Here is a 115,343-nt window from a genome sequence, read left to right as displayed (position 1 = left end):
ACGAAGTGCAGGCAATGTTAGTCAAATAAAGTTCCATGTTCCTGAAAGTTGTCAAGTCTTAATAGGTACGCTTTTAGCAATTGCCGAGGCGCATTATCAACTGGAAAATAACAATCAGGAAAATCCTTTAATCCGCAAAATATTCGAATATGAGCGTATCACAAAATACATGGGAGAAGAGTTTGGAGAATTTTTCTTGGAGCGAGACTTCAGTAGCAGATCGGCAAATAAATCTTATCTCCAGGCGATAGCTATGCTTGCTGACGATGTTTTAGAAGAAAAATCAAAGTTAAATATCAAAGGATATTTCTTAGCAGCCCTTGCAAGAAGTCATAAGGGATCTTTCGATGCATTCGCTCAAACAACTACACTATATCTTAAAGATGCTCAATTAGGACAGTTAAAACCTGAAATGGTAGCAAAAGAACTATTCGAAAGAGGAGTATTGTCAATGGTACCTTCCATGCTTCTAACAATAGTAACTAGAGGAAAGTACAAAGAGCTTAGCCCAAGTCAGCAAACTCAAATGATTAAAGAGCTGAATTTAACACCCTCAGAAATAGAAAAAACGCTTGAGTTAAGCGTGAGAGCTAATACTAGAGCGACGAATGCATTAAAAATGGTCGTCAATCAAGGACTTGGTACGGATCAATTACTAACTATTTGTCATAGAATCGGGAACGGAGAAGCATTCTCTAAACAGGCAGAGAGTATGTGTTTATTATCTGCGCTTGGCCAATTGTGCCCCTTTGACGATAGGCACCACTGTGTAGGTTGCCAATATGAATTGCAAACAAAATCAACTCTTTTGTTACTCATTGGCGAGTTTAACCGTCTTAATCGGAGATACACAGAAGTAACTAGTGATCTTGAAAAAGGGAAAATAAGGTCGATTCTAGAAATGCAAATCAAACCATGCCTTGAAGACATGTTACAGGCACTCTCAGAACAATATGGTGAAGATGTTTTAAATGACTATGAAGAAATAATAAAGGAGCTAGTAAGTTGATGGAACAAGCAAAACTATTTAAAGCCGTTGAAACAATTGTTGAAGAATTCGATCGCGAGTTTATAGATAAGGCTGTCGAGTATTTCGTAGATTATGTTGCTAAAGGAATTATTTTAACTGACGATTTTGATTGTGATGTATGGAAAACTACTGATGAATACTCAAATGTTAATTTAAATTTTAAAATAAATCACTTTCAATATAACAGGTATTTCGAATCACTATTTGGCATCACCTACCTTGATTTTATTAACTACTTAAAGAGCTACGTTATCTTAAAGATGGATGCAAACGTCTTAAAATCTTTGCAAACCTTTTTGAGAGATATTAAACGTATCATCAATAAGACAAAACAAAATCTTATTGATGACATGATAGAATATAAAATATCAAATATTGTCCTTTGTATTGATTTCTTATCCAGTTTGCCTAGTGCGGATGAACAAACCGTGAACCAATTTATTGAACAGCTAGACAACCAAATTTTTTCACAATACAGAACCCATTCAAAACAACAACGAAAACTAGCTCAGTTTCAATCTTATTTTCTCTTTAATGATATCTTGACAGAGTATTGGACAGATCAGCAAGAAAATAATGAGAGAATGTTTTACTATCCTATCTATCTATGGTGGCAAATTACAGCAGTAGTTCCATTACGTCCAAGAGAGTTCCTACTTACTCAGAGAAATTGTCTTACAATGAAAGATGGTAAATATTACTTAACATTAAGAAGAAATAATCTAAAAGGTAACGATAAAGGTGTTTCCCATAAAATATCAGAAGACTACTATTTGACTACGTATGAAATCCCTCAGAGGTTGGCTGAGTCAATTAAAGAATATTTAAATCTTACGAAGGATTTAAATGTTACTCAATTAGACACACTATTTTTGACAGACGCTCATTATCAAAAGTTTAATAGAACTACAGGAAAAAGAAATCGTTTTTTCACCTATTCCAACTTGAATACTGTTTTAAAAAAATTCTACAAAGAGGTCATAGGAGAGCGCTACAATTATCATATCTATCAGACCAACCCACGTGAAAAACTGGAAGAGAGTGAAATAAATTTTATTCACCTTGGAGATACCAGGCATATCGCTATGATTAACCTGATTGCCGAAAATGCAAGCCCAGTAACAGCAATGCTACTTGCAGGTCATGACAGCGTGTCAACTTCAGCACATTACTTTGCAAATCTTAGTCAATTTATCGAATGCCGTAGTTATCAAGTATATCGCAAGCTTACTAACTCACAAACAACCTATGAGATTAGTAAAGCTCAACCTAGATATACAGTAGGAAAAGCATTTGTTCAACTAGATAACAAAGGACGATGCTACTCACTAAAGTATGCTTCAGGAGATTATTCAGATTGCTTAAAGGTAATCAGTAAGAATGCAGAACTCGGTGCCTGTACAAGTTGTCCATTCTATCGAAAGGCAGGAAAAGATTTCTTTAGTATGGACAAGACTTACAAAAAAAGTATTGATCAAGAAGCCATGATTGTAAAACAAGCCATTAACCTTGTTAGAAAAGGGAAGGGGAATTATGAGGATATAGGGGAGGCCTTATTAAAACTTAAAACGGTAAGTTACTCTTATCAGGAATACCTAACCTCTAAGCATATTACGGAAGGAAAGTAAGGAGGATCTGTGTAAAATGGCTAGAAAGAAACAAATTGAGGACGAAAATCTCATACGAACTTTTGAAGAATATCTTATAGATGAGTGCCATGCAGATATTCAACTTTTTAAACTACCCAAGTTTGGTCAGTATTTAAGAAATAATGGCTATCCAAACCTAGCAGATGCGTCTTTACGTAGAAATACAGTTTTTAGGGGACACCTCGAAAAAGTAAAAGAAAAATACGAAGATGAAGGCATGTTAGCTGTTTTAACCTATAAAACTTTAGATGTCGTTAGTTTTCTTAGGATGCATCCATCACCTGAATCGTTAAAAAAGGGGTTGGTAAAGTTAAATGATCATCACAAACGTATTGCAGAAGCAGCTATTCTGTTTAAAAAAGAAGTGGATTTGCTTCAGATGGAAAAGAAAAAACTTTTGGAACAGATTAATTTGTTAGAAAGTGAAATTTCTTCACATAATGAACGGATTTCAAATAATAATATGCTCCAGGAAGAAAATATAAGTCTAAGAAATCTGATTAAAACTAGTGTCTATCCTGAGATAGCAAATGAACTTTTAAAAGCAGATGGGTTGCTTAAAACAGACTCATCAATCATCCACCCTGACTATGTTGCAAAACATGTATTAACCCCTGATTCAGAAATCAAATTTAATAAAAATGTTGATGACCGGGCTAAGAATAAATCACAAAAAGTTGTGAAAATCAAGAGTCTGCTTGACAGCAAAACAAATTATAAGGATGTATAATAAATGGAAGTGGTAAAAGATATACCTGAATTATTAAAATATTGGAACTTTGAAAAAAATTTGCAGCATGATATTAATCCCAAAAACCTCCTAACAAGCAACAAAAGAAAGTATTATTGGGCATGCCCTACCTGTAAATTTGAATGGCATGGCACCGTGAAAATTGCAACTGAACGATTCAAGGAATATGATACGGCTTGTAAAAATTGCATTAGAGATAATAATAGTGTCCTTTCAATACGATCTGAAATACTAAATTACATTGATTTCAATGTGGAAGATATTAACACAATCGAGACCCTCTTACGAGAAACTCTAATGACTGCTAAGCGAGTGTTCCAATATAAGTGTCCTACGTGTCGTTTATGCTGGAGAGACTATGCGGATAGTCTGAAATTTGAATCCAAAGAGGATGGAACATTATTCCATAAAGGCTGTAATGAAAGTCTTCAAAAACTTCGTTATAGAGATGTATATCCTTCTCTAGAATCAATCTATCATGTAAAAAATAATATTAGCTTTGACGACTTAACCCTTTCAGAAAATATAACCATTCATCGTAGGTGGAAATGTAACAAATGTGAAGATGAATTTAGCCTATCTATTGATAAATTATTAAACAGAATTTCAAGAACAGGGAGCTATTGTATTCAGTGTAATGCGATATTTGATTCATTGTTGCCCAAAACTAAAGATACTCCTCCATTAAGATTTTTACAAAAAGAACACCTGGATGAATGGTCTATATCAAATATCATACAGAGTAATCAAGTCGATGCCTTAACTAATATTGAAGTGATTTGGAATTGTAATAATTGTAAGGGTGAGTACAAATGCTCCCCGATTGACAAATTAACAATTCGATGTCCCTATTGTGATAATAAACAAATGCTAAAAGGTTTTAATACTTTGCAAGAAAAATTTCCCCAATTTGAAGTATTTTGGGACGATAAAAATCCAAACACATTTGGAGATTATTGGCAACATTCGAAAGAAACACTTTCTTGGATTTGCCCTTGCTGTAATATTTCATTTTTATCTAGTCCTGCTGCATTAGTTGCTAGAATAAATCCAAATGGTTTTAACAACTTAACATGCCCAAATTTTTGTGATTGGAGCTCGTTTATTTTCAAAAGTACGGTTTTTTCCGAAAAGCCAATCATGTTGCAAGAGTGGAGTTCTAAAAATGAAATTGCTGCTGAAAAAGCACTCCATCACATAGCAACAAAAAAGTATATTTGGGATTGTTCAAAATGTCATGGAGAATATCAGTGTTCTATTCCAATCCGAAAAGAAGTTGAAGTTGCATGTCCGTATTGTCGTATGGAGACACTAAAACCAGATTTCAACAGTATCGGACAAATGTATCCCGAAATAACAAATCTCTGGGGCTCAACAAATGAAAAGTCACCATATGACTATTTACCTAATAAATCAAATAGAGTTCACTGTTATCTATATTGTCCTGAATGTAACCTAGAGTATCAATTATCTTTGAGAGAATTACTTGATGCATATGATTATTACGGCTTAAAAGGATTAAGTAAAATATGCCTATTTTGTACACGAAAACTCCCAATTCCAGGTGTAAACTCACTTGACATTCTAAAACCATATTTAATTGAAGAATGGAGTTCAAACAATAAATTAGAGATGGACAAATACTTTGCTACAAGTAGTCAGATAGTAGAATGGAGCTGCCGAAACTGCAAAAATTTATACAAAGCGTGTATCAATGAACGATATGAAAATGATAATGCGTGTCCATATTGCAACTGGATAGAAATTCTACATGGTTTCAATGACCTTCAAACATTGTATCCGCAACTCGAAAAAGAATGGTCAACAAAAAATAGCTCACAATACAATGATTACATGCCAACAAGCAAATATAAAGCGGTTTGGAATTGTAGTGTATGCCAAAATGAATATGAAGCAAATATTTGTAACAGAATTAAACCTAACTTTGAGTGTCCATTTTGTTCAGGAAAAATTATTCTTCCATTAGTAGATACGGAACATAATCTTTTAAAAGAATGGGATTATTTAAATAACATCTTACTTGCAGATCCAAAAACATTGACTAAACGATCGAAGATAAAAGTGTGGTGGATATGTAAAAATAATGAGGAACATAGATATATGTTTCCAATCAATAAAAGAATATTGTATGAACGTAGAAATAGAGAAACATGCTCAATTTGTAGAGGATTTAGAAGAAAAAGAGAGCATTTTATTCAATATAAAAAATAAAGCAGGTCAAATTTGACTTGCTTTTTATATAGAAAAAATAGTTTAAAAAGTTCCAAAAAAGTTGATTTTAAAAATTTTCAAATGTAGATTTTTCAAAAAAATCTGGAATTCAAAATTTTTAGTTTTCCGTGAAATTATGTAGATTTATAAAGAAATACTGAAATTTGAAATTTTTAGTTTACCGTGAAATAATGTAGATTTTTGGAAAAAATAGCTAAAAAATTTTTTCCAGTTATAGCAGTACTCTTTGGTTATATTAAAAATATCCCTATGTACATCTTTCTGAAAAACTATAATTTTCTTGAAACTTATATAAAATTATGCTATACTACTCATATAGCTAAAATCAGGAGAAAATGATGAGACGCGAGTTATTATTGGAAAAAATTGATCAGCTGAAGGAAATTATGCCTTGGTATGTTCTGGAATATTATCAGTCCAAGTTGGCTGTGCCTTACAGTTTTACAACCCTATATGAATACTTGAAAGAATACCGTCGTTTTTTTGAGTGGTTACAGGATTCGGATTTGGTATCTGTGGAACGGATTGCTGACATTCCCTTGGATATTCTGGAACATTTGACAAAAAAAGATATGGAAGCCTTTATTCTTTATCTGCGGGAGCGCCCCTTACTGAACGCCAATACCACGCAGAATGGTGTATCGCAGACCACCATTAACCGTACCCTGTCGGCACTTTCTAGTCTCTTCAAGTATTTAACCGAAGAAGTGGAAAATGAGCAGGGCGAGCCCTACTTCTACCGCAATGTCATGAAAAAGGTGTCTACCAAGAAGAAGAAGGAAACCTTGGCGGCTCGGGCAGAGAATATCAAGCAGAAGCTCTTTTTAGGCGATGAAACTATGGAGTTTTTGGACTATGTGGACAAGGAATACCAGGTCAATCTCTCCAAACGGGCCCTCTCCTCTTTCCAGAAAAATAAGGAGCGAGATTTGGCGATTTTGGCACTTCTCTTGGCATCTGGCGTTCGTCTGTCTGAGGCGGTCAATCTGGACCTCCGTGATATCAACCTCAAGATGATGATGATTGAGGTAACACGTAAAGGTGGCAAGCGGGACTCGGTCAATGTGGCTGGGTTTGCTAAGCCCTATCTGGAAGCCTATATGAGCATCCGCCAGCAACGCTACAAGGCTGAAAAATCGGATACAGCCTTCTTCCTGTCTGAGTACCGTGGTCTGCCTAACCGCATCGACGCTTCTTCCATTGAGAAAATGGTGGCTAAGTATTCTGCGGACTTCAAGATACGCGTAACCCCCCACAAACTCCGTCATACCTTGGCAACTCGCCTCTACGACGCCACCAAGTCGCAAGTTCTGGTCAGTCACCAACTGGGTCATGCCAATACCCAGGTCACTGACCTCTATACCCATATTGTCAACGATGAGCAAAAAAATGCTCTGGATAAATTATAATTTTACGTAATATAAATTATGTAAAACAACACGAGTAAGCTCAAACTTACTCGTGTTTTCAATTATAGCAATTCTTTCAATTTTTCCTGATTGACAGCTGGGTACTGGTCCAAAAAGGCTGAAAGAGTTCGTAAAACGGCAGGTATATGTCCTGTCTGGTCATTCTCCACCTGCAAGACCAAGAGTGGCTCGTGGAGGCTCATACGGAGCAAGAGCCAGCCGTCACCATAAGGAGCAGTCAGGTCAAACCGCACTCCTTCTTCGTTTTCTGGGTTAAAAGCAAAGCCTTCGAGGCTGGTGTTTCTGAGATTAGCAATGACCTGTTCACCAAGTGCTCGATAGTCTGTTGTTTCCAGCTTGAACCGCACTTCTTGGGTTTCAAGAGGTTGCTTAAGCTGGGCAATCAAGTCGTCCAAGGACTTGCCTTCCGCTTGCAGTTTTGGTAAGAGCATGAGAATCTTAGCCGCTACATAGGTCCCGTCATCGAGGAAGTAATTTTCCTTAAAGGCAGCATGTCCAGAGGTTTCAATAGCCAACTGGCAATCAATTCCTTCTTGATTGGCTAAAATAGCACGGTTAATGACATTACGGTAGCCTGAAATATAGCGAATTTGTTTGCCTCCCAGGCTTTCAATAAAGACTTTTAGGTGTTCAGTCGTTGGGGAATTGGTCACAATGCTGGTTCCTGGATGTTCAGCTAGGACAATCTGGCTGAGAACGGCAATCAGGTTGTTACGGTTGAGGATTTGACCGGACTTGGTCACTAGTGCTGCACGGTCAACATCGGTATCAAAGATAATACCAAGATCTGCACCTTGCTTCAAGACAGCCTGACGAATGCTTTCCATAGCTTCCTTGTTATCAGGGTTTGGAACGTGATTTGGAAAAGTTCCGTCTGGGTCTAGGAATTGTGAGCCTGTGATATCTGCTCCTAGCTCTGCCAACACTTTCTCAGCAAAGAATCCTCCTGCACCATTTCCAGCATCGACGATGATATTGAGACCTGTCAGTGGTTTTTCTTGTTCGCCACAAGCGGTACGAATTTTGCCAACTAAGTCTTGGGCATAAGGCGTAATCAAGTCTGCTTGGATCACACTTCCAAGTCTGGAAACTGGCAAGTCTTCACTGTGTGCGAGGATGAAGTCAATATCTTCATGCTCTGCTCCGCCATTTTCCGAAAAAATCTTAATGCCGTTGAAGTAATAAGGCAGGTGGCTGGCGGTAATCATGACACCAGCGTGGCACTTGAACTGCGGGTACTGGGTGCTCATGAAGAGGGCTGGGGTTGTGGCCATGCCGAAGTCAATCAACTGAATGCCCAAACGCACCGCTTCTTCCGTGAAGGCTGTGACCAGGTCTGGACCGCTGAGGCGGCTGTCTCGACCGATACCAATCTTGAGCTGTCCTTCTTGATAGGCTTGAGCCAGTTCTGGCTTCTGAGTTAGCCAATGAATCAGGCCACGAACGATTTCCTTGGTGGCTTGTGGTGTGAGATTGACAGCAAATTCGTCTGTAGCGATAGCAATTCCACGAATATCTGATCCATTTTGCAAGGCGTGATGATGGGACATAGTAACCTCCTAATTCAAACTTATTTTAGTATAGCATATTTTAGAAGCGGTTTCAAAATGAAAAAAGCACAGCTTCTACTGTACTTTTGTGATGCTTACAGTTGTCCCAATTTCCAGTTGACTTTCCACGGAAATAGCTAGTTCCAACTGATTCAAGACCCGCTTGGTCAGATACAATCCAAATCCTGTCGCTTTTTGGTGTTCTCGGCCATTAAAACCTGTAAAACCTTCGTCAAACAGGCGTGGAAGGTCTTCTGCCAGAATCCCAATTCCCGTATCGGAAATGGAAATTCCACCATTCAATTCAATGGCCACCTTGCCCCCAGTCTTATTATACTTTAGGGCGTTGTCGATAATCTGTGATAGGGCAAAACTAAGCCACTTTCTGTCGGTTTTCAGTAGCCAATTTCCATCGATGGTCACTGAAATGTCTTTTTGTAAGAACTGATTGCGGTATTTTTTGACCAAATCCACCACCACTTCTCTTACTTCCACCTGCTCAAATCGAAAATCGCTGGCATGGTTGGTTAGTTTAAGGTAGTTGAGCAGATTGGCCATGTAATTATCCAAGCGTAAAAGCTGGTGGTCGACATCTTTCTGGTTAAGATTATCGGTCTGGCTCATCAAAGACAGGGCAGCCAAAGGTACCTTCATCTGATGGGACCACATTTTGACCATAGCTTGCAGGTCTTCTTCTCGTGACTTATAGAACAAAAGCTGCTCACGTGTCGCCTCCTTTTCCACTTCAATCAAGTTGAGATAGGCAAGGTCCACAGGCTTATTAAGTAGGGGCAGAGCTTCTTCATGGACATAGTCTTCCAAGGCTCTCATGCGGTTGCGAAACTTCCAGAAAAGCCCCACTGTCAGTAGGATGATAAGGGTTAGGGACAATAGCAGAGCTTTTTGCAGAAATTCGCTGGGCAATTGGTAGAGATAGAAAAGCAAGATAAAACTTCCAGACAAAACAATGTATGTGAAATAAAAGCTACGGAATTCACGGATAAATTTTGCTATCATTTGACTAAGTACCCCAATCCACGCACCGTATGAATTCGTTCAAAACCGACCTCACTCACCTTCTTACGCAGACGAGTCATGTTGACATTGAGGGTATTCTGATCGATAAATTCTTCATTCTCCCAGAGTTTTTCCAAGAGTTCTTCCTTGCTGACAATCTGTCCTTGTCTTTCTAGTAAGGCGGACAAAATCTTGGTTTCTGTAGGAGACAATTGAACCTGTTCCGATTCGCTTGTAAAACGCCCATCCAAACTAAGCTGGAACTGGTCGATCGACAAGTCAGTTGTTTTGCTGAATTGATTGACTCGACGCAGGAAGGCACCGATTTTGGCATCCAAAATCCCCAGTGAAAAAGGCTTGGACACAAAATCATCGCCACCCATGTTCATAGCCATGACAGCATTCATCTCATCATCGCTAGAAGAGATAAAGATAATGGGCATAATCATGGTTTTACGGATTTCCGTTGTCCAGTAAAAACCGTTGTAATAGGGCAAGCTAATGTCCATGAGGACCAGATCTGGCTTGAGTTCCGCAACTTCCTGACTGACAGCTCGGAAATTCTGCACACTTTCTACCTGATAAGATTTTCCCAAATGCTGCTTCAAGAGTTGGACAATCATCTCATCATCTTCAACAATATAAATCTTCTCTTTTTTCATACTAATATTGTACCAAATACATCATTACTTGTCCTAACTGCCCTTAATGATGCAGTTATAAAAAGCAAGAAATCTCGCATAAGCGAGACTTCTGCTATCGTTCAATAATGCGATAATAGGTCCGACTGGTCCACTTGTAGATGACAAAGTAGATCAAGGCAACTGCAAGTAATGTAACACCGCTAACCGTGTAAATCATGCTAGAAGAAACCACACCGAACATCATCAGCATCTGCTTGAGCATAACAAGGGCGACGACAAAGTGCAGGGTCGCCATAGCCAGTGGCATGAAGAAGACCAAAAGCGTTTGAGAGTTGATAGTTTTCTTGACAGCCTGCTGGCTCATACCCACTTCCTGTAAAATCTTGTAGGATTTCTTGTCCTCATGACCTTCTGAATACTGCTTATAGTAGATAATCAAGGCAGCACCCAGCAAGAAACTAATGCCCAACAAGAAGCCTGTAAAGAGGAACCCACCTGTGAAGCCCATGAGCAAATTGTTGAAATCTGTGCGTTGCATAACATTTCCAAGATATTCTCCATTTTCATCCAGAATATGATACATATCGCCTGCCTGTTCTCCAAGAGAGAGCACTTCTTCCTTGGTCATATCAGTAAAGACACGGTAGTCCAGACTAACCTGATAGCCTTGAGGATTATTTGATTCATAATAGCTACGAATAGTTTGTAGAACACTATCATCGCTAACCACCATGACGGCAGCATTGAGCGTATTAGTAATATCAGGGAAAATAGCTGTATCAAGATTTACTACATTCTCGAAAGTACTATCTCCCAAAGTGACTTTCTCTAGCGATGGCATTTCACTTGGACGGATAAAGGCTACTTGATTGACAGCCAGCTCTGGCAAGTCATTGCCCAACTTCCTGAAGTCATCTTGAGTGATGAAGTAAGTATAAGCCATTTTGCTAAAGTCTGGATTGGCAATGGTTTCCGGACTAATGACAATCTCACTACCACCATCATAGACTAGACCAGCTTGATAGGTCAGATAAGATAAGCTGTCATTGGCTTTTTCTGGAAAATGGCTGAGCACCGATTGCTGGAAGGCCATTTCACCCTGACTTCTATTCGCAACAGGATAGGTAATAGATGTTTCCTTTGGATAAAGTCCACTGGCCATATTGGCCATACCTGTATAGAGGGATGTCGATGTCGCAATGGTGACAAAGGCCATGACCGCAAGCAATGTGATATTGGCCAAACCTGTTGCGTGTTGCTTCATCCGAAAAATCATCTGCGATGTAGTAATAAAATGCTCCGGCGTGTAGAAATAGCCTTTGTTTTTCCGCCGAGCCTTCAAATACCAAGTCATAAAGCTGATGTAGAACAAGTAGGTCCCCGCAATGACAAAGAGCACCGCAATAAAGAAGCGATAGATGACAGCTAGACCTTCCGATTGAGACGAAAGTGACAGGTAGTAGCCAACACCTAGGCTAAGGACAGCAAGTGCTGCCAAGAGGAGATTCCCACGTGGCTCCTTCTCACCCTTCTCACTAGCTCGGAACAAAATCAGCGGACTGGTCTTGCCAATAGTCCGAATAGCCAGCAATTCCAAGATAAAGAAGATACCCGCAAAGAGAAAGGCGGTCATGACAAATGCCAGAGGTGAAATACTGAAGTGTAAGTCACTATAATTGGTCAAATTCACAAAAATCAAGTAGAGAACATTGGCAAATACACCAGCTAATGCAGATCCCAGCAAAATGACCAAAAGGAAGATGAAAAACAACTCAATGCTGGCAACCAAGGCCACCTTCTTCTTGTTCATCCCCAGCATATTGTAGAGACCGAACTCTCTAGTCCGTTGTTGCATGAGGAAATTAAAGCTATATATTTCCATAATCAGTGAGAAAATGGTTAGAACGATAACCCCCAGCCCGATAGACACGGCACCTGTTCCCATGGTTTTCATGACTGGACTGAGCATGAGCAAGAACATAGAACAAATCAAGGTAAAGAGGACCAGACTGGCTAAAACAAAAGGAGCAAACACACCCATGGATTTTCGGATATTTTGTCCAGCAAGTTTGAGGTAAAACATCTACTCACCCCCTAAAAGTGCAGACATATTGAGCGAAATCTCCTTGGCAAAGTCCTGATTGCTCTTACCTGCCTTGTACAATTGGTGGAAAATCCGACCATCCTTGATAAAGAGAACACGTTTTGCATGGCTGGCTGCGTTGGCTGAGTGGGTCACCATGAGAATGGTTTGTCCGTCTAGGTTAATGTCTTCAAACAAATTCAGCAAGTCTTCCGAATTGCGGTAATCTAGGGCAGCTGTCGGTTCGTCCGCTAGGACAATCTGTGGCTGGGTAATCAAACTACGGGCAATGGCCACGCGCTGCTTTTGTCCTCCAGATAGTTCAAAAGGACGTTTTTTCAGCAAATCTTGAATCCGCAGTTTTGGTGCCAAAACTTTCAAACGTTTTTCCATTTCCTCATGGCTGGTACGGGCCAATACCAGAGGCAAAAAGATATTGTCTTGGATGGACAAGGTATCCAAGAGATTAAAATCTTGGAAGACAAAGCCTAGGTTACGCAAACGAAAATCCGCCAGCCTGCTTTCCTTGATTTTCGTAATATCCTGATTGTTTAAGATAACAGAGCCACGCGTTGGCTTGTCCAGAGTTGCCAGAATGTTGAGCAAAGTCGTCTTACCAGAACCACTTTCCCCCATGATAGCGATAAACTCGCCCTCTTCTACCTTAAAATCCACATCTTGCAAGGCACGAGTTTCCTCTTTTGAAAAGCGCGTGCGGTAAACTTTTTCTAAATGATTGATTTCTAATAACATATAAACTCCTAATTGTTTTCTTTGGATAAATCAACTGCATCAAGTAATACTTGATAGTCGATTCGGTCTGATTCAGCAATGTTATCTTCTAAATCTACCTTATAATAACCATCCTGGACACCGATGGCCCAGTCATTGCTAGTGGTTACATAGAGATTATTCAGGGATACTGTCTTTTTCACTGTCCCTTCTTCTTTGACAACAGGCCAATCCATAAACTTGACTTCTACTTCTTGAATATTATCTTCGGCAACTTCCTGTTTGCTAACAGCATAGTCTTTTCCCTTGTAATGGAAAGTTTGATAGCCCTCATCAAAGCTAAGGCTTGCTGAAGAGGAAGAACAAGCGGTTAGCATTATACTGCCCAAAGCCAACATGCCAAATACTTTCTTTTTCATAGTTTCCTCCCTCTAGTATGCCATAAATCTTATACTTTGCAAATCATGGGCGAGTTCTTCTAAGAATAAGGCTTGTTCCATGAGTTCAGCTTTTTCTTTTTCTGAGAATGCCTTTTCTTCGATTCTCTTTGCTTGAAAAAATTTGAATGACATATAATTTCCTTCTTTCTATTTCTTATGAATCTATTATAGAAAATATTCCTCCTGCACTCTCTTACAGTTCTGACTAAGAAACTTACAGCTTTGTAAGGAAAGAAAAAAGACACCATTTCTGGCATCTTTCAATCTAGTCTATTTTGTCTCCCCGATAAAGGCAATCATATCGTCTAATTCTTCCTTGCTTTCCGTCACAAGTAGATAAGCATCATTTCCTTGCAGCTCTGCAAAGGCATCTGGCATGCGTTTGACTGTCTTGATCTTACCGGCAAAGCGTTGATGAATGTCATCTGCTGAATGAACATATTCGGTCGTATCTCGGCGAGTTGCTACTAAGCAGTATTGAGGTTCGAATTTACGCTCTTCAACTGTTCCTCCTGTCACTACATTGGCATAATCACGGAAAAGGTCAATCGAATGCGCATAGTTGTATGCTTCTACGGTAAATCCACCAGCCATACGGTTATTGTACTCAATGGCGATGTAGTCTTTGCCGTTCTTGAAAAACTCGATATGAAAAAAACGCTCTTTCATACCAAAAGCTTTGATAATCGCACGACCATATTTTACTAATTGAGGATCCAACTCCTTCTCAATGAAGTAAGCATTGTCTTTTCTAGACAACATCAGTTCCAGAGGAGTATGAATATAGGTCAAACCTGTTTCGAAAACAACATTTCCCTTGCTGTCCACCAATCCATCATAGGTTGTGATAATGCTTGAGTTGACAAATTTCTCAAAGAAATAGGCTGTTTGTCCATCCCAGGCTTCTTTAAAGTTTTCCAAGTCAGCTTTCTTTGTGAGTTTAAAGGTACCTGATGCTCCAACACCATTGTCAGGCTTAGCAATCATTGGAAAGCCAATTGTCTTAACAGCCTTATCAATGTCTTTCTCCGATTTGACAACCATGCCTGGCACAACAGGAACACCTGCTTTTTTGAAATATTTTTTCATCTCAGACTTGAACTTTGTCTTCTTCAGGTGTTTTGGCTTAGCTCCAAAGATATTAAATTGTTCACGGAGTGTGGCGTCATTTTCCAACCAGTGCTCATTGTGTGATTCCACTCGGTCGAGTGGACCATGCTTGTAAATAAGAAAGGCTGCTGCACGCTTGACTTCATCCAAGTTTTCAAGATTCTCAACACGGAAGTATTCTGTTAAGGCATTACGAAGTTCTTCAGGCAATTGATCGTACGGTTCTTGCCCGATACCTAGAACCGTAACGCCTTCTTTTTTAGCCAATTCAATGGTGAATGGTTGAAAATTTTCTGGATAAAAAGGTGAAATTACAAGATAATTCATAGGCAAAACTCCTTATAGTCCGATAGAATGAAGGAAGAATGGCATTTGTTTTCTCCACCAAACCCAATCATGGGCCACATCTGTTCCCCAAGTATCAAACCAAGCTGGGATATTCTTCTCTTCAAAAGCACGCTTTAGGTTGTAGAATGAGTCCAGACCGTCTTGTTCCCAATCGCCCAAACCTGTGCAGACGATAATATCAGCCTGGCGGTATTTGTCGATAAACCAGCCGTCATTCTGATTCCAGATGTAATCAGAAGGTGAATTCTGATAAACGACATCATCATTGCCATAGTCTTGATTGTTGTTGAAGAAACGAGCATCATAGACACCTGAAAGGGCGATGACTTTTGTGAAAACATCTGGATGTTGTAGGAAGAAGTTTAAGGCATGGTAGGCCCCCATTGAGCAACCAGTTGTCATCATACCATCGAACCAGCCAGTTTTATGCTTGATAAATGGTACAGCTTCTTCAATCACATAGCGTTCATAGGCGCGGTGAGCCTCTGCCTTGTCGTGAATGGATTTCCAGTCTGCCAACCAGCTTTCTGTATCAAAACTTGTCAAGGTGAAAAACTGAACATGACCTGCTTCAATCGAGCCACGACAAGCTTCAATCATCCCAAAATCAGCATATTCATTGTAAGATCCGCCTGATGAAGCAAATACGACAACTGGAATTCCTGCGTGACCATAGCGATTTAGATTCATTTCTCTGCCAAGATTACCCGACCAATGACTTAAAAATTCAACGTGCATAGCATTTCTCCTAACTAATTTCTACTTTTTACCATTTCTCGCTCAAAAAACGCAAGCAATCTGGTAGGTATTGGGCCCAGGCTTCTTCATTGTGAATGGCACCTGAGATGATTTCCAGGGCTAAATTGTCCAAATCAACTCCTCCTGCAACCAACTGGCGATAGTAGGTCAGGGAAGAGTCAATGTAGGCCTGTTTGATATTGCCAGCCATGAGGGTCTTGTCAGTATCATCTGCTTCTTCTGTCCCAACGTAGATATAAACCCGCTGGTCCTTGTCCAAGTTTTGACGCTCAATGTAACGATCAAAAGCTTCTTGGTGAAGCCAGTTAGCTGATGAAAAGACTCCCAGACAGCCAATCTGGTCCTGATAGGCTAGGCCCATAAACTGGGTGATATTACCGCCCAAGGACGAGCCAATCATAGCCGTGTGAGCCTTGTCAGGCTTGGTACGGTAATTTTGATCAATGAAGGGCTTGACCACATCCATGACAAACTCCGCATACTCCGTTCCCTTGCCGCCAAACTGGACACCAGGAATACTAGTTTCACTGTATTTCCAAGCGGAATACTCATGCATACGGTTGTAGCCGTCGTTATCAATGGCCACCACAATCATGCGGCTAATGTCTGGGTTTCTCTTGATGGCTGGAATCACCTTCCAAGAATGGCCTGAAAAGGCCTCCTTGCTATACAAAACATTTTGTCCATCATGAAAATAAACGACAGGATAGCGTTTGTCTGTATCTTCTTCGTAGTTCTTTGGCAAAAGGACACGAACACGGCGATTTTGCTTGAGATAAGGAACCTGCAATTCATGGGTTTTCATATCTAAATAAAAGTAAGATTTGTTCATTTCTAGCTCTTTCTCACTGTATTTCCAGTATTATATCATAGTTTTTATGAAATATTCAGAAAATTTAGTTATTTATTTGCAATTTTCGGATTTTCCGAACAATTTATGCTCCGTTTATAAGCGTTCCTCGTTGACTTGACGGTAACATTCCAGTTCTTTCTGTTCACGACTGGTCAGATTTTCAAAGATTGCCAGTTCAATCCTGTCCTTATCTCGTCGCCAGGTCGCAACCAAGCGTCCCTTGTAGAAAACAACGGGTTTGACAATGCCTGTCAGTGTATAAATCTGGCGGATATACTTGGGGTCAAAGAAGGGATTGGCTTTCTTTTCATAGCCTAGTAAGAGTTGGTCAAATCCTGCTATGAAGAGGCAGTCAGGCAGTTGAGCTTCTGTCAACTCTCCCAGATAAAAACGTTCTTCCCCAGCCACTTCAAGGGTTTTCAGGTCTAATTGCTTCATCCAATTTAGGACCGTCGATTTATTTTCTTTGAAATAGTAACGGGCATCGGCTAGGCTGACAGGTCCAAAACCTGCAAAATACCGTCGAGCGATTTCCAGCTCTGCTTTTTCCCGAGAAAGTGGCTGAAAGTCTGTCAGACGATGAAAACGCTTGGCTCCGTACTCTTGGTAGACTTCCCCACGCTCGACCATGTAGCGAAAGAGGCCGCCCCAGGCATTAAAGACCTGCTTCTCCTCTTCCTGCGTCATCTTTTTCGCACGGCAAAGGGCCTTGAGCTCCTCGCGGGTCATGGGACCTTGTTCAAGGGTTTCTAAAATCAGCTGGTGATATTTCTGCTTGGTCTGAGGACTAAACCCGTCCCGTCCTTCTGTCTTTAAGTATTCGGTGCTGGCCAGCCGCCCCTCGTGGATATAGAGGGGAATTTCCGACTTGAGATAGGCATGAACCGTTCGCCGAATGGACCACTGGCGTGTCAACTCCTCCTGCCAGCTACCTTCATGAAAATCCTCCGCTGTCATACGGTTACGAAATCCGACATGAACATAGGGCTGAAACTGAGCCTGCAAACCATTGAGATTTTGGCAGATTTGCTGAACAGACTGGGGTTTCAACAGACCTTGTTTCTGCAGAATAATTCCCTTCCAAGTATCGTGGTGCATCGTATTTCTCCTCCGCTCTTCTAATCCCAGTATAACACAAAAGACACCCGAAGGTGTCTGCTATGAAATTATCTCATTTCAACTTCTTATAAATATCGGAGCGATGTCCGACATGGAGATTGAGCAAGACCAATTCTCCTTCATCAACCACAGCAATGATACGATAGTTCCCAACACGGAAGCGGACATAGCCCGCTAAATGACCCGTCAGATACTTTCCAGGAGAACGCGGAAAGTCCACATCCACTAAATGTTTATCAATCCACCTAGCAATCTGCCGACTGGTTCCCTTGTCGAGCTTATCCATATCTTCAAAGAAACTTGGGGCATAGTCCACGCGATACTTAGCCATAGCGCTTCATCATTTCTTCGTGACTATAGGTTTTCTTACTGCTGTCAGCCCACTCTTTGTAGGTTTTTTCTGCCTTGGCAAGATCGTACATATCTTCTAATTTCTCTAAAACAGCTTCTCGAATGAAGTCCGTCTTGGTCATGTGCTGACCAGCAGACACTTCTTCAATCAACTGGACCAAATCTTCATCAAATCGCACTGCAATAGGTTTTGAAAGAGTATGCATATTGACACCTCCGAATGTTTACTCTGTAAACAGTATAACCTGAACTCCCCAAAATGTCAATATTAGCAAAAAGACACCCGAAGGTGTCTGATGGTAGTCTAAATATCTTAGTAAGCCAAAAACTCTTCCAAGTCCTTAAGGGAACGCTCTGCTATTGCCTCATAACGCTCCTTCTTATCGCGGATACGTGGCCCATCCAGCTCCTTGATGATGCCAAAGTTGACATTCATAGGCTGGAAGTGCTTGCTTTCGGTGTGGGTGATGTAGAATGGCAGAGCTCCGATGGCTGTTGTTTGCGGGAAGATGACCGGCTCTTCGCCACGGAAGCGGCGAACAGCGTTGATACCAGCCACTAAGCCAGAGGCGGCAGACTCGACATAGCCTTCTACTCCTGTCATTTGACCTGCAAAGAAAAGATTGGGATTTTTCTTGGTGGCAAAAGTCTGTTCCAATAAGTTTGGCGAATCCATGTAGGAATTGCGGTGCATAACGCCGTAGCGGACAAACTCAGCATTTTCAAGCCCTGGAATCATCTGGAAGACCCGCTTCTGCTCGCCCCACTTAAGGTGAGTCTGGAAGCCAACAATATTGTAAAGGCTACCTGCTGCGTTATCCTGACGGAGCTGGACAACTGCGTAAGGTGTCTTGTATTCGCCATCACGTGGTCCCTTGTAATCTTCTGGATATTCCAGACCAACTGGCTTCATTGGGCCATAGAGCATGGTTTTGATACCACGTTTGGCCATGACTTCAATGGGCATACAGCCTTCAAAGTATTTTTCTTTTTCAAAGGAGTTAAGCGGTGCTTCCTCGGCTGAAATCAAAGCCTCATAGAAAGCGGTAAACTGTTCCTTGTTCATCGGAGCATTGAGATAGGCAGCCTCTCCCTTGTCGTAACGGGACTTAAGATAAACCAAGTCCATGTTAATGGTCGAGCTGTCGACAATCGGTGCTGCCGCATCGTAGAAGTAAAAACCGTCGCCACCGTTGAGGGCGTGAATTTTTTCTGCCAAGGCGTCAGATGTCAAAGGGCCCGTCGCGATAACTGTAATCGCATCTTCAGGAATCTCAGTAATCTCACCACGAATGACTTCAATCAGCGGGTGATTGTGAATCTCATCTGTGACTGCTTGAGAGAAATTCTCACGGTCCATGGCCATGGCACCACCAGCAGGCACACGGTGGGCCTCTCCTGCACGCATGATGATGGAATCCAAGCGACGCATCTCTTCCTTGAGCAGACCGACCGCGTTGGTCAAACTGTCACCACGGAATGAATTGGAACAAACCAACTCAGCAAACTTGTCGGTCTTGTGCTGAGGGGTCGGCTTGACACCCCGCATCTCGTAAAGTTTGACAGGAATGCCACGCTTGGCAATCTGATAAGCAGCTTCTGAGCCAGCCAAGCCAGCTCCGATAACATTAATGTGGGTTTGAGACATGAAACTAATACCTCTAGCCAGAATATCTGACTACTGATTGGGAATGACCCAAAACAGAACCTTTCTAAATTTTTTAACCTATCTAGTATATCAGAAAATAGAGAAAAATGTTATCATTAAAATCCATCCCGTCCCTGTTTTACCAGTTTGTCAAAGTATCAGTAATATGATATGATTTAAATGTAGCTTACGTCTAGAATATCGACTTAATAATAAATGACCATCGCTGCTTTAATTTTTAAAAATAACATTCGATAGGAAAAACAACATGTCAGAAAATTCAATTCGTTTTGTGGGAAATTTTCATTCAATAACTATTCATCCTAGCGCCAAATTGGAGATTGGAAGATGGGTAGAAATGCGAAGTTTTTCGAGTTTAGATGTCTTTCCTGGTGCACAATTAAAATTAGGAGATAGTGTCTTTATCAATGAACATTGTACCATTCGTTGTGCTCATTCCATTAGTATTGGTAGCGGAACAATGATCGGAGATGGTGCTCGAATCTATGATCAAGATCACCTTTATTCTAGTTACCATATTGATCACTGGGGGATCACAAAAGCCAATGTAAGTATTGGAAAAGATTGTTGGATAGGAGCCAATGCAGTCATTACGAAGGGAGTGACAATTGGGGACAATGTAATTATTGGTGCAGGGACAGTAGTCACTAAAGATATTCCTTCCAATAGTACAATACACGGAACTGGCAATATCATAAAGACTCGTTATCAGTCTCCTTATCAAGTTGCGATTCTCACTTTTTCAGATAAAATTGAACATTTATCATACTTATTAGAAGAATTACCAGAAGTTGATTTTCATATCGCTGCTCCAACAAATATATCTGAAACGCTTATGGCTTATAATCGGTTTACTAACTGTCATCTCTATACACGTTTTAGTGGTCCAGAGCGTACAGTTTCTCTTTTACAACAAGTCGGTTGTTATTTAGATATCAACGAGGGAGCCGAGGTTGATAATATTGTTCAGCAAGCTCTATCTCTATCTAAACCGGTTTTTGCATTTAATACGGTAGCGCATCAATCCGATTCTCGTATCAAATATTTTTCAAGTGATTCTCCTGAAAAGATGGTAGATGCCATAAAAGAAACTTTTGGTCTTAAATTCAATGAATAACTTACTAGCATTTATCTCTGATATTTTTTTAGCTTTACACATTGTTCTAATTAATACATGCTAAACCCAAAACATTTCATATCTTAAACTCAGATTAACCATAAAATGAGGAAATGTTGTGTAAAGACAAGTTGATTATCTCAAGTATCCCAATTAAAGACAATTTTTTATCAAAGTTCAAGACCAAAACCATCATTTTTGGTTATAAATAATATTGAATAGTGACGAAATTGAACCGCCCCCCAAAAGTTAGTTTTTTCCGTCTAACTTTTGGGGGGCGGTTCAAAATATCCATCTTTTCAGAATGTTTTTGATATCAAACGCTCTTCTATCGTACTAAGGTTAGTATAGCCAATATTGTCAAAAATACATCCCATTTTATTATAAAATTTAAATGACCAGTCTCCTGTAGTCTTCTTACTAAGATTCAGTTCATCGGAAAGCAGTTTTATCTATCTTGCAGTAGTTAAAAGCTGTAACTGTTACTCTTGCCCATGAGAAGAGACAAGTTCAGAAATATCCTCGATGACTTCAAATTTCCAGCCTAAATCTCGAAAAGCTTGAATCTCCTCTTGCGAGTAAGGAAAGGTATTCAAGAGAATTGCATCCATCCCAAGCTCCTGTGCAATAGCAATGTCCGTCGTCAAATCATTACCAACAAGGACCGCCTCATCCAACTTGACTTGCTGCTCTTCCAAAAGCAATTCCAAAAAAGCAGGCTCTGGTTTTTTTATACGAAAGTCTGATGACATGTAGATTTTTTCCATCAAGCTAGCACAACCTGTCAACTCCATTTCAGCCTGACTGAAGACACGTTGGGCATTGGATAAAATATAGAGCTTGGCTCCAACTGTTTGACCAAAAGTTGTTAAGTCTTGGGGTCTAAGATTAGAGAAACCATCGGTGTCCGATACCGTTAGCAAATTTTGAAATACCTCTTCTAGATCGATTTCGACATGCTGATAAGGACCTGTCTGCAAGAGTCTTGCTTCTTGCTCAGCCGCCAATCGTTGAAAAGCAGAGCGCAACTGTCGCGGACGATAGGAAGCGCCAAAGGCTTGGTAAAGAGCAGCAATCTTTTCCCAGAGTTCCAGTTTTCCCTCATCCGTTTCAATATCGACTAAGGTTCCATAGAAATCAAATATATAATGTTTATAAGCTTTCATATCTTATCACCTCTTCTTTACACTTGTTATTATACTATCTTTCAAGAAAATTTCAACAAAAACTGCCCCTTTTTAGGAGCAGTTGAATAGTTTATTTTACTTTTTCTTCTTCGTAATCTCCATTTGGACAGACAACCTGTTTGCCTCCGCCACGGACCTTCTTCTCTACGAGATAATGGTCACATTTTGGACAGGAACGACCAACTGGCTTGTCCCAAGAAGTGAATTCACATTCAGGATAACGGTCGCAACCGTAGAAGAGACGATTACGTTTGCTCTTGCGCTCGATAACCTGACCTTTTTGACAGTCTGGACAGGTTACGCCGATTTCTTTGGTGATTTGTTTGGTATTACGGCAGTCAGGGAAATTACTACAAGCATAAAATTTACCGTATTTACCTAGCTTGATGACCATTTCATGTCCACAAACCTCACAATCAAAACCAGCTGGCTCATCCTTGATCTGGATTTTTTCCATCTCAGCTTCTGCCTTCTCAAGCTCCACCTTGAAGGATTGGTAAAAGCCATCAATAATTTTTTGCCATTCTTCCTTGCCGATTTCAACATCATCCAATTTCTGTTCCATTTCAGCTGTAAAGGTCACATTGACGATGTCAGGGAAAAACTCAACAATTAATTTATTGACAATTTCTCCCAATTCGGTTGGTTCAAATCGCTTGGCTGCCAGTTTGACATAGTAGCGTTTCTGAATGGTTTCAATGGTTGGTGCATAGGTTGATGGACGACCAACTCCATTTTCTTCCAAGGTCTTGATCAAGGTTGCCTCTGAATAACGAGCTGGTGGTTGTGTAAAGTGCTGCTCTGGATTTGTTGTAGTCCGTACGACAGTATCACCAGCTTCCATATCTGGCAACATCTTGTTTTTATCTGCATCGTTATAAACTGCCATGTAGCCGTCAAACTTAATCTGGCTACCATTCGCTGCGAAGAGCACACCATTTTGACCTAAACGAACACTCATGGTATCAAAAACGGCCGCTGCCATTTGGCTAGCTACAAAGCGGTTCCAAATCAAGGTGTAGAGACGAATTTGGTCCTTATCTAAGTATTTGGCAACAGATTCTGGTGTTAGGTAAACATTAGATGGGCGAATGGCTTCGTGCGCATCCTGGGCACCAGAAGCATTTTTCACCTTACTGCCATGTTTGGAATAGGTAACACCAAATCGTTCTGTAATAAACTCAGCTGCCTGGCTCTGGGCAATTGGGCTGATACGTGTCGAATCGGTACGCATATAGGTTATCAGACCCTGCGAACCACCTGTTCCAAGGCTAACTCCTTCATAAAGTTGCTGGGCAATCATCATGGTTTTACGGGTTCGGAAATTAATCTTATTCGCCGCATCCATCTGTAAGGTTGATGTGGTATAAGGCAGAGGAGCATTTCGCTTGCGTTCCTTACGCTCAACCTGCTCTACCAAGAAATCATTCCCTTGTATGCGAGCCAAGATTTCCTTCACTTGCTCATTGTTTTCAACCTTAACTTTTTTACCATCTAACCCATAGAAGGATGCTTGGAATTTCTTGCTGCCCTTCTTAAAGGCTCCATCAATTGTCCAGTATTCTTCAGGCTTAAACTGGTTGATTTCATTTTCACGATCGATAATCAACTTCAGAGCCACGGATTGCACACGGCCAGCTGACAAACCTTTCTTAACTTTTTTCCATAAAATAGGTGAAATAGAATAGCCTACGATACGGTCTAAGACACGGCGCGCTTGTTGAGCATCAACCAAATCATGGTTAATAGCGCGTGGTTCCTTGAAGGCATTTTTTACAGCATCTTTGGTAATTTCATTGAAGACTACACGGTTTTTGTCTGCTTCGTCCAAGCCCAAGATATGAGCCAAATGCCAAGAAATTGCTTCTCCTTCACGGTCCGGGTCACTCGCCAGAAAGACTTGTTTGGCATTCTTAGCTTCTTTTTTCAGAGAATTAATTAGAGGGCCCTTTCCTCGAATATTGATATACTCTGGGGCATAATTATTTTCAAAATCAATCGACATGCTGGATTTTTTCAAGTCACGAATATGTCCAACAGATGCCACTACTTTGTAGTTCCGTCCCAAATACTTCTCAATCGTTTTTGCCTTGGCAGGCGACTCTACGATGACCAAATTCTTTTTAGGGCTTGCTTTTTTCTTAGTTGCTGTTTTCGTTGCCATTTTAATTCCTTTTGACTAATTTCTAGAATACCTTCTTATAAAACTCTAGGACCTCAAAAAGAATAAACTATTTTTTCTAGCCTGTCAAGATTTTTATTTTCCTATAGGAGAACTTGTTTTATTTTTTTAGTTCATTGATCACGTCAATGCCTGATGTAATGCAGTTTGCCCCTTCTTTTATCAATTGCAAACATCCAAGCCAATTTTGCTCTAAAATACTACCAGGAATAGCAAATACTTCTCGACCTTCTTCCAAGGCTCGTTCGCAAGTAATCAAACTTCCAGACCGTAAGCGAGCTTCTGCAACTACCACCCCCATAGATAGCCCTGCGATGATTCGGTTGCGCTCAGGAAAATGAAATTTCAAGGGCTGGGTTCCTGCGGGATATTCTGATAAAACCAAATGGTGCTTGGATAGATAGTCCTGTAAGGCCTTGTTTTCCTTTGGATAATACTGGTCCAAACCAGAACCAATCACTGCGATGGTCTTTCCACCATTCTTCAAACAAGCCATATGGGCCGCCGTATCAATCCCTCGAGCCAATCCACTGACTATTACAAATTGATTTTGGAGTTCTTTTATGATTTTTTCAGTTGACTTGACCCCTTCTGGGCTAGCTTTTCGAGAGCCGACAATACCAATCTTAGTACGGTTCAACAAACTCAAATCTCCTTGATAAAACAACAAGACAGGGGGATTGTAGATCTGTTTCAATTCTAAGGGATAAGTATCGTCAAGAATTGAAAAGGAAGGAAAACGTTGAAACAGCTTGCGGCATTCCTTGCTATCCAAAGAATGGTAGTTTTCCATGAAAAGACTGGGTTTCTTCAAGTCTAAAATGTGACAGATTGCTTTTAAACTGATCTTTTTAGTAGAATCTTGGTAAGCAGCCAAGAGGCGGTTGAGTTGCAAATTGCTGAGACCAGCCATCTTTAGTTTAAATAGTTCGAAATTGTTCATATGACCTCCTATCTTTTAATTCGCAATAAAAAAAGAAACAGTTAAACTGTCTCTTGAAAATGATAGAATGCTCCCAGTAAATTTGCTTCATTTTGGTAACGGCAGGCTTGAATCTTAAAATTCGGTTGCAGCTGCAAATTCAATTGCTCTGTTGCTACAATCTCATCAAAAGCCTGGTTAATCCCTTCAATCAAACGTTCTTGCTGACTGATTCCTCCACCAATGGCCAGAGTTTCCAGCTGCAACAAAAGACAGAGATTGACAATTAAGTATGCAATTTCCTTGCAGTAGTTTGTAAAACTTTCTTGCAACAACGAATCCTGTCCCGACTCTAACTGATGGAAAACTTCTTTACCGTCTTCCTGCTCCAATGCCAATTGGTGACTGGCTTGGCGAATAAACTGAACTGCAGATCCTGAATTGGCTACCAAGCTTTTGATCCCACGCCAATGAAGGCCCAGAATCTGCCCTAAATCTTGCAACGGCTTGCTCGTTTCCTTCACTTCAACAGTTGCCAAGGGACCATGAAAAAAGTCCTTTCCTGGTAACTGAGCAAGATTGACTAATTGTCCATCTGAAACAAGGGCAAGACCAACTCCTGTTCCTAGAACAAGCACAGCACCACAGTGACAGTTTTTCAAAGTCCCAGTCTTAGCCTCTGCCAGACCAGCGGCATCCGCATCATTCAGAACTTCAACAGGTAACGCAAAAGTTTCCATCAGGCGTTGACCCAAGGGAATATTTCTCAGATAAGGGATTAAGCCCCCTGTTTTGACACTATCGTTTTGAGTGTCGATATTACCTGGGCAAGCAATCGCAAGCCCGCTGACGGAATCCTGATAAGAACTTATGATGCTTTCAAGCGTCTGCCAAAATTCCTCGATAGTTGGAGGAGTCTTCTCCTTTCCTTGTTCCATAATCAGTCCAGTTTGGTCGATAAGTCCGTATTTGATGAAGGTTCCGCCAATATCAATGGCTAGACAATGGTTCATTCTTGCTCCTAATCTCCTTCAAAATCTTTGCTGGATTACCTGCTAAAACAACATTATCTCCGAATGATTTGGTAACGACACTACCTGCACCAACGACAACGTTGTTTCCCAAGGTCACCCCAGGTAAAATTGTCACACCGCCACCAGCCCAGAAGTTATCTCCAATGGTAATTGGGGCGCCGTATTCAACTCCTGAATTACGTTCAATAGGGTCCAAGGGATGCAAGGGTGTCAGCAGCTGCACATTGGGACCTAACATAGCATTTTTCCCGATGGTAATGGGACAAACATCTAGCATAGTGCAGTTAAAATTTGCGTAAAAATCCTCACCCACATGGATATTGCTGCCGTAGTCACAATAGAAATTCGGCTCCATATAGATGCGCTTACCCGTAGTCCCCAACCAGCTTTTCAATTGCTCTGAACGGACTTGACCATCAAGTTCAGCGTTAAATTGCTTCATCTGTAGGCGGGCAAAGGAGCGCATTTCTCTCAACTCGGCATCAGCAGCAATATAAAATTCTCCTGCAATCATCTTTTCTTTTTCTGTTACCATATCTCCATCCTTTAAAGCTATTGATTTACATCTATCCTACACACTCCCCCAATGCCTGTCAAGTCTCAACTTGACAAGTAATATCTCAATTTGGTATTCTTTTTCTAATTTCAAGATGTAAAGGACAAGCATTCCATGACAGTATTCTCACCAGAACTGCACTCCCTTCCCCTAGAGAGCTTAACAGACGTGCTTGAAAATCCACAAGCTGTTCTGCTAGATGTTCGAGATCCAGATGAATTTGTAAGAGGTCACCATCCTCAAGCCATCAATTGCCCACTTACAAGTTTGGACAAATTTCAGGCTGACAAGTCTAGGACCTATTACCTAATCTGCAAGACTGGGAAGAGAAGCCAGCAAGCCAACATCATCCTGTTGGAGCAAGGTTACTCTGCCTACTCCTTCTCTCAAGGTATGGAAGCATGGCAAGGCCCTATCTCTAAATAAAATGATAGCCTCTAGACATATAGCTAGAGGCTGTTTTCTTAAAGCATTAAACTGATAATCATTCCAATCAGATAAAGGATTGACATGATGCTCAAAAATACCAAATGCGTCTTTCGACTCATGACCACATAGCCTACAAATTCCCGAATGAAGGCATTGAGGCTAAAGTAAAATTTTGTCTTTGCTCCGTAGCCGATACACTTGATTTTCAGTTTTCGTGCCAATAGCAGAGCTCTGAAAACGTGATAGTAATTGGTTACAAGGGCAAATCGACTGCCAGGTTTCATCAGGGCATAAGAAAATTTTAAATTTTCCTCAGTGTTAGTTGATTGGTTTTCTATCACAATATCTTCCGCAGGAATGCCCTTTTCCAAGGCATAATGAGCCATGGCCTGTCCCTCTGCCAAGAGTTCATCAGGACCCTGTCCGCCTGACATGATGAGCTTGCTACCAGGATGTTTCTGGTAGATCGCTATGCCTTTATCAATCCGCGAAGCCAAAAGCGATGTTACCTGGTCACCAATCAAGCCAGAACCTAAGACCACTACATAATCGAGCTTTCCTGGGAAGAGATTGACCAAGTTGACAAAGCTAGACGTGGTATAGAGCATGCTGATGATAATCGCATAGGACACCAAAAAACTAACGTAGAGGAACAGCATGATGAAAAAGCTGATGCCTGAAAGGGATTGAACCACAAAGGGAGCGATGAAGAGATAGTAAGTCAGGGCAACCGCCAGTCCCATGGATAGGAAATTATGGAAGCGAACCCCTTCTCTCTTCAAAATCTGAAAGCCATTCAGATAAAGTGTGAAAAGCAAGACAAATGGACCACTTAACAAGGCTAAAAAGAGCACCATAGCCATGTTTATAGCCAGCAAACGTAAGATTTCATTGTTTTCGAGAATGCCTGTTGAGATAATCCATGCCAAAGCCCAGACGAGGATGTTCAAGGCAAACAGTGAGATAAAAATCGACCGCCGTTCCCAGAAATATATGAGAGCAAACAAACCGATAGCCGCTAAAAATAAGCAGAAAAAGACTGTCAAGACTAGTTCCCCCCTGCTAGCATAGACTTAATGGGCTCAAAGGTTTTGCGGTGAATGGGCGTGATGCCTAGCTTGTTCAAGCCTTCCAAATGCTCTGCCGTTCCATAGCCTGCATTTTTGGCGAAGCCGTAGCCTGAGAACTCCTTGTCATAATCCGCCATCATCTTATCTCGCGTCACCTTGGCCACGATAGAGGCCGCTGCGATAGAAAGGCTGTTGGCGTCCCCCTTAATGATAGAGATTTGCGGTATGGAGGTATCCAACTTCATTGCATCTATCAAGAGATGTTCAGGCTCTTGGTTCAGCTTTCCCAAAGCCTCTAACATAGCTAACTTGGTCGCCTCGTAGATGTTGACCTGGTCGATGACAGCTGCATTTTTGACACCTACACTGACTGCCAGCGCCCGCTCCATGACTTCTTGGTAGATTGACTCGTGCTTGGACTTGGGGATTTTCTTGGAGTCGTTGAGGTAGCGGATTTTGCACCCTTTGGGCAAGATAACCGCAGCTGCCACCACAGGACCTGCTAAAGGCCCCCGGCCGACTTCGTCGATACCAGCGATTAACTCTACCCCATTTTCATAAAGGGCTTTTTCGTAGCATAGCATAGCTTCTAAGCGAGTGTCTTCAGCTGCTTCTTTTTCCAGCTCCTTACGGCGTTTCTTGATAGCAGACTGGACCCCTGCTCGCTCATCCTGAGCTAGTTCCAACCAGACAGGGCTGTCTAGACTGTCCACCTGAGCCAGCAGAGCGGTCACTTCCCTAATCGTTGCCATCTAAGTCACTAACCTTATCCAATGTATAAGTGCCCAAACGCCCGTCCCGAACATCCTTGACAAAGAGGTTGTAAAAACGGTCATAATCATCACGGAAGCCCAATTTCTTGGTCCAGTCCATAATGAGTTCAGGCGTTTCCTTCTCCAAATCCATACCCTTGAACCGCTCTTGTAGACGTTCTGGGTAGTTGGCCTTGAAATAGTCCAAACCAAAAATAGTGACCTCGTCCATAGGCAAGAGCTGATCCTTAATGGCTCCTGTCAGAGCCAACTTAAGTCCAACTTCCTGGTCCTCAAATTTAGGCCAGAGAATACCTGGTGTATCAAGGATTTCAAGGTCCTTGTTTGACTTGAGCCACTGTTGACCTTTGGTCACACCTGGTTTGTTGCCGACAACGGCGGTTTTCTTTCCAGCCAGACGATTCATGAGGGTAGATTTTCCAGCGTTTGGAATACCGATAATCATGGTTCGCAAGGTCTCCTTTTGAATCCCTCTTTCGCGGAGGCGTTCAATCTTGTCTTTCATCAGGCTCTTGGCTGCGTCGGTCACTTTTTTCACCGTCGCTTGCTCTTTTGAGTTGATAGCAAGGGTACGAATGCCCTGACCTTCAAAGTAGGTCTGCCATTCTTTGGTACGAATAGGGTCAGCCAAATCGACCTTGTTGAGAATCATGAGCTTGGGCTTGTCGCCAACAATCTTGGTCAGCATAGGATTTTGGCTGGATAGGGGCAGGCGGGCATCGACCAAAATAGTCACGAAATCAACGTGCTTGATGTTCTCCTGCACCTGTCTGCGAGCTTTTGACATGTGGCCTGGAAACCATTGAATAATTGCCATGTAACGTTTTCCTCCTCTTTCACTTGTATTTACATACTTTTTCTTATCTTACTATTATACCATGTTCAAAAGTGAAAAGAAAATATGTTTATCCAATACGAAAAAGCCGCAAATTGCGGCTTAGTATGTAACAATTCCTATGACTCTGTTTCATTTAACAATATATTGATGACGATGTTATCTTTTACAACCACTCGAAAAGCACCGCTTGAAACTGGATAGGTTCCGTTTCCAAGTGCTTTTACCTGTTCTAATAACTTTTCATCTTCTGTTATTTGCCGAATAGGAGCTTCTAAATCGATCTTTTCAATCTTCTCAAGGTAAGCAAGTAGAGCTTCTTCTGAGACAATTAAACCACTTCTCTTTCTAAGTGAATCGGCTCTCTGGCTAAGTGAGTTCAAATCTGCTGCAAGCTTAGCAATTTCCTTGCCCAAGTAGCCTCGTTGATTTCTCAAGGCAGATAATCGTGCTTCCAGCTCCATTCTTCGGTTATCAATGTACTTCAATTCTTTACTATCTTCTTTTTTCATAACTTATCTCCATGTATTCATATATTAACATACCACAAATAAGTTGTAAAGAATTTATGCTTTTCAGAATTGTTACATTATTTTTTCAAAAATAAAATTAGGGTTTGATTTGTTGGTGAATAGCATGAAGGGCTGAAACAGTTGGGTTTAGTAAGCCTAGTCGCCCGTCTGCATTGGACATAATTGATACAATATAGTTCCCCTTTGGAGTATAAACAATACCGCCATCGCTTGCTGAGCGATAACCTGGCAAACCAATCCTATTTCATCTTCTTTTTCATATTTACATCACCTTTCTAAAAATAGTATAACAAGAGTCACTGCCTTATTCAAGTAAAAAGAGAAGGAAATTCCTTCTCTTTCTGTCTATTTCTTTTGTCTGCGTCGACTTGCTAGACCTAGACCTGCTAATAGTCCAACAGTTCCTAAGACAGTCATCGCCATCTGTTCCTGACTTCCTGTGTTTGGAAGTGTTTTGGCATCAGACTTGCTGCCTTCTTTTTGACTGGTTGGCAAGCTAGCTGCGGGCAAGGCTACCTGTTTAGGCGCTTGGTTTGGTACCAAACCACCTTCAAAGGCTGCTGGCCCTTCATTAACTAGACCTGGTCCTTTGGCAGTTTCGACGTAAACAACTCCGTAGATACTGAAGTGTTTTGCAACAAATACTACGGCTGGGAAGCTGGTACCGTCTTCATTTTGAACAAGGGTTTCTGTGAAGGCCAGTGATTCTACGCTGCCATCTTCCTTGTGGTATTGAACGGCTTCAACTTCTTTGTCTGCTTTGATTGGGAGTACAACCAAGGTATCCTTGCTTGGTGCTACTTCCTTGCCTGCTTGATCAAGCAAGACAATATCATAGAAATCAGTATCACGTTCCACAGATTCTGGTAATTCTGTGACAGCTACTTTCACAATCTGGTCGCTTTCACCTGCTTCTAGACGAACACGAATACCAGTAGCTGGATCTACCAAGACCACTTCCTCAGTCAATAGACCTGAGTTAGGGGCTTCTGTTTCTTCAGATGGTGTTGGAGTTTCGCCTGTATTCCCAGTATCTGGTGTTTCTGTTGTACCACCTGTACCTGGTGTCTCGGTTGTGCCACCTGTGCCTGGTGCTTCGGTTGTGCCACCTGTACCTGGTGTCTCGGTTGTGCCACCTGTGTCCGGAGTTTCAGTTGTACCACCTGTATCTGGAGTTGCACTAGTACCTGAGGTGTTCAAAGATGCTAACCAATCTTCAATCAAGCTTGCTACTTCATCAACTGCTGCTTGGTCTGTTCCACCTAGGGCAGCATCCGCAGCCTCAATTAGCCCCTCCAATTCCTGAGTTTGTTTTTCAGTCAGATTTTCCAAGGCTTCTGTTTGAGCCAAGAGATCAGCTAAGGCGCTAGTGTTCAAGGCAACAGGCTTCTCACCTGGATTTGGTACTTCAGTTGTACCACCTGTACCTGGCGCTTCGGTTGTGCCACCTGTACCTGGTGTCTCGGTTGTGCCACCTGTGCCTGGTGCTTCGGTTGTAGCACCTGTATCTTGGCTAGCTGCTTCAAGTTCAGATAGGATGCCTCGAATTTCAGCAGTCGCTTGGTCGATCTCTTCTTGGGAATCTAAAGCCAACAATTCTGATGTTTGTCCAAGGATTTCTGACAAAGGAGCAAAGGATGCAGGTGTATAATTTTCAGCTGAAAGCGCGGCACCACTGGCAAGGACATTTTTCAGGTAGGTAAAGTCTAATGGAACTTCTGCAGTAGGAACCGTCATGATAGATGGTACCAATTCAGCTACAGCTACAACTGTATTGACACTTCCCGTATTCCAATGGGCAGTCTCGCTAGCATAGAAGCGCAAGGCTTTCATTGAAGTTGAGGCAAAGGTAATTTCTTGACCAGTCAAAATAGCTGCATCCAAGTTCTTGGTATTATCTTCATTCCCATTGGTCAAAGCAAGGCGCTGCCAACTTGTGCCATCGGTTGTATATTCTAAGTAGGCTTTCTTAGCATTACCAACAGCATTTGCTACTTGACGACCGTAGTATGTCACCTTATCAACGGTTTGCGCTTGATCGAAGGTCAATTCCAGATATTGCGGCGTGCGTGTATTTGGATTGCTTGGATTCGATGCCCAGTAGGTTGACAAGCTACCATCCGTTGCTGAACCAGCAACAGCATTTTCACCAGCATCATGTGAAGTAGCAGTTTTATTGGTCAAAGCAGAGCGCAAATCACGATCAAATGGAACTGGTGTCAATTCCGTCGCAATTGCTACTGCCGTTTCAAAATCACGTGCCTTATTTTCTAAAATCATGCGATGGATAGTACCGTCAAAACCTTCAGTACCAATTCGAACAGTTGCATAATCCAGCTCTTCATTGATTTTCGCCTTGTCATAAGCTGTCGCATGAAGTACACCATTCACATAGATGCGAAGGCTACCGTTGGTTTGTCGGACAGCTGTAATCGTCACATCCTTGCCAGTTTCTACCAATTGATCTGGTCTGCCCTTGTCGTCTGCTTTCAGGGTTACAAATGGAGCAGATTTGACTTCCAAACCTTTGACATTGAAGACTGCTCGACCTGTTTCATCAACTGAAAGGGTCCAGTTATCTTCTTGGCTAGCCAATACTTGATTCAGGCGGTTCAAATTTGCTTTGACCGTAACTGAAAACTCACCCCGACCCTTGATACCATCATTTTCAATTGGTGTTCCAAGAGATGGGCTACTGCTATTCAAAATTCGACCACCATCATAAGCACGAAGTTGGATCTGTCCAGTTGAAATATTGGCAGTTGCAGCAGCATCTTTGACGCCGGTATAGGATACTGTTACAGACTCACGATCTGATAGATTGCTTGGCAAGGTTAGAAGAACTGTTCTATAGTCGGCCTGAAGTTGAGCTTCAACTACTTGTCCATTCACTTGGAAGCTAGCATTGTCGATAAACACACGCTCATCAAACTGTACTCGAACAGTATTTTGAGCATCTACATTTGCCTTGTAAACTTTAGCGGATTCTGTGTCTGCTGTCTTAGAAAACTCGAAGATAACCGTTTCATAACCATTGAGCGTAATTTCAAATTCTTGACCATAGTTCATCAATTCCGTTGAATTGTGGCGGCTATCACCGAGAACAATCTTACGGTGCATATTGCTCGTACCTTCTAGTACACCAACCAGACGGTCCAAGGTCACACGATAGGTTTGAGTGGTTGGGATTGGGTTACGGATTGATAAAATCCCTTTTTCTTCATCCCAAGCAGAGTAACCATATACTTGACCATGTCCTGGTTTACCACCGTGGAAACGTGCATTTTTCAAGGTTTCAAAGTTTGACTCAATCCAGTTGACAGCTTCACCGTTCACCTGCCACTTCTCTTCATCCATCATGTTGTATGAATAATAGAATTCCCAGAAACCAGTTCCACGAGTGCCTAACATGTAAAGGTATGTTCTCAAATCATCTGTAGAGAAGCGAATTGGCTGACGGAATGCGCCATTTGGACTTTCACGTTTAGCTGTATGGGCTGTGTTCCCATAAACTGGGTCGTGATTATAGATATTGGCAAATGGCAACTGCCACTTCCGCAGATTTACAACCTCTTCATAGCGGTCATCACGATAGGTAATGGCTTCATTTGCATCATTACCGAAATCAAGGTTGGCATATTCCCCTCGTTTAGTATGATCCTGATAGTCAACGTCCGCAGCGTTTTGCATCCAGATGGAGTTCACCCATTGCAAGAACCATGGTGATGGTGGAATATAAGAGGTCAAGTTAATCCACATCTGATCTGGATCTGTGGCGTGTTCGCGAATCGACTCATACAGACTGATCCAACGCTCATGGGCTTCGGTCATAGAGTACATATTTCTAAAGCCGCCACCGATGTAGTTTTCAGGATCCGTATCCGAACGTGGACTCAAGAGCAAACCATCTAGTTTCCAGTAGTTGATATCAAATTTTTCCTCGTAACCAGTGAAGACACCACGCATCCCTTCAACATAACGGTTGTCACCAATATAGACAACGCCACCATGTTTGGAAGCCAAATTTTGTCTTACCAAGTTGTCTGCAAGGGTACCTGGTTGAGAATAACCACCCTGCGGACCAACCCAGAGACCAAAGTTTGATCCAAAACGTTGTGCTTGCTTGCTAGAATCATACAGCTTATTCGGGAATTTTTGGTTAAAGTCCCAAAGAGTCGCCATATCCTGCCAACCATCATCCACTACGAAGGAATGAAGCGGAGCAACGCCACCATTTGTAAAGCCGCGTTCAATTTCATTGAAGGACTCTTGAATATTCTTGGCATTGATGTTGAGCATATGGTCAAACCAAGAATTGTACTGGGTACGGTAATACGTTTTTTGACCAACTTTTTCAATATACTTGTAGAAATCCTGTTGCAATACTTGATAATCATCGGAACGAGCCACACCGATGACCGTATTCCAAGTCCGATAGTAGCCATCCTCTGATTTAGCTTGCTGATCTAGTGATTTTCCAGAATAATACCGTGAAAAGACAACATTATCATCACTAATTGAGTTCCATGCTAGAGGGAAGTTTGCACCTGTATAGAAGGATTTGAGGTAAACAGGCTGTCCTAATCCAGCATAGAAACTATTGTAACCCGCCATCTCAGCAATATTGGCTTGAGGAGGAAGTTTCCAAACTTTTTCATCTCCCTGAAGTTTATAAGACTGGAGGTCAATACTTGCAATCGGGTGATGCGCTTCTTGCCCATCAACTGGTTTCAATTCTAAATATTTTTGAAGGAAGTGAGCATCATTGTGCAATTCAATGACATAACGAACTTGATACTCAGTTCCTTGGTAAGTAAAGTTATTAAACTCTACGATGGTTTTTTGAACACCATCAGCTGTTGACCGTGTGATACCATTGACTTTGACGGTTAAGTTAGCAGTCGATACTTGAGCCTGAGCTTCGTGTCTTGTCAACAACTCTTGGTGCTTAGCACGAATACCAGCCCAATGCGATGTAATCTCAGCTGCAGTCTTATCTGATATATCAAACTCAGCTGCAGAAGCAAAGCGTTGACCATTTTGCGAGCTGATAGCTTCAAATCGAATGGCTTTTGCCTGAATAGCAGTCTCTAACTCGATAATCTGTGGTGTCTTGCTTGTAAAGGTCGCAAAGCTACCTTCTTTAGCCAGTTGGAAAGAACCATTCTCTTCAGTCTTATAATAGAGTTTATAGCCACTGACATCTCCGTTTGTACCATTCTGGCGTGGCACATAGACGAAGGATTTAACTGTTTTCGCCTCAGCAAATCCAAGATCAACTTGGTATGGGAAAGCATTGGTTGGACCAGTTCCGCCTGATCCGTTGTAGTTAGAATGCCAGATTGTATCCAGTTTACCATCTAAGGCAAGTTTGGCAGGACCTTCATCAGTAGCTGTTGCTGTTTTTGCATGTGAATTCGTTGTTACGGTCCAACTATCACGATCATCTGACAAGGCGATGTATTCTGGCAAAGCTGGCGCTGCAAAGGTGATAGTAAATTCTTTGGACTCCGCCGCAAAGGTCAAGCGTTCATTATCGTTGATTTTATTTTCTAAGAACTCTGTTCGAAGACGGCCATTTTCAACCTTCAAGCTTTGTTTGATGAAGTTGTTTTCGATGACAATATCTTGATTTTCAGCAACGGCTACATCAGCTGAACTTTCTGGCTGAGCTTGTGCTGGCGCTTCTGTATTGTCAGATGCCGCTTCACTCGACTCAGAAATCAATTCACCACTATTGATTAACTCTAACAATTCTCTCAATTGTTGCTCTGCAACTGTCAAAGCTGCTTCATCACCACCATCCTGAGCTGCTTGCGCTGCTGTAATGTACTGGAGAGCCAATTCTACAATTTCATCGTTTCCAGCTGTCTCTACCGCAAGTTCAACTTCTGCAATCAAGGCTTCTAAGCCAGTTGCTTCACTTGTAGGTTCAGCTGTAGGTTGATTGCCTGTTTCTTCAGTATTTTCAGCTGTTGGTTGATTGCTTACAGGTGTCTCGTCATTGCTTGGTTGGGATACAACTGGCGTTTCGACTGGTTGCTCAACTGTAGCTTCAGAAACCGTTACTTTAAAGGCCACTGGACGGAACTCACCAGCTGTTACCATCTTATTGCGATTAGCCGTGTTCCAATGCTCCGATTCAATAGCTTGAAGGCGGACATACTGCCCTTCAATTGGTTGAATATGAATGACCTTTGTCTGAGTACCATGAACTAGACTGACGCTATGATCGGCTTCAACAGTACCATAGCCATTGTCAACAGACACAGGTACAATTGGCGTCCAGGTTTGATTGTCAGAACTCACTTCTAATCGCAGACGACGGACATTTCCTGTCACCTGGTCATTTGGATGTTGACGTGGAGTATATTCAATCCATGAAATCAAACCAGATTCGGCAAGTTTCGCAACCAAATATTGAGGATTGCTTGCGGTATTGTGATCACTTGCATTAGCTTCATTGGACTGCCAATAGGTATTTGGATTACTGTCAAAGGCTTTTCCAATAACATCCTGACCATTTTGCGAGGTTGCACTACTATTTTCCTTGTCAATGGCAATCCGTTCAACACTTACTTGTGCAGTTTCTGAGCTTTTCTCAATTTTCAGTGCAACTGGACGAAACTCAGCTGCTGTCACCATCTTATTGCGATTAGCTTCCTGCCAATGTTCTGTTGACAAGGCCTGCAAGCGTACATATTGACCAAGAACAGGAGTGATATTGATCAAGCTAGTTTGTGTACCATGTGTGATGGTTACAGAATGATCCTCGCCAACTGTACCAGCATCATTTGCAACTGAAACAGGAATGATGGGCTCCCAGTTCTGGTTGTCCGAGCTGACAAAAAGTTTCAACTTTTTAATATTGCCCGTTACATCGTTGGCAACAAACTGACGCGGTGTATATTCCACCCAAGAAATCAAACCAGGCTCTGTTAATTTTGCCACCAAATACTGCGGATTAGCTTCTGTATTGACTTGATTTGGATTGTTTTCCGCTGATTGCCAATAGGTCGCTGGATTTCCGTCAAAGGCTTTGTTGACAGTATCTTGACCATTCTGAGAAGTTGCCGTACTGTTGGCTTGATCAATCTGAACAAGCGACACAGAAACAGCAGTCTGCTCTTGGTCTTGGTCACTGGCAACTACTTCTGCTACCGGTGTTTCGGACAATTCTTCGCCATTCACAGAATTGGTTTCTGTAGGTTGGCTTTCTGTTGCTTGATCCGATTCCGCCTGCCCTGCCCCTTCTTCAGCAGATCGACTAGTTGTTTCTAGCTCTGCAGTATTGGCATGAACTTGCTGTACATTGGTCCCAAATAGTAAGCAACCGATAACAACTGAAGCCGCACCGACACTAAAACGACGAATCGAATAACGATAGCGTTTATCGAACAAATCTTTCGAATGTTTACTCATCAAAGATGTTCCTTTCCGTATAAATCATGATTAATAAATTGCTTGCGCCTTAGCTTTACCATACCCTCCTCAATATGTTTTGTTTTATGTAAGCGCTGTACTTTTATTATAAACCAGAGAAAACAAAATAACAATATACTAATATGGTATATTTGGAAAAATTTTCAAGACTGTCCGAAAATTTCAAAAGAAAAAACCTACCACATTAAGTGATAGGTTTTCATTTTGCTTGGAAACTCGATTATTTAAGAGTAACTGAAGCGCCTGCTTCTTCCAATTTAGCTTTGATTTCTTCAGCTTCTGCAGTTGCAACGCCTTCTTTAACCATAGCTGGTGCGCCGTCAACAAGTTCTTTAGCTTCTTTAAGACCAAGACCAGTGATTTCGCGAACAACTTTGATAACGCCAACTTTTTTGTCGCCAGCAGATGTCAATTCAACGTCGAATGAATCTTTAGCTTCTTCAGCAGCACCACCAGCTGCAGCAACAGCTACAGGAGCAGCCGCAGTTACACCAAATTCTTCTTCGATAGCTTTTACAAGGTCGTTAAGCTCAAGGATTGTAGCTTCTTTAATTTCAGCAATAATGTTTTCAATGTTCAATGCCATTGTGATTTCCTCCAAATTTTTTATAAATAAATAATGTTTGTTTGTAGCCTCAGGCTACGGATTGACGCATTAAGCTGCGTCTTCTTTTTCTGCAACTGCTTTGACAGCGTATGCAACGTTGCGTACAGGTGCTTGAAGTACAGAAAGGAGCATAGAAAGCATTCCTTCGCGGTTTGGCAATGTAGCAAGGGCTTCGATTTCTGCTTTAGTAGAAACTTTACCTTCTACTGCACCACCTTTGATTTCAAGAGCATCTGCAGTTTTAGCAAAATCGTAGATAACTTTTGCTGGTGCTACTGCATCTTCGTTTGAGAATGCAACAGCTGATGGTCCTACGAACAATTCAACAAGTCCTTCAAGACCAGCTTTTTCAGCAGCACGGCGCAAGATTGAGTTCTTGATAACTTTGTACTCAATGTTTTCGCCACGCAAGTTACGACGAAGAACAGTATCTTGTTCAACAGTCAAACCACGCGCATCAACTACAACGATAGATGTAGCTGCTTTCATTTGCTCAGCAACAGCGTCCACTAATTCCGCTTTCTTAGCAATAATAGCTTCACTCATTTAGTTTACCTCCGTTTTTATTTTGGGCTAGGCACAAAAAAATCGCACCTAAACCTAGACACGAAAGTACAAATACGTTTATCTCAATAATCGTTTTGTGCCTCGGTAGGATCTTTATGAGTCCAGCTCCCCTACTGTCTTAGGTCAGTTTTTTCAAACCTTATTCATCTTATCATATCTTCTTCGCTATTGCAAGGATTTTCTTCAAAAAAACAAAAGAATTTCTAAATTGATTAGAAATTCTTATAAATAATCTAAAATAGCCTCCCAAGCCGCATCATAGCCATGTCGGGTTTCAGATGAAAAGACAATAAAGCGGTCCGACTTTTCAAAGTCCAGTTTCCGCTTAATGGCAGCTTCATGCTTGTTCCATTTTCCTCGTGGGATTTTATCTGCTTTTGTTGCGACAATAATCACGGGAATCTCATAATATTTGAGAAATTCATACATTTGTACATCGTCTGCTGACGGATCATGGCGCATATCAACCAAGCTCACAACTGCACGCAAGTTCTCTCGACTGGTCAGATATTCCTCAATCATTTTGCCCCATTTTGCACGCTCTGTTTTTGAAACTTTGGCATAGCCATAGCCTGGGACATCGACAAAGCGGAGTTTATCATCAATATTATAAAAGTTTAGTTGCTGGGTCTTACCAGGCTTACTTGATGTCCGGGCTAGATTTTTTCGCCCCAGTAAGGTATTGATGAATGAAGATTTTCCGACATTGGATCGACCTGCCAAAGCAATTTCTGGCATATCATCTTGTGGGTATTGAGCTTTTGAGACTGCGCTGAGCAAGATCTCAGCCTTATGGGTATTGATTTCCATAGGATTCCTTTCTGAAAGAAAGTCAGTTGGAAACCAACTGACTGAATTATGCAGTTTCTAAGAGTGGCTTGTCTGTCCCGTCAACTGCTTCTTTGGTAATACGTACACGCTTGACTTCTGCTTGACTTGGTACTTCAAACATGACATCCAGCATAGTTTCTTCAATAATTGAGCGAAGACCACGCGCACCAGTTTTTCGTTCGATGGCTTTTTCAGCAATCGCTTGAAGTGCGTCTTGGTCAAATTCCAATTCCACATCATCGTAAGAAAGAAGGGTCTGATATTGTTTCACAAGGGCATTTTTAGGTTCTGTCAAAATGCGCACCAAATCTTCAGTGGTCAACTGATCGAGAGCAGCAAAGACAGGTAAGCGACCGATCAATTCTGGAATAATGCCGAATTTTTGAATATCATCTGAGATAATGTGCTGCATGTAAGATTCTTTCTCATCGATTGCACGATTGTTTTGACCGAATCCGATAATTTTTTCACCTAAACGCTGCTTCACAATCTCTTCAATCCCATCGAAGGCACCGCCGACAATGAACAGAATATTCTTAGTGTCAACATGAATCATTTCTTGATTTGGATGCTTACGGCCACCTTGTGGAGGTACACTAGCAACTGTTCCCTCGATGATTTTCAATAATGCCTGCTGAACGCCTTCACCTGAGACATCACGAGTAATGGAAACATTCTCACCTTTTTTAGCAATCTTATCGATTTCATCGACATAGATAATGCCTCGTTCAGCTCTGTCAATGTTGAAATCCGCGGCTTGAAGCAATTTTAAGAGGATGTTTTCCACGTCTTCACCAACATAACCTGCTTCTGTTAAGGCTGTTGCATCCGCAATGGCAAAGGGAACATTTAAACTTTTGGCCAAGGTTTGAGCCAAGAAGGTTTTCCCTGATCCAGTTGGACCAATCATCAAAATATTGGATTTTTGTAAGTCCACATCATCTTCATCTCGGCTATCTTGGAAATTGATGCGTTTGTAATGGTTGTAGACCGCTACTGCCAAGGCACGCTTGGCACGATCTTGACCAATTACATAGTGATTCAAGATATTCAATAACTCTTGGGGTTTTGGTGTATCTGCCAAGTCAGTTAGCACTTCTTCTGCTAGTTCTTCTCGGATGATCTCTTGTGCTAATTCCACACACTCGTTACAGATAAATACATTGTTACCTGCGATAATTTTCTTTACTTCTTCTTGATTCTTCCCACAGAAAGAACAATGGATAAATTCTGTTTGTACAGCCATGATTACCTCAACATTTCATATTTCTCTTAAAACAAAAAGCCATAAAAGGCATGAATGCTGTTGACTAGATTTGTAAAAGCATTCAGCATAAATAAGGCTGCAAGTCCATACCGTCTTTTCTGCATGGCTTGCAAGGAACAGAGTACACATATTCCACACAAAAAGGCTGTAAAAAGCCCAAATAAACTCTTCTGCATTAACTCACTCTTCTCTCAAATACTCGAATTGTAAAGTCCACTGTATTGGCAGCGTCTTTTTCACGAAAAAGCGACTCTTTCTCCTCAAAAACTGACCAATCAAAGTCCTTTGGGAAATAAACATCGCCTTCAAATTGCCCATGAATATCGGTCATTATGACCTGGTCTAAAAATGGTTCAAATGCAGAAAAAATTTGACTACCTCCAATCACATAGAGGTTTTGATCCTGCTGTTTGTACCAATCTAAAATTTCATCTACTGAGTGGAAAATCGCCACCCTATCATGTTCAAATTGATAGTCTTCATCTCTCGTCAAGACTAGGGACTGACGATTCGGAAGCGCCCGCTGGCCCATACCATCAAACGTTAATCGTCCCATAACCATAGCATGTCCAGATGTTACTGCCTTAAAATGTTCCAAGTCTGCTGGCAAAGACCAAGGCAAACGCCCCTCTTTCCCAATCAAGCCCTTCTCATCCTGAGCCCAAATAGCTGAAATTTTCTTTGTCATAGCCTCTCACTTTCTCGTTCTACCATTCTATCAAATTTCCAACAAAAATGCACTTGCCAAGTAGGGACAAGCGCAAAGTTTTAGTAAAATCTAAACAAGTATATCCAAAAATAATTTCTAGCAGTCACCATCACTCACGAAACAAATGTAGTGGAAATTGGAAAGAAGGGATACTGAAAGCACCCTCATTTTAAATCACCAAGTCAAATTTAAATTGCTCAAACTGTCTGGGAAAGTGAAACAGTCTGGGAATAGACTGTTTTAGCCCGAGCTTATAATAAAAGAAGTGAGGTAGAGGTTGGAGATATAGGCTGTTGGAAAACAGCCTACAACTTAAATAGCAAGATCAAACTTCAATTGAGGTTTAACTGGATTGTAGTCCACCAACTCAAAATCTTCTGCCTTAATATCAAAAAAGTTTGTTCCGTCTGGGACATTGAGTACCAAACGAGGCTCTACTTCAGATGGTGTACGACGGAGCAATTCTTCAGCTTGTTCAAACTGATTGTCATAGATGTGAAGATTGTTGATGAAATAGAAAAACTTCCCAACCTTCCAGCCAAAATGTTTAGCAATCATCATCTGAAGGGCTACATACTGCATCGCATTGATATGATGGGCAACCAACATATCATTTGACCGCTGAGTTAGAGTTGCATCTAGATAAATCTCCCCATCCACTCGTCGAACGTCAAACATGGTCTGAAAGGCACATGGCAAGAGACCTGCAGATTGGTCAAATGCTTCATAATCCCACAAAGAAATCACATTGCGGCGATTCCATGGATTTTCTTCCAATTGCTTGAGGATTTTTGAAATGATGTCATGCTTTTTCACGATAGCCCCATAGCGTTCGCCAATGGTTCCAGTTCCCTCAACTTCCCAGTCATTCCAATACTGGACACCGTATTTTTCCTGTAAAACCGACAAATCATTGGTCTGGTCTTGGTAAATCCAGAGAATTTCTTTGATGGCCGACTTAATTGGAATAGGTCTAAGTGTTGTAATAGGAAACTCGCCCTTAGACAAATCATACTCAGCAAAGGCACCTGTAACGTACTTGGAATTAGCGACATTTCCATCCTTGTAACGCGGGCGAGCATTTTCTGAAAAAACGCCCTCTGCCAAAATCTTACGAATGTTTTCTTTAAAAATACTATCTGCTTTTGTCATGGTTTCAGTATAGCAAATTCTACGTAAAAACTCCAGTTTTCAACTGACGTTCTCATTTATAGAGCAAGGGGTAGAGATTGAGCTGGAATAAACCAGAAAGGGCAGTTACTAGGCTGAACAGTATAAAATACAAGGCAACTAAGACGATACTCAACAATATCTGACGAACATTTTTAGTGTAAATAGCCGTTGGTAAACTAGCAAGACCGAAAAAGGGAATGATGAAAAATGCTAGTTTGAAATTCACATTTACAATATCAAACCATTGACCTACTGGTAAAAATAGTAAGACGATGAGAAAAGCTGCAAGGCTATACAAGACTAAGTTTAGCCGTTTTAATAGTGTCACATTCATGAGAAACTCCTTCTAGGGACCGAAGAGAAAATAGCCCAATCCAAAGAACAAAGGGAAAGAAATAATCAATAGAATACTGGTAATGCCCGTCCAAAGTTTTTTATAGTAAAGCGACAAGATGAGAATCAATGCCCCAAGCAAGGGCAAGATCATCATGGTGGATACGGAGCCCCAACTCGATGGGAAAAACCAGTCACGAATCCAGTTATCAAGGAAAAAGGCAGATAACAAAATCAACAAACCAAGTATTGTCAGATAATCCGTTACTTTTGACATATTTACTTTTTTCATGAGTCAACACTCCTTTCTCTATCTAGTTTAAAGCATCAAACTCTATTTTTCAATATATTTATATAGAAACACTGTGACAACGGAATTAAAAAAGCAGGGTTCCCCCTGCTTCTAACAATTATTTTAATACAAGTGAAGCGGCACCTAGCACACCTGCATCGTTACCACGTGTTGCCAAGACAATTTGCGTGCTTTCCTTGATTTGTGGGAAGCTATTTTCAGCAAAGACCTTGCGAACACCATCCAATAAGAACTCTCCTGCTGCTGACACACCGCCACCCAGAACGATGTAGGCAGGATTGAGAACTGCAGCAATATTTGCACAAGCAACACCTAGGTATTCTGAGAAGTGACGATAGACAATCAAAGCCAAATCATCGCCTTCTTTTGCCAAATCAAAGACATCTTTAGCCGTTACATCTTGCCCATCATCAATCATTTGTTTCAGTTTTGCATCGCCAGCGTATTGATCAGCATAGCGACGGCTGAGGTTGACAATACCTGTCGCAGAAGCCACGGTTTCCAAGCAACCTTTCTTACCACAAGTACATGCAAATGGCTCATCAAAGTCAACTGTGATATGACCTAATTCACCACCCGCACCTTTGACACCGCGAATCAAGTTTCCTGCAGCGATAACGCCACCACCGACACCTGTACCAAGGGTCATAAAGACAACGTTTGGATTATTGTTTCCTGCACCAACCCATTGCTCACCAAGGGCTGCAACATTGGCATCATTGTCGATGAAAAATGGCAAACCAAGGGCAGATTCAAACTGGTCTTTAACCAACTGTAAGGTTTTCCAATTGAGGTTATAGGCACCGATAACAGTACCAGCTTCGCTATCAACGACACCAGGCGAACCCATACCAACACCCAAGAAATCATCCTTTGTCAAGCCATGAGTTTCAAAGCGGTGTAGAATGCTTTCAATAATATCTGGAACAATATGACTTCCATCATCTAAAATATTTGTCTTGATAGACCATTTTTCTTGAATCTCACCATCAGTCGTAAGAATCGCCAACTTAACAGATGTACCACCCAAGTCAATACCGATAATTTTTTTAGACATAATCATCACCTCAAATGTATTTTCTTTATTATAGCACAATGCAAAGGTTTGCGTAAAGCCTTTTCATAATTTGTACGGACAAACAAGTTTTTACCCTATCTGAATAGATAGAGCAAAACTAAAAATTGAATATGCAAGATAAAGCGGCCGACGGAAAAGAGCATGACAGCGGTAAAATTGCTGCCCTCCTTGGTTCCATTGTAGAGAAAGAGGGTGGAGATAAAGGTAAAGCCCATAGCAAATCCCACCATCTGAAGATCATGATAAGACTGACTGTAAAAATAAAGCGTGACAGCCAACAATAGCATGGATAAAACCGTAAAAATCAAGCGTAAAGTATTCATCTTTTTGGTCTTTAGATAGCTAAACAAAGCCGCTCCCAAGGTCACCAAGAGATAGATGACCATATATGACATGACAAGAACTTTCATCTAGCCCTCCAACTCGCTCAGATACTCATACCGCTCATATTTTTCCAAGAGCAGGTCGTTTTTCTCATCCAATTCCTTCTGCAAATCGGACAATTTTGTAAAATCACTGCCACAGGTTAGCATTTCTGCCTCGATTTCCGCAATCCGCTCCTCCAAGCCAGAAATATCCTTCTCGATGGTCGCCCACTCCTGCTTCTCAAAATAGGACATTCGCTTCTTGTTCTCCCTGACCTTCTCGATTTTCTCCTTTGGTTTTTCCGGAGAAATAGCAGAGCTGGAAGTCAGAAAGGCCTTCTCATCCAGGTAGTCTGTGTAGTTGCCAAAGAAAGTCTCGATACCGCCCTCCTCAAAAGCCAGGATTTTGGTCGCAACCTTGTCTAGGAAATAACGGTCGTGACTAACGGTAATGACTGGACCAGTAAAGCCCTGCAAGAAATGTTCCAAGACTGTCAGAGTCGCTATGTCCAAGTCGTTAGTCGGCTCATCTAGTAAGAGAACATTGGGTCGTTGCAAGAGAATCTTCAGCAAGTAAAGCCGCTTCTTCTCCCCACCAGACAATTTTTCAATCAGGGTACCATGGGTGTTGCGTGGAAAGAGAAATTGCTCCAAGAGTTCTGCGATAGAAACCATACCAGATGTCGTCTTAGCTTCTTCTGCCACTTCCTGCAAGAAATTGATGACACGCTTGCTTTCGTCCAAGCCCTTGATAGTCTGAGAAAAATAACCGATGCGGATGGTTTCACCAATATCTACCTTACCACTGTCTGCTTGCAAATCACCTGCAATTAGATTGAGTAAGGTAGATTTTCCTTTACCATTATCTCCGACAATACCAATCCTGTCCTTGTTTTGAATCAGCAGATTAAAGTCAGTCAAAATCGGCTTGTCTGTATAGGAAAAGCTGACATTTTCAAAATTGATAACCTTTTTACCAATCCGCGAAGTTTCAAAGTTGATTTCCAGTTCGCTATCGTCTATCTTATTGGCTAAATCGCCTTTGAGGTCATGGAAACGATTGATACGGGCCTGTTGCTTGGTAGCACGAGCTTGAGGTTGTCTGCGCATCCAAGCCAGCTCTTGTTTGTAGAGCTGCTCTTTCTTATGGCGAAGGGCGGCATCTCGCTCGTCCTGTTCTGCCTTCAAGCGAACATAGTCCTGGTAATTTCCCTGATATTCGGTTAAGCTGGCGCGGTCCAATTCAAAAATCCGTGTCGCCACATTGTCCAAGAAATAGCGGTCGTGGGTAATAAAGAGAACTGACTTTTTAGTGTTTTTCAAGAAAGTCGTCAACCACTCAATAGTATCAATATCCAAATGGTTAGTCGGTTCATCCAGCAAGAGCAAGTCAGCATTGCCAAGGAGAACTTGGGCCAATTGCACTCGTCTACGTAGACCACCTGATAACTCAGCAACAGTTTTGTCGAGGTCTGTTAGACCGAGTTTCGACAAGACAGTCTTGACCTGGCTTTCAATCTCCCAAGCATTGAGAGAATCCATCTCTGCCATGACTTTCTCCAGTCTTGCTTGACTGGCTTCATCGTAATGAGATAAGAGCAGCTCGTATTCACGAATCAGCTGGGTTTCACGGAGGTCAGATGAAAGAACGGTGTCTAAAACCGTCTTACTTTCATCAAAATCAGGTTCCTGGGTCAGATAGGCGATTTTATAGGCATTTTTAGTGCGAAAAGGCGACACGTCTCCATCAAAACCGATGCGACCTGACAGAACATCCAACAACGTCGTCTTTCCTGTACCATTGACCCCAATAATCCCAATTCGGTCGCCTTGATGGATGATGAAAGACAGATCAGCAAAGACCGTTTTATCTCCGACAGATTTAGTCAGGTGTTCAACGATAAAATCACTCATTCTCTAAAATTCCTTTCACAAATGTCATAATCGCTTGCTCTTCGTTTTCCAGCTGTCCTTCCACAATCTGGAATTCCACCTCTTTGAGTAGTTCTCCCAATACTGGACCTGGTTTGAGGTCAAATGCCTTCATCAGATGTCCTCCATTGACAACAATTTCATGCTTGTCGTGGATAGTCAAGGCTTGGTCAATCTTATCGATTGCTGCAAAATCTGTAACAAGACCTTGTGCCTGACGAAGTTCCTCTACCAAGTATAAGAATTCTTTGCCATACTTGAAACAGATTTGTTTAGTGACAGGTCCTGCTTGGCGGAGCTGGTAAATCTCTGCCAACTTGACCACGCTGCGTTGGAAATCATTGCTGGTTTTCCATTTTTTCAGGAAGGACTTGATGTTATCAATACCTAGGCAGACAAAGAGCAGGGCCCAAGCTTGTTCAGAAGTCGAAAAGCGAAATTCCTCTGTCAGACTTGTTAGCATGGTCTCTAATTCATCACTTTTTCCAGCTAAATCAGGCAAGAAATCATAAGCTTTGGAATCAATCATAGCGCGCAAGCCTTTTCGCCAAAAATCCGCCATCAAGAGTTTATCAAACTCGATAAAGCTACGCTCCACGGAGATTTTTTCCAAGAGCGTTGCGGTTTCAACCATAGCTGTAAAGGTCGTCTGCTCAATCTCAAAGTCCAAGGTCGCCGCAAAGCGAAATCCACGCATGATACGGAGGGCATCTTCATTGAAACGCTCAGCCGGGATGCCTACAGCTCGTAGGGTGCGGTTTTCTAAGTCGGTCATCCCATCAAAGAGGTCGACAATCTGTGCCTCCTCATCAAGGGCAAAGGCATTGACCGTGAAGTCGCGGCGTTTGAGATCTTCTTCTAAGGAACGCACAAAAGAAACCTGGCTCGGCCTGCGGAAGTCCACATACTCTTCTTCCGTCCGAAAGGTGGTAATTTCATACTCCTTTTTCCCCTCTAATACTAGCACCGTACCGTGTTCAATTCCGACATCAATAGTCCGTGAAAAGATTTGTTTCGTTTCCTGAGGGTAGCTGGATGTCGCAATATCGACATCATGAATAGGCCTACCGAGAATGGCATCACGTACGGAGCCGCCAACAAAATAGGCCTCAAAGCCTGCTGCTTTAATTTTCTCTAAAATCGGCAAAGCCTCCTGAAATTCAGAAGGCAGATTGTTTAATTTCATAATAAGTGTTCCAAACCATAAACGAGTTGTGAGCGCTTGACCACCTCTTTAATGCCGAGGTTGACACCGCCCATAAAGGAAATGCGATCGTAAGAGTCATGACGAATGGTCAAGCCTTCTCCCTGTGCCCCAAAAATCACTTCCTGATGAGCAACGAGACCTGGCAAGCGTACTGAGTGGATACGGAAGCCGTCAAATTCTGCCCCACGAGCTCCAGCAATCAATTCTTCTTCATCTGTTGCACCTTGAGCCTGTGACTGACGGACTTGGGAAATGAGTTCAGCCGTTTTGACAGCTGTTCCGCTCGGTGCATCCTTCTTCTTGTCATGGTGTAATTCGATGATTTCAAGATTTGGGAAATACTTGGCTGCCTGTGCTGCAAATTGCATGAGCAAGATAGCGCCAATAGCAAAGTTAGGAGCAATCAAGCCACCTAAACCCTTCTCAGCAGACAAGACGGTTAATTCTTCAATTTCTTCAGGGGTAAATCCTGTCGTTCCAACCACAGGTGCGAAGCCATTTTCCAAGGCAAAACGGGTGTTTTCATAGGCAAATTTTGGCGTTGTAAAATCCACCCAGACATCCGCTTCTAGGCTGGCAACTTCTTCTTTGGTCTTGAAAACAGGAACTCCGTCCACTTCTGTTTCTGTCGCAAATGGATCCACCAAGGCAGCCAGACTGAGTGTTGCGTCACCTTTGACCATCTCAACAGCCGTTGAGCCCATTTTTCCTTTAAATCCTGCGATAATTACCTTAATTGTCATGCAAACTCCTATTCAATAATGGGAGAAATACCAAAGGCCACAGCCCCTTCTCCCAAGTGCGTACCAATGACCGATCCAAATGACACGATTGGTAAATCGCTACCGACACCCGCTTCTTCCAATTGAACTTTAAAGTTTTCAGCCTTTTCAGGTGCGTTGGCATGAATAATAGCAATCTGGTATTGCCCCTCGGCGGTTTCTTCTTGGAGAATATCAATCAAGCGCTTGATCGCTTTTTTCTCCGTCCGAACTTTTTCATAAACTTCAATTTTTCCTTCGGAAGTAAAATGAAGAATGGGTTTGATGCTCAACAAATTTCCCAATAAGGCAGCACCATTTGATAGACGGCCACCTTTTACGAGGTGATTGAGGTCATCGACCATGATGAAGGCCTTGGTTGCTTGGATTTGCTGATCTAGTTTTGATAAAATAGTCTCAAAATCCAAGCCTATTTCTGCCCATTTAAGCACATTTTCCACCATCATTCCCAAAGGAGCTGAAGTGATTTTGGTATCTGGAAAGGCAACTGTTAAACCGTCAAATTCATCTTTCAAATACTGGATATTCTGATAGAAGCCTGAAATACCTGATGACAAAAAGAGACCAATGGCATGGCTGTACCCTTGCTCTTTCAAACTTGCCAAAATCTCTTCCAATTCCAACAAACTTGGCTGGCTAGTCATTGGCAAATCTTTGGATTGGGCCATTTTCTCGTAAAATTCTTCAACCGTTAGATTCAAACCTTCAACATAGGATTCACCATCAATGGTGACGGGAATCGTAAGGACAAAAAGATTGTTCTTTTGACTTTCTGAAAAGGTCAAGCTTGCTGAAGAATCCGTGATAATTGCTAATTTCATTGATTAAAACTCCAAGTTCACACCAGGTGCATCGAATGCGATTTCTGTCACATCGTATGTCATTCGTTTTAAGATATCCAAAAGTGGTTCTACCAAAGTATGTTTCTCTTCTGCTGTAAATTCTGATGGTTCTTGCACCAGGCGATCAACCAATTGCACACGCTGGCTAAATGCACCCGAAATCACATGGTGCTCCAAGACAATCATGAAACGTAGGATATTGACTAGAGTTGTGGTATTTTTCTCTTGACTTCTTTCTAAAAGTTGAAAGTCAACCTTGATTTTGGTGGTTGGGACACCGTTCTCCTTTTCCCACTCTTTATTACGGGCGTCAAAATGGTACTGATTGACAAACTCTTTATCGCGGATAATCTCCATTACTAAACTCCTTACATGAAAATATTCATCCCCATTATACCATAAATATAGGAGAAAAGAGAAAAAACCTTGTCAATTGACAAGGTTTTCAGACTTATTTAGCTTGACGAAGTGCTCCGTAAAGGACACCTGATACAACCGCACCGATCAAAACATAGGCGATGTAAAGCAATGGATTAGATGTCAAAGCGATAACGAAGATACCACCGTGAGGAGCCATCAATTGGATGCCTGACAAACCAACCAAGGCACCTGCAAGGGCAGAACCAGCGATAAAGCTTGGGATTGCACGAGCTGGATCAGCAGCACCAAACGGAATCGCACCTTCAGTGATGAATGAAAGACCCATAACGATGTTTGTCAAACCTGAGTTACGCTCTTCTTGTGTGAATTTGTCTTTGAAAAGAAGGGTTGCAACGAATACTGCCAACGGTGGAACCATACCGCCTGCCATAACTGCTGCCATGGCAACAGAACCACCATCTGCAACAGTTGCTGCAAGTGTACCTGTACCGAAGACATAAGCTGCTTTGTTGACTGGGCCACCCATATCGACTGCCATCATACCACCGAGGACAAGACCGAGGAGAATAGCAGAGCTACCTTCAAGACCTGCAAGGAAGTTGTTCATCCCTGTGTTGATAGCTGCCATTGGGATGTTGACGAAGAACATCAAGAAACCAGTGATGGCTGTTCCCAACAGTGGCAAGAGCAAGATAGCGTTCAAACCTTGGAGAGATTTTGGCATATTACGCAAAGCATTGCGAAGAACGATTACTACACCACCAGCAAGGAAACCACCAACGAGGGCACCCAAGAAACCAGATGATACACCAGCAAGGGCAAGGGTTTCTTCACCACCAGCTGCGTAAGGGATTTTACCGAACGCAAGACCGCTGCTAGCAATTGAACCAGCTACGAAACCTGCAACCAAACCTGGTTTTTCAGCGATTGAGTAAGCAATGTAACCTGCAAGAAGCGGCAACATGAAACCAAAGGCTGCTCCACCAATCTTCATGAACATTGCTGCGATTTCATGGTATGAACCAAGACTACCTAGGCTGTCTTGTGGCACACCTAGAGCTCCATCGAATAGGAAGGCAAGGGCAATCAAGATACCGCCACCGATAACGAATGGCAACATTTGAGAAACACCACTCATCAAGTGTTTATAGAACGCTTTACCAAGACTGAGTTTTTCTGAAGATTCCACAGTAGCTGCTCCTTCTGACGCTGTGTAGGCTGATGCTTTACCATCCAAGATGATGTTAATCAATTCTTCTGGTTGTTTGATTCCAGCTGCAACTGGACGAGATACCAAAGGTTTGCCATTGAAACGAGGCATATCCACAGCCTTATCTGCTGCGATGATAACACCAGCTGCATTCTTGATGTCTTCAGCGGTTAGTTTGTTTCCAACACCTGAAGCACCATTGGTTTCAACCTTGATATCAACACCCATTTCAGCAGCTTGCTTTTTAAGAACTTCTTCTGCCATGTAAGTGTGGGCAATACCTGTTGTACATGCTGTAACAGCAACGATAAATGGACGATCACCACTTGGTGCTGCAACTACAGTTTCAGTTGCCTTGTCTGCCGCTTCCGCAGCGTCAAAGACTGCAAGCACTTCTTCTGGACTAGATACACCACGAAGTTTATCAGCAAATCCAGCTTTCATCAAGTACTTGGACAATTCAGCAAGGGCTGCCAAGTGAGTATCGTTAGCACCTTCTGGAGCTGCAATCATGAAGAATAAGTCGGTTGGTTGACCATCAAGACTTGCGTAGTCAACTCCCTTGTTTGATTTTGCAAAGAGAACAGTCGCTTCTTTTACTGCAGCATTCTTAGCATGTGGCATTGCGATACCATCCCCAAGACCTGTTGTCGTTTGTGCTTCACGGTTTAGGATACCTGTTTTGAATACATCAAAATCAGTTACATAACCTTTGTCAACCAAGCTAGTAATCATTTCATCGATAACAGCTTCCTTGCTTGTCGCTTGCAAATCAAGCAACATGACATCTTTTCTCAAAACGTCTTGAATTTTCATAGAGTTTCTACCTCAACTTTTTCATAAATTTCCTTAATAAATTCGATACTTGCCAAATCATCTGAAAAGGCTGTTGCCGTACCGCAAGCAACGCCCCATTTAAGGGCTTCAATTGGGTCTTGTGAGCGAACGTATTCGCCAGTAAAACCTGCCACCATGGAATCTCCAGCTCCGACAGAATTTTTCACAGTTCCCTTGATTGGTTTAGCAAAGTAGGTAGCCTGTGGAGTGACCAACAAGGCTCCGTCTCCTGCCATTGAAATTATAACATTCTGAGCTCCCATATCTAAGATTTTCTTAGCATAGGTCTCGATGTCTGCAATGCCATTCAACTCGACGTTGAAGATTGCTTCAAGTTCATGATTATTTGGTTTAACCAAAAGCGGTTGGTAAGCAAGTGAATCCAGAAGAGTTTGTCCTTCAAAGTCACAAACCACTTGGGCTCCTGCTTTTTTGGCTACTGGAATCAGTCTGTTATAGACTTCATTTCCAAGACTAGCTGGTGCAGACCCTGCAAAAACAACCGTGTCCTGGTCAGTTAAACCAGCCAAGACCATCTCCAATTCTGTCAGTTGTTCTTCTGTCACAATTGGACCTAAACCGTTGATTTCCGTTTCTTGATCTGCCTTGATTTTCACGTTGATCCGTGTATCTTGGTCAACAGCTACAAAATCAGTTGTAATGCCTTCGCTATCCAAGCCATCCTTGATAAACTGACCTGTAAAACCGCCTAAGAAACCTGTTGCTGTGTTGGGATAGCCCAAGCGCTTTAAGACGCGACTAACGTTAATCCCTTTTCCACCAGCATATTTATCATCACTGTCCATTCGATTGACACTACCAGTTTCAACCTGCTCTAGGCGAATGATATAGTCAATTGCTGGATTCAGCGTCACTGTAAATATCATACTTCTATTGTCCTCGTTTTTTTTCTTAAACTATCTAACAAGACTGTGTCACGACTTTGGGTGATGAGACTGACTCGCTCGACTAGAGCAACTTTTACAAAGGAATATTGTCCAAACTTGGAAGAATCTACCAAAACAAAGGGTTGCTTTGCATTTTCTAAAACCGTTCGTTTAATGGTTGCCTCTTCCACGTCAGGTGTGGTGAGATAGTCCTTATCAACTCCGTTCATTCCTAGAAAGGCCTTGTCGAAGTTCAATCGTTGGATCTGCTCAACAGCTTGGGGACCAACAGAAGCATCTGTTGATTCCTTGACAAAACCACCAATGATAATCGTTTTGATGGCACGTTCCACCAATTTCACCGCATGGTGAATCGAATTGGTCACAACGGTTAAGTTTGCTTGATTCAAATAAGGAATCATCAACTCTGTCGTTGTTCCTGCATCGATAAAAATCACATCACCATCTTCAATCAAAGCCGCGGCCGCTTGTGCTAACTGCTGCTTTTCTTGAACGTTTTTGACAGATTTTACTTGAATGGATTCTTCCGTTTGTAAATTGGTCGGTGCCTCCGCACCACCGTGTACACGGCGTAGTTTTCCAGAAGCTTCTAATTCATCCAAATCCCTACGAACAGTTGATTCTGATGTACTTAGAATGTCAATTAATTCTTCTAATCGGATGAACTGTTGCTCAGCCAACCTATCTAGAATCAATTGTTTGCGTTCAGATTTTAGAATAATTTCCACCTCCTGCAATCGTTTACAAAAATTATTATACAGGAAAATCTATCAATGTCAATCATTTTCCGTCAAAAACTTTCAAAAATTTTAAAAAAACTAGCGGAAATTAACCTTCCACTAGTTTTCGAATCCTATTTTTCATCATTTCCATCTCCTCAGGACGCCCCATGGACATGCGAATATAGTTGGTTAGTCGACCTTCGGTGTAATACTTGAAATTCCAGCCATTACTTGTTGCTTCCTGATACAACTGGGCTGCCCACGGTGCCGTGAAGGCGACAAAGCTAGCCTGACTTGGCAAAACCTGCACCTCTGGCAAACTTTCTAAGAAGGCTAAAAAGTCCCGTCGCAGTTCTTTGATGTCTTCGATACAAGCAAGAACCTGCTCGGTATGGCCAAGAGCAACTGTTCCCATTCGAGCGGCTAAATTGGACAAGCTGTAAGGCGGAATGACCTTGTCAATCTCGTAAATCAAGCGTTCATTAGCAAGGGCAAAGCCCAATCGGACACCTGCTAAGCCAAAGGCCTTGGACAAGGTCCGCAGAACAATCAGATTGTCATAGTCATTGATTTTTTCAGCAAAGCTAGAACAAGCTGCAAACTCGATATAGGCTTCATCTATTACAACTAAGCCTGAAAAGTTGGTGACAATCTTTTCCAATTCCTGTGGGTCATGGGCCACAGAAGATGGATTATTGGGGTTAGACAGCATGATGACCTTGGCTCCAACTGTTTGGGCATGGGCTAGCACCTTCTCCGCAGACAAGCTGAGGCTGCCTTTTTCCCAATCCAAATCCACCCGCTCAAACTGACTCCCGTGCATGGTGTTATAGGTCTGATACATGAAGAAATCTGGGTTAACTGTCAAAAAGACATCGTCGCTCTTGAGGAAGGCCGTGATAATCATGTGAATGAGGAAGTCAGAGCCCACGCCGACTGTGACCTGTTCTGGCTTGACCTTGGCGTAGTTGGCATAGGCTGATAGCAAATCAGCGTAGCGGTTGTCGCCATAAAAGGTCAACTCACTGGTTTCAATGCTTTTAAGGGTCTCTTCCGCCAAGAATGACCAGTCAATCAGGCGGTTTTCATTGTCGCCCAGGTTATAGGTGGCACGCCCTGCGATCTTGTAAGGCTCTGCCGTTTCAAATTCTTTTCTAAACATAGGTACTCCTCTACAAGAAAAGACAGTTATTGACCTGTCTTTTCTGCTTTTATTTTTTCCAATAATGCTGCTTCTTCTGCTGTAAACTCATACCGCTCCAGCAAGTCTGGTCTGCGTTCCAGGGTCTTTCGCAAACTCTGCTCCAATCGCCATTTGCGGATATTTTCATGGTGTCCGCTCATGAGAACATCTGGCACGACCATACCCCGATATTCGTAGGGGCGGGTGTACTGCGGATACTCCAGCAGGCCAGATGAAAAGCTGTCGTCCGTATGGCTAGCTTCCTTGCCAATAACCTCTGGAATCAAACGAACGGTAGCATCAATCATGGTCATGGCTGCCAATTCTCCACCTGTCAGGACATAATCTCCGAGGGAGATTTCGTCTGTCACCAAGGTCTTAATCCGCTCATCATAGCCCTCATAGTGACCACAGATAAAAATCAACTGGTCTTCCCGAGCCAACTCCTCAGCGTAGCTTTGGTCAAAAGTCCGCCCAGCAGGATCTAGCAAGATAACGCGGGGATTGGTCTGTTCAATCTGGTCCATGGTGTCAAAAATTGGCTGAGCTCGGAGCAACATACCTTGTCCGCCACCGTATGGCTCATCATCAACATGGCGAGCCTTCTCAGCCTGTTCCCGAAAGTTGTGGTAGTTGACCTCCAGGAGCCCTTTTTCACGGGCCTTACCGACAATGGAGTGCTCCAAAGGAGCAAACATTTCAGGAAACAGGGTCAAAATATCAATTTTCATCGTCCAGCCCCTCTAGCAACTCCACATCTACTCGATTATTTTCAATGTCAACATTCAGAACAACTGGGGGAATGTAAGGCAAGAGCAAGTCTTTCTTACCTTTTCGCTTGACTACCCAGACATCGTTGGCACCAGGCTGCAAGATTTCCTTGACCTGTCCAATCAGGTTATCATTCTCATAAACATCTAGCCCGATAATCTCATGGTAGTAAAATTCACCCTCGTCCAAATCAGACAGGTTTTCTTCTGCGATTTTCAGGCTGAAGCCCTTGTACTTTTCGATGTTATTGATATGGTACATCCCCTTGAACTTGACAATATCAAAGTTCTTGGCCTTGCGGTGATTAGCGATTTCTACTTCCATGACAAACTGGTCCTTATCATCAAAAAGTGCCAGCTTTGCCCCTTTTTTGAAGCGTTCTTCTGAAAAGTCCGTCACAGACAGGACACGCATCTCCCCCTGCAAGCCTTGGGTATTGACAATCTTACCAACGTTAAAATAATTCATACAAACTTCCTTTGGATTTCTATCTTTCCATTCTACCATGATAGAGCTGATTTCTCAAGTTGAAAAAAGCCGTCCGAAGACGACTTTCTCTTACTTACTATTACTAAACTGACTTTGATACAGATTATAATAGAAACCTTTATCTGCCAAAAGACTTTCATGGTTACCTTGTTCAATAATCTGTCCGTCTTTCAAGACGAGAATCTTGTCAGCCTCCTGAATGGTCGAGAGGCGGTGGGCAATGACAAAGCTGGTCCGCCCTTGCATGAGGCGTTTCATAGCCTTCTGAATCAAGAGTTCCAGACGGGTATCAACTGAAGAAGTTGCCTCGTCCAGAATCAAAATTGCTGGATCAGCCAAGAGGGCTCGGGCAATGGTCAAGAGCTGTTTCTGGCCTTGGGAAATATTGCTAGATTCCTGGTTCATCTCCATATTGTAGCCACCAGGCAGGGTACGGATAAAGTGGTCAACGTTGGCTGCTTTTGCCGCCTCCACAATCTCCTCATCCGTCGCATCCAGACGACCAAACCTCAGGTTTTCTTTAATTGTCCCTTCGTAGAGCCAAGCATCCTGCAAGACCATACCAAACTGGCGGCGGTAAGACTGACGAGACAAGTCCCGAATATCCTTGCCATCCACCTTGATAGAGCCTGCATTGACATCGTAGAACCGCATGAGTAGGTTAATCAAGGTAGTCTTTCCTGCACCTGTTGGTCCGACAATGGCGACCATTTCACCTGGATTGACTTCCAAGTTGAAGTTGCGAATGAGGGGCTTGTCGGCTGCGTAGCCGAACTCAACATTTTCAAAGCTGACTTGGCCGGTCAGGGCTCGGTCTAGCTCGCTCGCATTGGCGGTGGACTCATCTAGCTCATCTAGGACAGAGAAGATGCGTTCCAGGGAGGATTTGGCAGACTGCAACTGGGGGGCCAGCTGGGTCAGGGTTTGGACGGGCTGGGTAATCTGCCAGACGTATTGGACAAAAGCCTGCATATTACCAATGGTCAACTGACCCGCAAGAACCTTGAGGCCAGACAAGAGAGCGATGACCACGTAGGTCAGGTTGGAAAAGCCCTGCACGACTGGCATGAGCAAACCAGATACAAAGCTAGCCTTGAAACCAACCTCCTGCAAGTCCTCGGTTATCTGGCGAAATTCCTGAGTAGACTGCTCCTCGCGTCCGTAAAGTTTGAGGACGTTGAAACCTGTCAAGTTTTCCTGCACAAAGCCGTTGAGGCGACCGAGGGCATCAGCCTGTTGCTTGAAATAGGGCTGGGACTTGCCGATGATAAACTTGGACGAGAAATAGGTGACAGGCACCAAAATTAAGACCACCACCGCCAAGGAGGCGTTGAGATAGAAGACCATGCCCAAGGCCAAACTCAAGGTCAAAACGGCATTGACAATCTGCAAGAAACTCTGTTGCAGGGCATTGGACACCGTTTCCACATCGCTGGTAAACCGCCCCAGCAAGTCACCGTACTGGTGCTTGTCAAAATAGGCAACTGGAATCCGATTGATTTTAGCAGACAGGTCATTGCGGAGCTGCTGAATAGCCGACTGCACACCCTTGGTCATGAAATAGTTGGAAAAATAGGCACCCAGTTCGTAAAAAAGGGCACGCAAGGCGTAAATCGCAAGCATGGTAGCAATGTAGCTAGTATTGATGCCAGCACCGTTCACACCTTTTGCCAGGTCCAAGAGATTGGTCGTTAACTCGGTGATAATCAAGCCAAGTACAAAGGGCTCCAAGGCATTCATAACCGCACTGACAACCTTCATCAAAACCGCCAGATAAATGGAAGCCTGATAGTTTTTCAAGTAAAGCCAAATACGGCCAAATACATTCTGTTCTTTCATGACTTCCTCCTATTCTTCTGTTTCAGTCAAGGACTGGCGATTGAGCTGCGAATTAGCAATCTCACGGTAAATGTCATTGCTTTCCATGAGCTCACTATGGGTACCACGACCGACAATTTCCCCTTCATTGAGCACGATAATCTGGTCCGCATCCATAATGGTCCCGACCCGCTGAGCCACAATCAGCACCGTCGCATTCTCTGTCACTTCCTTCAAGCGAGCCCGCAGAATCGCATCCGTCTTATAATCCAAGGCCGAGAAGGAATCGTCAAAGATATAGATATCTGGCTGCTTGACGATCGCACGAGCAATGGACAAACGCTGCTTCTGCCCGCCCGACAGGTTGCTACCGCCCTCTGCCAAGTGGGTGTCGAACTGCTCCTCCTTGCTCTCGATAAAGTCTTTGGCCTGGGCCACATCCGCCGCCTCATGCAACTCCGCCAAACTCGCGTCCAGCTTCCCATACTTGAGATTTTCTGCGATTGTTCCGGTAAATAGCAGAGCTTTCTGCGGAATAAAGCCTATCTTGCTGCGGAGTGCCTTTAGATTGTAACGTCTGACATCCACACCGTCCACCAAGATTCGACCCAGCGTCACATCATAGAAACGCGGAATCAGATTGACCAAGGAGGACTTACCTGAACCCGTTGAACCGATAAAGGCAACTGTTTCACCTGGTTTGGCCTTGAAGGAAATATTGTGCAAAACAGGCGACTCTGTTTCACCAGGATAGGCAAAAGTCACATTGTCAAACTCCAAGTAGCCACGCGTTTCTGTTTCTGTAATCCCGTCTTCATTTTTTGAAATAGAAATGGGCATATCCAAGACTTCCTGAATTCGCTGGCTCGAAACTGCCATACGAGGATACATGGTAAAGAGATTGGCGAAGAGCAAGAATGAAAAGAGGGCATGGAAACTATACTCGATAAAGGCCACCAAGTCCCCAATCTGCAAACTTCCCTCCGCCAAAGGAGGAAGGGCAAACCAGACAATCGCCACAATCATAGCAATGATAATCTGGACGAAAAGCGGCTCGGTCAAACCTGTCAGGTTAAACAAACGTTTGGAAGTCTGAGTGTAGTCCTGATTGACCTCCTCAAACCGCTCCTCCTGAAAATCCTCACGAGCAAAGGCACGAATGACCCGCAAGCCCATAAGATTTTCACGCACATACTGGTTAATAGTATCCAAGCGTTTTTGCTGCTGTTCAGACAAGGGACGGGTCTTGATAGCTACATAGACAATAACCCAGACCAAGAAAGGCATGGCTACTGCTACCGTCCAAGCCAAACCAGGACTGGTCAACAGGGTCATGATGACAGAGGCAATCATCATCAAGGGCGTAATAATCCCCAACTTCAAAACCTGCTCTGCAAACTGCATTAGGACAAAGGCATCGTTGGTCATCCGCGTCACCAAGGACGAAACCCCAATCTGCTCATACTCATGATGCGAATAATCTTGAATTTTTTCATAGAGGTCGTTGCGAATATCCTTGACAATGTTGGTGGTCAGCTGCCCCGCCGCATAGGCCAAAACAACCCGACCAAATATTCCCAAGACGACTATCAAAAGCATCATCAAGGCCCAGTAATAAAGCTGTTCTTGATTTTGTTGAGTGATTCCCTGATCAATCATACGAGCCAAGAAAGTCGGTAGTCCCAAGTTGACAACTACAAACAAAAGAGCTCCCAATAAATCTAAAACTAACCACTTGGGATACTTTTTCAAATAGGACCAAATTAACTGCATCATTTCTCCCTTCAAAAGAAGAGGGGGCTTATCTAGCCCCCAAGCAAAAGTAAAAACCACCCAAGGGTGGAATTACTTATTTCTCATCAATAACGAGACGAACTTTTTTATCACTTGTTGGAACAGAATAAACGATTGTTCTGATTGCCGAAATTGTGCGACCTTTCTTACCAATCACACGGCCAATATCAGACTGATCCAAGTCTAAATGATATTCCAAAAATTCAGGTGTGTCTTCAATTTTAATCGTCAGACTTTCAGGCTGTGAAATCAAGGGTTTCACAATTGAGATAATCAGATTTTCAATCATGTCCATAAGTGTTCTCGCTTACTATTCTTATTTAGAGAATTTTTGATCGTGGAATTTAGCCAATACGCCAGCTTTTGAAAGAAGGGCACGAACTGTGTCAGATGGTTGTGCACCTTTTGCCAACCACTCAAGAACACGCTCTTCTTTAAGAGTTACTGAGTTTTCAGCCAAAAGTGGGTTGTAAGTACCAACTGTTTCGATGAAACGACCATCGCGTGGTGCGCGTGAATCTGCAACGTTAATACGGTAGAAAGGTTTCTTTTTAGAACCCATACGAGTCAAACGGATTTTTACTGCCATTTTTTATTATCTCTTTTCTTTTAATTTTATTGTTCGGTGAAATAGCAGAGCTATTTAGCACATGTTCTATTATAACACACATTTTGTGTCTGTCAAGAAAAAAACTTGACATCCTTTTATTTTTTTAACGACTCCATTCCTTGCCGATTTCTGCAAGACTTTTCCCAACTTCCTGACGCTCCAGTAAAAAATTGTAAAACCCATCTTGACTCAATATTCCACAAGGAAATGGCAGGCTTTCCTGACGATCTGCCCATTCCATATCAGATAGAAATTGTGGCGACTGATAATAAGCTAATAATTCTTGAAAAATGAGCTGACTAGTTTCTAGTTGATCCAGCAAGGATTCCACTTGTCGCATTAGAGCTTCTTGTTGCTGAAAGGCAGTCTCCATCTCTTGAATTCGTTCTTCTCTCATCTCACACCTCAATGCGTCTTTCCATCTTGCATAAGGATATCCTGGCCATCTCCAACCTGAACAAGTGCTTCTATGGCTGCTTCCAAGCCACGGACAATATCCGCCAGACTCATCGATGGAAGACCTGGCTTATCAACTACCTGTTGCGGCAAGAAAGGAATATGAAGAAAACCTGCCTTACTATTTGGAAACCGATTCTCAGCCAAATAAAGGGCCTGATACATGAGATGATTGCAGACAAAAGTCCCTGCCGAATTTGACACTGAAGCAGGTAGTCCAACCTGACGAATAGCCTGAACCATTGCTTTTATGGGCAAGGTTGAAAAATAGGCTGCTGGACCATCTGGTCGAATGCTTGCATCAATCGGAGCCTGCCCCTGATTATCTGGAATTCGTGCATCGTCTAAATTGATAGCGACGCGCTCCGGAGTCAGATCAGGCCGCCCTCCTGCTTGGCCGATACACAAGACGACATCCGGTTGGCTACTTGCCCACTTCTCTTCCAATTGTTGGGCAGACAAGTGAAAAACAGTCGGAACAAACAAGGTTTCTATATCTGCACCTGAGATCTTTTTCGGCAATAAACGGACAGCTTCTTGAGCTGGATTGATGGACTCTCCGCCAAAAGGATCAAAGGCTGTTACAAGTATTTTCATTTTTCTTTCTCCAAGATGATTTCTCCAAAGTGAAATTTTTGATTAGGGCGTACATGACGAATGAACCCAAAGTCCTCAAAAGCTCTATCTCTGAAATGCGCCTTTAAAATAATCTTCTCACGCGCCACTCGCTTGGCTTCGTTAACTAATTGGTGAGAAAGTGGACTCGGATTCGCTAGTTTCTCCAATCCAGACAAATTGTGCGATTCCTTGATTTCCTCTGAGAACATGGGGTCAAAATAGATGATATCAACACTCTTTGCTGCTGCGGTTTGTAGAAAACTCAGACTATCTGTACAGATAGTCTCAATCGATCGCATGGCTTGATCAACTGCAGCATGACCTGTTTGGTAGTTTTTTAAACCCTCCTGCACCAAAAAATGAGTCCAAAAAGAGCTTTCTAATCCAACAACCTGATGTCCAGCGCTGGCAAGAACCAAACTATCTGTTCCCAGTCCTAAGGTTGCATCCAAAACCTTTTTCGGCTGACTTCCGACCATTTCCAAAAATGGATCACGCTCAGCTTTCATCCGCAAGATAGCAGTATCTGGGTGAAAAAAGAGTTTTCTCCCTTCTTTTTGCTCAAAAACCAATCGATCCTTATAGACCACCAAAACCGCATCCGCCTGCTTGAGTAAGACCTTCACGGCTTGCTTCCGCCGCTCACAGTAAACAATCCCTAAATCTTCAGCTAATCGTTTGGCCTTCTGAACCAAGTGCTCATCCATTCCCAAACTTGTTGTTACAATTACTTTCATATTGAATATTATAACAGAAAAAGCGTGACTTCTTACGAAGTCACACTTAAATCTCTTTGTGAATCAAGGCTTAGGATTGTAGAAATTGGCGAATGGCTTCCTGATCAGCCTCACTAACCGGGCGCCATCCTTTTGCCAAGGCTTCCTTGATATAGATTCGATTGTAGAGATAGCCCCACAAAATCCCAAAGCCAGTATTGATAAAGGGAATATCAAAGCGACGATCAATTAACAATGCCAACAAGAATGCTACCAAAATAATCGCAAACCATTTTAAATCACCTCGAATCAGCGGTACAAAAAACTTGAAGAAAAAGGTTGTCCATGAAAAACCAGCCTTCACTTCCTTTACATTCCCAAACTCATCCACTAAATGAACCTTCATTTTTTATCTCCTAAATTGCTCGCGTCGAAAAACTACGACTTTCTAGCACAGCCAACATGGCCGCTGCTGTATCTAAGGCTGTAAAAAGCGGAATCCCTGCTTCGATAGCAGATGCACGAATAACCTCTCCATCCTCGTCTGCCACACGCTTTTTGCCTACTGTATTGACAATGGCTTGAACCTTTCCTTTACGGACCAGCTGAGGAATCGACTCTCTGTGGTCTCCACTGATTTTACCAACAGGCAGACAGTCTAAGCCCTTAGCTTGGAAGGCAGTTGCCGTACCGCTTGTAGCCGCAATAATAAAGCCAATTTCACGGTATCTTTCTGCTAGACGGAAGGCCTCCTCCTTGTCCTCATCCGCAACTGTAAAGACGATAGTGCCGAAATCTTCCAAATGCAGGTAACTTGCTTCAAAGGCCTTATAGAGAGCCTTCTCCAAGGTCATATCTGACCCCATTACCTCACCGGTTGACTTCATCTCTGGTCCTAACAAACTGTCAACTTTAGCCAATTTTGTAAATGAGAATACTGGTGCTTTAACGTGCACCTGATTGCTCTCAGGATAAAGACCATCTTGGTAACCCAGTTCCACAAGGCTTTGTCCCAAAATCAATTTGGTTGCAACCTGGGCCATTGGAATGTCTGTGACTTTGGACAAGAATGGAACCGTACGACTAGCACGAGGATTAACTTCGATCACATAAACCGTCTCATCCTTGATAACAAACTGGATATTCATCATACCGATACAGTTGAGGCCGATTGCCAAGCGTTTGGTGTAGTCTGCAATGGTCGACTGCACCTCTTTAGACAAGGTTTGTGGCGGATAAACTGCCATCGAGTCACCTGAGTGAACCCCAGCTCGCTCGATATGCTCCATAATACCCGGAATCAAGACATCCTTACCATCTGAAATAGCATCCACTTCACACTCACGACCGACGATGTAAGAATCCACCAAAACTGGGTGCTCTGGCGAAGCCTTGACCGCCGTTCTCATATAAGAACGTAAGTCCTCTTCATTTTCGACAATCTCCATAGCACGACCGCCTAAGACATAAGAGGGACGAACAAGTACCGGAAAACCAATTTTGCGGGCCGCTTCTAGTGCTTCCTCTTCGTTGGTTGCGGTTTGGCCTGGTGGCTGTGGAATCCCAAGGTCTTTCAGGGCTTTTTCAAATAAATCCCTGTCTTCAGCTCTATCCAAATCCGCTACTTGCGTACCCAAAATTGGAATACCTGCTTTGGCCAATGGCTCTGCCAAATTGATGGCTGTCTGGCCACCGAACTGAACGATAACCCCTTTGGGTTTCTCAAGGTCAATCACATTCAAAACATCTTCCAAGGTCAATGGCTCGAAGTAAAGCTTGTCCGAAACCGAAAAGTCTGTTGACACTGTTTCAGGGTTTGAGTTCATAATAATGGCTTCGTAGCCAGCCGCCTGAATGGCCTTGACCGAATGCACCGTTGCATAGTCAAACTCCACACCCTGTCCGATACGGATTGGGCCAGACCCCAACACCAAAACAGATTCTTTCTCCGAACGGATAGACTCATTTTCCCACTCATAAGTTGAATAGAAATAAGGTGTAGCACTTTCAAATTCGGCTGCACAAGTATCCACCATCTTGTAAACAGGGACAATTTTGTGCTCTGTACGCAATTGACGAATGTAGGATTCTGTCCGTCCCCAGAGTTCCGCAATCTTGCGGTCTGCAAAACCGTATTTCTTGACTTTTTTCAATAAGTCGATATTATCGTGATTGATTGCCAATTCCTGCTCAATTTCTAAGATATGAAGCAGCTTATCAAGGAAGAAAAGATCAATCTTCGTCAATTGAGCCAGTTCTTCTACTGTATAGCCACGTCGAAGGGCTTCTGAAAGATAGAATAGACGATCATCCTGTGCCTTGACAATCTTTTCAACCAATTGATCATCTGTCACTTGGCTGAGTTCAGGCATTTCATTGTGGTAGACACCGATTTCCAAAGAACGGCAGGCCTTGAGTAGACTTTCTTCGATATTACGACCAATGGCCATGACCTCACCAGTTGCCTTCATCTGCGTTCCAAGGCGGCGCTCCCCTTTTTCAAACTTATCAAATGGGAAACGTGGAATTTTTGCCACAACGTAGTCAAGAGCAGGCTCAAACATGGCATAGGTTGTCCCTGTGACAGGGTTCACCATTTCATCCAAGGTCAAGCCAACCGCAATTTTTGCTGCCAATTTGGCAATAGGATAACCTGTCGCTTTGGATGCCAAGGCAGAGGAACGGGACACACGTGGGTTTACTTCAATGACATAATATTTGAAACTATGTGGATCTAGTGCCAACTGCACATTACAACCACCCTCGATTTTTAGGGCACGGATGATACTGAGACTGGCATCACGCAGCATCTGGTTTTCAATATCCGAAAGCGTCTGCGTTGGAGCAAATACGATAGAATCTCCTGTATGAATTCCCACAGGGTCAAAGTTTTCCATGTTACATACGACCAAGGCATTGTCAGCCGCATCCCGCATTACTTCGTATTCGATTTCCTTGAAACCAGCAATGGAACGTTCAATCAAACACTGGGTCACTGGTGACAATTTCAGACCATTTTCCGCTATTTCACGCAGTTCTTCTTCATTGGCACACATACCACCGCCAGTACCACCTAGCGTGAAGGCAGGTCGAACAATGACAGGATAGCCAATTTCAGCAGCAAATTCCAAAGCCTCTTCAACTGTTGTCACAATGGTTGATTCAGGAATAGGCTGATCGAGGTCTTCCATGAGTTGTTTGAAGAGGTCGCGGTCCTCTGCCTGATCAATTGCAGACAGTTTGGTTCCCAACAGCTCAACCCCAAGCTCATCTAAAATACCAGCCTTAGACAATTCCATGGCCATGTTGAGACCAGTCTGACCACCAAGAGTTGGCAAGAGAGCATCTGGACGCTCCTTCCGTAAAATCCGTGTGACAAATTCAAGCGTAATCGGCTCAATATAAACCTTGTCTGCAATTTCCTTGTCTGTCATGATGGTTGCAGGGTTTGAATTGACTAAGACAACACTATAGCCTTCTTCCTTCAAAGCCAAACAAGCCTGAGTCCCAGCATAATCAAACTCCGCAGCCTGACCGATAATAATCGGACCAGACCCAATCACCATAATTTTCTTAATATCCGTACGTTTTGGCATAATGTATGATACAAAGCCCATTAAGAGGACAAAGCGAAAATAGGAAACGCGACGCCGATGCTTCAAGCATCAAGACGACGTTTATCTTTTTAGCACAGTCCTTAGGGCGTGTTCGAATAGGAAACTCGAACCTGTATCTTCTCCTTTCTATTTTCTATCTCTCCGGATAGAATTAAATAATAGTCCGACGTAGTAAGGTTTAGCTCGATATTAGATAAACCTTACTGCTAGTGTCAGAGTTAGCAAAGGTCACTAGAACTTTGGCTAGAAGGGCAAAATACTCTAACAGATTAGCCGATTTTGTCTTCCCATCCCTCACTCTAATCCTTCCAATTTTAGCAGAATCATCTCTGCGATTGAAAGGCATCAATCAAGTCCATAAATTCATCAAAAAGATAACTTGCGTCGTGTGGACCAGGCGCTGCATCTGGGTGGAATTGAACCGAGAAGGCAGGATGATGGCGGTGACGTACTCCTTCAACGGATTTGTCATTGATTTCTTCATGGGTTATCATAAGGCATTCCGGCAAGTCTTCTCTCGATACTGCGAATCCATGGTTTTGACTGGTAAAATCTACTCGACCAGTTGCAATTTCTCGGACAGCATGGTTAAAACCACGGTGACCAAATTTCATCTTGTAGGTCTTGGCGCCATTGGCCTTGGCAAACAACTGGTGTCCCATACAAATTCCGAAGATTGGAATCTGACCTTGTACAGTCCGAATCATTTCCAAAACATCAGCAACATCATCTGGATCTCCCGGGCCATTGGACAGCATCACTCCATCTGGCGCTAGGTCTAGGATTTCTTGGGCACTGGTGTCATAAGGGACAACTGTTACATTACAGTTGCGCTTTGCCAACTCGCGCAAAATTGAATGCTTCAATCCAAAATCTACCAAGACAATATTTTTACCCGTTCCTGGAGCTGGATAGGCCGTTTTCGTAGAAACCTGTGCAATGTTATTGGTCGGCAAGACTGTCGCACGCAGCTGATCTGATAAGTGTTCGACAGAATCCCCAACATCCGCCATCGTCGCTTTCATGGTCCCATGTTTTCGAATAATCTTTGTCAGAGCCCGCGTATCAATTCCTGAAATACCTGGGATTTTTTTGGCTTTCAAAAATTCATCCAAAGTGAGCTGATTGCGCCAATTACTTGCCCGTCTTGCCCACTCGCTCACGACCACACCCTTACAGGTCGGACGAATCGATTCATAATCATCACGGTTTATCCCATAATTTCCAACCAAGGGATAGGTAAAGGTCAAAATTTGCCCATTATAAGACTGATCTGTAATAGATTCTTGGTAACCCGTCATCCCAGTGTTAAAGACAATTTCACCAGTCACGCTAATATTAGCTCCGAAGGCTTGCCCTTCAAAAATTGTCCCATCTTCCAAAATTAAAAGTCTTTTTCCCATTGTTTCCTCTTTCGTGGACCCTCTCTGGAGTCTCTTAACGTTTCAATCCTATGCCCGATCGGCTAGAACTGCTTCTAAAATGGCCATTCGGACATACACCCCATTTTCCATCTGAGCTGTAATCCGAGATTTTTCAGCTTCCACAAGCTGGTCTGCAATCTCAACCCCACGGTTGACAGGGGCAGGATGCATGATGATAGCTCCTGGTTTTAGTAGCTTATAGCGGTTTTCTGTCAATCCAAATGTCTGGTGATAGGCTTCTTTTGAAAAACTGGTTGCTCCATCATGGCGTTCGTGTTGAACACGCAAGAGCATGAGAACATCCAGCTCCTCAATCACCTGGTCTAAGTCCACAAACCTCCCATACACATCAAATGCAGGATCATACCATTCCTTTGGCCCTGAGAAGAATAGCTGAGCGCCTAGACGGTGCAGAATATCCATGTTGGAACGAGCTACTCTCGAATGACGTAAGTCACCAGCAATCAAAACCTTCAAACCAGTAAAGGAGCCAAATTCTTCATAGATTGTCATCAAATCCAGCAAGGATTGACTGGGATGCTGGCCAGAACCATCTCCACCATTTACAATCGCAGGTTTAATGGTCGGACTATCGATCAACTCTCGGTAATAATCAACCGCTGGATGGCGAATAACACAGACCTCCACGCCTAGAGCCGACATAGTTAAAATTGTATCATATAAAGTCTCACCCTTATTTACCGAACTTGTGCTGGCGTTAAAATCAATCCGTTCCATTCCTAGCTTAATTTCTGCCATTTCAAACGACTTATGCGTGCGCGTGGAATCTTCGAAAAAGAGATTGGCTGCTACAAGATGCGAAACAGCATTTGGCTGGGCCTGCCCATTCTTAAAAGCTAGTCCTCGCTGAATAAGTCCCATCACCTCTTCAGTTGTCAACTCTTCCATTGACACCACATGTGGCAATTTCACCTGTCCATTGTCAACCGTCATCAGGAATCCCCAAACTTTCTAGCCAAGACTAGGCGTTTTCAACTAGCAAGACCGCATCTTGCTCATCAATTTCAGCCATTTGTACAATAATTTCCTCCGAACGGCTGGTTGGAATATTTTTCCCAACATAATCTGCGCGAATAGGTAATTCACGGTGACCACGGTCAACGAGTACAGCCAAGCTGACACGGGAAGGACGACCAAGAGAAACCACGTTGTCAATCGCAGCACGGATTGTGCGGCCAGTATATAGCACGTCATCAACCAAGATTATATCTCGGTCATTAACATCCGTTGTAATAAGCGTTGTATCTTCCTCCACCTTCACATCATCTCGAAATGGTTTAGTATCCAGTTCAGCCAGGGGAACATCGATTCCTTCCAACTGCTTCAATCGTTCTTGAATCCGACGAGCAATGTAGACACCTCTGGTTTTGATCCCAGCTAGTACGATAGTGTCCAAATTCTTGTTGCGCTCGATGATCTCGTAGGTTATTCGGGTAATTGCCCGTTTCATGGTCATGTCATCGACAATCACTTTTGTTTTCATTCCTTACTCCTTTTCATGAAAAAAAGTCTCCTTTTCGGAGACTTCAGAAAATACAGGTAGAGCCAGCCACCTTCTTTACTTGATTCTCCTTGACTGCCTCACGGGACAGATATTAAAGGATTGATTAAGCAAAGTATAGCATAAATTGTGCCAGAAGACAAGATTTTCCATTTTTTCTGAAAATCGTTCGTCTTTAGGGAGTTGGCTGGTTAGCCCCTACTCGTTTGGCGCGCCAGCTTTTGACAAAAAACAAGAAAAAGCCTACTAGAAGATAAGCAACAAAGATTGTACCTGCATAGGTCAAAACATAAGGCCAACCATACTTTGGCACGTTTAGGAAGAAATAAGCAAAGGGACTGTCCTTGGCATCTGGGATGGGAATCTTGATAAAAAAGCCATTGATCAAACCAAAAACCATATAAAACAAGGGCAGAGCGGTCCACCAAATCGGATCAAACCACTTGTACTGCCGCTGACGGTCCACCAGCAAGGTATCCAACAAGAAATAGAGAGGAACGATGTAATGGCAGAGCAAATTTTCCAGTCGCCAAAAATCATCTGCCAAAGGTGCCAACATAAAATGATAGACCACACAGGTAATCAAAATGGACATAGTCACCGCTGCCTTAATCCGTAGAAACTTGCTAGTCTGCAAGTCCGTTCCCTTGGTCATGGCATAAACCATATAGACCGCAAAAACGGATACCAACAGGTTAGACTGCACCGTGTAGTACATGAGCATGCCAATACCATATTTAATGATTTCTAGAGCAGTTCCCGCAATCGCTAAAGCAGCCAGTAAACACCTGCTATAAAATAAAAAACTTTGATTCTTCATACTATCCTTTCAAAAACGACAAAAGACTGGATTGACCAGTCCTTTTTTTTAGATTTTCTTAACGAATTCTGACTTCAACTTCATGGCACCAAAACCATCGATTTTACAGTCGATATTGTGATCACCTTCGACGATACGAATACCTTTAACACGCGTACCTTGCTTAAGATCCTTTGGTGCACCCTTGACTTTCAAGTCCTTAATCAGAGTTACCGTGTCACCATCCGCCAAACGATTACCGTTGGCATCAATTGCAACAGGTCCACTTTCTTCCTCAGCTACATCTGCTGGGTTCCACTCATATGCACACTCAGGGCAAACCAAGAGGGCACCGTCTTCATAAACATATTCAGAATTACACTTTGGGCAATTTGGCAAAGTTTCCATTTTCACAATCTCCTTCTATTTTTCTTTACTAGTCTAGCAGATTTTTGGCAAATGGGCAAGATGAACAGGTTTTCATCAATCATTTGTCTTACGTAGTTTTTCAAGTGTTTCCTTAAAAATAGCTGGCGCTTCTGCCGTAAACTCGACTAGCTCTCCCGTTCTTGGGTGAGTAAATCCAAGTGTCTGTGCATGGAGAAATTGGCCATGACCTTTGAGGGTCTTTTTAGGACCATAAGCTTCATCACCCGCAACCGGATGTCCAATATAGGCCATGTGGACACGAATCTGGTGTGTGCGACCAGTTTCCAAGGTCAATTCAACCAAGCTGTAATCCCCAAACCGCTCCAAGACTTGGAAACGAGTGACAGCTTCTTTCCCTTTAGCAGTTACCGCCTGCTTCTTACGGTCTTTTTCTGAACGACCAATCGGCGCCTCAATCATTCCACGGTCATTTGGTAGATTACCGTGTACAATGGCCAGGTACTTACGGAGGGATTTTTTCTCTTTCAATTCAGCTGCAAGTTTTGTATGTGCTTCATCATTTTTGGCAATCATGAGCAAGCCAGAAGTATCCTTGTCAATCCGATGGACAATGCCTGGTCGCAAAACACCATTGATGCCTGATAAATCTTTAACATGGTATAAGAGGGCATTGACCAAGGTTCCTGATGTGTGGCCTGCAGATGGGTGAACCACCATACCTTGAGGCTTATTAACCACAGCAACATCCGTATCTTGATAGACAATTTCTAAAGGGATATCTTCAGCTACATAGTCGATTTCTTCCACTTCTGGCACCTGGTAGGAAATCACATCTCCTGCCTGCACACTATACTTAGCTTTCTTGGCTTGGCCATTGACCAAAACCAGACCAGCCTTAATTTGCTCATTGGCAACTGAACGGGACAAATCTGTCAAATCCGCCAAGGCCTTATCCAACCGAACACCGCCAATCTCAACTCTTACTTCCATTATTCTCTTCTTTCATGATACAAATTAACAGCAAGCCCACCCCAACAGTCAGGCAAACATCTGCCAGGTTGAACACGGGAAAATTGATAAAATCTAGGTGGAACATATCCACTACATAACCCAAGCGCAAGCGATCAATAAAGTTTCCCAAACCACCTGCTATAATCAAGGATAGACTAAACAAGGTAAACAAACTGCCACGGATTGATTTAGCCAAATACCTAGCCAATCCTGCCATTACAACTAGCGTTACAATCGTAAAAAACCATTGCTGATTTTGCAGGATTGACCAGGCCGCACCATAGTTGCGCAAGTAAGCCAAGCTCATAAACCCAGGAATAAAATCCACAACCGTATCGAGCTCAATAGTGGCTACTGTCCAAGCCTTGATCCACTGATCCAAGCCAATCAAACCTGCAACCAACACGAGAATCCCTAGCACTCTAGCTAGTATGTTTTTGTTTTGCAAAATAATCCTCCATCAACACCAAGAAATCCTTAGCACACTGACTAAGATCATGGTTTTCTCTCTTCACATACACCATTCGGTTATCCACCCCGTGTTCCAAAGGAACAACAACGATACCATTCACACTCTCACTATCCAAAAATCCTGAACCTGTTGCATAGGCATCTGTCCGTTCTAAGATTCCGTTTAAGGTAGCACGATCTGTCACATCAAATACAACAGGTGAATCCGAGGTGTCAATAAAATTTTCTGAATAGTAGAGATAGGCTTCCTTTTCCTGGGTAAACCGAACCGTCGGCAAGCCCTTTAAGTCTTCCAATTGGACTACTTCTTTTTGGGCTAAGGGATGCCCTTCTCTTAGATAGACATGGGTCTGAAAATCAATCAAATCAAAAACAACCAGCTGCAACTTTTCCAATTTTTGCATAATACCTTTGGTATTGCGAGTGTTGAGGTAGATAATCCCCAGTTCACTATACCCCTGAGCCACTTCATCCAAAATCTGAACAGTGGTTGATTCAAAAATCCGAAAGTGAGGGTATTGCGGATGTGTTTTTGAAAATTCTGTCATCAAAGGAGGAAGAAAATCATAGTGCTGACTGGAAATGGAAAAACTCTTCTCTTTTTCTTCAACCTGCAAGTAATAGTTTTCAAACTTATCAAATCCCTTAACCAAGTTCTGAGCCTGCTCATAAAACTCCATCCCTCGCTTGGTTAAAACTGTACCAGCACTGGTCCGACTAAAAATCTGAAACCCAAGTTCCTTCTCTAAATCCCGAATAGAAATGGACAAACTCGGTTGGGAGACATAAAGCTTTTCAGCCGCCTCACGAAAAGTCCCGCTGTTGGCAATCGCCACCACATAGCGCAATTGTTGAATATTCATCGACTCGTCCTTTCTTCATTCCATTTTACTATCTTTCTATTATACCAAAAATTTGACTAATCCGTTTACGAATTCTTCTCATGACCTTTTTTAACTTATGGATTTTATCAATAAAGGCATGATCTTTCATAAATGCAATTGTCAAAATGATAAAAGTAAGCGTAATAAAGGAATAAATGACATAGTCAATAAATGTAAACGAATTTCCTCCCCCTTTATCTCCACCAAATTTATCACCAACAAAATCAACCACCGATAAGACTGTGAAGACTAACAAGAGGTAGTTCATATTCTCTTCTTCCAAGAATTGTTCCTGGGTAATAATGGACTGAGTTGTTTCGTGAATAGCATTTAATTGATTATCCAAGACTTCGCTATATTCAGGGACATAGAGATTTATCTGCAGCATATGGTACAACTCCACCGCTTGTTCTTGCGCACTAATTTCTGGTAGCATATACTGACTCTTGAAAGAAACATAATTCTTTTGAAGACAAACTAACTTCTCACGGTCCATTCTCTCGCATTCCCCTGCTAGACGGGAAAAATATAGAATTCCCAATCGCTGACTCAAGACTATCAAGGAAATTTCAAGATAGTGAGCCTGAAAGTAATCCAACAAATAAAAGATTGGATCTCCAGACCACAAAAAGAGAAAAGAGTGTTGGCTAGCCAGATATAAACCGCCTGTATCTGACCAGCAAGGATACATTGATTTGTTCAGTAATTTCTGTAATAAGGTTCTATTTTGGCAGCTGGCTTCACTTTGATCCACATAAGCAAGTGAGTATAACTGTTTTAAATCAGCATCTCTTAACCAATTCATATTTGCTGTTCTTCGAATCGCTCGCTTTAAGGACGGATGGCAGATATACGAATGTACAAACATACGGTCATCGATAATTGTATCAATGTAAGGATAGCCCCCTTCCATATCGTCAACCTTTTCAGGAAAAATCCTCTCTTCTTTCATTCTAAAAAATGATCCTAATAAGTCGGTTATCGCATCCATCACATGGTAAGACCTACTGTATGCTTTCCTGTGAGGCGACTTTTGCGAAGCTTCTTTCGAAAGAAATTCTAAATTATTTGGAACATCCGACTCGGACTGCAGCTGCACAAAATATGGACTAAATATTCGTCTACCAAACTGATTAATCCGTTTAATATCTTGTAAATCCGAATACTGCCAGTTAGAACAAGAAATAATAAGAAAGCCTGCATTGATTGTTGCCATCATACGAACCATAACATAGTCCACCTGTAAATCATAGTAGCTTAGTTCATCTTGTTCAACCGAAATACGATAGATTTTTTCCCCTTTTCCAATTTTTAAACTGTAGTTTCTGACGAATTGCTTGTCCAAATAGGCAATCCTGCGCACCTCCTGATTAAAATACCGTTCATAGGCATAGGCAATGGCCCCATCAATTATTTTCGGTGCTTGAAAGTGATGAACCGATTGACAAAAGGGTAAATCACTTGCATTTGAAGATAGTTCTTTCCAATCTGTGTAGGATATATTTTGAATAATTTGATCTAAGGCTTTGTCCTCCATATTAGCAACAGTAAAGGGCAAAATATAGGTGTGGCAACTAAAGGGAAACATGCAAACCTCCTTGTTCTTTTATGCTTAACTCTATCATAAAAAACATATATATAGATTGCAAGTCTCATTTTACTGTTTACTATAAGAAAAAGTTATAGAATTATAAGCTAGAGACATAGGGTTTGGTTTCCATTCTTAAAACTGTCGGCCCTATACATTTCGAAAGATAACCACTTGAGATAAAAAAACACCAGCAAAATTGCTAGTGGTAAGTGACTATAACTTTTTAATCATGATGAGACAGGGATTCCATTCATCCCATAAGTTTGGAAAAACTTCTAACTTAGCAAATCCACAAGAATGATAAAAAGCAATCGTCTTGTCGTATGTTTCATAGTGCCCTTGGTCAACCGTTTTTACTTGTAGATAGGCATAAGATTTTCTCGCCTCTCCTTCTAATGCTTGCATCAACGCTCGTCCCAGGCCTTTTCGATGATGAGATTTTTTAACACCCATACAGTGAACTTCCCCACAATCGTCAGAGGTGCTCGTTAAGGTTACGAATCCTACTGTCTCATCTTTGTCAAATGCCGCCCATAATGGCAGCAAACTCCCATCTTGAATGTATTCTTTTGTGCTTTCAGGTAAGCCAAACCACTCAGGTAAATCTAGCAATACCGTTTTTATAATCTCAGCTTTTTCAACTGAATCCCTTATTGCTATAATCTTCATTATTTTCTCCTTTCGGAGGTTATATTGCCTTAACTTCCTTACTCTTGATTCCTTGTTTTTTGAAATATCTTACTATTACTTTCATTCTATTGTATGGTTATACTACCATCTATTGCTCTTGTCAGTCAACCTATATTCACATGTTCATTTTCAACTGATAACTTTTATATAGTTACCAGTACCTGATCATTTCACATCAAACCCTTGGTAAATGAAAAATGGCTCCAATGACAAAAAACAGGCCTTCCGAAATCTCGGAAAGCCTATTGTTAAGCCATTTTCAGACTTATTTTGCGATTGGGTAAACAGATACTTGTTTCTTATCGCGACCTTTACGTTCGAAGCGTACAACGCCTTCTACTTTAGCGTAAAGAGTGTCATCTCCACCACGACCTACGTTAGCTCCTGGGTAGATTTTTGTACCACGTTGGCGGTAAAGGATTGAACCACCTGATACAGTTTGGCCGTCAGCAGCTTTCGCACCAAGGCGTTTCGCTTGTGAGTCACGACCGTTTGACGTTGAACCTCCACCTTTTTTGTGGGCCATAAATTGCAAGTTAGCAAGATTCAAGTTTAACATATGTTATTCCTCCGAATTTCTGTAATGATTGCTTCAAGCTACGCGATTAAGCGTTGATAGCGTTGATAACAACTTTTGTGTAAGGTTGACGGTGACCTTGTTTGCGGTGGCTACCTTTTTTAGGTTTGTACTTGAAGGTAACAACCTTTTTCTGTTTACCTTGTTTTTCAACAGTACCAACAACAGTAGCGCCTGCTACAAGTGGAGTACCCACAACAGTTTTCTCACCACCAACAAGAACTACTTCTTCGAAAGTAACTTCTTGACCTGCTTCAACGTTCAATTTTTCAACGTAGATAGCTTGACCGACTTCAACTTTAACTTGTTTGCCGCCAGTTTTAATGATTGCATATGTGCTCATTATGCACCTCCTATGATTTTTGGGCCTTGCCCGAATTTGATGTGAAGACTCGCCTAGTACCGTGGGACGAACCACTTACTCTACTCTCATCGAAAGAACGGTATTCGTGCGGTTGCACAGGAAATGTGCATAGTCAACCCTTGTAATATACCAAAAAACACTCGCTTTTGCAAGTGTTTTGTATCATTTTTTCTTACATTTCAAAAACTTCGCTCTCCTGCTTGTTTGGTAAGAACAGAGAAAGGACGATTCCGATAAAGGCTGGTAATAACCATGCTAATGATTGTCCAGCCAATGGCAAAGCTGAGATAACTTTTGAAACAGCTGTCCAACCAAATTGACCAGCCAAAACTTCTACCAATGACAAAGCTGTCACTACTCCCACAGTTAATTGCATACCGTAGGTCGAAAGTGGTACAAATTTGTTCACAATGGTAATCAAGACAATACAGATGGTAATTGGATAGAGAACCAAAAGAACTGGAACTGAGAAAGTAATGATATTGTTTAAACCGAGGTTGGCAATCCCAAAACCAATCAAAGTAAAAATTGTCGCATATACTTTGTAGCTAAAACGTGGGAAACGCTCCGCGAAAAATTCACCTGAAGAAACAATCAAGCCAGCCGTCGTCGTGAAACAAGTCACGATAACCATAACAGCCAAGAAAATCTGCGCGCTTGGACCAAAGATAGCTTGTGTTGCTTGCGAAAGAATATAAACACCCTTATTGGTATCAGAAGCCAAAACATCAGCAGGAACTGGGAAATGATTTCCAAGGAAAGCCAAACCGACATATAGTGCTGAAAAAGCCAAGGCTACAACAAAACCAACAGACCAGATGGTTGAGACATACTCCTTCTTGCTGGAGAAACCAAGTTGCTTTAAGGTGTTTACTGCTACCACACTAAAGGCAATTGAGGCAAGGGCATCGAGGGTGTTGTATCCTTCAATAAATCCTGTACCAAAAGCCTGTCCCGCAGAATAAGCCTCAGAAGCTGGTAGCGGACTGGTTGATCCATATTTCGCAATACCAAGCACAACCAAAATCACAATCAAAATAGCAAAAACAGGAGTTAAAATACGTCCGATACTGTTTAAGATTTGAGACGGATTGAGGGCAATCAGATAAGCTGCCACAAAGTAAAGAGCTGTAAAGCCAAACAACCAGAGACCCAGATTCGCATCGCCCAACAATGGCGCAATACCAATTTCAAAGGACGTTGTTGCTGTACGCGGAATGGCAAAGAAAGGACCAATCGCCAAATACAAGGCAACAAGATAGACCGTTGCAAAAGCTGGAGAAATCTTACGGGAAATCTCATGTACATAACCTTTTGGGTTTAAGGTACCGACAATCAAGGCAATGACGGCAATTCCGACACCCGATACGACAAATCCTAAAATAGCTGGCCAGAAATTTTCACCCGATAAGACCCCCAAAGCCGGTGGAAAAATCAAGTTTCCGGCACCAAAAAACATACCAAACAGGAGTAAACCTGTTAGAGCTCCTTTTTTCATAAATCCTCCTATAATAACTATTACGAGTCTTCATTTTACCATACAAATCAAACTTTAGGAAGAAAAATCTCCGCAATGCGGAGATAGATTCTTATAGTAAATCAGCAATCAAACTATCTACTTCGTCTTTCACTTCCTCTTTCGGTGTGATTTCAGTTACGATAATCCCAGCCACAGCTCGTTCCACCAAGCCTTCAACATCCATACGGGCTTCGTATTGCTCGACATTTTTGATTTTAGGGTTAGTTTTTGGACGGTCAGGGGCAAAGATGGTACAGCAATCCTCAAAAGGCTGGATGGAAATATCAAAGGTATCAATTTCTTGAGCAATATCAATGATTTCCAACTTGTCCATGGTAACGACTGGACGGATAACAGGTGTATTTGTCACCGCATTGATAGCTTGCATGGATTCCAAGGTCTGACTTGCCACTTGTCCTAGACTTTCACCATTGATAATAACCATGGCACCACGCTCTTCACGAACTCGGTCTGTAATCCGCATCATGAAGCGGCGTGTCAAGGTCATCAAATAAGCTTCAGGTGCCTTTTCCTTGATTTCTTCCTGAATTTCTGTAAACGGCACTTCGATAAAGGTGATATTACCACCAAAGGCAGTCAATTTACGAGTCAAATCATGGGCTTTTTTAAGCGCACCTGGGCTAGTATAAGGCGGACTTGCAAAGTGCAGGGCTTCGATTTCAACCCCACGTTTAAGTGCTAAATAGCCCGCAACAGGCGAATCAATACCACCTGATAGCATCAGCGTACCCTTGCCAGATGTACCAACTGGAAGACCGCCCGCTCCCTTGATTTCTTCATGGGAAATATAAGCAGCGTCAGGACGAATTTCCACTCGCAAGGTAATATCTGGCGACTTCATTTGCACTTGCACATTTGGAATGGCTGTAAAAACCGCATCTCCAAGGACTTGGTTCAGGTCACGGCTATCCAGTTCAAAACTGTGGTCGCTTCGACGTGCCGCAATCTTGAAAGTCATCCCTTCCTTGTAAATAGACTGCATAATCTCCACAACTGCCTCTTTCAAGGCCGGAACAGACTTTTCAATCTTATAAGATGGTGCGAAATTTTGGATCCCAAAAATCTTCTTCAAAGAAGCTGAGACTTCCTGATAATCTGCCCCATTCAAATAGACATGACCACGGTCACGGTCAAAATAAACCCTCACTTCTGGGTAAACAGACAGGACATGCTTGATATTATTGCGGAGTTTGTTAACAAACCGCATCTTGTTTTTCCCTTTAGTTGACAATTCGCCATAGCGAATCATAATTTCTGAATAGTTCATTCTACCTTACTTTCTGTGTATTGTGATAAATTTGTTTGAAAATCGTGAGGAATTGTTCGATTTGCCCCATATCGTTGTCATCATCCAAGCTGATACGAACGGCAGTTTGAGCCAACTTCTGCGGAACACCCATGGCAATCAGAGTACCCGCAGGCTTACCTGCCTTAGATGAGCAGGCTGAAGTTGTCGAAATGTAAATCTGGTGGTCTTCAAAGGCGTGGACAATGACCTCGCCTCGGATGTTCTTAATCCCAAACGTCACAATGCTTGGCACAAAGTCCTCTAGCCCAGAAAAGACTGTCACATCAGCGTATTTGCCCAATTCATCCACAAGGATCTGCTTCATAGCTGCCAGCCGCTTCTGGCTATCTGCTGCCTTATCCAAGGTCAAGCGGAGCGCCTTAGCTGTCGCTGCAATACCAGCCACATTTTCCGTTGTTGAGCGTTTGTCGCTTTCCTGTCCTCCTCCTGTCAATAGCGGAGTGATTTTCTTACCTGCTTTGATATAGACGAATCCTACACCTCTTACAGAATGGAATTTGTGACCTGAAAAACTGGCAAAATCAACTCGGTCTGTCAAATACCGTTCCGTCGGCACTTTGCCGATAGCCTGCACGGCATCCACATGGAATGAAATGGTTGGCTTATCAGCTAACAGTTGAGATATTTCCTGAATGGGCTGAATGGCACCAATTTCATTGTTGACGGCCATGATAGAAACCAGTGTGGTATCTGGACGAATCAAGCTTTCTAAGGCTGCAACATCCACAAAACCTTGGGCATTGACCGGAGCCAAATCAACCTCAAAACCTTGCGTTTTGAGCCAAAGTGCTGACTCTTTTACAGCTGGATGCTCAATAGCTGACACGATGATGTGCTTGCCCAGATGTGCCTTTTCAAATGCCACTCCCTTGATGACCCAGTTGTCACCTTCCGTACCACCTGAGGTGAAAAAGATTTCTTTGCTATCCTGGCCAAGCAATTCTGCGATTTGCTTGCGAGATGCTTCTAAGATACGGGTTGCCTGACTGCCGAGACTATGGAGACTGGATGGGTTACTCCAGATTTTTGTCGCCACTTCCGTATAGGTTTTGAGAACTTCTGGATAGACAGGAGTCGTGGCTGCATTGTCAAAATAAATCATTTTTTCATTCCTTTGCTTGCAATAGTCCTATTTTATCACGTTTCACATCTTGTTTCCACTCTTTAAGATATTTTTAACTCTGACAGCCTATACTGAAAAAAGGAGGATTGACCATGAAGGAAACCTACTCTCGTAAACACGATGTTGAACTAAAAAGAAAGACTAAAACTGCAAGACATCACTTGTCGACCTTTCAGAAAATCATTGCAACCATCGCATCCATGCTAGGTATTATCACTGCAACCATTACCATCTATACATTTACAGCAAGCACAAATAGTCAGGCGCAAACAAATACAAGCTCTACAACTCTTATCATTTATAAAGAAGCCGAAACAGGGACTGCAAATGCGACTGACCAATCTAGTTCTTCTAGTGACAGAACGACTACTCAACCATCCTCCACTAGCTCTACCTCTTCACAAAGCACTACTAGCTCCGCCGATACAGCCTCATTAACCATCCCTTCTTCAAGCGATACAGCAACCAGTTCCGACCCTAGTCAACTTATTAGTGAAACGTCAACAGAGTCTGAATCAACTGGTTCGACTTCCGATCAGTAGCATAAAAAACTTGATAGGCGATTTTGGATTTGATATACTAAATCTAGGAGGTGCTGTATGAAATACTTCATTCTCAGAATACCTATTTTAGTTTGGTTATTGCTGTTTTCATTTATTGAAATCTTCCTGTTAGCATCATCGTTACCAGCACCGTTTAACACTCATTCACTTCTTCCTATCGTTATCTTATCCAGCTGTGCAGTCAGAGTATCTAATGAAGTTAAAGAGAGAGATGGACAATACACCCCATTCAAACATCTATGGTGGGCGGTACTTACTTGGATTATCTTGGGTATCCTTTTCGGATTGACTGTCCAGGCACCCCTTTCAAAACACCTTGTCTTCATCATCAAAGCAATTTTAGGTGGAATAGGCTATCGCCTTATTGAACGTTATGCAGTTTATCGCTATCATTATTTACAGACAAAAAAGAAAGGCTAACCCTTTCTTTTTTGCTTGCTATAATCTATTTCTCAATTCATCAATATCTGCTTGACTAGTTGACCAGCTGGTCGCAAAGCGGATGATACTGTGGCTATCGTCGTATTTTTCCCAGAAGCCATAGGCAATTCCAGCTTCTGTCAATCTAGTCAATTCTTCATTCTTAACAATAACGAATTGCTGATTGGTTGGGGATTTGAGATAGAAGCGATAACCTTTTTCTTGCAAAATCTCCTTGAGCTGCTCTGCCATTGTGATCGCATGACGGCCTAGTTCCAGATACAAGTCATCTGTAAAAAGACGGTCAAACTGCACACCATTCAAACGCCCCTTAGCTAACAAGGCTCCATGTTGCTTGACGATACTGGTGAAATACTTGGGTTGATTGTTTTTAGTAAAGACCAAGGCCTCTCCCATCAAGGCCCCCATCTTGGTACCTCCAATGTAAAAAACATCTGTCAGCTCTGCTATTGCCTGCAAATCAAGATCTGACTCTGGAGATGCCAAACCATAGCCCAGACGAGCTCCATCTAAGAAAAGAGGAATTTGGTAGTGGCGACAAACCTGTTCTATGGCGGTCAGTTCCGCTTTGGAATAAAGCGTGCCGTACTCAGTCGGATGAGAGAGATAAACCATGCCAGGATGAACCATGTGTTCATGATTGGCATCTGCATAAAAATCTGCCAAGAGCTGTTCGATGTCCGCCGCAAAAATCTTTCCATGTTGATGGGGAATAGTCAAGACCTTGTGGCCCGAAAACTCAATTGCCCCTGCTTCATGGGTAGAAATATGCCCCGTGTCCGCAGCAATCACACCCTCATAGGAAGCCAGCATAGAATTAATCGCAATTTGATTGGTTTGGGTTCCGCCCGATAAGAAAGTGATTTGAGCATGGTGGCACTTGATTGCACGCCGAATCTTCTCAATAGCTGATTGAGTATAGGGGTCCGTTCCATAGCCTGACACTCCTTCTTGGTTTGTTTCCACCAAAACCTGCAATAGCGCTGGGTGAACACCTTTGTTATAGTCATTTTCAAAATGTAGCATGGTTGGCCTCCAACATCAAAAGAATATAGAAAAAGCCTGCACACCAGGCTTCTTCTACTATTTAGTCCACCCTGAGGGAATCGAACCCCCATCTCAAGAACCGGAATCTTACGTGATATCCATTACACTAAGGGTGGAAAGGAAAAACTTGCACGAGGCAAGTTTTTATGTGAATTACAATTCAATGTCGCCGAAAAGGTCAGCCATTGAGAATCCAGATTGAGTTTCTGGCAATTCGTAATCACGTTTTTCTTCACGTTTTTGACGACGTGGACGTGGAGCACGTTTTTCTGCTTTTTCTTCGCCTTCAACTGCTGCTGGACGCTCTTCCAAAGCTTTGATAGAAAGTGATACACGCTCATCAGCTGCGTTCACTTCAAGAACTTTAACAGTTACTTCTTGACCAACAGACAAAGCATCTTTTGGATTTTCAACACGTTTGTGTGAAATTTGTGAAATGTGTACCAAACCATCGATACCTGGCAATACTTCAACAAAAGCACCGAAGTCAGTCAAACGTTTTACTTTACCTTCGATCACATCGCCAGCTGCCAATTTTTGCTCAACGCCGTCCCATGGGCCAGGCTGTGTAGCTTTCAATGACAATGATACGCGTCCTTCTTCTTCATCGATAGCAAGAACTTTAACTTCAACTTCTTCACCAACTGTTACAGCTGATTTAGGAGATACGTTACGCTCATGTGACAATTCAGTCAAGTGAACCAAACCATCCACACCACCAAGATCGATGAAAGCACCGAAGCTAGTGATACGTGCAACTGTACCAGTTACAACTTCACCAACTGACAATTTACCAAATACTTCTGCACGTGCAGCTGCTGCAGTTTCTTCAACTACATCACGACGTGACAAGATGAAGCGGTTTTCAGCTGGATCAACTTCTTTGATTTTAGCATCAAATTCTTGACCAACAAAACGCTCAGTGTTACGAGTGAAACGGCTGTCAATCATTGAAGCTGGGATGAAACCACGAAGACCTTCAAATTCAACAGCAAGACCGCCTTTAACCGCACGAGTTACTTTAACTGGTACGACTTCACCTTCACGGCCAACCAATTTGTCCCAAGCCTTGCGTGCTTCAAGACGTTTCTTAGAAACAAGGTAAGTTACTGTATCAGTATCTTTACCTACTACTTGACGAAGCACCAACAATTCAAATGTTTCACCAACTTTAACGAGTTCGTTGATATCAGCATCACGGTCGTTAGTCAACTCACGAAGAGTCAATACGCCTTCAACACCAGTACCTGAGATAGCTACGTTTGCTTGAGTTGCATCAACTGTCAACACTTCAGCAGTTACCACATCACCAGGTGCTACTTCATTCACACTGTTCAACAAATCTTCAAATTCGTTCATTATAAAAAAACCTCCGACAATCAGGCCTCTCGACCCAACATAAAATATATTTTATTTAAGGCACACGCAAGGACAAACAACAATATGACATCTTTGACGAACTAGAGTTTCCTCTAGTACCTTGACTGGGGTAGCTGGATTCGAACCAACGAATGAGGGAGTCAAAGTCCCTTGCCTTACCGCTTGGCGATACCCCAAAAAGAGATACATTTCATTTTTTTACTAATCACAAGAAATTGAACTCGAGATTAATTTCTTAGGAAGATAGATAGCCTTCCTTGAGTGTACACACTCAGCGTCAGTTTCCTAATTTTCTACAGAGATTTCTGGTAAACCAGAGCATCTCTCGTATCTTAAATGAACTCGATCTAAACGCTGCTTAAAAAAGATAAGTTGCCTAGCAAATCAGAATTTGCTGTCAACTTCCTATTTTTACTGTGCGTTTGACGCTCTTAGTATCTTAGTTGAACACGGACTAAAATCCTAGTGAAAAAGATAAACTTCCTTGTGTGTTTAGTACACAACGTCAGTTTCCTATTTTCATACGGATCTCTTAACGTCCTTTGTATCCTGTTCAATGGAAAGAGAGGGATTCGAACCCCCGAACCCGAAGGAGCGGATTTACAGTCCGCCGCGTTTAGCCTCTTCGCTATCTTTCCTTTGCACCAACAGCCTTTATTCTACCATAAAAAAGCAACGATTACAAGGGCTTAGTTGCTTAAATTATAATTTTCGATGACATTTCCGACTGCTTTTTCCAATTTTTTATAAAAACTTTCCGTATTTCCGTTTTTTACCACTGCAAATTGGTTTACTTCCAGTTCTGCAATCTCACCAATCACCTTTTTTCCGATTGTTAGTTGATAACCAGGAAACATTTGTCCGTTTACTGATACCTTGCTATCTTCGATTTGGATTTCAATTTTCTTATCTTTTTTAGCCATAATTCCCTCCTATTTTGTCAAACCACTCCTCCCATTTTACAAAAAAAGGCAACAGCTTGCAAGCCCAAGCTGTTGCGAACGAGAAATTGTTCTTATTTCAAAATTTGAATTTCACCATTTACACCATTTTTAGGTATGTTACCACTCCCATCACTCTGTCCTTGTGAACTCATTTTATCGAATACAATCAGAATAGTTTTCAAAAATAATTTGATATCAAGTAACAAGGTATATCTTTTTACATAGAGTAAATCAAACTTTAACTTACTCTCAAAATCTGAAGTGTATTTCCCATATACTTGGGCATAACCTGTAATTCCAGCCCGGACATTATAACGCAATGGGTAAAAGGGATTTATTTCTGTAAATTCTTTGACAAAATTTGGTCTTTCTGGCCTCGGTCCTACCAGCGACATTTCTCCTTTTAAAACGTTAATCAGCTGCGGAATTTCATCAATCCGAGTTGCACGGATAAATTTCCCAACCTTGGTTACCCGACTATCGTTTTTCTGAGCTAAGACCGGACCTGTTTTTGCTTCGGCATCTGAGACCATTGAGCGAAATTTTAGAATCCAAAAGACTTTATTCCCCAAAGTAACCCGTTCTTGACGATAAAAGGCTGGTCCCTTACTCTCTAGCTTAATTGCAATCACAGTTGCTAACAAGACAGGTGACAAGAGTAACAACATGCATAGTGAAACAAGAATATCCATTATTCGCTTCACAGCATATTGTTCCCGTGTGAGATAATAAGGTGAAACCTGAATAATGCTTTCATCTGATATATTAAGCAAATGGGCATTTAATGAAATTGAATTCTCAATTGTTGATGCCAGATAGATGGTTTTATCCTTCCGAATCAAGTAATTATACAATTCTTGGGAGACTCCAGCATCCATTACTCCTGCAATATAGATAACATCGATTTCTTCAATGATATTTTTCAAATTATTAAAATAATTCCCAATCACTAGATGTGTTATCTGATGAAGAGGTTGGACAGAATAGTCAAAATTATCCAAGGCAGAAAAAACAGCCTTGGGTCTTCCGATAATCAAGACCCTTTTCGGTGAAGCAATTTTGGTAAAATAGGCAAAAATCCCAAGATGGATGACCAGAGCGATGCTGGTACCAATGATAAAGTAGTAAATAATAAAATCTAAATCGAAAAAGAAATGTTCAATATAGATAGTACATATAATGCATAAAATAAATGAAAATAGTAACTGTACAATGAATGTATTAAAAATAATATTGGATCGTGTTTGATTATAGTAAATATTGGTATCAAAAATATTATTAATAAAAACGTATGTCACAATTAACCATGGTATGACTGGTAAAAATTCCTCCATTCCATGAGTCGACAAGCTCAAGGTATGTTCAGGATTTAAAGCAATGTAGACACCAACAAGCATCAGCATTGCTTCTATAATAAATATTACATTGGACCAGAAGCTATTTTTTTCAATCATAGTCCCCCCTTTTTTCAACTACTAACTGAAAATAATACAGTGTATATAGGTCTAGCATAGACAGCCCAAATTTTACGGTAAATGCATGGGCTTCTTACCTAGAGAAGTTTCTTGCTCCCTGTAGCATATAGTATATGTTCTTAAACATTGATATTTCTGGTAGCATCATTTTTCGTTTTCGAATGGCAAATTGAAGAATCAACAGCCAGTACCATCTCCTTGTCATTCGTTTGTAAATAGCTCCCCGTTTCCGGCAATTTTCCGGTGTGTTGGAACGATCCCAATGGGATTCCCTGTCCCTTAGGCTGGCTATTTTTTCTGGATAACTGTATAGTTTTAACCCCTTGCCAAGGGCATCAAACAGTAAAATGGTTTCTTCTCCTGAACCATATTGGGCCCCGATCCCAAAACGTTCATCAAAAGATAAACCAACTTTTGTAAAGCTTGATTTTTTAAAAGAAATCTGAACAGATGATACACGCATGGCATCTAAGTAGGAAAGCCTTCCTTTTGAAAGCCTAGGTCTACTTATGGCATGGTTTTCAAAATCAACATAAAAAACAATAATATCAGCATCAGGGAATTCTTTATAGGCACGTGAGACGATTTCTTGGTAATTGTCCACAAAGACCAAATCATCATCGGCAACTTGGCAAATTGCATCATTCTCCGCATAAGACAGGGCCTCATTTCGACTGACACTTAAGCCTAGACCTTGACTGTAAACAATCTTAGCTTTCTCCCTTTGCTCAAGGACCGTTTCCTTTCTTTCAGCTCGTGTTTGATGAATCACAATTGAATCAACTGTAGAAAGATTCATTTCATCAATAAGCTGATCGACATTTTCATAATCCAATGTCGCAACAAGTACAACCATGAGTTCTCCTTATATTCTTCTCTTTATCGCATGAAAGGCGTAACCCAAAAAAGGTAAAATGGTCTGCCCAAGCGTCAAACCTTCAACATTTCGAAAGAGGTTCCAAGTTCGCTTGATAGCTGCAAATTTATTTGCAGATAGTGACGCTGGCGTTCTTCTATACAACGAGAGCACTTCATCGATGCTATAAGCATGTCCTGTCACTTTTAAAACTTTCCACCAGGTTGCAGTATCTTGCCCTTTTCTGACATTAGGCATTTCAATTTGTGATTTGGTCAATTGCTCCAAATCCAGCATAACAGTTGAAGTCCAAATGGTATGATTTCTCAAAGCCTCTTGATAGGAAATTTTACTGGGAACATGAACAGGCGATTTGATTGGTCGGCCATTTTCATCTGCAAATTGGTAGGAGGAAAATGTAAATGCATGCCCCTGTTGTAACATAAAATCCACTTGCTTGGCCAATTTATTGGGCAACCAAAGGTCATCAGCATCTAAAAAACTTATAAAACGCCCACGCGCAGCTGCCACTCCTGCATTTCTTGCTACTGCAACACCTGCATTAACCTTATTTTGCAAAAAACGAATGCGACTGTCAGTTTCTATCATTGCCTGTACAAGTAAAACAGAATCGTCATTTGATCGATCATCCACTACAATCACTTCGAAAGCCGGATAGGTTTGAGCAAGAACGGAATGTAACGTTTCTTGAATAAATTTCTCTGCGTTGTACATGGGGATAATCACACTGACAAGCGGTATATCTTTTATTTGGGTCATTCTAAATCCTTCATAGAGTATTATTTGAAAAATAGACAAGTATGTAGTAAGATAAAGTTCAAATACAAACAGAAAGAAGATTCCATGAATCCATTAATTTCCGTAGTAATTCCAAACTACAACAGGGGACATCTGATTGAGCAGGTTATCAACAGTATCCAGCGGCAAACTTATTCTCCAATTGAAATCATTATTGTCGATGATTGCTCGACAGATCATTCGATTGACACCATTCAAAATTTACAAAAGAAATTCGACAGTATCCAACTCATTACATTGAAAAAAAACTGTGGAGCCAACACCTGTCGCAATATCGGCGTTAGCCATTCAAAAGGTGAATACATTGCCTTTCTCGATTCCGACGACTTCTTTCTTCCTACAAAACTTGAAAAACAGATAAAAATCTTACAAAATCAGGAAGACATTGGTTTTGTAGTGACTGGTTTTGGATCCAAAGTCATTCATATTCTCCCTGAGGGAATCATACCTCTACAAGAAACCATTAAACAAAATAACTTGGGTGGTTTTTCAACTTTGTTGGTTCGAAAAACACTTTTCCTTCAAGTTGGAGGTCTAGATCAGGAACTGTTGAGCTGTCAAGACTGGGACCTTTACCTGAAATTACTTCAAGTAAGTAAGGGGTACAAAATCGCCGAAGACCTTGTTATCTATGAAGTTCAGGAAGACAGTATCTCAAAAAATCCAAACAAGGTCATTCAAGGCTATACAATTGTCTCACAAAGGGCAACGATACTAAATGACAAACTAAAATTGATCCCATCTAAAGAACTGACAGCGTTTCAAGAATACTATCTTGCCATGCGTTATTTCAAGTTAGGTGATTTCAAACAAACTCGACTTCACCTTAAGCAATCTATTGCCATCAAACCTAGACCAGTTCCAATTTTATATTGGGTGACTTCACTTTTTGGACATTCAGCTCTCGCAACTTTACTTTCTGTAAAAAATACTATCGCAAAATAGAAAATCATTACTAATTATCACTACTTATTCAATTCATTGTATCAAAATTCCTAACCTATATCAAAGATATTGAAGCCAAACTTCCTATTTGAAAGAAGAACCTAGTGAATACAAAATCTCTAAAAATAAATGGCCTTATTTCCTTACTAAATAAAGTCATTTCTATTGTTTGTAGCCTTATTTTACCAAGACTTTTTATCACTGCCTATGGGTCCGAGGTCAATGGACTCATGTCTAGTATCTCTCAGTATTTAACCCTGATTAGTCTCTTAGATTTAGGAATGGGCGCTGTCATTCAAGCTAGTATGTACAAACCATTATTGCATAAAGACACCGCACTCCTCTCGACTATCTATTATAAATCGCAGGTGTTTTTTAACAGAATTGGCTTTGCTCTTTTAATCTATATTGCTTGCCTTTGTCTTTTTTTACCTGCCAACCTTTCTGGGAAATTCACACAAAGTCAAATTGTCGGTTTGATTTTGGTTCTTTCTCTCTCTCACCTATTACAATTTTTCCTAGGGATTACCAGTCAAGTTATCCTTGGATCGGATCAAAAAGCTTATATCAAGGAAATCTTACAAGGTACAGCCAACATCCTAAACCTGCTTCTTACTATTGTTTTGATTCAGTCGGGACAAACTATCCTTATAGTAAAGCTTGCATCGGCACTAGTCTTTATCCTTCCTCCTATATTTATCAGCTACTATGTCCGTCGTCATTATGGGATTTCCAAAAACCTTCGAGATCGGAATTACCAGATTCAACAACAATGGTATGGTATAGGTCAACACATCGCCTATACTATCCAAGAGAGCACTGATATTGTCATTTTGTCCATGTTTGCCAGCCTAACTCAAGTTTCTGTTTACTCAGTATACAATACCGTTTTCCAGGGTATTAAAACGTTTTTAAACGCTGCGACAAGTGGCCTTCGTCCATTTTTAGGACGTGCCCTTCACATGGATGATCAGAAACTTCTGCAAAGACAATTCCATAAAATTGAATGGCTCTTACACACCGCATCTACCATTTTCATCAGTAGTACATTTCAACTTGTTACCCCTTTTGTTATTCTTTATACCCAGAAAATTACAGATGCTAATTATGACCAACCTGTTTTTGGCTACCTAATGACACTTGCAATCCTGTTTTATGCCTTAAGGTTACCCTACCGTACCCTTGTCTTTTCCAAAGGCGACTTTAAAAATACTCAGTTTGGAACCTATTTCGAAGCAATATTGAATCTTGGATTGTCACTCACTTTGGTCTTTGAATGGCAAATTGTTGGAGTTGCAACAGGCACAGCAATTGCATTGTTGTTTAGTTTGATTTACTACATATGGTATTGTTACCGGTTCATCTTAACATCTTCCTTCAAAACCATTCGGACCCAGCTACTTGTTGATGGAGGAGTATTTTTACTCTCAAACTGTCTCTTATTACCATTTACAAATGTTGTTCAGCATTTTAGTCATTGGATTATCTTTGGAACTTGTAGCATCCTGATTACTTTTGCTATCAGTTTCGGACTAAACTGGATAGTTTTTCCACAGCAGGTCAAATCATATTTATCACAAAAAAAATAATGCCATAGTCTTGGCATTATTTTTTTATCTTTTCATTTCATATACAACCAATTTATCAGGTTTATTTTGCTTATAGACTGAGAACATCAATGCAAGGTAAATAATAAATGTATAATCTTCAAAAACGCTTCCTGTCAAAAGGTATTTCAAGAAAAAGGTAGAGCTTAAAAAAACAACAACCTTTTTATTTGAGATTGAGGATCCCTTAAAAGTTATGATAATAAAATACATTAACAAAATAAGCAAGAGAATCCCAAACAACCAACCAAAGGAAAGTACTATTTCCAAAAATAAATTGTGAACATAGACATTGCCAGGCATCAGCGTACGATCGAAGAAAACTCCATTGATTTTTAAACCCATCTCCTCAAAAATATATTGCACTGCAATATCAATCATGCTATCACGGCCAGTACTTTGCACCAAAACACCTGTTTCAATACGATTCAAAATATAACTTTGAGCAATATTTAAACTTGAGAGTATTTGATAGAGAACAAAGAAAAAGCCAACTGTCCCCAAAAAAATCATTAAGCCAGATTGAATTGATCGAATAGAAAGCCGAATCTGTACTTGATTCTCGATCCAATGCAAGATAGCGTAGGTAATTAAACTGATGAATAACCAAATCAACGGCCCACGAGCACCATAGATTACACCTTCCAGTACCAAAATTCCGAATATTGCTAATCGAACAAGGTTTGGTTTTTGAATCATTCGAAATGAAAATAAAATCCAAATTGGCAAGAGATTATAGGAATAGACCATATAACCTGTCTGATCTTTTAATATAAATTTCACCAGAAAAGAGGCGATAATCAGAAAGCCGTTGAAATATTCAACGATACTATTTGTGAATAGTTGAGAAATATCCTGTATTCTAGATAGTATTAGCACCGAATAGGGAAGATAGAACAGATAAATCATAACCATATCCACATCCAAATAACGGTATTTCATTTCAGTTGGACTAGTTAAATAAAAAATATAATAGACCAAATAGATGAAAAACATACTGGAAAGTCGCTTCAAGGATATGGGATAGCGGAAAAGAATGAAAAAGAAAACAAGATAAACGATTCCATAGCAGACAAAAATGGTTTTTGATGCAAAAAAATCAAAACCAGTTGTTCTCAAAACAGCAGAAAGCAAGACATTAAACGGGTAGATAATAAGACTGAGATAAAAGAAAAATAGATCCCACTGCTTGCTGTCTCTTTCTTTCATAAGTCCTCCCCTAGTTCACTTTATAAAACAACTGCTGGAGGGCGCCTTCTCTTTCACGGACAGTACCATCAAAGACATAGCCTAGTACTTCAATTTGATAACTTTCCAGAAAACGATTCGCTTCAATTAAGTCATCAATCCGTGTTCCATCTTGTTTGACAAGCATGACAAGGTTTCGAATTTTTGTAGCCAAAATCTGAGCATCTGGTACACCATTTAAAGCTGCAGAATCAAAGAGAATCACATCAAAATGCTTCTCTAAATCCGCCAACAAGGTTGGTAACTTCTCAGAAGTCAAAATCTGAGAAACTGCTGAAAACTTTGGCCCACTTGGTAAAACAAATAAAGAAGATCCTTGAATAGCTTGGATCCCAAGTTCCCCTCCATTTTGCAAGTAACTAAATAAACCTACCTTATTTGACAGTTTGTAAATCCGATCGAGTGATGGATTTCGAAGATTGGCATCTACCAACAACACTTTTTTCCCATTATTTGCAAGACTATTTGCCAGATACATTGCAAGAGTTGTCTTTCCTGTCCCACTTTCAGCCGAACTAATCAAAAAGGTCTTTACAGCATTCTTATCTAGTTGCGTCTGTAACTTGGTTTTTATCCCTTCAATATTGTCCAATGAAATAGATTTTTGAGTTGATTTTTTATTGAATAAGCCTGATTTTGGATGTTCCTTTGTTGCACCCCTTACCTCCATTTGAAGAGGTGAAAGACTTACATTTCCTAATTCCAACCAAGAAAAAGTTGATAGAATAGCCGTCCCCTTTATCGTTGGACTCAACAACTCAAGCAAAATAATAACAAAAGAACTGACCACAGTTGCCAATACTGCTGCAAAAAAGATATTTCGTGAAATAATTGGCGAAACTTGATTCGTTGAAGGCTTGGCAGCTGATATTACTTTGATTTCTAGGTTTGAAGAATAATAATCATCCAGTTTAGATTGAAAAATCGCTGACACAGTATTTGCAATCTCGGCAGCAGTTTCTGGAGAAGTATCTGTAACACTAATCGCAAAAGTTTGTGATTCATCCTCTGTCACAACCTTGATTTTATTTCTAAGTTCTTGGTTCGAATAGGAAGTTGAAACCTCACTATTTACCAATGTCAAAATATCGTCCGAAAAGATGATACTTTCATATGTCTGAATCAACTTTGAGTTGGTTTGCAACTGGTTCAAGGTCAACTGAAGATTATCCGTTGCCTTTGGACTAACCAACAACTCAGCTGAAGAGCTATATAAGGGTTTTGCAACTGCTGTACTGTAGAAGACAGCTGCCACAACAAAAACTACAATCGTCAAGACAATCCATCTCAACTTCTCTTTTACTAATTTTACTATCGCAATTAAACTAAGCTCCTTGTCCATCTTTATCCCCCATTTTTTGTTTTGAAACGTCTGTTCCTTAGCACCTCATTATACCATTAAGGCTTGAAAAAATATAATAAAAGTAATTTTCGCTCCTCAATTCATTTAAAAGCTATGTTCTTTTTTCATGTGATATAATACAAGAAAACCCGAATGAAAAGAGGAAAAAACATGTCAAAAGTCTCAATCATTGTACCAGTTTACAATACCGAACCCTACTTGGAAGAATGTATCCTCTCACTTCGAAATCAGACACTTCAAGATATACAAATCATACTTGTAGATGACGCTTCAAGAGATCAATCATTAACCATAATGAACCAGCAAGCTGCAATAGACGATCGCATCCAGGTGATTGCTTTGGAAGAAAATTCTGGAGTTGGTTTAGCTAGAAATCTTGGAATACAGCAAGCTCAAGGGGATTTTCTAGCATTTGTTGATTCGGATGACTATGTCAAACCTGAAATGTTCGAAAAACTGTATCAAAAGGCAATTGAAGAATCCGCTGATATTGTCTTGTGTGATACGGATACATTTTCTTCTAACGGACAAAAAAAATCCGTTTGGTACAAACCAATCAATGGCAAACCTCAATTAAAAGACATATATCATAATACCCAACCAACTAGTCGAATTGTCTCTAAAGCACTAATTGACCAAATTCAATTTTCATTTTTACCAGGCATGGGAGAAGGAATCTTTTTCGAATTGATGATTCAAGCAAAAAAAATTGTTACAGTTCCTGAAAAACTATATGTATACCGCTCACGAGATGGCTCACTCAGTACAACACCAAACCCTCGAATTAATATCGAATCAAAAGAAAACAACCGTATTATGGGAGAACGAAATCCCGCATACAAGGACTACTTTACCTTTAAGGTTATCGAAGATCTCCTGCAACTGGTTGCAACAGCTGTTAAAATCAACGACCATCAAACCTACAAAAATGCCGTTCAAGAACTGAACGACCTCAACTATCGGAAGAACCCGTATCTCTCGACCTTTTATAAAGACGAATACCCCTGGCATCGCTACTATATCAAAGCCTACCTCCTTCCAGCCAACTTTTCTCTAGCCCGCCTCATCCACCGACTCACCCAAAAATAATCTATAATAAAAACACCGCCAGCCCCCATCCACTTGGGAAAGACTAGCGGTGTTTTTTAGGATTTATATCGTCGGAATTTGATACTACTAACTATCCCTTTCAATATATTTTTTTCTTCATCACTCATTACAAGTAAATAAAGAACTGAGAAATAAAAGATGGAATAGAGGGACATTTTTATTATGAGAAAGATAGCAGTTTCTGGTAGTTGAATCATTTCATTCCCAAGATATGAAATCACAACAACTGGCAACAATTTAACAAAAATCAATAAAATATTTTTCCAAAATAGTACTACATTTAATTTTATTATCTTTTGATAATAAATATTTAGAATGAGACCACTTGTAACAAACATTGTCATACCTGTCGATGCAGCAGCACCAATTCCACCCCAAGTGCGAGCCATGAAATATGTCGTAAAAACATTCGCAATTGCAGAAACGAAATACATTTTCGCCCTAAAGTTATACTTATTGACAACTTGCAAAATGGATAGACCTAGATTTTGAATTATGTCAATTGTAAAAGGCACCAATATAAGCATAGCGATATAGTAGGCCTCCATGTAGTACTTTCCAACCCAGAAACTAATAAACTCCTTACCAAAAATATAGAAAGCAGTTAAGACCAAAAATACCACTTGAAATGAGATACGCCCGACCTGAATAAATAATTCCGAAATCTTTTCAATACCATTTTTCTGTGAAAAAAGGAAACTTAACTTCGGAAAAAATACTGAAGAAATGGCTGTTCCTACAAAACTAAAATTCGTATAAATTTGAGCGCCAATTGAATATACTGCAACGACAGTAGTACTATACATTTTACCTAGAAGTATTTGATCCGCCCTCCAAAAAATTTGATCTGCAATACTAGCCAAAAGAATACTGCTAGCAAATAAAATGATATTTTTAGCCAAATTTGAATCAAATTCATGAAGACGTACAGTAACAGACAAGACTGTTCTACTGTAATAAAAACGATAGATAGAAACCATACAATTCAATAATAATTGAATAACTGTTATTGACATAGCATACGGGAATCTAACCAAAACAAATGCACAAATGATTGGTTGCATCAGTTGTACAATAATGGCAAGTATTTTTAATACCGCGAATCGTTCGTGGGCATTTATAGTTGCTAGGTAAATCGCATTTGACATTGTAACAATCATATTAATAATGAGTATCACCAACATGATCGAGCTTTCATTTAATTCAGCTTCTGTCAACGAGTTTTTAAAGTATATTCGAAAGAAATGAATTCCTACCAAACCAACCACTACAATAATTACTGATAAAATGCGATAAATGATTCTTGCTATTGCAAGAATATTTTCTTTTTTCTTGGTATCTCCACTCACATTTACATTGCAGTAATATCTCAAAACTCCACTTGATATACTTGCTTCAAATATAGATATATAAGCAAATACGGAAGCTACCAACTGGTATAGTCCATACTCACTCTTACCTAATAAATTCAGCACCATTGGTACATAGATAAGATTAACTACAGTTTGTATCACCAGATAAAGATAAGACAGAATGACCCCTTTTTTTCTATTGTCCATTAATTACTGTTTTCTCCTTTAATGAATCGAGAAACTATCTCGTTAACTGTTCGAAGCAATCATATTTAAATTCCAACATTTAAGTAATAATTTGACTATTTTTTTAAATAAAACTACCTTTGATGATTTACTAATTTTTAATAAGTCCGTATCCTCAACCATTTTGATGGACTTCACAAAAACAGGGTCCTTAAAATACTTATTTAAAGTTGTGAAATTTGGCTTTCTTTTTACATCAAAAAACAACTCTGCTAGACCTAAGTAAACTGTATTTGCATATAATTCACTCATTACATCCCAAACTTGGGCATATGGTTCTCTAGCCTCATAAAGTTTTTTATGAATGACAAAAAATGCATTTTCTGTATGTCGTTGACTCAAAGATTCACTTGAATGAATACGATAATGATAATAGGCATGAGGGATATAATATGTTTTTTCTAACTGATGATATAGTTCTAACAAAAACAATAAGTCCTCTCCGTATCTCAAACTAGTCTGTTGAATCTGGTGATGAGATAACAAAAATTCTCGCCGAATCATTTTATTACACGGGGAACTAAAACTACTATTTTGCATGCATTTCGGATAAACAATTCTTTGTATATCCTCTTTAAAAATCATTTGATTCTCCGGCAAGAGTAAAGGGTTGAGTTCGATACTATTTTCATGAATATGTTCTTTTACATAATCATAGAAAACCATATTTAGTTGATATTTTTCAGCTATGGTGAATGTATCATTAATTAATTCAACATCAATCCAATCATCGCTATCCACAAAAACAATGTATTTCCCTTTTGCAAGTTCCACTCCTTTGTTTCGAGCTGCAAACGGACCACTATTTTCTTGATGGACGACGACGATTCGCGAATCTATCGAGGCCATCTGTTGCATCAAAGAAAGCGTACTATCCGTTGAACCGTCATCAACACAAATAATCTCTATATCAGGAAATGTTTGATTCATTATCGATTTTAAACATTCCTCGATAAACTGTTCGGTATTGTAACCAATTACTATTATAGAAACTGAAGGCATAACTTTTCTCATGTTTTCCTATTTACTAAATTGACTTTTTCTTCATAATACCTATATACCTTATAATAGGGATGTTTAATTCCTTTTTTCAACCAGGGTCTTGCAAAAGGGCCACCATTAAAATGAAGGATAGCTGGATTGAAAAGCGCCTCCTTATACTGACTCTCCGAGTAAAACTCGTTCCCTATATATTTGCATATTTTCTTATGCGTCAACGCAAAAAAGAAATTCATTACATTATATCTCGGAGGAATGTTTTTCATATAGTCCCTCGAAACCACATTGATACTATCCTGATCGGGCATTTGAAGTAATTCTACGTTGTTTTTTGCATATTCTAAAACCTTCTCAGGAAAATTCAAATGCAATAATTCCTCAGTATCTAAAATGAGAACTCCACTATTTACTCCATGAGGCAGGTATTCATGCATTCCTTGTCTAAAATAATAGGTACACAAAACTCCTGTAATCGGATTACTAGATAAATTGAAAATAGATGTCAGCTCATCTACCACAATAGTATCAACGTCTAAATAAAGAACCTTCTTCTCAGGAACTAGTTTGGGTATTAATACCCTAACCCACGCTTCTATTGGCCATTTTTTAGAAATTTTTAAGTTGGAGAGACTACAAGCATCAACCGAAACAACTAGAATTTCCACATTTTCAGGAGCAACTTTATTCAAAGATTGGATGAGGGCATCTGATAAATTAATATTCAAAATATATAGTTTTACAAAACAACCAATATTTTCTAAACTCATGATCATAATTTGAGTCTGTTTTATAAAATGTTCGTTTGTTGAGATAGCTATTGTAATATATTGATGTTTTAGGAATTTTTTATCCCCCGAAATTTTTCTTATCAAGTTATTTTGGAAAAAAAATCGAATTTTACAATAATTCACGAAAGCAGCTAAATCATACTTCATACTTCCCTCCTAAAATTACAACTTTTCAAATACATTTTCTCAAGAATCCGACTATTTTGTTTACTACTGTATCCTTGTTCAATTAAGGTTTCTCTCAGCCGATTATCATTAACTTTAGCTTTTGGATTGTCCAGATATGACAAAATGCTATTTACCCACTCATCAACACTATCGACCGGTAGAAATTCTACAAGACCAAGACCTAAATCACTTTCACTATCAATCCTATCGGAAGCAATTGCTGGAATGCCACTTGCTTGAGACTCCACTAAAGTAACTGGAAAACCTTCATATAGAGATGGTAAAACCAAGAGATTAGCTGCCTTCATCAATTGAGGGATATCTGAACGCGACCCCAGCAGCAACATGAATGCTTCTAGTTTTTGTTCTTTGATCTGATTCGTAACTCTTTCTTCATCTGGACCACTACCACAACATAATAGAACGACATCCTTTCGAATGGAACTGATTTTTTTCATCACCTGAACCAAAAAATCATGATTCTTTTGTTGAGACAGTCTGCCCACGTGAAGTAAAACTTTGGTATCAGGATTCAGATTCAATTCTTCGTGTATGTTATGTTGAGGGGCATCTAAAAATTTATCAATATCTATAGCATTCTTTATAGTTAAGAACATTCGCTTGCCATATAAAAATCTCCCCGCTTCTTTTCCACAAGCCAATAAGTCGGTCGATAGCCAGGCAATCAGCGTTCGGAAAATAGGCATCATCATTTCAATTTTTCTACTAAATGCCGTCGTTAAATGGGAATGAGAAATTCTATACTGTACACCTGCTAGTTTGGCCGCAAGCAAGAGGATAGGATTCTGCGTTAAATTATGGCAATGGACTACATCCGCTTTCTCTTTTTTACAAATAGAAATGATGCTCCGCATATAAGCAACTAGACCAACTTCTTTCAAAGGAGAAACTTGGTGGACGGCTCCACCCAAATGTGTAATCTCATCTTCATATCTTCTGCGATTGCTCTGTACAACGAAAACAAAGCGAATCTTCCGATGGTCAATGTTTCGATAGGCGTCCATTAACATCGCCTCAACACCACCGTCTCCTAACTCTGAAATAATCTGAAGAACTGTCGTTTTCTTCATACACTTATCCTTTTCGAATATTTTCCAAAGAACGAACTTTATAGCGGATATTTGACTTTAACTCTCTAAACCAAATTGGCTCTAATCTATGTACTTTACGAAACTGAATCACACGTTCTCTCGCTTCAGCCAAGGCCGCTCGATTCTCTCGGTCGATTTGGTGAAAATCAATAGTATCAAGTTTGTGACTAGCAAATGCCCTAGCAATTTTTTTCAAATTGTCTCGAACAACAAGATACTCTTTGGGATTTTCCAACGGTTTTTCTAAATCAAGCGGATAGTTTCCCGAAAATAGCTCTTGTAATGTACATGCATTTACAAAATATTTTAGTCCTTCATATCGCTCATCGCCGTATTTACCTTCTAAAAGCAAAACCGGAGTCCCTAATGCCAATGAAGGGAGTGCCCCATGCAGTCGACCAGTAATAACCATATGGGCCTCTCCATATACTTTCAGTAATTCTTCCGCCTGCTTAATCCGCTCAGCGTAATTTTGGGGCCAATCATTTTTTTCAGGTCGAACAACCAAAACTTCTCTTTTAGTTTGATTTCGAATAAACTCTTCTAACTCCTTGGTAGGATCAATCAAGCAAATATAATCTTTTCTTTCCTTACCAAATCCTTCAAGTGTCATTGTCAAACAACCAGAAAAATAGGACGATACACCAGCTTTTTCTAACATCTTAGCTGTAAAGGTATCACGACCACCTACTGGACTAAACTGGTTAAAATAATCAACCGACTCTTTTGAGAGCATAAAGTGACTTGGGACTCGACCGCTCTTCTGCATCGTATTTGAAATATGAATAGAAGTAAGTAATGGATTGATGTCTGATGATGGTGGCCAATTTTGGGGCTCGTGCATGTACCATCCGTTTGCAATAATAGAAAGAGATTCTCCGCGATAAAGGTTCATACTCTCCCTATCAATCCACTTATCTGCTGCAATTTCTCCAACAAACTGCCTAGCAGCAATACATTGAAAATCATCTCCGATATTTTGAGTTGAGCTGGTAATCATCCAACCAATTGATTTCATTTATTCTTTTCTCCTTATTGTTAATAGTTACTGAAGCAAAAACCAAGGACATCAACATATAAAAACTATCTACTTCTAAAAAGTTGACCCCGAAACCACCTACTCCAATTATTGCAAGTGGTAATAGCGACCATATTGTAAAATATTTTCTATTTCTATTCATTAAGTTATTTAACAGAAAAATAATACCTATTATTAATAATACTATGCTTCCAATTAAACCAAGTGTTACATAGAATTCAATATACATGTTATGCGCATATGCTCCAATTCCGCTTCGAATATTGTATTGAGCAATTCCAATTCCAAATAGCATCCTAATCCAAACACTATTGGTAAACTCTACATATGAACTTAAAAGATCACTTCTACCACTTGTTAATTGACTAATATTGTCCATTTCAAACCGCGTCAAAAGGTAATTAATATTTGAAAAAAATATATCTTTTGCAACAAAAAGAACGAGACCTAATACAAGCAAAATAAATACATTTGGAAGAATAAGGCCTTTAAAAATTTGAATAACAAACACAAACAATAACATTATAATGAGAACCAAGGCAATGATATAGAACATTCTAGAGGATGAAGAAAGCCCAAATAGAAGAAGCAGAAAAGCACTTAAATAGTTTAAAGCCGAATAGGACTTCTCCTCCATCATCAACAGAATGAGCATAGCGACAGCTAAACAAATATAGAGGCCAAAATAGTTTGGATCTCCACTAGCTCCTTCATTACGGTTTAGAATACTTGTATTGACAAATATGTTTACAAAGCCCCCTGCTAAAAATCGCGTGATGACACCATATAAGACAGAAAGCACAACACCTTCAATGAAGGAAGGAATGTAAGCATTCACCAATTGACTTCTACTTGTTTCTTCAAATGCGGAAATCCCTGCAAAAATACAGAGATAGAGAATGGGAATACTTGTTATTCCAACCGAATTAAAGCCCGCATCCGAAAAAATACTCCACCTTAGTAAATCAGCATAAATAAAAAAAATAAAAACGAAAAACTTTGATTTCTTTAAACCGATTTTTCGGTAAATAAACAGTAAGTACAAAGCAAAGAAAGCAATATATAAGTTTCCAAGTGGAAATCCATGAACCACCGTAATCCCCATCAATGGAATGGACATCAAAATTTGCTGAATTATTTTATCATGTCGAAACTTTGTCATGTAGTAAAATTCTTGACAAAATAGGACCAGAAAATAAGCGAGAATGACAAACTGATTCTGGGTTACAGCAAACAATGATGTAAAGAATAACCCTAGACCAAACTTGTACTTATCTGACTTATACATGTCATCATCCTTTCCTGTAAGTGTGGAAAAACCGAAACCTTTACTCATAATAAGCAGATAGTACATTTTTAAACTGTTCCAAATCGAGCAATTCTTTAGAACGTTCTAAACTATTTACGCTAAATTCACGATAAAGATTTTCATCATTAATTAACTGATAAATTCTATCTGCTAGTTTAGAATTTTCATCCGACAAATACCCCGTTTTCCCTTCAAGAACTAACTCACACAAGCCGTCTGTTGGGGTACTAACAATAGGAATCCCCAAGGAAAGTGCCTCTAATGCACACATAGGTAACCCTTCCCATAAAGACGTCAAAACCAAAATCTTTGATCTTTTTAATATCGGATAGGGATTTGTCTGAAAACCTAACATATCGATAGCTCCATCCAATCCATATTCAGCAATTTTTCGACGAACTTCTTCTTCCAATAAGCCCGTTCCAACGATTGCAGCCTTGATTGTTGGCACCTTCTTAACAAGCTCTGATAGAAGGTCAATGAAACGTAGGGGATTTTTTTCAAAAGATAGCCTCCCCAAGTAAATGACATCGTATTGACTCTCCGATTCTGTCAGCTTCGCTTTTCTGATAATTTCCTGTCGATCAACCACATTATAAAGAACAGAACTTTTCTGGCTAATTTTTTCTTTATAATAATAGCCTTCTTTAGCAGCTTCTGATACCCAAAAGATATGCTTTGCTCTTTTTGATGCATAGTCAAACAAAAAGACTTTGAGGTTCAATTTTCTCGAATCAAATCCATTGTTATGAATGTGACAAACAAATGGAATAGTCCTACAGGCTAAAGAAGTTAAAAAACTCGCTCGCATATCATGTGCATGTATCATCGTCGGTTTTACCTGAGCAATGACACGTCGTATCTCACCAACACTTTTTTTAGCAATTGGAACAAACTCAATTCCTTCTTGTTCTAATTTTTCTCTAATAGGCCCATCCAAACTGCAGTAGACCATTCGATATTCTGAATGAGACCGAAACATCTTAATAATTTGACAAACTACATTTTCAGCACCTGAAAAAATATTTGAACTCAAGATATGTAAGACAACTTTATTCACATCGTTCTCCATTTTTTATCATCTTCTTTACATCAATAGAATCTATCTATCAATAATATGTTTCTAATATGCTATTTTCAACCAATCCTTTGTCAAATTTCTTCACCATTTTTTGCGATTCTTTTGACATTTGATACATTAATTGCTTATCTTCAAAAATTTCTATGATCGAATTCACAAATGCGATTTCATCATTTATAGGAACGATAAAACCATTACGATTGTTTTCTACTAAATCTCGATTTCCTCTACAATCTGTGACAATCAAAGGAAGACCTGTTGCCATTGCTTCAATTAGATTGACCGGAAGCCCTTCTCTTTTTGAACTAGATAAAGCAAGGTCCGAAGCTCTTAAAAGATCTGCAATATCTTTGCGATAGCCTAATAATTGAATAAATTGCCCCAATCCTTTGTCAATCACTAACTGTTGAAGTTTATTTTCAAGTTGGCCACTACCAACAAGTAATAGAACTACATCCTCTCTTTGTTTAGAAATTGCTTCCATCATGTTGATCAAAAGTATTTGATTTTTATTGGTATTTAATTCTCCAATACAAATCAAATACTTCTTATCTACTTCAAGTCCCAATCGTTTCTTGATAATCAATTTTTCATCAACTGAAACAGGATGAAACTTCTCTAAATCAACTCCCACACCATTAATCAAATACAAATGCTTCATCTTAAACTTTCTTTGAGCAATAGAAAAATCTTCCTTATTGATAGTTATCAAGGTGTCTGTATAGCGCGAGAGAAATTTTTCAATCGGATAGTAGGTCAGCCAATTAAATAGAGGGCCACCTTTTAGAAAATGAAAGCCATGTGCAGTATAGAATACTTTCGTTTTTTCTATCCCCTTACAAGCTAGTCGAACTAGTACTGATGCAACCGGTGTGTGTGTATGAACAATATCATACTCTTCTTGCAATACTAGTTTGCGTATTTGTCTAATCAAGCCTAAAAAGTTGTTCTTTCTAGGACTCCTATTGAACTGCATTTCAATAAAATTTCTAGTACTTTTTAAGAGATTTTGATTTAAGGGTTGCTCGATTTTACAAGCAATATCCACCACATGCCCAACCTTTGTCAACTCCTCAATGTGAGGGGTTAGAAATGCGTTTAATGTATTTGAAATCGTTGTTACGTATAGTATTTTCATTACTGAATCTTTCTACAAGGATTACCAACATAGGTTCCAGAACTAGTGATGGATTGGATGACAACTCCGCCTGCGCCGACAATGACATCTTTACATATTGACAATGACTGAATGACAGAACTACCAATTCCTATCCATGTCTGCTGACCAACGGTCACTCCACCAGCAAGATGACTCCCAGGAGAAATATGAACAAAATCGCCTAATTTGCAATCATGATCAATGCTTGCTGCTGTATTTACTATGCAACCATCTCCCAGTTTGACATTAGGTTGAAGAACTGCATTCGCCATTACCACACAGGATTTACCTAAGCTAACTGTTGGCGACACGATTGCCCGCGGATGGATAAGACTAGGCTGCTCCCAGTCTTTAAAACGATGAACAATTTTTGAACGGATTTTATTGTCACCAATTGCTACAAAGACAGCAGCATCAGAAGGAATCGGATACTGGCTCGTCCCCACTATCGACCAGGGACCAAGATGGCATTCTTTTGAAAAATCATCCAAGAAATAGATGTCTTGATAGCCGTTCAAGCTTGCAATTTCAGCAACAACCTTACCATGACCCGATGCACCAATAATGAATAGTTGTTTATTTTTCACTTCCATAAAACTTTTCCATTGTGTCTGAACTTGCTGAGTGGATTCCTTCTCTCACCAGGACTTTCAATATTGTCTTTATTAAAATCTGACAATCTTTCCAAAACGAAATCGACTCCACATATTGAACATCAAAGTCAAATTTTTCCTCCCAGCTGATGGCATTTCTACCACTAATCTGTGCCAATCCTGTCAATCCTGGACGAACAGAATGTCGCTTTCTTTGATGACTAGTATATAAATCTAAATATTCTACTAGGAGAGGCCGTGGCCCGATAAGGCTCATGTCTCCTTTTACAATATTCCACAGTTCAGGAAGCTCGTCTAGACTGGTTGAGCGTAGAAAGGCTCCAAAGGGTGTCAGTCGTTGGCTGTCTGGCAATAAGTTCCCTGCTTGATCACGCGCATTTGTCATGGTGCGGAATTTGTACATCTTAAAAATACGTTCATTCTTCCCAGGACGTTCTTGACTAAACAAGACTGGTGTCCCCAAATTCAACGCTACTAAGCAAGCAATCACAAGAATCAAAGGAATCAGAATGACCAAGGCAAGGAGCGACACAACAAAATCTAAGAGGCGTTTTACAAATCGTCTATACATCTTTTACTCCCAAAAGCTTCTGATAATTCCAATAACCTTATCAATGTCCTCATCAGTCATTTTGGTATCACTTGGTAGGCAGAGGCCATTTTCGAACAAGTCCGCTGCAACTTCTCCACCAAAATACGGTGCATCTTCAAAAACAGGCTGTAAATGCATCGGTTTCCAAACTGGTCTGGACTCAATATTTTCTTTTGCTAAAGCCTCCATCAGCATGGATGGTCTTACATTTTTAGAAGTGATCTGAATAGCTGATAACCAATAATTGGAACGTTCGCCTAAACGCTCTGATAAAAGACTAATGTCACCTATATCACCAAAACCTTCTAGATAACGCTGGTGAATGTGCCGTTTTTGTTCAATGCGTTCTTCTAAGACCTGTAATTGCCCACGACCGATACCTGCACAGATATTACTCATACGGTAGTTATAACCGATGTGACTATGTTGGTAATGCGGTGCTTGATCACGCGCTTGAGTCGCCAAAAATCGAGAAAAACTTGCTTGCTCTTCTTGACTTGTAACAAGCATTCCCCCTCCAGAAGTAGTAATAATCTTATTTCCATTGAAGGAAAGAATCGCCTGCTGACCAAAGGTTCCTGTCCATTGGTTTTGGTAGATTGTACCCAGACTTTCTGCCGCATCTTCAATCAAAGGAACCTGGTATTCGGCACAAATAGTCCGTATCTCATCAATTTTTGCGGTGATACCATAGAGATGCACAACTATAACAGCTTTGGGGGTATAAGTTTTAAATGCCTCTCGCAAAGCTACTGGATCCATATTCCAAGTCTCTTTCTCTGAATCGATAAAGACTGGAATGGCTTTCTCATAAACAATCGGATTGGCACTTGCAGAAAATGTCAGAGACTGACAAAAGACATAATCACCTTCTTGAATCCCAAGATTCTTAAGTGCCAAATGCATGGCTGCTGTCCCAGATGATAAAGCAACACAAGGTCTGCCTCCTAGCAAGTGGGATACTTCTGTTTCAAATTCATCGACATTCTTCCCAAGTGGTGCAACCCAATTGGTATCAAAAGCTTCTTGTACAAAAGCTTCTTCAAACTTTCCTTCACTCATGTGAGGAGACGCCAGATAGATTCGTTTCATGTTTACTCCTGTTTTGCAAATGCTACTAATTTTTTCTTGAGCTCACTCGTCGATTGTTTGGCTAAATCAGATAGGAAAGTGTCCACTTCTTTACTCGATTTTTCTTGAACACGACCGACAAATATCTTTTGGTGAACTTGATTGCTAACCCGTTCACTGCTCGCTAACAATTCCTCATATAACTTTTCTCCTGGTCGGATGCCTGATTCCACAATAGCAATTTCATCTTCGCTAAAACCACTTAGTTTGATGACCTTTTTGGCCAAATCGACAATTTTAACAGGCTCGCCCATATCCAAGACGAAAACTTCTCCTCCATTTGCCAAAAAACTAGCCTGCACAACCAAGCTGCTGGCCTCTGGGATGGTCATAAAGTAACGAGTCATTCGGAAATCCGTTACCGTTACAGGTCCACCTGTGCTTATCTGTTCCTTGAAGAGGGGTACGACACTACCTCGACTCCCCAAGACGTTGCCAAAGCGGACAGCTACAAATTGTGTCTTACTATTTTCATTTAAGGCTGTGACAATCATTTCTGCAATCCTTTTAGTCGCCCCCATCACGTTTGGTGGGTTAACAGCCTTATCTGTTGATACCATCACAAACTTTTCTACGCCGTATTTCTTGGCAGCTTCTGCAACATTTTTTGTCCCGTAGATATTGTTTTTGATTGCTTCTTTTGGATTGGATTCCATAAGAGGGACATGCTTGTGTGCAGCCGCATGGTAAACAAGGTTTGGTCGGTAAGTTGCCATAATCGAGTCAATCACTTCTTGATCTTGAATATCCGCAATCAAGGGTATAATCTCTACTTTTGTGCCAATTTTAGCTTGGAGTTCGCGATGGATTTGGTAAATTGAATTTTCTCCATGCCCCAGTAACAAAAGGCGTTTCGGTAAATACTTGGAAACCTGGCGACAAATCTCAGAACCAATAGACCCCCCTGCCCCTGTCACCAGGATAGTCTTTCCACGAAGGAAATCACCAATTGTTTCTTGATCCAGTACGATTTCAGGTCGATCCAACAAATCAGCGATGTCAATATCTTTAACGGTATTGGTCGAAAAGTCATCGGATAAAATTTCTTCGATATGGGGCATTGTCAAGACTTTGACACGATGAGCATTACAGATATCAAGAATTTCTTCCTTATCCTTGATGGTCAGAGATGGTATCGCAATGACCACTTGTTCAACTTCCAATTCATGAACAATTTTAGGGATATCCTTTCTGCCACCAATGACACGAATCTCGTAAATATAGCCTCCATGCTTGGTCGGATCATCATCAACAATTCCAACAATATCGTAATTGAGTTTTTTATCAACGATGGTTTTGATAAACAAATAGCCACCATCCCCTGCTCCAATAATTAAGGTCTTCTTTTTAACATTGTTGCATTTGGTATTTTTTGTTTTCCATTCGTATTTGGCACGCCAAATTAAACGAGGAAACAGCATCAAAATCATGGATGTTGCTAAAGAAATGATTAAAAATCGGTAACTTATGGTCATATTTGCCAAGAAACCATAAGGAATGCAGAGCAAGTAAGATACAAACAAGCTAAAGCTGATTTTTAAGAGAGCCCTGTAGTCCGTAAAACGAGTCAGCCAGAAGAAAATCTTTAGCTTATAAGACATGACTAAGTAAGCAAGACAGACAACAATATAGTTTGCTAATAGATTAAATTTTGAAACAGAAATAATGATGTCTAAAAATGCTTGACTGAGTACCATTGACAGTCCAATCATCGATAAGTCAAAGATTATTAAGATTGTCTGTTTATATATTCTATTCATCTTCTATTCCTTATTTCTCACCGTAATAGTAGTTTTTCTCCGCTTCTAATGGAACGTCGTTCATAACATAGCCGATGAGATTGGCTTTGACATTCCGCAATAACTGAACTGCCTTGTGAACTTCATTTTTCTGAACATAGCCTTGGCGAACGACTAACAAGACACCATCGACTTGACTAGCCAAAATCTGAGCATCTGCCACACTGGTTACTGGCGGAGCATCATAAATCACATAGTCAAAATAGTCGGTCAACTCCTGCATCAGACTCTTCATATTTTGTGAATTCAAGAGTTCTGATGGATTGGGTGGTAGACTGCCTGTTGTCAGTACAAATAAATCCAACTCATGTACATAGTCAACAAACTTTGTATATTGGGTTTCACGATGCAAAATAGCCTCAGATAAGCCGACGGTATTGGCCAACTTAAAGGTACGATGGACGGTTGGTTTGCGCAAATCCGCATCTACTAGGAGGACTCGCTTTCCGATTGATGCCAAACTGTATGCTAAGTTGGCTGCTGTGGTTGATTTTCCTTCTGCTGGAATAGACGACGTCACGAGAAGTGATTTCAAGTTGCCGTTGACACGCGCGTACTCAAGGTTCGTCCGGAGCACACGGATTTGTTCCGAATTTAGGCTAAATGGCTGCATATAGGTAAACAAGGGTGCGCCTGCTCGCTGTTTTGACTGTGTACGTAATCGTTTCTGTTTCTTAAACATAATGACCTCTAATTTCTCTTAGCATCTCTGATAAAGTACGTGCTGGAAACTTCCTTATCCTTGAGGGAGTACAGTTCCGTCATCAAGGTCAAGCCCTCAGCCTCAAGGTAATCGTGATTGCTGATTGTATGGTCCATTAGGCGACGTACAACCAAGAATAGACTGGATAAGGTCATCCCCACTACAGCTCCTAAAATGACAAAGCGCACCATGGAGGGAGCAACTTTTTTATCTTGGAAAGAAGCCGGAGATAGAATAACAATCTTATTGATGTTTTCACCGTAAATTTCTGTCAAGATATCTGTAAATTGATTGGTAATATTGGCCAAGGTTTCTTGAGCAGATTTAGCAGAATCCAAACGGATCGCAATCGAAAATGCCTGGGAATTTTCGGATTGTTTGAAGGTCAAATGCTTTTGTAATTCAGAAACAGAATAGCGTCCTTCTGATTTGTCTGCCACAGGCCCTAGCACAGGAATCCCATATAAAATATCTCGATAAGTGGGAATCATATCAATATTAGCCTTGATGGTCCCAATTTGGTTACTGGAATCTGCCTGAGCTTGAGTAACTAGAATCTGCGCTTCTGACTGGTACTCTGCTGGGACAAACATTCGAGCATATAGAACCGACAGCCCGCTACAAAAAATGATGGAAAAAAATAGGAAGACAATATTCTTACGAATGATTTTTAACAAATCAAAAATATCGATGAGTTCTGCATTCTGCTGATTCATAAACAACTCCGTTTTATATTAATATACTACCATTCTATTCTACCACAAAGTTGTCAATTTTGAACATAAATTATATATATTAATCTTATTAAAAAAATCAAAACACCCAGCAAAATGCTGAGTGTTTTAGGGACTAAATCTCGACAATCCAACCTTCTGGCGCTTCAATATCACCAAACTGGATGCCTGTTAATTCGTCATATAATTTACGCGTGACAGGTCCTACTTCTGTTTCGCTATGGAAAACATGAAGTTTGTCTGCAATCTGGATACCACCAATTGGTGAGATGACTGCAGCTGTTCCGCAAGCTCCTGCTTCGACAAACTGGTCTAATTCTTCGACAAGGACTTCTCGTTCCACTGCCTTCATTCCCAGACGATGCTCTGCCAAATACAAGAGAGAATACTTGGTAATGGACGGCAAGATTGATGGTGAAATCGGTGTGACAAACTCGTTATTGGCTGTAATACCAAAGAAATTAGCAGACCCTACTTCTTCAATCTTGGTGTGGGTAGCTGGGTCCAGATAGATGACGTCTGAGAAGCCCTGCTTTTTAGCATATTGGCCCGGCAAGAGCGATGCTGCATAGTTGCCACCAACCTTAGCTGCCCCTGTTCCATTTGGTGCCGCACGGTCGTACTTGTCCTGAATGAGGAAGTTGGTCGGAGCCAAACCACCCTTGAAGTAGTTTCCGACCGGCATGGCAAAAACGGTGAAAATGTACTCTTCTGCTGGTTTTACGCCGATGATGTCGCCGACACCAATCAGGAGCGGGCGGAGATAGAGCGTGCCACCAGTTCCATAGGGAGGAACGTAATCTGCATTGGCTTTGACCACCTCTTTACAAGCCTTGATGAAAAGGTCCGTCGGTACAGGCTCCATGAGCAAGCGATCAGCAGTTCGTTGAAGGCGCTCAGCGTTTTGGTCTGGACGAAAGAGCTGGAGTTTCCCCTCCTTAGTGCGATAGGCCTTGAGGCCTTCAAAAGCTTGCTGACCATAGTGAAGGGCTGGTGAGCTTTCTGAAATGTGCAGTTCCGCATCTTCGGTCAATTGCCCTTCAGACCATTGGCCGTTTTTGAAATGAGCAATGAAGCGGTAAGGTAGTTTCAAATAAGAAAAACCAAGGTTTTCCCAGTCGATTGTTACTGTCATAGATATTCTCCAAAGGTATTTTTTACTATTTTACTACTTTTGAAAGTGATTTTCAATTAAAAATTCAGAAAATTTTGTGAATATAAGAAAAAGCCTGGTAAACCAGACTCTTACTCTTTAAAAACAAATTCTAGTTGAATTTCAGGTGAAATTGCCTTAAACAAATTTTGATAGTAGTTTTTAGCTGACTCTTTTATGTCATCCTGATAATCTGCTAAAAACTTTTCTTGCTCTACTGACTGAAATTCATCTGTGATGAGTTGGGCAGTATCGATTTCTTCTGTCGCAAAACTCAGTATCTCACCACTCTTATCATATAAAGTATAAGGTTCTTCTGCATCTAATTCCAATCCAATAACTTTAAAGGCTGGAAGGGTAATTTTGTACCGATTTTCAGAAAGATGTTCAATGGATACAGGACTTTTGATACCAAATTTTGCCTTGTACTTGATAATTAAGAGGGCTGATTTTTCTGAGAAGGGCATTTCTTGACCAAATAAGACCGTGTAGTTTTTAGCGGTCACAATTTTCTGGACAGCTGTATTTAGAAATACCAATTCATTGACTTGCTCGACAGACTCAATAGCCGTATGGACACTCACTTCCTGCTGATTACTCTTTTCACCAGAGATGTAGCCATATCCCCATACACCGCACAATAACAGAAAGAAGGAAAGAACAAGCCATAGATAGACTTTTATACTGAAAAATAATTTGATAACTTTCATAGCATTTACCTCCTCTACAATATAGCAAAAAGACTGCCTTACAGGCCTCGATTAGTACCAACCAGTCAGCTGGTGAAGCCAGTCCTCAAAGGTAGGAAAGACTTTCATGGCAAGCAATGTCAAAACCATGACTGCGATCAGAATGGCCAGAGCAAGGTATTTCTTCTTCACTTGCTTCTCCTATTTGACCCAGGCAGACTGGACTTCCTCATCAGAAATGGTTTCTGAGATAAAGCTACCGTTGCTAGTGCGTTCAGACAGGCTAAGCTGGGTCACATCAACCTCATAGAGTTTGCCCGTTTTAGACTGCACGTGAAGCACTTGACTTGTCGTTTCATCTTCATTTGCTGTACTAAAGAGGTCAAAATCTCCCTGATCCGTCAAGACTGGACCCGCCGCAAAGACACGGTGAGGCTTAGCCTTGAGTTCGCGAAGCACCTGCAAACCACGCTTGGCACGGCTGGTCACAGGGATTTCCTCCGCCGCCATCCGCTTCAAACTACCACGCTGGGTCAGGAGATAAACTGAGCTGGTATTGCTGATAAAGGCCGCAGCCACCACATCCCCATCCTTGAGGTTGACCGCCTTGACACCGGCCGCCTTGGCACCGATGATTGGCACTTCTTCGATGTTAAATCGCAGAGCGTAGCCCTTTTCTGTGATGAGCATGATGTCGTCCAAAACTACAGGCGATACAGTAATAACCACATCTTTGTCATCTTTAAGTTTGGCATACTTGGTTGACTTAGACTTGTAAGTCCGCCATGGAGCAAACTCCTTCCGCTCCACACGTTTGATTTGACCGTATTTAGTCACCGCGAAATAAGTTCCCTCTTCAAAATTCTCAACCAGTTCAGCGAAGATAATCTCTTCATTGGTATCAAAGTTCATCAGGGTCTGGCTCAGGTGTTCACCGATGTCCTTCCAACGAATATCTGTCAGTTCATGGACAGGTCGGTAAATGACATTTCCAAGATTGGTAAAGAGCAAGAGGTGCTGAGTTGTCTTAGCATTTTGCAAGAATATCAGCTGATCATCCTCTCGCTTGCCCATTTCTTCAAGGGTTGAGGCATTGAATGAACGAGGACTTGTCCGTTTGATATAACCTGCCTTGGTCACGCTGACAAAGGTTTCTTCTTCGACAATCAAGCTGGCGGTGTCAATCTCAATCGTTTCTGCCTGATCCTGCAATTCACTCAAACGAGGATTGCCAAACTGCTTCTTAACCTCACGCAGTTCCTTCTTCATGAGATTGAACATGGTCCGCTCATCACCGATAATGGCTGCCAAGGTCTGAATCTGCTCGCGTAGGGCTGCTTCTTCATTTTCCAAGGTCACAATGTCGGTATTGGTCAAGCGGTAGAGTTGCAAGGTCACGATTGCTTCTGCCTGTTCCTCGCTAAACTCATAGCTGACTTTCAAGTTTTCCTTAGCATCCGCCTTGTTTTCAGAGGCACGGATAAGGGCAATGACCTCGTCCAAAATAGAAATAACACGGATCAAGCCTTCTACGATATGGAGGCGTTTCTCTGCCTTTTCCTTGTCAAACTTAGAACGAGCAATGATAATCTCACGGCGGTGGGCGATGTAGCTAGACAGAATTTTCTGCAAGCCGACCTGACGCGGAGTGAAATTGTCAATGGCCACCATGTTGAAGTTGTAATTGATTTGCAGATCGGTGTATTTGTAGAGATAGTTGAGAATGGTTTGTTCATCGCTGTCTTTTTTCAGCTCAATGGCAATCCGCAGACCTGTACGGTCTGACTCATCACGCACCTCAGCAATACCAGGCACCTTGTTGTTGACACGGACATCATCAATCTTCTTGACCAGAACAGCCTTATTGACCTCGTACGGAATCTCGGTTATGACAATCTGTTTCTTACCTGCCTTGAGTTGCTCGATTTCACAACGGCTACGGACAACGACACGACCCTTACCAGTTTCATAGGCTTTCTTGATTTCGTCAGCCCCTTGGATAATGGCACCTGTTGGGAAGTCTGGTCCAGGCAGGAACTCCATTAGCTTGTCCAAGCTAGCTGTTGGATGATCGATCATGTAAACAACGGCATCGATGACCTCCGCCAGATTATGCGGCGGAATATCAGTCGCGTACCCTGCTGAAATTCCTGTCGCTCCATTGACCAAGAGATTAGGGAAGGCAGCTGGTAGCACAGTGGGTTCTTTTTCCGTATCGTCAAAGTTCCAGGCAAATGGTACTGTCTTTTTCTCGATGTCGGCCAGCAAATAACCTGCCATTTCCGACAGGCGAGCCTCGGTGTAACGCATCGCTGCAGGCGGATCGCCGTCCATAGAACCGTTGTTTCCGTGCATCTCCACCAAAATCTCGCGGTTCTTCCAGTCCTGACTCATGCGGACCATGGCATCATAAATAGAGGAATCACCGTGTGGGTGGAAATTCCCCATGATATTCCCGACTGACTTGGCAGACTTGCGGTAGCCCTTGTCAAACGTGTTGCCGTCCTTATTCATGGAATAAAGAATCCGACGTTGCACAGGCTTTAGACCGTCACGAATGTCTGGCAAAGCCCGCTCCTGAATAATGTATTTGGAGTAGCGACCAAAGCGCTCTCCCATGATGTCCTCAAGGGACATGTTTTGAATGTTAGACATAAATTAAGATACAAAGGGACGATTCAGTCCCGTGTTCAGTTAGACAAACTAGCTGAACATTCCTTTCTTTGTTTCTTGGTGGGTAATAAAATTTTCTTTCTTTTTTACTTTTTTGATAATCACCTTAAGTAGTGAGAACGGAAGAGACCTTAAATAGCAATTTCTATTGCTATATCCTTAGCTAAACATTAGTTCTTTACCTAAGTTCTCTGATAAAAGAAAGCAATCATATCCCCTACTCTATCATAAAGATTATCATCAACATATGCTAATTTCTCAATTTCTAGTTCCTCATCATCAATCAAATTTTCTTGATAAGCTTGAGCATATTCACCACACGATTTTAGATAATCCATTATTAAAACTAACTCTTGCTTCTGTTGAGAAGAAAGGACTTTTCCTTTATAGAGAGTCTCCTTTATGAATCGACAGTAGTTTGAGTGCTCTTCACACCAATTGACATTGCCATTTGCTTGAGCTTCCCAGCGAAGTTTTTCTAATTGTCGAAGTAATTCACCTTGTAAAGTAGAAGAAATCCCGTATTTAGGCACATCTGCTCGCCAAATTGAACGTAGAACCTCTGTGTGCTGAGAAGCATACGGAACTTGTTTAAGTTGCTCAATAGTTGGCTTTTTTCTTAAAAACTTTATCATAGCTACTCTTCTGCCTTCCACTGACTTGCTTGCCAGTTCCTATACTCATCTACATCAGACCTGACTAATTTGAGGCAGGCATTGAGCACAAAGGCATCATCTAATAAACCAGGACCAAAGAGGAAATCAGGCAGGGCATCCAAAGGGCTGAAGAAATAAATCAAGGCACCAATGGTTGCCAGAATGGCCCCTTTAGGAAGAGCTGTATAGTCTCGCCTGACATAACTTCGAATCATGGAAATCATACCTGGAATAGCTGAAAACTTATCCCCACCGAACGGCAAACGTGCCAATTTCTTCTCGATATCTTGTAGAAAATGTTCCAATTTTCCTTGGTCTGACAACAATACCTCTGCCCGCTCTCTTGTCTTGGACGATTTCCAAGATTCAAGCGCCTGGTCAAACTTTTCTTCCAATTCCTGTTTGTTTTTAAATGGCTTGCGTTTTCGAGCCCATTCTGTCAACTGTTTTTGAAAACGTTCTGTTAATTTTACTCTTAGTGGCATAAAACACCTCACATAGTTTGTCTGTGCTAGATTTACAAATCCTCAGTACGATATATCCATTTTTGAAATATTAGTTAACTATATTTTCAACAAATTGATAGACCCTTTGCGACCAGTCTGCCATCCCCTCCTGACCATAGTCTAAATAATAAACTTTTGAAGACATATCTAGCGGAATAATAGTCTCAAAATATGATTTTTCACTAGAGGGAACAATACAGGCAAATAAATTTTTCAAACTTAAACAATCTCTGACCTTTGCAGGGTGGTACCCATCAAAAATATAGCCATCTGCACTGATTATGTCATCGTACTTAAAATGGAAACTTACGCCTGGAATAAAAGATTGGCCCAGCTCTTCCTCTGTTGGTCCTCTCCCTAGTAATCTTTCCATTGCAAGTCTGTAGCCTGAACTTGTATTTGACCAACCTAGCATGACATAATCAAAATAATCTTCTGGGTCACCTGCTGCATTTCGATTATCCTGAACGAGTTCTTGATGAGTTTTGTTGAACGCACGAACAGCAGACAATAATTGACCGCTCTTGAAAATCTCTTGTGCAGTTTCGACAGTACACGTATGACTTAAAAAATCCGAATAAACGTAATTACCACCAACATCATATGTTGAGGCCACAATCTTTTTCGAAGGAGTAAATGGAAATGCAGTGGGTGAGCAACAAGACAAATAGTCAAGTTGTTCAAGTATTACTTTATCTTCACAATCTATTTGCGTCTCTCTGCCATAAAGTTTCTCATAAGCTAAAAAAGCTACAATTTTCTCTAATTCCCAATCTTGAATATTAGGATAGTCAGACAAAGTAAGAAAATAGGTCCCTTTCCATTGGAGACTATATGATTCATTCCAAATTTGTAATTTCATAACGTAGTCTTACAATTATATTCCAATTTCTAAAACACCGTATTCTCCTCCAATGTAAACTTAACATTGTCTTCAATCCACTTGCGGCGTGGCTCGACCTTGTCGCCCATGAGGACGGATACACGGCGTTCAGCACGGGCTAGGTCTTCAATGGTGACACGAATAAGGGTACGAGTTTCAGGGTTCATGGTTGTTTCCCAGAGCTGATCGGCATTCATCTCACCAAGTCCCTTGTAGCGTTGGAGGATAAAGCCCTTGCCAAAATCCTTGCGGAGATCTTCTAATTCCCCGTCAGACCAAGCATAAGCAATCTTTTCTGTCTTGCCCTTGCCTTTTGACATCTTGTAGAGGGGTGGAAGGGCGATGTAAACCCGTCCTGCTTCTACCAATGGTCGCATGTAGCGATAGAAGAAAGTCAGCAAGAGGGTCTGAATGTGGGCACCGTCCGTATCCGCATCGGTCATGATAATAATCTTGTCA

At 41.2% G+C, this 115,343-nt stretch carries 111 protein-coding genes, 3 tRNA genes and 2 other annotated features (2 of these 116 only partly in view); of the genes, 12 read left to right on the top strand and 102 right to left on the bottom strand.

The window, feature by feature from the left end:
- From PXH68_RS04545 to xerS, 5 genes are all read left to right on the top strand, one after another.
- Positions 1–1,009: the 3' portion of a hypothetical protein gene (locus PXH68_RS04545; RefSeq protein WP_316716035.1), read on the top strand. Its footprint begins 842 nt before the window's first position; only the last 1,009 of its 1,851 coding nucleotides appear in the window; its start codon lies off the left edge, out of view; its stop codon occupies positions 1,007–1,009.
- Positions 1,009–2,658, top strand: a complete 1,650-nt coding sequence (locus PXH68_RS04540; RefSeq protein WP_316716034.1) for a site-specific integrase — start codon at positions 1,009–1,011, stop codon at positions 2,656–2,658. Before PXH68_RS04545 ends, PXH68_RS04540 begins: the two co-directional genes overlap by 1 nt.
- Before the next feature lie 16 nt (positions 2,659–2,674).
- Positions 2,675–3,409, top strand: a complete 735-nt coding sequence (locus PXH68_RS04535; RefSeq protein ID WP_248028930.1) for a hypothetical protein — start codon at positions 2,675–2,677, stop codon at positions 3,407–3,409.
- A 3-nt stretch (positions 3,410–3,412) separates the two neighbouring features.
- On the top strand, positions 3,413–5,662 hold the full coding sequence (locus PXH68_RS04530; protein WP_316716031.1) for a zinc-ribbon domain-containing protein: 2,250 nt from the start codon (positions 3,413–3,415) through the stop codon (positions 5,660–5,662).
- A gap of 359 nt (positions 5,663–6,021) precedes the next feature.
- The gene (gene xerS, locus PXH68_RS04525) at positions 6,022–7,092 is read left to right on the top strand and encodes a tyrosine recombinase XerS (protein ID WP_248027908.1); all 1,071 of its coding nucleotides are present in this window, start codon (positions 6,022–6,024) and stop codon (positions 7,090–7,092) included.
- Between the two features lie 62 nt (positions 7,093–7,154).
- Here the strand turns inward: xerS and PXH68_RS04520 are convergent, their stop codons facing one another.
- The 14 genes from PXH68_RS04520 to trmFO all read right to left on the bottom strand — a co-directional run bounded on the left by PXH68_RS04520 (position 7,155) and on the right by trmFO (position 19,767).
- Entirely contained in the window at positions 7,155–8,663 is a 1,509-nt protein-coding gene (locus PXH68_RS04520; protein WP_248027910.1) for a phosphohexomutase domain-containing protein, read from the bottom strand.
- A gap of 75 nt (positions 8,664–8,738) precedes the next feature.
- On the bottom strand, positions 8,739–9,680 hold the full coding sequence (locus tag PXH68_RS04515; RefSeq protein ID WP_248027912.1) for a sensor histidine kinase: 942 nt from the start codon (positions 9,678–9,680) through the stop codon (positions 8,739–8,741).
- Positions 9,677–10,342, bottom strand: a complete 666-nt coding sequence (locus tag PXH68_RS04510) for a response regulator transcription factor (protein ID WP_248027914.1) — start codon at positions 10,340–10,342, stop codon at positions 9,677–9,679. The genes PXH68_RS04515 and PXH68_RS04510 overlap by 4 nt, the downstream gene beginning before the upstream one ends.
- A gap of 94 nt (positions 10,343–10,436) precedes the next feature.
- A complete protein-coding gene (locus PXH68_RS04505; RefSeq protein ID WP_248027915.1) occupies positions 10,437–12,407 on the bottom strand; it encodes an FtsX-like permease family protein in 1,971 nt (656 codons plus the stop codon).
- On the bottom strand, positions 12,408–13,160 hold the full coding sequence (locus PXH68_RS04500; RefSeq protein WP_172078915.1) for an ABC transporter ATP-binding protein: 753 nt from the start codon (positions 13,158–13,160) through the stop codon (positions 12,408–12,410).
- Between the two features lie 8 nt (positions 13,161–13,168).
- Entirely contained in the window at positions 13,169–13,558 is a 390-nt protein-coding gene (locus tag PXH68_RS04495) for a NisI/SpaI family lantibiotic immunity lipoprotein (RefSeq protein ID WP_248027917.1), read from the bottom strand.
- 12 nt (positions 13,559–13,570) lie between these two features.
- Positions 13,571–13,711 carry a hypothetical protein gene (locus PXH68_RS04490; RefSeq protein WP_248027919.1) on the bottom strand — a complete coding sequence of 47 codons (141 nt, stop codon included), beginning with the start codon at positions 13,709–13,711 and terminating at the stop codon, positions 13,571–13,573.
- A 138-nt stretch (positions 13,712–13,849) separates the two neighbouring features.
- Positions 13,850–15,016 carry an ATP-grasp domain-containing protein gene (locus PXH68_RS04485; RefSeq protein ID WP_248027921.1) on the bottom strand — a complete coding sequence of 389 codons (1,167 nt, stop codon included), beginning with the start codon at positions 15,014–15,016 and terminating at the stop codon, positions 13,850–13,852.
- 12 nt (positions 15,017–15,028) lie between these two features.
- Positions 15,029–15,775: an esterase family protein gene (locus PXH68_RS04480; RefSeq protein ID WP_205030729.1), complete on the bottom strand. Its 747-nt coding sequence runs from the start codon at positions 15,773–15,775 to the stop codon at positions 15,029–15,031.
- A 28-nt stretch (positions 15,776–15,803) separates the two neighbouring features.
- Complete coding sequence (locus tag PXH68_RS04475) at positions 15,804–16,628, bottom strand: alpha/beta hydrolase (RefSeq protein ID WP_248027923.1); 825 nt, start codon at positions 16,626–16,628, stop codon at positions 15,804–15,806.
- A gap of 114 nt (positions 16,629–16,742) precedes the next feature.
- Entirely contained in the window at positions 16,743–17,747 is a 1,005-nt protein-coding gene (locus PXH68_RS04470) for a DNA glycosylase AlkZ-like family protein (protein WP_248027925.1), read from the bottom strand.
- Positions 17,748–17,820: 73 nt separating this feature from the next.
- The gene (locus PXH68_RS04465; RefSeq protein ID WP_205030726.1) at positions 17,821–18,099 is read right to left on the bottom strand and encodes a type II toxin-antitoxin system RelE family toxin; all 279 of its coding nucleotides are present in this window, start codon (positions 18,097–18,099) and stop codon (positions 17,821–17,823) included.
- Positions 18,092–18,325, bottom strand: coding sequence for a type II toxin-antitoxin system RelB family antitoxin (gene relB, locus PXH68_RS04460; protein WP_158454871.1), 234 nt, complete (start codon positions 18,323–18,325; stop codon positions 18,092–18,094). Before relB ends, PXH68_RS04465 begins: the two co-directional genes overlap by 8 nt.
- Positions 18,326–18,432: 107 nt before the next feature.
- Positions 18,433–19,767 (bottom strand): methylenetetrahydrofolate--tRNA-(uracil(54)-C(5))-methyltransferase (FADH(2)-oxidizing) TrmFO, encoded by a 1,335-nt coding sequence (trmFO, locus tag PXH68_RS04455; protein ID WP_029173094.1) that lies wholly within the window; start codon positions 19,765–19,767, stop codon positions 18,433–18,435.
- Positions 19,768–20,035: 268 nt separating this feature from the next.
- Here trmFO and PXH68_RS04450 point away from each other — a divergent pair, with 268 nt between their 5' ends.
- Entirely contained in the window at positions 20,036–20,905 is an 870-nt protein-coding gene (locus PXH68_RS04450) for an acyltransferase (RefSeq protein ID WP_248027927.1), read from the top strand.
- 482 nt (positions 20,906–21,387) lie between these two features.
- Here PXH68_RS04450 and PXH68_RS04445 read toward each other — a convergent pair whose 3' ends face one another.
- The 5 genes from PXH68_RS04445 to PXH68_RS04425 form a co-directional block, all read right to left on the bottom strand.
- The gene (locus PXH68_RS04445) at positions 21,388–22,071 is read right to left on the bottom strand and encodes an HAD family hydrolase (RefSeq protein ID WP_248027929.1); all 684 of its coding nucleotides are present in this window, start codon (positions 22,069–22,071) and stop codon (positions 21,388–21,390) included.
- A 91-nt stretch (positions 22,072–22,162) separates the two neighbouring features.
- Complete coding sequence (topA, locus tag PXH68_RS04440) at positions 22,163–24,256, bottom strand: type I DNA topoisomerase (protein ID WP_248027931.1); 2,094 nt, start codon at positions 24,254–24,256, stop codon at positions 22,163–22,165.
- 118 nt (positions 24,257–24,374) lie between these two features.
- A complete protein-coding gene (gene dprA / locus PXH68_RS04435) occupies positions 24,375–25,217 on the bottom strand; it encodes a DNA-processing protein DprA (RefSeq protein ID WP_248027933.1) in 843 nt (280 codons plus the stop codon).
- A 41-nt stretch (positions 25,218–25,258) separates the two neighbouring features.
- A complete protein-coding gene (locus tag PXH68_RS04430) occupies positions 25,259–26,209 on the bottom strand; it encodes an ROK family protein (protein ID WP_248027935.1) in 951 nt (316 codons plus the stop codon).
- Positions 26,187–26,765, bottom strand: a complete 579-nt coding sequence (locus tag PXH68_RS04425) for a sugar O-acetyltransferase (protein WP_248027936.1) — start codon at positions 26,763–26,765, stop codon at positions 26,187–26,189. Before PXH68_RS04425 ends, PXH68_RS04430 begins: the two co-directional genes overlap by 23 nt.
- Positions 26,766–26,900: 135 nt before the next feature.
- Here PXH68_RS04425 and PXH68_RS04420 point away from each other — a divergent pair, with 135 nt between their 5' ends.
- Positions 26,901–27,212, top strand: coding sequence for a rhodanese-like domain-containing protein (locus PXH68_RS04420; RefSeq protein WP_205030719.1), 312 nt, complete (start codon positions 26,901–26,903; stop codon positions 27,210–27,212).
- 38 nt (positions 27,213–27,250) lie between these two features.
- On the opposite strand, the gene PXH68_RS04415 is transcribed toward PXH68_RS04420, so the two are convergent.
- The 51 genes from PXH68_RS04415 to PXH68_RS04165 all read right to left on the bottom strand — a co-directional run bounded on the left by PXH68_RS04415 (position 27,251) and on the right by PXH68_RS04165 (position 79,679).
- A complete protein-coding gene (locus tag PXH68_RS04415) occupies positions 27,251–28,261 on the bottom strand; it encodes a YdcF family protein (protein WP_248027938.1) in 1,011 nt (336 codons plus the stop codon).
- Between the two features lie 2 nt (positions 28,262–28,263).
- Positions 28,264–29,037: a ribonuclease HII gene (locus PXH68_RS04410; RefSeq protein WP_248027941.1), complete on the bottom strand. Its 774-nt coding sequence runs from the start codon at positions 29,035–29,037 to the stop codon at positions 28,264–28,266.
- Positions 29,024–29,875 carry a ribosome biogenesis GTPase YlqF gene (gene ylqF / locus PXH68_RS04405; protein WP_248027943.1) on the bottom strand — a complete coding sequence of 284 codons (852 nt, stop codon included), beginning with the start codon at positions 29,873–29,875 and terminating at the stop codon, positions 29,024–29,026. The genes PXH68_RS04410 and ylqF overlap by 14 nt, the downstream gene beginning before the upstream one ends.
- A 137-nt stretch (positions 29,876–30,012) precedes the next feature.
- Entirely contained in the window at positions 30,013–30,405 is a 393-nt protein-coding gene (locus PXH68_RS04400; RefSeq protein WP_205030715.1) for a hypothetical protein, read from the bottom strand.
- Positions 30,406–30,502: 97 nt separating this feature from the next.
- A complete protein-coding gene (locus PXH68_RS04395; protein ID WP_187321593.1) occupies positions 30,503–30,658 on the bottom strand; it encodes a hypothetical protein in 156 nt (51 codons plus the stop codon).
- 113 nt (positions 30,659–30,771) lie between these two features.
- The gene (locus PXH68_RS04390; protein ID WP_248027945.1) at positions 30,772–37,848 is read right to left on the bottom strand and encodes a discoidin domain-containing protein; all 7,077 of its coding nucleotides are present in this window, start codon (positions 37,846–37,848) and stop codon (positions 30,772–30,774) included.
- A 241-nt stretch (positions 37,849–38,089) separates the two neighbouring features.
- Entirely contained in the window at positions 38,090–38,455 is a 366-nt protein-coding gene (rplL, locus tag PXH68_RS04385) for a 50S ribosomal protein L7/L12 (protein ID WP_002936483.1), read from the bottom strand.
- 69 nt (positions 38,456–38,524) lie between these two features.
- The gene (gene rplJ, locus PXH68_RS04380) at positions 38,525–39,022 is read right to left on the bottom strand and encodes a 50S ribosomal protein L10 (RefSeq protein ID WP_158454841.1); all 498 of its coding nucleotides are present in this window, start codon (positions 39,020–39,022) and stop codon (positions 38,525–38,527) included.
- A gap of 27 nt (positions 39,023–39,049) precedes the next feature.
- Positions 39,050–39,184 (bottom strand) — a sequence feature (ribosomal protein L10 leader region).
- 81 nt (positions 39,185–39,265) lie between these two features.
- Entirely contained in the window at positions 39,266–39,853 is a 588-nt protein-coding gene (gene yihA, locus PXH68_RS04375) for a ribosome biogenesis GTP-binding protein YihA/YsxC (protein WP_248027947.1), read from the bottom strand.
- A gap of 46 nt (positions 39,854–39,899) precedes the next feature.
- Positions 39,900–41,120, bottom strand: coding sequence for an ATP-dependent Clp protease ATP-binding subunit ClpX (gene clpX / locus PXH68_RS04370; RefSeq protein WP_158454837.1), 1,221 nt, complete (start codon positions 41,118–41,120; stop codon positions 39,900–39,902).
- A 196-nt stretch (positions 41,121–41,316) separates the two neighbouring features.
- Positions 41,317–41,829 (bottom strand): dihydrofolate reductase, encoded by a 513-nt coding sequence (locus PXH68_RS04365; protein WP_248027949.1) that lies wholly within the window; start codon positions 41,827–41,829, stop codon positions 41,317–41,319.
- Between the two features lie 333 nt (positions 41,830–42,162).
- A complete protein-coding gene (locus PXH68_RS04360) occupies positions 42,163–43,002 on the bottom strand; it encodes a thymidylate synthase (protein ID WP_248027951.1) in 840 nt (279 codons plus the stop codon).
- A 52-nt stretch (positions 43,003–43,054) separates the two neighbouring features.
- Complete coding sequence (locus tag PXH68_RS04355; protein ID WP_248027953.1) at positions 43,055–43,357, bottom strand: hypothetical protein; 303 nt, start codon at positions 43,355–43,357, stop codon at positions 43,055–43,057.
- A gap of 12 nt (positions 43,358–43,369) precedes the next feature.
- Positions 43,370–43,648, bottom strand: coding sequence for a hypothetical protein (locus PXH68_RS04350; RefSeq protein WP_158454827.1), 279 nt, complete (start codon positions 43,646–43,648; stop codon positions 43,370–43,372).
- Positions 43,649–43,766: 118 nt separating this feature from the next.
- Positions 43,767–44,726: an ROK family glucokinase gene (locus tag PXH68_RS04345; RefSeq protein ID WP_205030706.1), complete on the bottom strand. Its 960-nt coding sequence runs from the start codon at positions 44,724–44,726 to the stop codon at positions 43,767–43,769.
- Between the two features lie 95 nt (positions 44,727–44,821).
- Positions 44,822–45,157 (bottom strand): hypothetical protein, encoded by a 336-nt coding sequence (locus PXH68_RS04340; protein ID WP_248027955.1) that lies wholly within the window; start codon positions 45,155–45,157, stop codon positions 44,822–44,824.
- Complete coding sequence (locus PXH68_RS04335) at positions 45,158–47,026, bottom strand: ABC-F family ATP-binding cassette domain-containing protein (protein ID WP_248027957.1); 1,869 nt, start codon at positions 47,024–47,026, stop codon at positions 45,158–45,160.
- A complete protein-coding gene (locus PXH68_RS04330; RefSeq protein ID WP_248027959.1) occupies positions 47,019–48,230 on the bottom strand; it encodes a CCA tRNA nucleotidyltransferase in 1,212 nt (403 codons plus the stop codon). The genes PXH68_RS04335 and PXH68_RS04330 overlap by 8 nt, the downstream gene beginning before the upstream one ends.
- Positions 48,227–48,994, bottom strand: coding sequence for a 4-hydroxy-tetrahydrodipicolinate reductase (dapB, locus tag PXH68_RS04325; protein ID WP_248027960.1), 768 nt, complete (start codon positions 48,992–48,994; stop codon positions 48,227–48,229). The genes PXH68_RS04330 and dapB overlap by 4 nt, the downstream gene beginning before the upstream one ends.
- A gap of 8 nt (positions 48,995–49,002) precedes the next feature.
- Entirely contained in the window at positions 49,003–49,854 is an 852-nt protein-coding gene (locus PXH68_RS04320) for a DegV family protein (RefSeq protein ID WP_248027962.1), read from the bottom strand.
- Positions 49,855–49,857: 3 nt separating this feature from the next.
- Positions 49,858–50,232 carry a DUF1149 family protein gene (locus tag PXH68_RS04315; RefSeq protein WP_158454812.1) on the bottom strand — a complete coding sequence of 125 codons (375 nt, stop codon included), beginning with the start codon at positions 50,230–50,232 and terminating at the stop codon, positions 49,858–49,860.
- 94 nt (positions 50,233–50,326) lie between these two features.
- Positions 50,327–52,282: a PTS fructose transporter subunit IIABC gene (locus PXH68_RS04310; RefSeq protein WP_248027964.1), complete on the bottom strand. Its 1,956-nt coding sequence runs from the start codon at positions 52,280–52,282 to the stop codon at positions 50,327–50,329.
- Positions 52,279–53,190: a 1-phosphofructokinase gene (pfkB, locus tag PXH68_RS04305; protein ID WP_158454808.1), complete on the bottom strand. Its 912-nt coding sequence runs from the start codon at positions 53,188–53,190 to the stop codon at positions 52,279–52,281. The genes PXH68_RS04310 and pfkB overlap by 4 nt, the downstream gene beginning before the upstream one ends.
- Positions 53,187–53,939: a DeoR/GlpR family DNA-binding transcription regulator gene (locus PXH68_RS04300; protein ID WP_248027966.1), complete on the bottom strand. Its 753-nt coding sequence runs from the start codon at positions 53,937–53,939 to the stop codon at positions 53,187–53,189. The genes pfkB and PXH68_RS04300 overlap by 4 nt, the downstream gene beginning before the upstream one ends.
- Positions 53,940–54,039: 100 nt before the next feature.
- A complete protein-coding gene (locus PXH68_RS04295; protein ID WP_248027968.1) occupies positions 54,040–55,095 on the bottom strand; it encodes a pyridoxal phosphate-dependent aminotransferase in 1,056 nt (351 codons plus the stop codon).
- A 26-nt stretch (positions 55,096–55,121) separates the two neighbouring features.
- Positions 55,122–55,847 carry a tRNA (guanosine(37)-N1)-methyltransferase TrmD gene (trmD, locus tag PXH68_RS04290; protein ID WP_248027969.1) on the bottom strand — a complete coding sequence of 242 codons (726 nt, stop codon included), beginning with the start codon at positions 55,845–55,847 and terminating at the stop codon, positions 55,122–55,124.
- On the bottom strand, positions 55,837–56,355 hold the full coding sequence (gene rimM / locus PXH68_RS04285) for a ribosome maturation factor RimM (RefSeq protein ID WP_248027971.1): 519 nt from the start codon (positions 56,353–56,355) through the stop codon (positions 55,837–55,839). The genes trmD and rimM overlap by 11 nt, the downstream gene beginning before the upstream one ends.
- 90 nt (positions 56,356–56,445) lie before the next feature.
- On the bottom strand, positions 56,446–58,215 hold the full coding sequence (locus PXH68_RS04280; protein WP_248027973.1) for an ABC transporter ATP-binding protein: 1,770 nt from the start codon (positions 58,213–58,215) through the stop codon (positions 56,446–56,448).
- Positions 58,216–58,224: 9 nt separating this feature from the next.
- Positions 58,225–59,967, bottom strand: coding sequence for an ABC transporter ATP-binding protein (locus PXH68_RS04275; protein WP_248028079.1), 1,743 nt, complete (start codon positions 59,965–59,967; stop codon positions 58,225–58,227).
- Between the two features lie 76 nt (positions 59,968–60,043).
- On the bottom strand, positions 60,044–60,283 hold the full coding sequence (locus tag PXH68_RS04270; protein ID WP_158454796.1) for a KH domain-containing protein: 240 nt from the start codon (positions 60,281–60,283) through the stop codon (positions 60,044–60,046).
- Positions 60,284–60,304: 21 nt separating this feature from the next.
- Positions 60,305–60,577, bottom strand: a complete 273-nt coding sequence (gene rpsP, locus PXH68_RS04265; protein WP_158454794.1) for a 30S ribosomal protein S16 — start codon at positions 60,575–60,577, stop codon at positions 60,305–60,307.
- A 124-nt stretch (positions 60,578–60,701) separates the two neighbouring features.
- Positions 60,702–60,995 (bottom strand): DUF4298 domain-containing protein, encoded by a 294-nt coding sequence (locus PXH68_RS04260; RefSeq protein WP_205030696.1) that lies wholly within the window; start codon positions 60,993–60,995, stop codon positions 60,702–60,704.
- An 8-nt stretch (positions 60,996–61,003) separates the two neighbouring features.
- Positions 61,004–61,651: a pyroglutamyl-peptidase I gene (gene pcp / locus PXH68_RS04255; RefSeq protein ID WP_248027975.1), complete on the bottom strand. Its 648-nt coding sequence runs from the start codon at positions 61,649–61,651 to the stop codon at positions 61,004–61,006.
- The gene (locus PXH68_RS04250) at positions 61,648–62,409 is read right to left on the bottom strand and encodes a class I SAM-dependent methyltransferase (protein ID WP_248027977.1); all 762 of its coding nucleotides are present in this window, start codon (positions 62,407–62,409) and stop codon (positions 61,648–61,650) included. Before PXH68_RS04250 ends, pcp begins: the two co-directional genes overlap by 4 nt.
- Positions 62,410–62,479: 70 nt before the next feature.
- On the bottom strand, positions 62,480–62,794 hold the full coding sequence (locus PXH68_RS04245; RefSeq protein WP_248027979.1) for a hypothetical protein: 315 nt from the start codon (positions 62,792–62,794) through the stop codon (positions 62,480–62,482).
- A gap of 10 nt (positions 62,795–62,804) precedes the next feature.
- Complete coding sequence (gene carB / locus PXH68_RS04240; RefSeq protein ID WP_248028081.1) at positions 62,805–65,984, bottom strand: carbamoyl-phosphate synthase large subunit; 3,180 nt, start codon at positions 65,982–65,984, stop codon at positions 62,805–62,807.
- Between the two features lie 344 nt (positions 65,985–66,328).
- Positions 66,329–67,408, bottom strand: coding sequence for a carbamoyl phosphate synthase small subunit (locus PXH68_RS04235; RefSeq protein ID WP_158454782.1), 1,080 nt, complete (start codon positions 67,406–67,408; stop codon positions 66,329–66,331).
- 48 nt (positions 67,409–67,456) lie between these two features.
- Positions 67,457–68,383, bottom strand: a complete 927-nt coding sequence (locus PXH68_RS04230; RefSeq protein ID WP_248027981.1) for an aspartate carbamoyltransferase catalytic subunit — start codon at positions 68,381–68,383, stop codon at positions 67,457–67,459.
- A 28-nt stretch (positions 68,384–68,411) separates the two neighbouring features.
- Entirely contained in the window at positions 68,412–68,933 is a 522-nt protein-coding gene (gene pyrR / locus PXH68_RS04225) for a bifunctional pyr operon transcriptional regulator/uracil phosphoribosyltransferase PyrR (protein ID WP_248027983.1), read from the bottom strand.
- 193 nt (positions 68,934–69,126) lie between these two features.
- Positions 69,127–69,771 (bottom strand): Pr6Pr family membrane protein, encoded by a 645-nt coding sequence (locus PXH68_RS04220; protein ID WP_248027985.1) that lies wholly within the window; start codon positions 69,769–69,771, stop codon positions 69,127–69,129.
- 48 nt (positions 69,772–69,819) lie between these two features.
- Positions 69,820–70,158, bottom strand: coding sequence for a zinc ribbon domain-containing protein YjdM (locus tag PXH68_RS04215; protein ID WP_012775074.1), 339 nt, complete (start codon positions 70,156–70,158; stop codon positions 69,820–69,822).
- Positions 70,159–70,233: 75 nt separating this feature from the next.
- Positions 70,234–71,130 (bottom strand): RluA family pseudouridine synthase, encoded by an 897-nt coding sequence (locus PXH68_RS04210; RefSeq protein ID WP_248027987.1) that lies wholly within the window; start codon positions 71,128–71,130, stop codon positions 70,234–70,236.
- Complete coding sequence (lspA, locus tag PXH68_RS04205; protein ID WP_248028083.1) at positions 71,114–71,572, bottom strand: signal peptidase II; 459 nt, start codon at positions 71,570–71,572, stop codon at positions 71,114–71,116. The genes PXH68_RS04210 and lspA overlap by 17 nt, the downstream gene beginning before the upstream one ends.
- 1 nt (position 71,573) lies before the next feature.
- Complete coding sequence (locus tag PXH68_RS04200; RefSeq protein ID WP_248027988.1) at positions 71,574–72,485, bottom strand: LysR family transcriptional regulator; 912 nt, start codon at positions 72,483–72,485, stop codon at positions 71,574–71,576.
- Between the two features lie 28 nt (positions 72,486–72,513).
- Positions 72,514–74,094, bottom strand: a complete 1,581-nt coding sequence (locus PXH68_RS04195; RefSeq protein ID WP_248027990.1) for a hypothetical protein — start codon at positions 74,092–74,094, stop codon at positions 72,514–72,516.
- A 216-nt stretch (positions 74,095–74,310) separates the two neighbouring features.
- The gene (locus PXH68_RS04190; protein WP_248027992.1) at positions 74,311–74,766 is read right to left on the bottom strand and encodes a GNAT family N-acetyltransferase; all 456 of its coding nucleotides are present in this window, start codon (positions 74,764–74,766) and stop codon (positions 74,311–74,313) included.
- A gap of 286 nt (positions 74,767–75,052) precedes the next feature.
- The gene (rpmA, locus tag PXH68_RS04185) at positions 75,053–75,346 is read right to left on the bottom strand and encodes a 50S ribosomal protein L27 (RefSeq protein WP_009909754.1); all 294 of its coding nucleotides are present in this window, start codon (positions 75,344–75,346) and stop codon (positions 75,053–75,055) included.
- Positions 75,347–75,392: 46 nt separating this feature from the next.
- Positions 75,393–75,707, bottom strand: a complete 315-nt coding sequence (gene rplU / locus PXH68_RS04180) for a 50S ribosomal protein L21 (RefSeq protein WP_002941330.1) — start codon at positions 75,705–75,707, stop codon at positions 75,393–75,395.
- Positions 75,708–75,742: 35 nt separating this feature from the next.
- Positions 75,743–75,831: a sequence feature (ribosomal protein L21 leader region), on the bottom strand.
- A 69-nt stretch (positions 75,832–75,900) separates the two neighbouring features.
- Positions 75,901–77,226 carry a branched-chain amino acid transport system II carrier protein gene (gene brnQ / locus PXH68_RS04175; RefSeq protein ID WP_248027995.1) on the bottom strand — a complete coding sequence of 442 codons (1,326 nt, stop codon included), beginning with the start codon at positions 77,224–77,226 and terminating at the stop codon, positions 75,901–75,903.
- A gap of 91 nt (positions 77,227–77,317) precedes the next feature.
- Positions 77,318–78,535: a tRNA uracil 4-sulfurtransferase ThiI gene (gene thiI / locus PXH68_RS04170; protein WP_248027997.1), complete on the bottom strand. Its 1,218-nt coding sequence runs from the start codon at positions 78,533–78,535 to the stop codon at positions 77,318–77,320.
- 1 nt (position 78,536) lies between these two features.
- Complete coding sequence (locus PXH68_RS04165) at positions 78,537–79,679, bottom strand: cysteine desulfurase family protein (protein ID WP_248027999.1); 1,143 nt, start codon at positions 79,677–79,679, stop codon at positions 78,537–78,539.
- A 113-nt stretch (positions 79,680–79,792) separates the two neighbouring features.
- On the opposite strand from PXH68_RS04165, the gene PXH68_RS04160 reads away from it, so the two are divergent.
- The gene (locus PXH68_RS04160) at positions 79,793–80,242 is read left to right on the top strand and encodes a DUF6556 family protein (protein WP_248028000.1); all 450 of its coding nucleotides are present in this window, start codon (positions 79,793–79,795) and stop codon (positions 80,240–80,242) included.
- A 57-nt stretch (positions 80,243–80,299) separates the two neighbouring features.
- On the top strand, positions 80,300–80,683 hold the full coding sequence (locus tag PXH68_RS04155) for a hypothetical protein (protein ID WP_248028002.1): 384 nt from the start codon (positions 80,300–80,302) through the stop codon (positions 80,681–80,683).
- An 18-nt stretch (positions 80,684–80,701) separates the two neighbouring features.
- Here PXH68_RS04155 and PXH68_RS04150 read toward each other — a convergent pair whose 3' ends face one another.
- The 9 genes from PXH68_RS04150 to PXH68_RS04110 form a co-directional block, all read right to left on the bottom strand.
- Positions 80,702–81,730, bottom strand: coding sequence for a threonine aldolase family protein (locus PXH68_RS04150; protein WP_248028004.1), 1,029 nt, complete (start codon positions 81,728–81,730; stop codon positions 80,702–80,704).
- A gap of 65 nt (positions 81,731–81,795) precedes the next feature.
- A tRNA-Arg gene (locus PXH68_RS04145) sits at positions 81,796–81,867 on the bottom strand.
- A gap of 37 nt (positions 81,868–81,904) precedes the next feature.
- Positions 81,905–83,110 carry a 30S ribosomal protein S1 gene (gene rpsA, locus PXH68_RS04140; protein ID WP_248028006.1) on the bottom strand — a complete coding sequence of 402 codons (1,206 nt, stop codon included), beginning with the start codon at positions 83,108–83,110 and terminating at the stop codon, positions 81,905–81,907.
- Positions 83,111–83,235: 125 nt separating this feature from the next.
- Positions 83,236–83,307, bottom strand: a tRNA-Gln gene (locus PXH68_RS04135).
- 381 nt (positions 83,308–83,688) lie between these two features.
- Positions 83,689–83,769 (bottom strand) — tRNA-Tyr (locus PXH68_RS04130).
- Between the two features lie 51 nt (positions 83,770–83,820).
- Positions 83,821–84,054: a DUF2969 domain-containing protein gene (locus tag PXH68_RS04125; RefSeq protein WP_158454752.1), complete on the bottom strand. Its 234-nt coding sequence runs from the start codon at positions 84,052–84,054 to the stop codon at positions 83,821–83,823.
- Positions 84,055–84,146: 92 nt separating this feature from the next.
- Entirely contained in the window at positions 84,147–85,529 is a 1,383-nt protein-coding gene (locus PXH68_RS04120) for a sugar transferase (protein WP_248028007.1), read from the bottom strand.
- A gap of 94 nt (positions 85,530–85,623) precedes the next feature.
- Positions 85,624–86,406 carry a glycosyltransferase family A protein gene (locus PXH68_RS04115; RefSeq protein WP_248028009.1) on the bottom strand — a complete coding sequence of 261 codons (783 nt, stop codon included), beginning with the start codon at positions 86,404–86,406 and terminating at the stop codon, positions 85,624–85,626.
- Between the two features lie 9 nt (positions 86,407–86,415).
- On the bottom strand, positions 86,416–87,186 hold the full coding sequence (locus PXH68_RS04110) for a glycosyltransferase family 2 protein (protein ID WP_248028011.1): 771 nt from the start codon (positions 87,184–87,186) through the stop codon (positions 86,416–86,418).
- Positions 87,187–87,270: 84 nt separating this feature from the next.
- On the opposite strand from PXH68_RS04110, the gene PXH68_RS04105 reads away from it, so the two are divergent.
- Together PXH68_RS04105 and PXH68_RS04100 are read left to right on the top strand one after the other, a co-directional pair.
- Positions 87,271–88,170 carry a glycosyltransferase family 2 protein gene (locus PXH68_RS04105; RefSeq protein ID WP_248028013.1) on the top strand — a complete coding sequence of 300 codons (900 nt, stop codon included), beginning with the start codon at positions 87,271–87,273 and terminating at the stop codon, positions 88,168–88,170.
- 104 nt (positions 88,171–88,274) lie between these two features.
- On the top strand, positions 88,275–89,759 hold the full coding sequence (locus PXH68_RS04100) for a lipopolysaccharide biosynthesis protein (RefSeq protein WP_248028014.1): 1,485 nt from the start codon (positions 88,275–88,277) through the stop codon (positions 89,757–89,759).
- A gap of 24 nt (positions 89,760–89,783) precedes the next feature.
- Here the strand turns inward: PXH68_RS04100 and PXH68_RS04095 are convergent, their stop codons facing one another.
- Positions 89,784–90,986: a hypothetical protein gene (locus tag PXH68_RS04095; RefSeq protein WP_248028016.1), complete on the bottom strand. Its 1,203-nt coding sequence runs from the start codon at positions 90,984–90,986 to the stop codon at positions 89,784–89,786.
- A gap of 10 nt (positions 90,987–90,996) precedes the next feature.
- On the bottom strand, positions 90,997–92,367 hold the full coding sequence (locus tag PXH68_RS04090) for a tyrosine-protein kinase domain-containing protein (RefSeq protein ID WP_248028018.1): 1,371 nt from the start codon (positions 92,365–92,367) through the stop codon (positions 90,997–90,999).
- Positions 92,368–92,538: 171 nt separating this feature from the next.
- On the opposite strand from PXH68_RS04090, the gene PXH68_RS04085 reads away from it, so the two are divergent.
- Complete coding sequence (locus PXH68_RS04085; RefSeq protein WP_187321592.1) at positions 92,539–93,477, top strand: glycosyltransferase family 2 protein; 939 nt, start codon at positions 92,539–92,541, stop codon at positions 93,475–93,477.
- Positions 93,478–93,533: 56 nt separating this feature from the next.
- Here PXH68_RS04085 and PXH68_RS04080 read toward each other — a convergent pair whose 3' ends face one another.
- The 21 genes from PXH68_RS04080 to parE all read right to left on the bottom strand — a co-directional run.
- A complete protein-coding gene (locus PXH68_RS04080) occupies positions 93,534–95,057 on the bottom strand; it encodes an oligosaccharide flippase family protein (protein WP_248028020.1) in 1,524 nt (507 codons plus the stop codon).
- 42 nt (positions 95,058–95,099) lie between these two features.
- The gene (locus PXH68_RS04075; RefSeq protein ID WP_248028022.1) at positions 95,100–96,110 is read right to left on the bottom strand and encodes a glycosyltransferase family 2 protein; all 1,011 of its coding nucleotides are present in this window, start codon (positions 96,108–96,110) and stop codon (positions 95,100–95,102) included.
- Positions 96,107–97,030 (bottom strand): glycosyltransferase family 8 protein, encoded by a 924-nt coding sequence (locus PXH68_RS04070; RefSeq protein WP_248028024.1) that lies wholly within the window; start codon positions 97,028–97,030, stop codon positions 96,107–96,109. The genes PXH68_RS04075 and PXH68_RS04070 overlap by 4 nt, the downstream gene beginning before the upstream one ends.
- Complete coding sequence (locus tag PXH68_RS04065; RefSeq protein ID WP_316715926.1) at positions 97,027–98,142, bottom strand: glycosyltransferase; 1,116 nt, start codon at positions 98,140–98,142, stop codon at positions 97,027–97,029. The genes PXH68_RS04070 and PXH68_RS04065 overlap by 4 nt, the downstream gene beginning before the upstream one ends.
- Positions 98,143–98,146: 4 nt before the next feature.
- Positions 98,147–99,181 (bottom strand): polysaccharide pyruvyl transferase family protein, encoded by a 1,035-nt coding sequence (locus PXH68_RS04060; RefSeq protein WP_248028026.1) that lies wholly within the window; start codon positions 99,179–99,181, stop codon positions 98,147–98,149.
- The gene (locus tag PXH68_RS04055; RefSeq protein WP_316715925.1) at positions 99,129–100,538 is read right to left on the bottom strand and encodes a hypothetical protein; all 1,410 of its coding nucleotides are present in this window, start codon (positions 100,536–100,538) and stop codon (positions 99,129–99,131) included. Before PXH68_RS04055 ends, PXH68_RS04060 begins: the two co-directional genes overlap by 53 nt.
- On the bottom strand, positions 100,531–101,571 hold the full coding sequence (locus PXH68_RS04050) for a glycosyltransferase (protein WP_248028030.1): 1,041 nt from the start codon (positions 101,569–101,571) through the stop codon (positions 100,531–100,533). The genes PXH68_RS04055 and PXH68_RS04050 overlap by 8 nt, the downstream gene beginning before the upstream one ends.
- Positions 101,572–101,620: 49 nt before the next feature.
- Positions 101,621–102,730: a glycosyltransferase family 4 protein gene (locus PXH68_RS04045; protein WP_248028032.1), complete on the bottom strand. Its 1,110-nt coding sequence runs from the start codon at positions 102,728–102,730 to the stop codon at positions 101,621–101,623.
- Complete coding sequence (locus PXH68_RS04040; protein ID WP_248028034.1) at positions 102,730–103,344, bottom strand: acetyltransferase; 615 nt, start codon at positions 103,342–103,344, stop codon at positions 102,730–102,732. The genes PXH68_RS04045 and PXH68_RS04040 overlap by 1 nt, the downstream gene beginning before the upstream one ends.
- Positions 103,328–103,936, bottom strand: coding sequence for a sugar transferase (locus PXH68_RS04035; protein WP_248028036.1), 609 nt, complete (start codon positions 103,934–103,936; stop codon positions 103,328–103,330). The genes PXH68_RS04040 and PXH68_RS04035 overlap by 17 nt, the downstream gene beginning before the upstream one ends.
- A gap of 3 nt (positions 103,937–103,939) precedes the next feature.
- Complete coding sequence (locus PXH68_RS04030; RefSeq protein ID WP_248028038.1) at positions 103,940–105,049, bottom strand: DegT/DnrJ/EryC1/StrS family aminotransferase; 1,110 nt, start codon at positions 105,047–105,049, stop codon at positions 103,940–103,942.
- A 2-nt stretch (positions 105,050–105,051) separates the two neighbouring features.
- Entirely contained in the window at positions 105,052–106,848 is a 1,797-nt protein-coding gene (locus PXH68_RS04025) for a polysaccharide biosynthesis protein (protein ID WP_248028039.1), read from the bottom strand.
- A 10-nt stretch (positions 106,849–106,858) separates the two neighbouring features.
- Positions 106,859–107,569 carry a CpsD/CapB family tyrosine-protein kinase gene (locus tag PXH68_RS04020; protein ID WP_238336203.1) on the bottom strand — a complete coding sequence of 237 codons (711 nt, stop codon included), beginning with the start codon at positions 107,567–107,569 and terminating at the stop codon, positions 106,859–106,861.
- An 8-nt stretch (positions 107,570–107,577) separates the two neighbouring features.
- The gene (locus tag PXH68_RS04015; RefSeq protein WP_248028042.1) at positions 107,578–108,306 is read right to left on the bottom strand and encodes a YveK family protein; all 729 of its coding nucleotides are present in this window, start codon (positions 108,304–108,306) and stop codon (positions 107,578–107,580) included.
- A 133-nt stretch (positions 108,307–108,439) separates the two neighbouring features.
- Positions 108,440–109,459, bottom strand: coding sequence for a branched-chain amino acid aminotransferase (locus PXH68_RS04010; RefSeq protein ID WP_248028043.1), 1,020 nt, complete (start codon positions 109,457–109,459; stop codon positions 108,440–108,442).
- 110 nt (positions 109,460–109,569) lie between these two features.
- The gene (locus PXH68_RS04005) at positions 109,570–110,187 is read right to left on the bottom strand and encodes a DUF4230 domain-containing protein (protein WP_248028045.1); all 618 of its coding nucleotides are present in this window, start codon (positions 110,185–110,187) and stop codon (positions 109,570–109,572) included.
- A gap of 180 nt (positions 110,188–110,367) precedes the next feature.
- Complete coding sequence (gene parC, locus PXH68_RS04000) at positions 110,368–112,821, bottom strand: DNA topoisomerase IV subunit A (protein WP_248028047.1); 2,454 nt, start codon at positions 112,819–112,821, stop codon at positions 110,368–110,370.
- 200 nt (positions 112,822–113,021) lie between these two features.
- Positions 113,022–113,474: a hypothetical protein gene (locus tag PXH68_RS03995; protein ID WP_248028048.1), complete on the bottom strand. Its 453-nt coding sequence runs from the start codon at positions 113,472–113,474 to the stop codon at positions 113,022–113,024.
- A gap of 2 nt (positions 113,475–113,476) precedes the next feature.
- Entirely contained in the window at positions 113,477–113,980 is a 504-nt protein-coding gene (locus PXH68_RS03990; RefSeq protein WP_248028050.1) for a YkvA family protein, read from the bottom strand.
- A gap of 70 nt (positions 113,981–114,050) precedes the next feature.
- The gene (locus tag PXH68_RS03985) at positions 114,051–114,863 is read right to left on the bottom strand and encodes a phosphate ABC transporter ATPase (protein WP_172099699.1); all 813 of its coding nucleotides are present in this window, start codon (positions 114,861–114,863) and stop codon (positions 114,051–114,053) included.
- A 29-nt stretch (positions 114,864–114,892) separates the two neighbouring features.
- Positions 114,893–115,343: the 3' end of a DNA topoisomerase IV subunit B gene (parE, locus tag PXH68_RS03980; protein WP_248028052.1), read on the bottom strand. Its footprint extends 1,493 nt past the window's final position; only the last 451 of its 1,944 coding nucleotides appear in the window; the start codon falls outside the window, past its right edge; the stop codon is at positions 114,893–114,895.

The organism is Streptococcus sp. 29896, assembly GCF_032594915.1.
GTDB classification, from domain to species: domain Bacteria; phylum Bacillota; class Bacilli; order Lactobacillales; family Streptococcaceae; genus Streptococcus; species Streptococcus suivaginalis.
This window is presented reverse-complemented; position numbering and strand designations above follow the sequence as displayed.

What these genes read in the sequence shown, in the direction of transcription:
- PXH68_RS04245 (WP_248027979.1), bottom strand. Translation starts at nt 62,794, where the DNA reads ATGAAGGTTCATTTAGTGGATGAGTTTGGGAATGTAAAGGAAGTGAAG.
- PXH68_RS04320 (WP_248027962.1), bottom strand. Translation starts at nt 49,854, where the DNA reads ATGAAATTAGCAATTATCACGGATTCTTCAGCAAGCTTGACCTTTTCA.
- yihA (WP_248027947.1), bottom strand. Translation starts at nt 39,853, where the DNA reads ATGGAAATCAATACCCATAAGGCTGAGATCTTGCTCAGCGCAGTCTCA.
- pcp (WP_248027975.1), bottom strand. Translation starts at nt 61,651, where the DNA reads ATGAAAATACTTGTAACAGCCTTTGATCCTTTTGGCGGAGAGTCCATC.
- PXH68_RS04480 (WP_205030729.1), bottom strand. Translation starts at nt 15,775, where the DNA reads ATGCACGTTGAATTTTTAAGTCATTGGTCGGGTAATCTTGGCAGAGAA.
- PXH68_RS04220 (WP_248027985.1), bottom strand. Translation starts at nt 69,771, where the DNA reads ATGAAGAATCAAAGTTTTTTATTTTATAGCAGGTGTTTACTGGCTGCT.
- PXH68_RS04270 (WP_158454796.1), bottom strand. Translation starts at nt 60,283, where the DNA reads ATGGACATGATTGAAAATCTGATTATCTCAATTGTGAAACCCTTGATT.
- PXH68_RS04315 (WP_158454812.1), bottom strand. Translation starts at nt 50,232, where the DNA reads ATGGAGATTATCCGCGATAAAGAGTTTGTCAATCAGTACCATTTTGAC.
- relB (WP_158454871.1), bottom strand. Translation starts at nt 18,325, where the DNA reads ATGCATACTCTTTCAAAACCTATTGCAGTGCGATTTGATGAAGATTTG.
- PXH68_RS04075 (WP_248028022.1), bottom strand. Translation starts at nt 96,110, where the DNA reads ATGAGAAAAGTTATGCCTTCAGTTTCTATAATAGTAATTGGTTACAAT.
- PXH68_RS04160 (WP_248028000.1), top strand. Translation starts at nt 79,793, where the DNA reads ATGAAGGAAACCTACTCTCGTAAACACGATGTTGAACTAAAAAGAAAG.
- ylqF (WP_248027943.1), bottom strand. Translation starts at nt 29,875, where the DNA reads ATGGCAATTATTCAATGGTTTCCAGGCCACATGTCAAAAGCTCGCAGA.
- PXH68_RS04080 (WP_248028020.1), bottom strand. Translation starts at nt 95,057, where the DNA reads ATGGACAATAGAAAAAAAGGGGTCATTCTGTCTTATCTTTATCTGGTG.
- PXH68_RS04335 (WP_248027957.1), bottom strand. Translation starts at nt 47,026, where the DNA reads ATGAGTGATTTTATCGTTGAACACCTGACTAAATCTGTCGGAGATAAA.
- thiI (WP_248027997.1), bottom strand. Translation starts at nt 78,535, where the DNA reads ATGAACTATTCAGAAATTATGATTCGCTATGGCGAATTGTCAACTAAA.
- rplJ (WP_158454841.1), bottom strand. Translation starts at nt 39,022, where the DNA reads ATGAGTGAAGCTATTATTGCTAAGAAAGCGGAATTAGTGGACGCTGTT.
- PXH68_RS04420 (WP_205030719.1), top strand. Translation starts at nt 26,901, where the DNA reads ATGACAGTATTCTCACCAGAACTGCACTCCCTTCCCCTAGAGAGCTTA.
- trmFO (WP_029173094.1), bottom strand. Translation starts at nt 19,767, where the DNA reads ATGTCTCAAACCCACATTAATGTTATCGGAGCTGGCTTGGCTGGCTCA.
- PXH68_RS04510 (WP_248027914.1), bottom strand. Translation starts at nt 10,342, where the DNA reads ATGAAAAAAGAGAAGATTTATATTGTTGAAGATGATGAGATGATTGTC.
- PXH68_RS04345 (WP_205030706.1), bottom strand. Translation starts at nt 44,726, where the DNA reads ATGTCTAAAAAAATTATCGGTATTGACTTGGGTGGTACATCTGTTAAG.
- PXH68_RS04095 (WP_248028016.1), bottom strand. Translation starts at nt 90,986, where the DNA reads ATGAAAGAAAGAGACAGCAAGCAGTGGGATCTATTTTTCTTTTATCTC.
- parC (WP_248028047.1), bottom strand. Translation starts at nt 112,821, where the DNA reads ATGTCTAACATTCAAAACATGTCCCTTGAGGACATCATGGGAGAGCGC.
- PXH68_RS04450 (WP_248027927.1), top strand. Translation starts at nt 20,036, where the DNA reads ATGTCAGAAAATTCAATTCGTTTTGTGGGAAATTTTCATTCAATAACT.
- dapB (WP_248027960.1), bottom strand. Translation starts at nt 48,994, where the DNA reads ATGACAATTAAGGTAATTATCGCAGGATTTAAAGGAAAAATGGGCTCA.
- PXH68_RS04495 (WP_248027917.1), bottom strand. Translation starts at nt 13,558, where the DNA reads ATGAAAAAGAAAGTATTTGGCATGTTGGCTTTGGGCAGTATAATGCTA.
- PXH68_RS04035 (WP_248028036.1), bottom strand. Translation starts at nt 103,936, where the DNA reads ATGTATAGACGATTTGTAAAACGCCTCTTAGATTTTGTTGTGTCGCTC.
- PXH68_RS03990 (WP_248028050.1), bottom strand. Translation starts at nt 113,980, where the DNA reads ATGCCACTAAGAGTAAAATTAACAGAACGTTTTCAAAAACAGTTGACA.
- PXH68_RS04055 (WP_316715925.1), bottom strand. Translation starts at nt 100,538, where the DNA reads ATGAGTAAAGGTTTCGGTTTTTCCACACTTACAGGAAAGGATGATGAC.
- PXH68_RS04020 (WP_238336203.1), bottom strand. Translation starts at nt 107,569, where the DNA reads ATGTTTAAGAAACAGAAACGATTACGTACACAGTCAAAACAGCGAGCA.
- pfkB (WP_158454808.1), bottom strand. Translation starts at nt 53,190, where the DNA reads ATGATATTTACAGTGACGCTGAATCCAGCAATTGACTATATCATTCGC.
- brnQ (WP_248027995.1), bottom strand. Translation starts at nt 77,226, where the DNA reads ATGAAAAAAGGAGCTCTAACAGGTTTACTCCTGTTTGGTATGTTTTTT.
- PXH68_RS04195 (WP_248027990.1), bottom strand. Translation starts at nt 74,094, where the DNA reads ATGTTTCCCTTTAGTTGCCACACCTATATTTTGCCCTTTACTGTTGCT.
- PXH68_RS04200 (WP_248027988.1), bottom strand. Translation starts at nt 72,485, where the DNA reads ATGAATATTCAACAATTGCGCTATGTGGTGGCGATTGCCAACAGCGGG.
- PXH68_RS04535 (WP_248028930.1), top strand. Translation starts at nt 2,675, where the DNA reads ATGGCTAGAAAGAAACAAATTGAGGACGAAAATCTCATACGAACTTTT.
- PXH68_RS04155 (WP_248028002.1), top strand. Translation starts at nt 80,300, where the DNA reads ATGAAATACTTCATTCTCAGAATACCTATTTTAGTTTGGTTATTGCTG.
- PXH68_RS04400 (WP_205030715.1), bottom strand. Translation starts at nt 30,405, where the DNA reads ATGAAAAAAGAAGATAGTAAAGAATTGAAGTACATTGATAACCGAAGA.
- dprA (WP_248027933.1), bottom strand. Translation starts at nt 25,217, where the DNA reads ATGAACAATTTCGAACTATTTAAACTAAAGATGGCTGGTCTCAGCAAT.
- PXH68_RS04120 (WP_248028007.1), bottom strand. Translation starts at nt 85,529, where the DNA reads ATGATTGAAAAAAATAGCTTCTGGTCCAATGTAATATTTATTATAGAA.
- pyrR (WP_248027983.1), bottom strand. Translation starts at nt 68,933, where the DNA reads ATGAAAACAAAAGTGATTGTCGATGACATGACCATGAAACGGGCAATT.
- PXH68_RS04490 (WP_248027919.1), bottom strand. Translation starts at nt 13,711, where the DNA reads ATGTCATTCAAATTTTTTCAAGCAAAGAGAATCGAAGAAAAGGCATTC.
- PXH68_RS04165 (WP_248027999.1), bottom strand. Translation starts at nt 79,679, where the DNA reads ATGATTTATTTTGACAATGCAGCCACGACTCCTGTCTATCCAGAAGTT.
- PXH68_RS04355 (WP_248027953.1), bottom strand. Translation starts at nt 43,357, where the DNA reads ATGAATGTGACACTATTAAAACGGCTAAACTTAGTCTTGTATAGCCTT.
- PXH68_RS04350 (WP_158454827.1), bottom strand. Translation starts at nt 43,648, where the DNA reads ATGAAAAAAGTAAATATGTCAAAAGTAACGGATTATCTGACAATACTT.
- rplL (WP_002936483.1), bottom strand. Translation starts at nt 38,455, where the DNA reads ATGGCATTGAACATTGAAAACATTATTGCTGAAATTAAAGAAGCTACA.
- xerS (WP_248027908.1), top strand. Translation starts at nt 6,022, where the DNA reads ATGAGACGCGAGTTATTATTGGAAAAAATTGATCAGCTGAAGGAAATT.
- PXH68_RS04340 (WP_248027955.1), bottom strand. Translation starts at nt 45,157, where the DNA reads ATGAAAGTTCTTGTCATGTCATATATGGTCATCTATCTCTTGGTGACC.
- PXH68_RS04365 (WP_248027949.1), bottom strand. Translation starts at nt 41,829, where the DNA reads ATGACAAAGAAAATTTCAGCTATTTGGGCTCAGGATGAGAAGGGCTTG.
- PXH68_RS04040 (WP_248028034.1), bottom strand. Translation starts at nt 103,344, where the DNA reads ATGGAAGTGAAAAATAAACAACTATTCATTATTGGTGCATCGGGTCAT.
- PXH68_RS04505 (WP_248027915.1), bottom strand. Translation starts at nt 12,407, where the DNA reads ATGTTTTACCTCAAACTTGCTGGACAAAATATCCGAAAATCCATGGGT.
- PXH68_RS04530 (WP_316716031.1), top strand. Translation starts at nt 3,413, where the DNA reads ATGGAAGTGGTAAAAGATATACCTGAATTATTAAAATATTGGAACTTT.
- PXH68_RS04390 (WP_248027945.1), bottom strand. Translation starts at nt 37,848, where the DNA reads ATGAGTAAACATTCGAAAGATTTGTTCGATAAACGCTATCGTTATTCG.
- carB (WP_248028081.1), bottom strand. Translation starts at nt 65,984, where the DNA reads ATGCCAAAACGTACGGATATTAAGAAAATTATGGTGATTGGGTCTGGT.
- PXH68_RS04215 (WP_012775074.1), bottom strand. Translation starts at nt 70,158, where the DNA reads ATGGAAACTTTGCCAAATTGCCCAAAGTGTAATTCTGAATATGTTTAT.
- topA (WP_248027931.1), bottom strand. Translation starts at nt 24,256, where the DNA reads ATGGCAACGAAAACAGCAACTAAGAAAAAAGCAAGCCCTAAAAAGAAT.
- PXH68_RS04070 (WP_248028024.1), bottom strand. Translation starts at nt 97,030, where the DNA reads ATGAAGTATGATTTAGCTGCTTTCGTGAATTATTGTAAAATTCGATTT.
- PXH68_RS03985 (WP_172099699.1), bottom strand. Translation starts at nt 114,863, where the DNA reads ATGAAATTACAAATTTGGAATGAATCATATAGTCTCCAATGGAAAGGG.
- PXH68_RS04445 (WP_248027929.1), bottom strand. Translation starts at nt 22,071, where the DNA reads ATGAAAGCTTATAAACATTATATATTTGATTTCTATGGAACCTTAGTC.
- rimM (WP_248027971.1), bottom strand. Translation starts at nt 56,355, where the DNA reads ATGAATTATTTTAACGTTGGTAAGATTGTCAATACCCAAGGCTTGCAG.
- PXH68_RS04025 (WP_248028039.1), bottom strand. Translation starts at nt 106,848, where the DNA reads ATGAATAGAATATATAAACAGACAATCTTAATAATCTTTGACTTATCG.
- PXH68_RS04410 (WP_248027941.1), bottom strand. Translation starts at nt 29,037, where the DNA reads ATGGCAACGATTAGGGAAGTGACCGCTCTGCTGGCTCAGGTGGACAGT.
- PXH68_RS04470 (WP_248027925.1), bottom strand. Translation starts at nt 17,747, where the DNA reads ATGCACCACGATACTTGGAAGGGAATTATTCTGCAGAAACAAGGTCTG.
- PXH68_RS04260 (WP_205030696.1), bottom strand. Translation starts at nt 60,995, where the DNA reads ATGAGAGAAGAACGAATTCAAGAGATGGAGACTGCCTTTCAGCAACAA.
- PXH68_RS04030 (WP_248028038.1), bottom strand. Translation starts at nt 105,049, where the DNA reads ATGAAACGAATCTATCTGGCGTCTCCTCACATGAGTGAAGGAAAGTTT.
- PXH68_RS04310 (WP_248027964.1), bottom strand. Translation starts at nt 52,282, where the DNA reads ATGAAAATTCAAGACGTTTTGAGAAAAGATGTCATGTTGCTTGATTTG.
- PXH68_RS04360 (WP_248027951.1), bottom strand. Translation starts at nt 43,002, where the DNA reads ATGACAAAAGCAGATAGTATTTTTAAAGAAAACATTCGTAAGATTTTG.
- clpX (WP_158454837.1), bottom strand. Translation starts at nt 41,120, where the DNA reads ATGGCTGTACAAACAGAATTTATCCATTGTTCTTTCTGTGGGAAGAAT.
- rpsP (WP_158454794.1), bottom strand. Translation starts at nt 60,577, where the DNA reads ATGGCAGTAAAAATCCGTTTGACTCGTATGGGTTCTAAAAAGAAACCT.
- PXH68_RS04005 (WP_248028045.1), bottom strand. Translation starts at nt 110,187, where the DNA reads ATGAAAGTTATCAAATTATTTTTCAGTATAAAAGTCTATCTATGGCTT.
- PXH68_RS04150 (WP_248028004.1), bottom strand. Translation starts at nt 81,730, where the DNA reads ATGCTACATTTTGAAAATGACTATAACAAAGGTGTTCACCCAGCGCTA.
- PXH68_RS04010 (WP_248028043.1), bottom strand. Translation starts at nt 109,459, where the DNA reads ATGACAGTAACAATCGACTGGGAAAACCTTGGTTTTTCTTATTTGAAA.
- PXH68_RS04190 (WP_248027992.1), bottom strand. Translation starts at nt 74,766, where the DNA reads ATGAAGATTATAGCAATAAGGGATTCAGTTGAAAAAGCTGAGATTATA.
- PXH68_RS04230 (WP_248027981.1), bottom strand. Translation starts at nt 68,383, where the DNA reads ATGACGGTTGACAATGGACAGGTGAAATTGCCACATGTGGTGTCAATG.
- PXH68_RS04235 (WP_158454782.1), bottom strand. Translation starts at nt 67,408, where the DNA reads ATGGGAAAAAGACTTTTAATTTTGGAAGATGGGACAATTTTTGAAGGG.
- PXH68_RS04520 (WP_248027910.1), bottom strand. Translation starts at nt 8,663, where the DNA reads ATGTCCCATCATCACGCCTTGCAAAATGGATCAGATATTCGTGGAATT.
- PXH68_RS04125 (WP_158454752.1), bottom strand. Translation starts at nt 84,054, where the DNA reads ATGGCTAAAAAAGATAAGAAAATTGAAATCCAAATCGAAGATAGCAAG.
- PXH68_RS04060 (WP_248028026.1), bottom strand. Translation starts at nt 99,181, where the DNA reads ATGAAATCAATTGGTTGGATGATTACCAGCTCAACTCAAAATATCGGA.
- PXH68_RS04500 (WP_172078915.1), bottom strand. Translation starts at nt 13,160, where the DNA reads ATGTTATTAGAAATCAATCATTTAGAAAAAGTTTACCGCACGCGCTTT.
- PXH68_RS04015 (WP_248028042.1), bottom strand. Translation starts at nt 108,306, where the DNA reads ATGAATCAGCAGAATGCAGAACTCATCGATATTTTTGATTTGTTAAAA.
- PXH68_RS04430 (WP_248027935.1), bottom strand. Translation starts at nt 26,209, where the DNA reads ATGAACCATTGTCTAGCCATTGATATTGGCGGAACCTTCATCAAATAC.
- PXH68_RS04065 (WP_316715926.1), bottom strand. Translation starts at nt 98,142, where the DNA reads ATGAAGAAAACGACAGTTCTTCAGATTATTTCAGAGTTAGGAGACGGT.
- rpmA (WP_009909754.1), bottom strand. Translation starts at nt 75,346, where the DNA reads ATGTTAAACTTGAATCTTGCTAACTTGCAATTTATGGCCCACAAAAAA.
- PXH68_RS04085 (WP_187321592.1), top strand. Translation starts at nt 92,539, where the DNA reads ATGTCAAAAGTCTCAATCATTGTACCAGTTTACAATACCGAACCCTAC.
- PXH68_RS04110 (WP_248028011.1), bottom strand. Translation starts at nt 87,186, where the DNA reads ATGACCCAAATAAAAGATATACCGCTTGTCAGTGTGATTATCCCCATG.
- PXH68_RS04115 (WP_248028009.1), bottom strand. Translation starts at nt 86,406, where the DNA reads ATGGTTGTACTTGTTGCGACATTGGATTATGAAAATGTCGATCAGCTT.
- rpsA (WP_248028006.1), bottom strand. Translation starts at nt 83,110, where the DNA reads ATGAACGAATTTGAAGATTTGTTGAACAGTGTGAATGAAGTAGCACCT.
- PXH68_RS04250 (WP_248027977.1), bottom strand. Translation starts at nt 62,409, where the DNA reads ATGAAAGTAATTGTAACAACAAGTTTGGGAATGGATGAGCACTTGGTT.
- PXH68_RS04295 (WP_248027968.1), bottom strand. Translation starts at nt 55,095, where the DNA reads ATGTTTAGAAAAGAATTTGAAACGGCAGAGCCTTACAAGATCGCAGGG.
- trmD (WP_248027969.1), bottom strand. Translation starts at nt 55,847, where the DNA reads ATGAAAATTGATATTTTGACCCTGTTTCCTGAAATGTTTGCTCCTTTG.
- rplU (WP_002941330.1), bottom strand. Translation starts at nt 75,707, where the DNA reads ATGAGCACATATGCAATCATTAAAACTGGCGGCAAACAAGTTAAAGTT.
- PXH68_RS04540 (WP_316716034.1), top strand. Translation starts at nt 1,009, where the DNA reads ATGGAACAAGCAAAACTATTTAAAGCCGTTGAAACAATTGTTGAAGAA.
- PXH68_RS04275 (WP_248028079.1), bottom strand. Translation starts at nt 59,967, where the DNA reads ATGCAGTTAATTTGGTCCTATTTGAAAAAGTATCCCAAGTGGTTAGTT.
- PXH68_RS04090 (WP_248028018.1), bottom strand. Translation starts at nt 92,367, where the DNA reads ATGGACAAGGAGCTTAGTTTAATTGCGATAGTAAAATTAGTAAAAGAG.
- PXH68_RS04425 (WP_248027936.1), bottom strand. Translation starts at nt 26,765, where the DNA reads ATGGTAACAGAAAAAGAAAAGATGATTGCAGGAGAATTTTATATTGCT.
- PXH68_RS04515 (WP_248027912.1), bottom strand. Translation starts at nt 9,680, where the DNA reads ATGATAGCAAAATTTATCCGTGAATTCCGTAGCTTTTATTTCACATAC.
- PXH68_RS04045 (WP_248028032.1), bottom strand. Translation starts at nt 102,730, where the DNA reads ATGAAAATACTATACGTAACAACGATTTCAAATACATTAAACGCATTT.
- PXH68_RS04485 (WP_248027921.1), bottom strand. Translation starts at nt 15,016, where the DNA reads ATGAATTATCTTGTAATTTCACCTTTTTATCCAGAAAATTTTCAACCA.
- PXH68_RS04475 (WP_248027923.1), bottom strand. Translation starts at nt 16,628, where the DNA reads ATGAACAAATCTTACTTTTATTTAGATATGAAAACCCATGAATTGCAG.
- PXH68_RS04465 (WP_205030726.1), bottom strand. Translation starts at nt 18,099, where the DNA reads ATGGCTAAGTATCGCGTGGACTATGCCCCAAGTTTCTTTGAAGATATG.
- PXH68_RS03995 (WP_248028048.1), bottom strand. Translation starts at nt 113,474, where the DNA reads ATGATAAAGTTTTTAAGAAAAAAGCCAACTATTGAGCAACTTAAACAA.
- PXH68_RS04105 (WP_248028013.1), top strand. Translation starts at nt 87,271, where the DNA reads ATGAATCCATTAATTTCCGTAGTAATTCCAAACTACAACAGGGGACAT.
- PXH68_RS04280 (WP_248027973.1), bottom strand. Translation starts at nt 58,215, where the DNA reads ATGAAAGAACAGAATGTATTTGGCCGTATTTGGCTTTACTTGAAAAAC.
- PXH68_RS04330 (WP_248027959.1), bottom strand. Translation starts at nt 48,230, where the DNA reads ATGAAATTAAACAATCTGCCTTCTGAATTTCAGGAGGCTTTGCCGATT.
- PXH68_RS04210 (WP_248027987.1), bottom strand. Translation starts at nt 71,130, where the DNA reads ATGGAAGTAAGAGTTGAGATTGGCGGTGTTCGGTTGGATAAGGCCTTG.